This is a genomic window from Stenotrophomonas sp. Steno-C18, from assembly GCF_056393195.1.
Genome location: NZ_JBWJOX010000006.1, coordinates 1 through 110,470 on the forward strand (window position 1 = coordinate 1; position 110,470 = coordinate 110,470).

Below are 110,470 nucleotides of genomic sequence, written 5' to 3' on the forward strand. Positions count from 1 at the left end.
GCGCCACGCTTCCTTCCGGAAGCAGGTGTTGAGAGAAGGGCGGCCCTCGGGTCGCCCTTTTTTTCGTCCAGGGCCGCATGCGCAGGCGGGGAGGTGAGCCCGGCATCGGCATGTCGAGGGGTGCTGTGGGATCCTGGATGAGTGGGCGGACATCGCGCCGGTTGCTCCGCCTTGGGCGTGCGAATGGCGGAAGCGGCGCCTTTGTTCCTCTTTCTCTCTGACAGGGCAGCGGATCATCCGGACACGCCGGTGGTACTGTCCGATGATTGCTAGGGAGGAACTGGGATGGGCTTTTTCGAGACGCTGCGGCGTTCACTGCTGGTGGCCGGGCTGGCGCTGGCGGGCGTGGGTACGCTGCAGGCGGCCGTGCCATCACCGAAGTCACACTTCGGTTTCGACATCGGCGACGACTACATGCTGGCCAACTACACGCAGACAGAGGCGTACTTTCGCAAGGTGGCGGCCAGCTCGGACCGGTTCCGCCTGGTGGAGCTGGGCAAGAGTTCCGAAGGGCGTCCGCAGTTGATGCTGATCGCCTCTTCGCCGGCCAATCTTGCACGGTTGGAGGAATACCGCGGCATCTCCGAGCGGCTGGCGCGGGCGCGTGACGACGCGCAGGCTGCGCGTGCGTTGGCCGAGCAGGGCAAGGCGGTGGTCTGGATCGACGGCGGCCTGCATGCCAACGAGACGGTCGGGCCGCACCAGCTGATCGAGACGGTGTGGCAGCTGGCCAGTCGTGATGATGCCGAGACCCGCCGCATCCTCGATGACACCATCGTGCTGCTGGTGCATGCCAACCCCGACGGCCAGGAGCTGTATTCGGACTGGTACATGCGCGAGCCGGTGCCGGCCAAGCGGGTGCTGGACAAGCCGCAGCGGCTCTACCAGAAGTACGCCGGGCACGATAACAACCGTGACTTCTACATGGCGGCGCTGCAGGAAACGCGCAACATGAACCTGGCCATGTACACGCGGTGGTACCCGCAGATCGTCTACAACCACCACCAGGCCGCGCCGAAGGGAACGGTGATCGTGATACCGCCGTATCGCGACCCGTACAACTACAACATCGACCCGATGATCCCGGTGGGGCTCGAGGCGCTGGGTTCGGCGATGAACCTGCGCTACCTGCAGGAGAACAAGCCTGGCGCGGTGTCCAAGGGTGGCAGTGTGTACTCGACCTGGTGGAACGGCGGGCTGCGCACCATGCCGTACTTCCACAACATGCTGGGCGTGCTGACCGAGATTGTCGGCAATCCGACGCCGATGCAGATCCCTTATCTGCCGGAGCGGCAATTGCCGGACAGCAACCTGCCGGCGCCGGTGGCGGCGCAGACCTGGCATTTCCGCCAATCCATCGATTACAGCCTGACCGCGAACTGGGCGTTGCTGGACTACGCCTCGCGTCACCGCGAACAGCTGCTGTGGAACATCTACTGGATGGGGCGCAATGCCATCGCGCGCGGCAGCACCGACACCTGGACCGCCAGCCCGACGCGGTTGGCCGAAGCGGCTGCGCAGGCCAAGGCCGCTGCAACGGACGCGCCGCAGGACGGGCTGGGGCCGCGGCAGGTGGCGCAGTGGCTGCAGCGCCCGGACCAGCGTGATGCCCGTGGCTACATCATTCCGGCCAACCAGGCCGACCTGCCCACCGCGCTGGCCTTCGTCAACGCGCTGCAGCTGGCCGGCGTGGAGGTGCAGCGCGCATCGCGTGCATTCGTGGTGGCCGGCAAGTCGTATCCGGCCGGTTCGTTCGTGGTGCGTGCCGACCAGGCGTTCCGTGCCCATGTGCGTGACATGTTCGAGCCACAGGACCACCCGCACGACTTCGAGTATGAAGGCGGGCCGCCGATCGCTCCGTACGATTCGGCGGGCTGGACCCTGGCCTTCCAGATGGGCGTGGCCTTCGACCGGGTGCTGGAGGCCTTCGAGGGTCCGTTCGCGGCGCTGCCCGTCGGCCAGTTGCAGGCGCCGGCCGATGTGCCGGTGCCGGCGTCGTCCCGCGGTTGGTTGCTGGATGCGCGGGTCAACAATGCGTTCATTGCGGTCAATCGCCTGCTGAAGGCCGGGGCCCGGGTCAGCCGGGTGCCGTCGCGCGATGGCGCCTTCCTGGTTGCCGGGGTCGAGGCTGACGCACTGGCGGTGGCCCTGCAGGGGACGGGTGTGGCCGCCGCCGTCGCGCCTGCCGGTGTGGTGGCTGAAGCGCCGCTGCGCGCGCCGCGGATCGCGCTGTGGGACCGCTATGGCGGTTCGATGGTGTCCGGCTGGACGCGGCTGGTGCTGGAGAACTTCGGCTTCGACTACGAAGTGGTCTACCCGCAGCAGATCCTGGCCGGGGACCTGCGCCAGCGCTTCGACGTCCTGCTGCTGCCCAGTGGCGCGTTGCCGCTGCCGGCCGAGCTGGCCATCGAGGGCAAGGCCGGGCGTACGCCGGCTTCGCCGGATCCGGCGACCATCCCTGCGGAGTATCGCTCCATGCTGGGCGAACTGCAGGGTGAGCCTGCGGTGGCGGCGCTGCGCCAGTTCATGGGGCAGGGCGGCCACGTGGTCGCGACCGGTTCTTCCAGTGGCCTGGCGTTGCAGCTGGGGTTGCCGGTGGCCAGCCATCTGCGCAAGCCCGATGCTGCCGGCCAACTCAAGCCATTGAGCCAGCGGGAGTACTACATCCCCGGCAGTGTGCTGGAGGTGGCGGTGGACAAGGCGCAGCCGCTGAATTGGGGGCTGCCGGCACGGCTGGATGTGTATTTCTCCGACGGTCGCTGGGATAATGCGCCGGTGCTGGATCTGCCCGCCGGCCGCGCCGACATCCAGCCGCTGCTGCGCTTCGACGGCCCCAGGCCGCTGCGCAGCGGTTGGGCCTGGGGCCAGGAACACCTGCAGGGCGGCGTGCTGGCGGCCGAAGCCGGGATGGGGGCAGGGCGGTTGACGTTCTTCGGGACCGACATCACCTTCCGGGCCCAGACCCATGCCTCGTTCAAGCTGCTGTTCAACAGCCTGCTGCAGGCTGGCGCCACCGGGACCGCTGCGCACGAATAGGGGGCGGGGCTCGCCTGGCTGGACCGAACCTGAAGCGTTGGTGACGTCGCCGGGGCTTGACTTGCAAGTGCCGGAAAATACTGACAGAATGCACGACCACTCGCGAAGGTCATGGTTTTCATGGCCCTCGCAACCAGCGAAATGAGGCACAGGACGTACCTCGTATTCGCCAGACAAGGACAGGTCGCATGGGGCACTCCGGTAATACGGGGTGTTTTCTGTGCGTTTGAAGATGTCTGGGGCGGGCCGGGTAACCGGGCCGCCTTGCTGTTTTGAAGGGATTCTCGTTGGCGGGAGGTGCTTTGGCGCCGACCGTCGTTTTCATGGGGGCTGGTACACACAGAGGCCAGTCCCGTCGCTCTTTAGACCTATAGGAACACCGTCATGGCGGACCAAAAGATCCGGATTCGGTTGAAGGCGTTCGATCATCGCTTGATCGACCGTTCGGCCAGCGAGATCGTTGAAACGGCAAAGCGGACCGGCGCGCAAGTGCGTGGCCCGATCCCCCTGCCGACCAAGATCGAGCGTTACACCATTCTCGTCTCCCCGCACGTCGACAAGGACGCGCGTGACCAGTACGAGACCCGCACGCACAAGCGCGTGCTCGACATCGTCGACCCCAACGACAAGACCGTGGACGCGCTGATGAAGCTCGAACTGGCTGCCGGCGTCGACGTGCAGATCAAGCTGACCTGAGGACTACGACCATGACGAAGAAGTATTCGTTGGGCTTCGTGGGCCGCAAGGCCGGCATGAGCCGCGTTTTCACCGAAGATGGTCGCTCCATCCCGGTGACCCTGATTGAAGCCACCCCGAACCGCATCGCGCAGATCAAGACCGTCGAAACCGACGGCTACAGCGCCGTGCAGGTGACCGTCGGCGCCCGTCGCGCTGCGCTGGTCAACAAGCCGGAAGCCGGCCACTTCGCCAAGGCGAAGGTGGAAGCGGGCCGCGGCCTGTGGGAATTCCGCGTTGAAGACGCCCAGGTCGGTGATTTCACCGTCGGCGGCGAAATCAAGGCAGACATCTTTGAAGTCGGCCAGACGGTTGACGTCCAGGGCGTCACCAAGGGTAAGGGCTTCCAGGGCACCATCAAGCGCCACAACTTCCGTATGGGCGATGCAACCCACGGTAACTCGCTGTCGCATCGCGCGCCGGGTTCGCTGGGTCAGCGCCAGACCCCGGGTCGCGTTTTCCCGGGCAAGAAGATGTCCGGCCACATGGGTGCTGTGCAGCAGAGCACGCAGAACCTGGAAGTGGTCAAGGTCGACGTCGAGCGTGGTCTGATTGCCATCCGCGGCGCCGTGCCTGGCGCAGCCGGTGGTGACGTGATCGTGCGTCCGGCGAGCAAGGCATAAGGAGAGATGACGATGGAACTCGTTATCACGGGTAGCAACAACAAGGTCTCGGTCTCCGAAGCCGTGTTCGGCCGCGATTTCAGCGAAGATCTGGTTCACCAGGTCGTCGTTGCTTACCGCAACGCCGCTCGCGCCGGCACCAAGGCACAGAAGACGCGCTCTGAAGTGGCTGGTACCACCAAGAAGTCGAAGAAGCAGAAGGGTGGTGGCGCACGTCACGGTGCCCTGACCGCTCCGATCTTCGTCGGCGGTGGTGTCACCTTCGCGGCCAAGCCGCGCAGCTTCGAGCAGAAGGTCAACCGCAAGCAGTATCGCGCCGCCATGTGCGCCATCCTGTCCGAGCTGAACCGCCAGGGCCGCCTGACCATCGTCGAGTCCTTCGACGTGGAAGCGACCAGCACCAAGGGTCTGATCGGCAAGCTGGCTGGCCTGGAAGTGGGCAAGCGTCCGCTGATCGTCACCGAAGAGGCTTCCGAGCATCTGTACCTGTCGGCCCGCAATCTGCCCTACGTGCAGGTGCGTGACGTCCAGGGCCTGGATCCGGTCGCTCTGGTCGGTGCCGACACGGTCGTCATCACCGCTGACGCGGTCAAGAAGGTCGAGGAGTGGCTGGCATGAGCAGCAACGAAAAAATCTTCAGCGTGCTGCGCGCTCCGCGAGTCTCCGAAAAGACCGCGCGCCTGCAGGAACTCTCCAACCAGTATGTCTTCGAGATCTCGAACGAAGCCACCAAGGCCGATGTAAAGGCCGCGGTTGAGCAGCTGTTCGACGTCAAGGTCGAGGCCGTCAACGTGGTCAACGTCAAGGGCAAGAACAAGTCCTTCCGTAACCGCGCTGGCCGTCGCGGCGATTGGCGCAAGGCGTACGTGCGTCTGGCCGATGGCCAGTCCATCGATGTAACGGCCAAGGCCTGAGGTACATCCCATGCCATTGATGAAATTCAAGCCCACCTCCGCAGGCCGTCGTTCGGCCGTGCGCGTGGTCACGCCCGATCTGCACAAGGGCGCACCGCACGCAGCGTTGCTGGAGCCGCAGAGCAAGTCCGGTGGTCGTAACCACCACGGTCGCATCACCACCCGTCACGTGGGCGGTGGTCACAAGCAGCACTACCGTCTGATCGACTTCAAGCGCAACAAGGAAGGCATTCCGGCACGCGTGGAACGTATCGAATACGATCCGAACCGCACTGCCCACATCGCCCTGCTGTGCTACGTCGACGGCGAGCGTCGCTACATCATCGCCCCGAAGGGCCTCAAGGCGGGTGACCAGGTCATCTCGGGCGCTCACGCCCCGATCAAGACCGGCAACACCCTGCCGCTGCGCAACATCCCGGTCGGTACCACCGTCCACGGGATCGAGCTGAAGCCGGGCAAGGGCGCCCAGATCGCCCGTGCCGCTGGTGCAGGCGTGCAGCTGGTTGCTCGTGAAGGCATCTACGCCACCCTGCGCCTGCGCTCGGGTGAAATGCGCAAGGTGCCGGTCGAATGCCGCGCCACCATTGGTGAAGTCGGCAACGACGAGCACAACCTCGAGAAGCTGGGTAAGGCCGGTGCCAAGCGTTGGCGCGGTGTCAAGCCGACCGTCCGCGGTGCGGCCATGAACCCGGTTGACCACCCGCACGGTGGTGGTGAGGCCAAGGCCGGCCAGGGTAACCCGCATCCGGTCACCCCGTGGGGTGTCCCGACCAAGGGTTACAAGACGCGCCATAACAAGCGCACTCAGCAGTTCATCGTCCGCGATCGTAGGGGCTAATCGACCATGGCACGTTCACTCAAGAAGGGCCCGTTCGTCGATCACCACCTCGTCAAGAAGGTGGAGGCCGCTGCGGGCAGCAAGAAGCCGATCAAGACCTGGTCGCGCCGCTCCATGATCCTGCCGGAAATGGTTGGATTCACGATTGCCGTGCACAACGGCAAGAACCACGTCCCGGTTCTCGTCAACGAGAACATGGTCGGTCACAAGCTCGGCGAATTCGCTGTCACCCGGACCTTCAAGGGTCACGGCGCTGACAAGAAGTCGGGCAAGTAAGGAGAGATGACAATGGAAGCGAAAGCAATCCTGCGCACCGCGCGCATCTCCCCGCAGAAGGCACGTCTGGTCGCTGACCAGGTCCGTGGCCTTCCGGCCGAGCGTGCGGTCAACCTGCTGAAGTTTTCGGACAAGAAGGCTGCCCACCTGATCAAGAAGGTGGTGGAGTCGGCTATCGCAAATGCCGAAAACAACCAGGGCGCTGACGTCGACGAGCTGAAGGTCAAGACCATCATGGTTGATGAAGGTCCCACCCTGAAGCGTTTCATGGCGCGGGCGAAAGGCCGCGGTACCCGCATCCTCAAGCGCACCAGCCACATCACTGTGGTTGTGGGCGCCGGCAAGTAAGCGGAAAGGATAAAGACCATGGGTCATAAAGTTCATCCGGTTGGTATCCGCCTCGGTATTTCCAAGGACTGGAACTCCAAGTGGTACGCCAACAAGGCCGAGTTCGCTGGTTACCTGGCAGCCGACCTGAAAGTGCGCGAAATGCTGCGCAAGAAGCTGGCTCAGGCCGGCATCTCGAAGATCCTGATCGAGCGTCCGGCCAAGACCGCACGCGTGACGATCCACACCGCCCGCCCGGGCGTGGTGATCGGCAAGCGCGGTGAGGACATCGAAAAGCTGCGTAAGGAAGTGAGCGAGATGATGGGCGTCCCGGCGCACATCAACGTCACCGAAGTTCGCAAGCCTGAGTTGGATGCACAGCTGGTTGCCGAGTCGATCGCGCAGCAGCTGGAGCGTCGCATCATGTTCCGCCGCGCGATGAAGCGTTCGGTCGGCAACGCGATGCGCCTGGGTGCCCTGGGCATCAAGGTCAACGTGGCTGGCCGCTTGAACGGCGCCGAAATCGCCCGTTCGGAGTGGTACCGCGAAGGCCGCGTGCCGCTGCACACCCTGCGCGCTGACATCGACTACGGTTTCGCTGAAGCCAGCACCACCTACGGCATCATCGGCATCAAGGTCTGGATCTACAAGGGCGAAGTCTTTGATTTCTCCCAGGTTGGCCAGGAAAAGCAGGACGACAGCCCGCGCAACGATCGTAACGATCGCGGCGACCGTGGCGACCGTCCGTCGCGCCCGGCTCGTGAAGCGAGGTAACGGCAATGTTGCAACCCAAGCGAACCAAATACCGCAAGATGTTCAAGGGCCGTAATGACGGCCTGAGCTGGAGCGCGAATGCCGTCAGCTTTGGCGAGTACGGCCTGAAGGCAACCGCTCACGGTCAGCTGACCGCGCGTCAGATCGAAGCGGCTCGCCGCTCGATCAGCCGCTACGTCAAGCGCGGCGGCAAGATGTGGATCCGCGTGTTCCCCGACAAGCCCATCACCAAGAAGCCCATCGAAGTCCGAATGGGTGCCGGTAAGGGTGGCGTGGAATACTGGGTCGCCCAGATCCAGCCCGGCCGCATGATTTATGAAGTCGAGGGCGTTACCGAGGAAGTGGCACGCGAGGCGTTCCGCCTGGCCGCTGCCAAGCTCTCGGTGACCACCACTTTCGTGACCCGGACGGTGCGCTGATGGACATCAAACAACTCCGCGAGAAGTCGGCTGACGAACTCAAGGCCCACCTGACCGACCTGCGTAAGGAGCAGTTCTCGCTCCGCATGCAGCAGGTCACCGGCCAGCTGCCGAAGACCCATGAAACCCGCCGGGTGCGCCGCGAGATTGCTCGCGTCAAGCACCTGATCGGCAGCACGAAGTAAGGATGGCTGCTATGAGCGAAAATAACGCAAGCAAGACGCTGCGCACGGTCGAAGGCCGTGTCGTCAGCAACAAGATGGACAAGACGGTCACCGTGTTGGTGGAGCGCCAGGTCAAGCACGCCCTGTACGGCAAGTACATCAAGCGTTCGACCAAGCTGCACGCACACGACGCCGAGAACGCCTGCAACGAAGGCGATATCGTGCGCGTGACCGAGATTGCTCCGATGTCCAAGACCAAGAACTGGCGCGTGGTGGAAGTCATCACGCGTGCGGCTGAATAAGGAGATCTGAATCATGATCCAGATGCAGAGCTACCTCGACGCCGCGGACAACTCCGGTGCCAAGGAACTGATGTGCATCAAGGTGCTGGGTGGTTCCAAGCGCCGTTATGCCCACATCGGCGACATCATCAAGGTCACCGTGAAGGACGCAATTCCGCGCGGCAAGGTCAAGAAGGGTGAAGTGTATGACGCCGTCGTGGTGCGTACCCGCAAGGGTGTGCGTCGCGCCGACGGCTCGCTGATCCGCTTCGACGGCAACGCCGCGGTCCTGCTCAACAACAAGCAAGAGCCGATCGGCACCCGCATCTTTGGGCCGGTGACCCGTGAACTTCGTTCGGAGAAGTTCATGAAGATCGTCTCGCTCGCTCCCGAAGTTCTGTGAGCGCCAGGAGATAATCATGGCTAACCGTATCAAGAAGGGCGACCAGGTCGTCGTCAACACCGGCAAGGACAAGGGCAAGCAGGGCGAAGTCGTCCGCGTCGACGGCGACCGCGTGGTCGTCGCCAACGTGAACATCGTCAAGCGCCACACCAAGCCGAACCCGCAGGCAGGCGTTGCCGGCGGCGTGGTCGAGCGTGAAGCTTCGATCCATATCTCCAACGTCAATGTCCTGAACCCGGCAACGGGCAAGGGCGAGCGCGTTGGCTTCAAGGTGCTGGAGGATGGACGCAAACTGCGTGTGTTCCGCTCCAGCGGTGAGGCGCTCGACGCCTGAGGAATGAATTGATGAATTCCCGTCTCGAAAAGTTTTACAAGGAAGAAGTGGTGCCGGCGCTGACCAAGCAGTTCGGCTACACCAATCCGATGGAAGTGCCGCGCCTGGTCAAGATCACCCTGAACATGGGTGTGGGCGAAGCTGCGACCAACAAGAAGGTTCTTGAGAACGCCGTTGCCGACATGACCAAGATCACCGGCCAGAAGCCGGTGGTCACCAAGTCGCGCGTCTCGGTGGCTTCGTTCAAGATCCGTGATGGTTGGCCGATCGGCTGCAAGGTCACGCTGCGTCGTGACACCATGTTCGAGTTCCTGGACCGCCTGATCAACATCTCGCTGCCGCGCGTGCGTGACTTCCGCGGCGTGTCGGGTCGTTCGTTCGACGGTCGTGGCAACTACAACATGGGCGTGAAGGAGCAGATCATCTTCCCGGAAATCGACTTCGACGCCGTCGACGCGATCCGCGGTATGGATATCGCCATCACGACCACCGCCAAGACCGACGCGGAAGCCAAGGCGCTGCTGGCAGCGTTCAAGTTCCCGTTCCGTAACTGATTCGTCGAGGATACCGAAATGGCAAAGACCTCCATGGTCAACCGCGACATCAAGCGGGAAAAGCTGGCCAAGAAGTACGCCGACAAGCGTGCAGCTCTGAAGAAGATCGTGTCCTCCGTTGACGCGACCTACGAAGAGAAGATCGAAGCCGCAACCAAGCTGTCCAAGCTGCCGCGCGATTCGTCGCCGAGCCGCCAGCGCAACCGTTGCGAGTTGTCGGGCCGTCCGCGTGGCGTGTACAGCAAGTTCGGCCTGGGCCGCAACAAGCTGCGCGAAGCCACCATGCGCGGCGACGTGCCGGGCCTGCGCAAGGCCAGCTGGTAAGCAACAACCCGGTCCGGGCCGCAAGGCCCGGCCAGGTCACCGGAAGGGCAACCTGACGGTAATTCAAAGAGTCCGACGCAAGTCGGACTTTTTGTCGTATAATCCCGCTTCTTGCCTGCCCGAAATGGGCTGGCCGGTGCGTTAAGGGCCCTGGCCCATCCCAGGAAAACACGAGATTTTCGCGAAAGCGGATATCGGTGCACTCAAAGGTATCTACATGAGCATGACTGATCCCATCGCCGACCTGCTGGTCCGCATCAAGAATGCGGCCGCGGTTGGCAAGCAGACGGTGAAAGCCCCGTCGTCCAAGATCAAGGTGGCAATTGCCCAGGTCCTGAAGGACGAGGGTTACATCGCCGACCTGCGCGTCAACAAGCTGGAAAACAACAAGGCCGAGCTCGAAATCGTCCTGAAGTACTTCGAGGGCAAGCCGGTCATCGCTACCCTGAAGCGCTTCTCGCGTTCGGGTCTGCGCCAGTACCGTGGCAAGTCCGAGCTGCCGAAGGTCCTCAACGGCCTGGGCATCGCCATCATTTCCACCTCCAAGGGCATCATGACTGATGCGCAGGCGCGCCAGCAGGGCGTCGGCGGCGAAGTCCTGTGCTTTGTGGCTTAAGGGAAGGAGTCCACTATGTCCCGCGTAGCCAAGAAGCCGATCAACCTGCCCAAGGGCGTTGAACTGAACATCCAGCCGGAATCCGTCAGCGTGAAGGGCCCGAAGGGCACCCTGTCGCTGAACAAGGCCGCCGGCGTTGAAATCTCCATCGACAACGGCGTTGTCACCCTGAACCCGAAGGACATCTCCTTTGATGCCCTGACCGGCACCGTGCGCGCCATTCTGGCCAACATGGTCCAGGGCGTGTCCGAAGGTTTCGAGCGCAAGCTCGAGCTGGTCGGCGTGGGTTACCGCGCTGCCATGCAGGGCAAGGACCTGAACCTGTCGCTGGGTTTCTCGCATCCTGTCGTGTTCGTGGCGCCGGAAGGCATCACCCTGTCGACCCCGACGCAGACGGAAATCGTCGTGCAGGGCGCCGACAAGCAGGTCGTCGGTGAAGTCGCTGCCAAGATCCGCGGTTACCGTCCGCCGGAGCCCTACAAGGGCAAGGGTGTGAAGTACGCCGGTGAAGTCATCATTCGCAAGGAAGCCAAGAAGGCCTAATTCCTAGGTTTTCAGCTTTCGAGGATAAAGAACATGAACAAGAACATCGCCCGTCTGCGTCGCGCCAAGTCGACCCGTTCGCACATCCGTACCCTGGGCGTTGCTCGCCTGTCGGTGCTGCGTACCGGCCAGCACCTGTACGCGCAGATCTTCACTGCCGACGGCTCCAAGGTGCTGGCTTCGGCCAACACCGCCCAGGCCGACGTCAAGGAAGGCCTGAAGAACGGCAAGAACTGCGACGCTGCTGCCAAGGTCGGCAAGATCATCGCCGAGCGCGCCAAGGCTGCCGGTATCGAGAAGGTCGCTTTCGACCGCTCGGGCTACCGCTACCACGGCCGCATCAAGGCTCTGGCCGAAGCTGCCCGCGAAGGCGGCCTGCAGTTCTAAGGAATAGGGAAGGGGCCGTGTGCCCCTTTCCGTCTGCCTGCCGGTACAGGTCGTACCGGGCACCGGCAACTCTTCTGCAGTTGCCGGTGAAACACCGCTGTAAACCACAACCATAAGCGGCCCCGAGCCGTACATACCCAACCAATCAAGGAATCAACATGGCAGAAGAACGTCAGCAGCGGGGTCGCGATCGCGACCGTAACCGCGAAGAGAAAGTCGACGACGGCATGATCGAGAAGCTGGTCGCGGTCAACCGCGTCAGCAAGACCGTCAAGGGCGGTCGCCAGTTCACCTTCACCGCCCTGACCGTGGTCGGCGACGGCGAAGGCAAGGTCGGTTTTGGTTATGGCAAGGCCCGCGAAGTGCCGGTCGCCATCCAGAAGTCGATGGAGCAGGCGCGCAAGAACCTGGTCAACGTTGACCTGAACAACGGCACCCTGTGGCACACCATCAAGGATGGTCACGGCGCAGCCCGCGTGTTCATGCAGCCGGCCTCCGAAGGTACCGGCGTGATCGCCGGCGGTGCCATGCGCGCCGTGCTGGAAGCCGTTGGCGTGAAGAACGTGCTGGCCAAGGCCACCGGTTCGCGTAACCCGATCAACCTGGTGCGTGCCACCGTGAAGGGCCTGGCTGCTGCGCAGTCGCCGGCTCGCATCGCGGCCAAGCGCGGCAAGAAGGTGGAGGAACTCAACCATGGCTAATGAGTCCAACAAGACCGTGAAGGTGCGCCTGGTGCGCGGCCTGCGTGGAACCCAGTCGCGTCACCGCCTGTCGGTGCGTGCCCTGGGCCTGAACAAGCTCAACGATGTGCGTGAACTGAAGGACAGCCCGCAGGTTCGCGGCCTGATCAACAAGGTTCAGTACCTCGTCCAGGTTGAGGAGTAATCGACCATGACTCTGCGTCTCAATGAACTGAGCCCGGCACCGGGCGCCCGCACCGAGCGTACCCGCGTCGGTCGCGGTATCGGCTCGGGCCTGGGCAAGACTGCCGGCCGCGGCCACAAGGGTTCGTTCGCCCGCAAGGGTGGCGGCAAGATCAAGGCTGGCTTCGAAGGCGGCCAGACCCCGATGCAGCGCCGTCTGCCGAAGATTGGCTTCCGTTCCAAGATGGCCAAGGACACCGCTGAAGTGCTGTCCTACCACCTGGACCGTCTGGAAGCGGGTGAGATCGACTTCGCGGCACTGCGTGCAGCCAAGCTGGTCCCGTCCACTGCCAAGAAGGCCAAGGTCGTCCTGAAGGGCGAGCTGACCAAGGCGTTCACCCTGAAGGGTGTTGCGGCTACCGCCGGCGCCAAGGCTGCGATCGAAGCTGCCGGCGGCAGCGTACAGGAGTAACTGGAACATGGCGCAAGCTGGCATCGGTAACCTCGCGGGCGGGATGGGCAAGTTCACGGAACTTCGCCAGCGTCTTCTGTTCGTACTCGGGGCATTGCTCGTCTATCGCATCGGCTGCTACGTGCCGGTGCCGGGCGTCAATCCCGATGCCATGCTTGCGCTGATGCAGGCGCAGGGCGGCGGTATCGTGGACATGTTCAACATGTTCTCGGGCGGCGCCCTGCACCGTTTCAGCATTTTCGCGCTGAACGTCATGCCGTACATCTCGGCATCGATCGTGATGCAGCTGGCCGTCCACATCTTCCCCGCGCTCAAGGCGATGCAGAAGGAAGGTGAGTCCGGTCGTCGCAAGATCACCCAGTATTCGCGCATCGGCGCGGTGCTGCTGGCGGTGGTGCAGGGCGGCAGTATCGCGCTGGCGCTGCAGAACCAGCTGTCGCCGGGCGGTGCCCCGGTGGTGTACGCCCCGGGCTTGGCCTTCGTGTTCACCGCCATCGTGGCGCTGACCGCAGGCACCATGTTCCTGATGTGGGTGGGCGAGCAGGTCACCGAGCGTGGCATCGGCAACGGTGTGTCGCTGATCATCTTCGCCGGCATCGTGGCAGGCCTGCCGGCCGCCGTGATCCACACCGTGGAAGCGTTCCGCGACGGCAGCATGAGCTTCATTTCGCTGTTGATCATCGCCCTGGTGGTGCTGGCCTTCACTTATTTCGTGGTGTTCGTCGAGCGCGGCCAGCGCCGCATCACCGTCAATTACGCCCGCCGTCAGGGTGGCCGTAATGCGTACATGAACCAGACCTCGTTCCTGCCGCTGAAGCTGAACATGGCGGGCGTGATCCCGGCCATCTTCGCCTCCAGCATCCTGGCCTTCCCGGCCACCCTGGCGATGTGGTCCGGCCAGGCCAGCTCCGCGACCTGGCTGCAGAAGGTCGCCAACGCGCTGGGTCCGGGCGAGCCGCTGCACATGATCGTGTTCGCCGCGCTGATCACCGGTTTCGCGTTCTTCTACACCGCGCTGGTGTTCAACTCGCAGGAAACCGCCGACAACCTCAAGAAGTCGGGTGCGCTGATCCCGGGTATCCGTCCGGGCAAGGCCACGGCCGAGTACATCGACGCCGTGCTGACCCGCCTGACGGCCGCCGGCTCGCTGTACCTAGTCATTGTCTGCCTGCTGCCGGAAATCATGCGCACGCAGCTCAATGCCTCGTTCTACTTCGGCGGCACCTCGCTGCTGATCGTGGTGGTCGTGGTGATGGACTTCATCGCCCAGATCCAGGCCCACCTGATGTCGCACCAGTACGAGAGCCTGTTGAAGAAGGCCAACCTGAAGGGCGGCAACCGCGGCGGTTTTGCACGCGGCTGATTCACCCGGTATACTTTCCGCTTCATAGCGGTCAAGGCCGCCCCGGTACCCGGGGCAGGCCTTCCAGACAGAAGGGCGGTCCCCGCAGCGGTCTTGGGTGGGGGTGCGATGTGGTTGTTCCGCGCGGGAGTAGCGCGGGCGGCTTGAAGGGCAACCTTCCTGCCAGGCACATCCGGCGCCGGAGCATGGGCACACTCCCCATGCCGGGTCCATGGAACCTTGTGTTCCACGGGCTTCCAAGCAAACCAAGGCCTTGTTAGTATCGCTAGTTCACTTTTTTGATCCATCCTGCCGGATTGGCGCGCCTGTCGGTGCGTATTCGGCCATCACTCAGCTGGAGAACCGCGTCATGGCGCGTATTGCAGGCGTCAACCTGCCAGCCCAGAAGCATGTCTGGGTCGGGTTGCAAAGCATTTACGGCATCGGCCGTACCCGCTCGAAGAAGGTCTGCGAAGCCGCAGGCGTTACTTCGACCACCAAGATCCGCGACCTGTCGGAGCCGGAAATCGACCGTCTGCGCCTTGAAGTGGGCAAGTACATCGTCGAAGGCGACCTGCGTCGTGAAGTCGGCATCGCAATCAAGCGTCTGATGGACCTGGGCTGCTACCGCGGTCTGCGTCACCGTCGCGGCCTGCCGCTGCGCGGCCAGCGCACCAAGACCAATGCTCGCACCCGCAAGGGTCCGCGCAAGGCTCTGAAGAAGTAAGGGACCCTAGAAAATGGCTAAGCCCGCTGCTGCTAAGACCAAGAAGAAGATCAAGCGCGTCGTCACCGACGGCGTTGCCCACGTCCACGCTTCGTTCAACAACACCATCGTGACCATCACCGACCGCCAGGGCAATGCACTGTCCTGGGCGACCTCCGGTGGCGCCGGTTTCCGTGGCTCGCGTAAGTCGACTCCGTTCGCTGCCCAGGTTGCCGCCGAAAAGGCTGGCAAGGCTGCGCTGGACTACGGCCTGAAGTCGCTGGAAGTCCGCATCAAGGGTCCGGGTCCGGGCCGTGAGTCGGCCGTGCGTTCGTTGAACAACGTCGGCTACAAGATCACCAACATCATCGACGTGACGCCTATCCCGCACAACGGGTGCCGTCCGCCGAAGAAGCGTCGCGTCTAAAGGAGCGATAAGAAATGGCTCGTTATATCGGTCCTACCTGTAAGCTCGCCCGCCGCGAAGGCGCCGACCTCTCCCTGAAGAGCCCGGCCCGCGCGTTGGACTCCAAGTGCAAGCTGGAGCAGAAGCCCGGCCAGCACGGCGCGACCGCCCGCAAGGGCAAGCTGTCCGACTACGCCACCCAGCTGCGTGAAAAGCAGAAGGTCAAGCGTATCTACGGTCTGCTGGAGCGTCAGTTCCGCAACTACTACAAGAAGGCCTCGACCAAGAAGGGCAACACCGGCGAGAACCTGCTGCAGTTGCTGGAAACCCGTCTGGACAACGTCGTCTACCGCATGGGCTTCGCTGTGACCCGTCCGGCTGCCCGTCAGCTGGTCTCGCACCGCGGCGTCACGGTCAACGGCAAGTCGGTGAACCTGGCTTCGTACCAGGTCAAGGCTGGCGACGCGATCGCCCTGTCCGAGAAGGCTGCCAAGCAGCTGCGCGTCCAGGAAGCCCTGGTTGTCGCTGAACAGCACGACCTCAGCCCGTCGTGGGTCGAAGTCGATTCGAAGAAGTTCAGCGGCGTGTTCAAGGCCGTTCCGGATCGCGCCGACCTGCCTGCGGATATCAACGAAGCGCTGATCGTCGAGTTGTATTCGAAGTAATTCACAATGGAGAACCTCCGGGTTGCACCGGAGGTTCGCAGGAGAACCCGCAACATGACGGTTACCGCAAACCAGGTTCTGCGTCCTCGCGGTCCGCAGATCGAACGCCTTACCGAGACCCGCGCCAAGGTCGTGATCGAACCGTTGGAGCGTGGTTACGGGCATACGCTGGGCAACGCCCTGCGTCGCGTGCTGCTGTCGTCCATCCCGGGCTTCGCCATTACCGAAGTCGAGATCGACGGCGTGCTTCACGAGTACACCACGCTGGAAGGCCTGCAGGAGGACGTGCTCGAAGTCCTGCTGAACCTGAAGGACGTGGCCATTCGCATGCATTCCGGCGACAGCGCCACGCTCTCCCTGTCCAAGCAGGGCCCGGGCATCGTGACCGCTGCCGACATCAAGGTTGACCATAACGTCGAAGTGATCAACGGCGACCACGTGATCTGCCACCTGACCAAGGACGCGGCGATCAACATGCGTCTGAAGATCGAGCGTGGCTTCGGCTACCAGCCGGCTGCCTCGCGCCGCCGTCCGGACGAAGAGTCGCGTGCGATCGGTCGTCTGGTGCTGGACGCTTCGTTCTCGCCGGTCCGTCGCGTCGCCTATTCGGTGGAAGCGGCCCGCGTCGAGCAGCGTACCGACCTGGACAAGCTGGTCATCGATATCGAAACCAACGGCACGATCGATGCCGAGGAAGCCGTCCGCACCGCGGCCGACATCCTCAGCGATCAGCTGTCGGTGTTCGGTGACTTCACCCACCGCGATCGCGGTGCGGCCAAGCCGGCCAACAACGGCGTGGATCCGGTGCTGCTGCGCCCGATCGACGACCTGGAGCTGACCGTGCGTTCGGCCAACTGCCTGAAGGCCGAGAGCATCTACTACATCGGTGATCTGATCCAGAAGACCGAAGTGGAACTGCTCAAGACCCCGAACCTGGGCAAGAAGTCGTTGACCGAAATCAAGGAAGTGCTGGCCCAGCGTGGTCTGTCGCTTGGCATGAAGCTGGAGAACTGGCCGCCGGCCGGTGTCGCCGCTCACGGCATGCTTGGTTGATAGCAGCATCTGTTCCCCCGCATGGGTGACCATGCGGGGGAATGTTGTAGGCAGTACCCGCGCTGACGGCTGACAAGGCCGCTGCGCCGGTCGTCCAAGGATAGGGCGGCCAGGGCCATCCGCAGTCCATGCAGCAACGCCACGACGGCGACAACGAAGTCCAACGTCTCATCATTCAATCTAAGGAATCTGTCCCATGCGTCACCAGAAGTCTGGCCGTAAGTTCAGCCGCACCAGCGCCCACCGCGAAGCGATGTTCAAGAACATGGCCGCCTCGCTGTTCAAGCACGAGCTGATCAAGACCACCCTGCCGAAGGCCAAGGAACTGCGCCGCGTTGCCGAGCCGCTGATCACCCTGGCCAAGGTCGACTCCGTCGCCAACCGCCGCCTGGCCTTCGCCCGCCTGCGTGACAAGGAAGCCGTCGGCAACCTGTTCACCATCCTGGGCCCGCGCTACGCCACCCGTCCGGGGGGCTACCTGCGCCTGCTGAAGTGCGGCTTCCGTGCCGGCGACAACGCTCCGATGGCCTATGTCGAGCTGGTCGACCGTCCGGCCGCCGTTGCCGAAGAAGTCGCCGAGTAATCGCGACCTTCCATCCTGCAAGGGATGAAACAGAAGCCCGGCCTTGGCCGGGCTTTCTGCTTATGGGAAGTCGTCATGGCCGCAGGTGCTGTTGCACTGCGGCCGGGCTGGTACTCTTGCCGGATGGTTGAAACGGGTTGATGTGATGAATCCTTTGCGGTGGAGTTTTCGGGCCCAGTGCCTGACCGGTTTCCTGGTCTGCGCCGGGCTGTTGGCGTTCGCGATCTTCATGCAGATCAAGATGGGCCTGGAGCCGTGTCCGCTCTGCATCTATCAGCGGATCGCCTTTGCGGCGGTGGGCGTACTGTTCCTGCTCGGCGCCCTGCACGGGCCGGCCAGTCGCGGCGGGCGCGCGTTCTATGGCGTGCTGGTGTTCCTCGCCGCGGCCGTCGGCATGGGCATCGCCGGGCGCCACGTCTACGTGCAGTTGTTGCCGAAGGACCTGGGCAGCAGTTGTGGCCCGCCGTTGAGTTTCCTGGCCGAGACCATGGGGCCGTTCGAGGTGTTCCGCACCGTGCTGACCGGTACCGGTGACTGCGGCAACATCGACTGGACGTTCCTGGGCATGAGCATGCCGATGTGGAGCATGGTGTGGTTCGTGCTGCTGGGCCTGGGTGCCCTGTATGCAGGCTTCCGCGCGCGCAAGACGCGCCTGTTCTGACTATTTCCCACGTACTGAAACGGTAATCCCCATGAGTTTGTCCCCCTCCCAGCCCGTGGCCGCCATCGATTCGACCTGGGCGCCCGACAGCTGGCGTGGCCGGCCGGCGTTGCAGATGCCGACCTATCCTGATGCGGCGGCGCTGGAATCGGCGCTGGCCGAGTTGCGGCAACTGCCGCCGCTGGTAACCTCCTGGGAGATTTTCGCGCTCAAGCAGCAGTTGGCCGAGGCGCAGGAGGGCAAGCGCTTCCTGTTGCAGGGGGGCGATTGCGCCGAGAACTTCGCCGACTGCGGGTCGGGCACCATCTCCAACCGGCTCAAGGTGCTGCTGCAGATGAGCCTGGTGCTGGTGCATGGCCTGCGCAAGCCGGTGATCCGGGTCGGACGCTTCGCCGGCCAGTACGCCAAGCCGCGTTCTGCCGATACCGAGACACGCGATGGCGTGACCCTGCCGAGCTATCGCGGTGACGTGATCAATGCACCGGCGTTCACCGAGGCCGCGCGCGTGCCGGACCCGCAGCGGATGATCACCGCGCACTCGCGCTCGGCGCTGACGATGAATTTCGTGCGGGCGTTGATCGATGGAGGCTTCGCCGACCTGCACCACCCCGAGTACTGGAACCTGGCGTGGATGCGCTGCTCGCCGCTGGCCGGGGAGTACCAGGAGATGGTGGCCTCGATCGGCGATGCGGTGCGCTTCATGGAGACGCTCTCCGGCGCGCAGGTGCACAACCTCAACCGGGTGGATTTCTACACCTCGCACGAGGCGCTGTTGTTGCCCTACGAGCAGGCGTTGACCCGACAGGTGCCGCGCCAGACCGGCTGGTTCAACCTCAGCACGCATTACCCGTGGATCGGCATGCGTACCGCCGCGCTGGACGGTGCACACGTGGAGTACCTGCGCGGCGTTCGCAACCCGATCGCGATCAAGGTGGGGCCGTCGGTGCAGCCGGACCAGCTGCTGCGCCTGATCGACGTGCTCAACCCGGAAGATGAGCCGGGCCGACTGAGCTTCATCCACCGCATGGGCGCGACGCAGATCGCCGAGAAGCTGCCGCCCTTGCTGGACGCGGTGAAGCGCGACGGCCGGCGGGTGCTGTGGGTGTGCGATGCGATGCATGGCAATACCGAGAGCACCAGCAATGGCTTCAAGACGCGCCGCTTCGACAACATCCGCAACGAGGTCGAGCTGTCGTTCGATCTGCATGCCGCGGCCGGTACGCGCCTGGGCGGCGTGCATCTGGAGCTGACCGGGGAGGACGTCACCGAGTGCACCGGCGGCGCGCGGGAGCTGACCGAGCGTGACCTGGAGCGTGCCTATCGTTCCAGTGTTGATCCGCGCTTGAACTACGAGCAGTCGCTGGAGATCGCGATGGCGATCGTGCGCAAGCAGGGCGTTCGCTGAAGCGTGGAGCGGAGCCATGCTCCGCTGACGCTTTGCGGGGAAGGCCCGTGCCGGGCATGACTCGGCACGACCAGGCGCGGCTCAGTGCTTGCGGCGCTTGCCGATATCGCGGGCCAGGACCCAGACCACGAGGACGTTGACCGCCAGCAGCAGCCAGGAGGCCCAGCCGGGGTGCTTGATGATGGCGTACACGTCCAGTGGCAGGTACAGGGCGGCGGAGATGCAGCCCAGCCAGGAAGCCCAGGCCTTGGCGCGCCACAGGCCCCAGGCCTCGAGCACGCGTAGCAGGCCATAGCCGACCAGAGCGGCGGCGCCCAGGTGCACGGTGTCGGGGGTGATCAGGTTCAGCAGCGAGGAGAACGAGCCCTGCTCGGGATCGCCGCCGATGCGCAGGATCAGCGCATTGATGATGGTACGCAGCGGCGCCGGCCCGGAGATTTCCAGGCCAGCGGCGGCGAGAAAGGCCAGGACGGCCTTTCCCGCTTCCAGCAGCGCGATGGCTGCCAGACCCGGATGCGCATGCGGATCCGGGTTGTAGGGCGTGTTGCCGGCCAAGTGGATCAGCCCGCGCGCGAGGCCTTCTTGCGGTCGCTCTCGGTCAGGTGCTTCTTGCGCAGGCGGATTTCCTTCGGGGTGATTTCGACCAGTTCGTCGTCATCGATGAAGTCCAGGGCCTGTTCCAGCGAGAACTTGATGGCCGGGGTCAGCTGGATCGCGTCGTCCTTGCCCGAAGCGCGCATGTTGGTCAGCGGCTTGGTCTTGATCGCGTTGACGGTCAGATCGTTGTCCTTGGAGTGGATGCCGATCAGCTGGCCTTCGTACACGTTGTCGCCTTCAGCGGCGAACAGCTTGCCGCGTTCCTGCAGCGGGCCCAGCGAGTAGGCCGGGGTGGCACCCGGGGCATTGGCGATCATCACGCCGTTCAGGCGCTTGGCGATGGCGCCCTGTTCCTTCGGGCCGTAGTGGTCGAACACGTGGAACAGCAGGCCCGAACCCTGGGTCAGGGTCTTGAACTCGTTCTGGAAGCCGATCAGGCCACGCGCCGGGATCTTGAAGTCCAGGCGCACGCGGCCCTTGCCGTCCGGTTCCATGTTCTCCAGCAGCGCCTTGCGGGTGCCGAGCTTCTCCATCACGCCGCCCTGGTGCTGCTCTTCGATGTCCACCACCAGCTGCTCGATCGGCTCCATCATCTGGCCGTCGATTTCCTTGATGATCACTTCCGGGCGCGAGACGGCCAGCTCGTAGCCTTCACGACGCATGGTTTCGATCAGCACCGACAGGTGCAGTTCGCCACGGCCGGAGACCAGGAACTTGTCGGCATCTTCGAGCTGCTCGACCTTCAGTGCCACGTTGTGCACGGTCTCGCGCTCCAGGCGCTCCTTGAGCTGGCGGCTGGTCAGGAACTTGCCGCCGGACAGGTCCTTGTTGCCGGCGAACGGCGAGTTGTTGACCTGGAAGGTCATCGAGATGGTCGGCTCGTCGACGGTCAGGGCCGGCAGCGCTTCGGGGTTGTCCAGGGCGCAGACGGTGTCGGAGATGGTCAGCTCCTGGATGCCGGAGATGGCGATGATGTCGCCGGCCTGGGCTTCCTCGACCTCGATGCGCTCCAGGCCCATGAAGCCCAGTACCTGCAGGACCTTGCCCTGGCGCTTCTTGCCTTCACGGTCGATCACGATGACCGGCTGGTTCTTCCTGACCTTGCCGCGCTGGATGCGGCCGATGCCGATCACGCCGACGAAGTTGTTGTAGTCCAGCTGGCTGATGCGCATCTGGAACGGGCCATCGGCCTCGACTTCCGGCACCGGCACGTACTTCATGATCGCTTCGTACAGCGGGGTCATGTCGCCGTCACGGACGGTGTCTTCCAGGCCGGCGTAGCCGTTCAGGCCCGAGGCGTAGACGATCGGGAAGTCCAGCTGCTCGTTGGTGGCGCCGAGCTTGTCGAACAGGTCGAACACCTGGTCGATGACCCAGTCCGGACGGGCGCCCGGGCGGTCGACCTTGTTGACCACGACGATCGGCTTGAAGCCCATCGCGAAGGCCTTCTGGGTGACGAAGCGGGTCTGCGGCATGGGGCCGTCCATCGCGTCGACCAGGATCAGCACCGAGTCGACCATCGACAGCACGCGCTCCACTTCACCGCCGAAGTCGGCGTGTCCGGGGGTGTCGACGATGTTGATGCGGTTGCCATTCCACTTGATGGCCGTGTTCTTGGCCAGGATGGTGATGCCGCGTTCCTTTTCCTGGTCGTTGCTGTCCATCACGCGCTCGGCCAGCACGGTGCGCTCGGACAGGGTGCCGGACTGCTTGAGCAGCTGGTCGACGAGGGTGGTCTTGCCATGGTCGACGTGGGCGACGATGGCGATGTTGCGAAGATTTTCGATGGACATGCGAAAGGGGGCCAGTCGGCGCCGGATTTGGAGAAATGAGTTCAACATTATACGTCGACAATGACGTTTCGCGAAAAATCCGTGTGACCGGCGGAATGGCCCATTCAGCAAGCCTTGACGCCCCGCCAGGCCAGCCTGCGGCGGCTGGGCAGGGGGGCGAGGGCGGAAAGTGAGGTGTAAACTAGGCGGCTCTGGAAACACACACTTCCCAAGGATCCACATGTCCCTGATCGCCCACTTCGATACGTCCCGCGGCCCGATCAAGGTCGAGCTGTTCGCCGACAAGGCGCCGCTGACCGTCGCCAACTTCGTCAACCTGGCCAAGCACGGCTTCTACGACGGCCTGGCGTTCCACCGCGTGATCGCCGACTTCATGATCCAGGGCGGCTGCCCGGAAGGCTCCGGCCGCGGCGGCCCGGGCTACCGCTTCGAGGACGAGACCAACAACGGCGTGCGCCACGAGCGCGGCGTGCTGTCCATGGCCAATGCCGGCCCGAACACCAATGGCAGCCAGTTCTTCATCACCCACATCAAGACCGATTGGCTGGACGGCAAGCACACCGTGTTCGGCAAGGTGCTCGAAGGCCTGGACGTGGTCGATGCGGTCAAGCAGGGTGATGCGATCAACAAGATCACCATCGAGGGCGATGTCGACGCCGTGCTGGCCGCCAAGGCCGACCGCGTCGCTGAGTGGAACAAGATCCTCTCGGCCTGATCCGGATTCGACGGTCGCCGTGCAGGCGGCCGTTTTTGCTTGAGGCCCGGTTTCCGCCGTGCGGCGGCGGCCGGGTTTGACCCCACAAAACGCTTCTTAGCAGAGGAAACCCCCATGAAAGCACCCGTTCGTGTTGCCGTAACCGGCGCTGCCGGCAATATCGGTTACGCCCTGCTGTTCCGCATCGCTTCCGGCGAAATGCTCGGCAAGGACCAGCCGGTCATCCTGCAGCTGCTCGAGATCGACAACGAAAAGGCCCAGGCCGCCCTGCAGGGCGTGGTCATGGAGCTGGAAGACTGCGCGTTCCCGCTGCTGGCCGGCGTGGTGACCACCGCCGACCCGCTGGTGGCCTTCAAGGACGTCGACGTGGCCCTGCTGGTCGGCGCGCGTCCGCGCGGCCCGGGCATGGAGCGCAAGGACCTGCTGCTGGAAAACGCCAAGATCTTCACCGTGCAGGGCAAGGCCCTGAACGCCGTTGCCAAGCGTGACGTGAAGGTGCTGGTGGTCGGTAACCCGGCCAACACCAATGCCTACATCGCCATGAAGTCGGCCCCGGACCTGGATCCGAAGAACTTCACCGCCATGCTGCGCCTGGACCACAACCGTGCCCTGAGCCAGCTGGCCGCCAAGACCGGCAAGACCGTGGACAGCTTCGAGAAGTTCACCGTGTGGGGCAACCACAGCCCGACCATGTACCCGGACTATCGCTTCGCCACCACCGGCGGCGCCTCGGTGGCCGAGCTGATCAACGACCAGGAATGGAACGCCAACACCTTCATCCCGACCGTCGGCAAGCGTGGCGCGGCCATCATCGCCGCCCGAGGCCTGTCCTCGGCCGCGTCGGCTGCCAATGCCGCCATCGACCACGTCCATGACTGGGTGCTGGGCAGCAACGGCAAGTGGGTGACCATGGGCGTGCCGTCCGACGGCTCCTACGGCATCCCCGAAGGCGTGGTGTTCGGTTTCCCGGTGACCACCGAGAACGGCCAGTACACCATCATCAAGGACCTGCCGATCGACGACTTCTCCAGGAAGTACATCGACATCACCCTGGGCGAGCTGGAAGAAGAGCGCGCCGGCGTGGCCGACCTGCTCTGATCGCAGCGCGCCAGCGTGATGGAATGAAAGGGGGAAGCTACGGCTTCCCCTTTTTTGTAGGGCACTGCGTATTGCAATGCCAGGCGCTGTGTTGATCGGCATGAACGACGAAACCATCCTCCATTACCTTGACGACTCCCTGCTGGTCGCCGAAAAGCCGGCCGGGTTGCTGTCCGTGCCCGGCCGCCTGCCGGAAAACCAGGATTGCCTGGTGTCGCGCCTGCAGGTGCTGTATCCGGATGCGTTGACGGTGCACCGGTTGGACCAGGTGACCTCGGGGCTGATGTTGTATGCGCGCGGCAAGGTGATGCAGGCGGCGTTGTCGGCGCAGTTCGAAAAGCGCGTGGTCAGCAAGCGCTACGAGGCCGTGGTGCAGGGGGTGATCGAAGGGGATGCCGGTGAAGTCGCGTTGCCTTTGATCTGTGATTGGCCGAACCGGCCCAGGCAGATGGTGGACTTCGAGCGCGGCAAGCCGGCGTTGACGCGCTGGCGGGTGCTGGCGCGGGATGTGGAGGCGCAACGCACGCGGGTCGAGCTGGAACCGGTGACCGGGCGTAGCCACCAGCTGCGGTTGCACATGGCCAGCCTGGGCCACCCGATCGTGGGTGACGTGATGTACGGGGCGCAGCCGGCCGAGCGGGTGCAATTGCATGCGTGCCGGTTGCAGTTCGTGCATCCGGTGAGTGGGCAGGTTGTGGAGTTTGTTTCGAAAAGCCCTTTTTGAGGCAGGAGCGACCCTCACCCCAACCCCTCTCCCGCGTGCGGGAGAGGGGCTCGAATTGCTGCGGCGCGTACGGCACTAGCCCCGCACGCGGGAGAGGGGTTGGGGTGAGGGCCGGCTTTGGTCGTACGACCATCGTCGCAGGGAGCGGCCCCTGTCCTCCGGACTATGCTCGGCTCAGGCCAGGCAGGTTCCGGAGGGTGTCATGCAGTACGAGCAGATCTACCGCCGTTCCATCGAAGCGCCGGAGGCGTTCTGGGCCGAGGAGGCCAAGGCGATCCATTGGCATCGTCCACCGCAGCAGATCCTGGACTACTCCCATCCGCCGTTCCGGCGTTGGTTCGTCGGTGGTGAAACCAACCTCTGCTACAACGCGGTCGACCGACACCTGGCCGAACGTGCCGACCAGCTGGCGCTGGTCGCCATTTCCACCGAGACCAACATCACCCGCGAGATCACCTACCGCGAGCTGTACCGCGAAGTGAACGCCTTCGCCGCGGTGCTCAAGCGGCTGGAGGTCGGCCGTGGTGACCGGGTGGTGATCTACATGCCGAACATGGCCGAGGCGGTGTTCGCGATGCTGGCCTGTGCGCGCATCGGCGCGGTGCATTCGGTGGTGTTCGGGGGCTTCGCGGCACACAACCTGGCGCTGCGCATCGACGATGCCCAGCCGAAGCTGCTGATCGCGGCCGATGCCGGCATGCGCGGCGGCAAGGTGATCCCCTACAAGCCGATGGTCGACGCCGCCTGTGCGGAAGCGCAGGCCCCGCCGCCGAAGGTGCTGATCGTCTCGCGCGGGCTGGATGCCGCAGAGCCGAAGGTGCCCGGCCGTGACGAGGACTACGCCACGCTGCGCGCGCAGGTGGGCGAGGCGGAGGTGCCGGTGGAGTGGCTGGAATCCAACGAGCCCAGCTACCTGCTGTATACCTCGGGCACCACCGGCAAGCCGAAGGGCGTGCAGCGTGACGTGGGGGGCTATGCGGTGGCGATGGCGCAGTCGATGCGCACGGTGTTCGATTGCGCACCGGGGCAGGTGATGTTCTCCACGTCCGATGTTGGCTGGGCGGTGGGGCATTCCTACAACGTGTACGGGCCACTGATCGGTGGCTGCACGTCGCTGTTGTACGAAGGCCTGCCGATCCATCCGGATGCCGGTATCTGGTGGGCGCTGTGCGAGCAGTACGGCGTGCGCACGATGTTCTCCTCGCCCACGGCCATCCGCGTGTTGAAGAAGCACGACGTGGACTTCATCCATCGCCACGACCTGTCCGAGCTGAAGTACCTGTTCCTGGCCGGCGAGCCGCTGGACGAGCCGACCGCGCAGTGGATCAGCGGGGCGCTGCACAAGCCGGTGATCGACAACTACTGGCAGACCGAAACCGGTTGGCCGGCGCTGACCCTGTTGCCGGGGCTGGAGATGAAGCAGGTGAAGTTCGGCTCCCCCGGCTTCCCCAACCTGGGTTACCGGATGAAGGTGATCGACGAGCAGAGCGGGGCGGAAGTGGCACCGGGCCAGAAGGGCGTGCTGGTGATCCAGCCGCCGTTGCCGCCGGGATGCATGAGCACGGTCTGGAACGACGACGATCGCTTCCTCAAGAGCTATTTCAGCCACTTCAAGGAGCTGCTGTACAGCTCGCTGGACTGGGCGATCCGCGACGAGGACGGCTACACCTTCATCCTTGGCCGCACCGATGACGTGATCAACGTGGCCGGGCACCGGCTGGGCACGCGCGAGATCGAGGAGGCCATCTCCGGGCATCCACGGGTGGCCGAGGCGGCGGTGATCGGCGTGCACGATGAGCTCAAGGGCCAGGTGCCCTTGGTGTTCGTCACCCTGAAGCAGGCCGCCACGGCCGAGGAGGTCGAGGGGCTGGCCGCGGAGATGGTGCAACGGGTGACCGGCTCGCTGGGAGCGGTGGCCCGTCCGGCCCACGTGCATATCGTCAACGCGCTTCCCAAGACGCGTTCGGGTAAGCTGCTGAGGCGTTCGTTGCAGGCATTGGCGGAACGGCGCGACCCGGGGGACCTGTCGACACTCGACGACCCGGGCGCTCTGGAGGAAATCCGCCGCGCGCTGGGGACCTAGCGCAGCCGGGCCGGTGGGCCGCAAGGGCGGCGATCGCAAGGGGGCGGTACGTGTACAGGTAAGCGGATCCGGGGCGGGGGCCCCGGGTCAATGGCGCGTGCCGTGTTTGCGATGCACAACCGAGGAGGGGGAATGGCATTGATCCATGCCAAGACGGCCGCTGGCCGCCAGGAAATCGAGGACCGTGGCCTGCGCCTGGCCGCAGGGTTGCGGTCGGTACTGCTGCTGGTGGACGGGCAGCGTGACGGCAACGAACTGCGGCAGATGGCGCTGGGGCTGCGTGCGCCGGATGACGTGCTTGAACAACTCTCGGCGCTGGGGCTGATCGAAGTGGTCGGTGGCAGCGTCGATCGGGCACCGGCGGCGCCGGTGGCTCCGCTGACCAGCCATCTGGGCGACGATCCGCTGCGCTACCAGCAGTTGCGTGACTGGATGTCCGAAACGGTACGCAAGCACCTGGGCCTGAAGGGCTACATGATCCAGCTCAGGATCGACCGTTGCCGCGATGCACCGGGGCTGGAACAGCTGTGGCCGGACGTGGCCGGTGCGCTGGGCAAGGCCAAGAGCCCGGCATTCGCCAGCCGTTGGCTGGAAGAGACGCGCGCCAAGGTACTGGCCTGACCGCCGCGCGGCCGGACGGCCGCGCCGCATGCCGGCGATCCACCGCACGGGCACTATCATGGCCGCTCGTACCCAGTGGAGCAGCAGGCATGGACCAGCAGGACAACGGCGGGATCAGCACCGCGGGATGGGATGCCATCAACGCCGCGTTGGCGGCGCTGTACCCGGGGCAGGAGCCGAAGCACTACGGCACCGTGGTGTCGCATACGCTCGGTGGCAATGATCCGCTGGATGGGATCAGCATCTACTGGAACGATGCGCCGCAGCCGCACTGGCATTACGTCACCTACGGGTTCTCCGAGCTGTACGACAAGCAGAGCGAGGACCTGGAGGAAAGCGGCTTCGGCTTCGAGCTGACCTTCCGGCTGGCCGCCGAACCTGGCGAACACCGTGAAGGCACCCCGCCGAGCTGGCCGATGAACCTGCTGCAGAACCTCGCGCGCTATGTGTTCAGCAGTGGCAATGTGTTCGAAGCCGGGCACCACCTCGATGCCAATGGCCCGATCGCGCTGGACAGCCCGACCCAACTGCGCCACCTGGCATTCGTGAACGACCCGCAGCTGCCGCCGATTCCCAGCGCCAACGGCCGGCTCGCGTTCCTGCAGCTGGTCGGCCTGACCGACGAGGAGATGGCGGCGGTCAAGCGTTGGTCCACGCAGGGCGTGCTGGACGTGTTCCTGCCGGCGATGCCGCTGTGGATCACCGAGCTGGCACGGCCCTCGCTGCTGGAGGATCCGGCGGTGGCGGCGCAACTGGAGGCGGGCAGCCAGCGGGAAGGCTCCAGCACCGGCATGTTGTTCGTGGAGATGCTGGACTGGTCGGTCGAAGGGCCACTGACCACGCTGGTGCTGGGTGCCGGCCAGGTCGCCAGCGTGCTGGAACTGCTGCCGTTGCGCCTGCATCACGACAAACCGTTGCTGATCCTGGCCAATGACCGCCAGTGGCGTTTCGAGCCGGGTGTCGCCGACGATGTCCAGAGCGACGCCGACAGCGTGCGCTGCGTGCTGTCCGATGCCAGCCTGGCGGCGATGCTGGCCAGTGTGCGGCCCGAGCGCGGTCTCTACCCGCTGCCGGGCGGACGCTTGCAGGTGGAGGTACGGCCGACGCTGCTGCGCGACGGGCAGGGTGAGGTGATCCGCGAGATTGGTTGAGGCATGGCCGCCGGTGATGGACGGCGATCAGTTGCCGGACGGGCGCGGGTGCCTTCCGGCGACGGGCAGCGAGAACTCGAAGCGCGCGCCTTCGTCGCTGTCGGCGAGCGTGATCTGGCGGTGGTGCAGCTGAAGGATGCGGTGCACGATCAACAGGCCCAGCCCGCCGCTGTCCGGGCGCTGGCTGCCCAGTGCCGGCGGCGTGCTGAACAACTGCGCGCGCCGCTCCGGGGCAATGCCCGGGCCGGTATCGGAGACGCTGACCCGTACCTCGCCGGCAACGGCCTGCAGGGTCACCTGCACGTGCCCGCCTTCCGGCGTGTGGCGGATGGCGTTGTCGAGCAGGTTGGTCAGCACGCGCTCGATCAGTCCCAGGTCGGCCTCCACGGCGGGCAGCCCGGCCGGGATCCCGGCGCGCAGCGATTGCCGGCGCGCCTGCGCGGCCAGTTCGAATTTCTGGAACACGTCCTGGACCAGGTCCGGCAGCGAGAACGCCTGCAGGTCCAACACCACGCCGCCGTGCTCCAGCCGCGCCAGTTCGAACAGTGCCTGCGCCAGCCGGCCGACCTTGTTGCTCTGTGACAGGGCGATGGCGAGGTAGCGCTGGCGTTCCTCGGGGCTGAGCGTGGCGTCCTTGAGCGCCAGCGTTTCCAGATAGCCATGCAGCGAGGACAGCGGCGTGCGCAGGTCGTGCGAGATGTTTGCGACCAGCTCGCGTCGTTGCAGGTCCTGCTGGCGCAGTTGCTGCCATTGCTCGCCGATGCGCTGGGCCATGTGGGTGAAGCTGTGCTGCAGGATGGTGAGTTCATCGCGCTCGCCCGGCCGCGGGGCGCGCGGTGCGGGCAGCCTGGCCGGTGCGCCGGCTTCCATGTCGAAGGCCTGGATGTCATCGGTGAGCTGGCGCAGCGGCCGCGTCACCCAGCGGAAGGCGACCACGCCGGCGAGCAGGCCGACCCCCGCGACGATGGCCAGCGACCACAACGTGGTGCGCAGGCTGGTGCTGGCGGCGACGTTCGCGGCCAATGCCTCGTGTTGTTCGCCGACCAGCACCACGTAGATGTAGCCGACCTGGCGGCCCTGCACGACCAGCGGCGCGGCGTTGAACACCTTGCGCCCGCCGAGGCTGCGCGGGTCGTCGCCGAGGATCGGCAAGGCCGCGCCAGCCAGCAGCGCCTGCACCGGGGCCAGGTCGACGCGGTCGCGCTTGAGGTGCCCATCCGGCGCGTCGTGGCCGAGGATGCGGCCCTGGTCGTCGAGCAGGTAGACCTCGACGCTGGGGTTGACCGCCATCAGCTTGCCGAACAGCGCGCGGACCTCGCCTTCGCGCATGCCGCCGGCATCCATCAATTCGCCACGGCGCGCGATGTGCTCGGCCAGGCCGCGCGACAGGCGCTGCACGGTTTCCTGCTCGTGCATGCGCGTGCTGCGCATCTGTATCCACGCCAACGCGCCGCAGCACACCAGCAGCAATGCGCAGAACACCACCGACAGGCGCTGGGAGAGGGTGAGCCGGTTCATGCCGTGCTCCCGTCGTCGCTGGCCAGCTTGTAGCCGCGCCCCCACACGGTGAGGATGCGCCGCGGTTCGGCCGGGTCGCGTTCGATCTTGTTGCGCAGGCGGTTGATGTGTGTGTTGACGGTGTGTTCGTAGCCATCGTGGCGATGGCCCCAGACCTGGTTGAGCAGGTCCATGCGCGAGTACACCTGGTCCGGATGACGGGCGAAGAAGTACAGCAGGTCGAACTCGCGCGGGGTGAGGTCCAGCGGGGTGCCGTCCACCTGCGCGGTGCGTGCCACCGGGTCGATGCGGACGCCGGCGGTCTCGATCTCGCCGGCATCGATGCGGGCGTTCTGTGCCATGGCTTCGACACGGCGCAGCAGCGCCTTGACCCGTGCCACCAGTTCCAGCATCGAGAACGGCTTGGCCAGGTAATCGTCGGCGCCCAGTTCCAGGCCAAGGATGCGGTGCACCTCGCTGGCACGCGCGCTGGTGATGATGATCGGCGTGTAGCGCGTCATCGCACGCGCACGCCGGCAGATCTCCAGCCCGTCCACGCCGGGCAGCATCAGGTCCAGCACCAGCGCGCTCCATTGCTGGTCCTCGAGCAGGCGCAGGCCTTCGTCACCGGTGGCGGCGTGGGTGACGTCATAGCCTTCGTCGCGCAGGTGCATGCGCAGCAGGTTGGCGATGTGGGCATCGTCCTCGACGATCAGGACACGTTTTGCACTGCTCATCGGCAGGTCGGAGCCAGCGGGGAGATGTCGCCATTGTCGATGGATAGCGGCGGCGATGTGTCACGGAAAATTTAACTCTGCGTGAGGATTCGTTGACCGTCGCGGGCACAGCATGGGCACATCATCCCTGCCAGGAGATTGGCCATGTCCCTCACCCGTCGCAGATTGCTGGGCATCGGTGGCAGCCTGGCCGCGGCCAGCCTGTTCGGCCTCAGTGGCTGCGGCCGTGCCGCGCCGGCGACCGCCGCCACCGGGCACCGCTTCGAGGTCATGCACAGCGACGCGCAATGGCGGCAGCTGCTGACGCCGGGGCAGTACGCGGTGTTGCGCGGACAGGGCACCGAGCGGCCGTTCAGCAGCCCGCTCAACGACGAGCATCGGCGCGGCACGTTTGCCTGCGCCGGTTGCGCGCTGCCGCTGTTTTCCTCGGCCACCAAGTTCGACAGCGGCACCGGCTGGCCCAGTTTCTGGGCACCGCTGCACGGCGCGGTGGAACAGGCGCGCGACACCGGCTTCGGCATGGTGCGTGCGGCCGTGCACTGCCACCGGTGCGGCGGCCATCTCGGCCATGTCTTCAACGACGGCCCGCGCCCGACCGGCCTGCGCTACTGCATGAACGGCGTGGCCCTGCAGTTCATGGCGGCCTGAGCGCCGTCCACGTTCCCCGACAAGGATCCCTCCATGCTCCTGTTCGTGCTTGCTTACCTGGGTGGCGTGCTCACCCTGCTCAGCCCCTGCATCCTGCCGGTGCTGCCGTTCGTGTTCGCCCGGGCCGACCGGCCGTTCCTGCGCAGCGGCCTGCCGTTGCTGCTGGGGATGGCGTTGATGTTCGCGGTGGTGGCGAGCCTGGCGGCGGTCGGCAGCCATTGGGTGGTGCAGGCCAACCAGGTCGGGCGCTGGATCGCGCTGGTGGTGATGGCGCTGTTCGCGCTGGCGTTGTTGTGGCCGGCCCTGGCCGACCGCCTGTTGTCGCCGCTGCAGCGGCTGGGCGCGCGGCTGGGCACGGTGGCTGACAGTGCCGCCGATGCCGGCCGGGGCGGGGTGATGACCTCGCTGCTGCTGGGCGTGGCCACCGGCCTGTTGTGGGCGCCTTGTGCCGGGCCGATCCTCGGCCTGATCCTGACCGGTGCGGCGTTGCAGGGCGCCAATGCCGGCACCTCCGGGCTGTTGCTGGCCTATGCGCTGGGCGCGGCCACTGCGCTGGGATTGGCGGTGTGGGTCGGCGGGCGCGTGTTCGCGGCGTTGAAGCGGCGGCTGGGGACCAGCGAGTGGATCCGGCGGGGCCTGGGCGCGGCGGCATTGCTGGCGGTGGTTGCGATCGCGATGGGCTGGGACACCGGGCTGCTGACCCGTGCCTCCACGCCCAGTACCACCCGGCTGGAGCAGGGCCTGCTGGACCGCTGGCACACGCCTGCCCGCGGGGCTGGGCCGGCGATGATGATGATGGCCGCTGACCCCGGCGCGGGTGCGGCTTTGCCGGTCGAGGGCGCATTGCCTTCGCTGGCCGGTGCAACGGCCTGGCTCAACGGCCCGCCGCTGGAGGCAGCAACGCTGCGCGGCAAGGTGGTGCTGGTCGATTTCTGGACCTATTCCTGCATCAACTGCCTGCGCACCTTGCCATACGTGCGGCAGTGGGCCGGGCGCTACCGCGACCACGGGTTGGTGGTGATCGGCGTGCATGCACCGGAGTTCGCCTTCGAACGTGACCGCGACAACGTGGAGCGTGCGGTGAAGGAACTGGGCATCACCTATCCGGTGGCCATTGACAACGACTACGCGATCTGGCGCGGCTTCGACAACCACTACTGGCCGGCGCACTACTTCATCGATGCGCAGGGGCGCATCCGTGCCCACCACTTCGGTGAGGGCGACTACGCCAACTCCGAGCAGATCATCCGCCAGCTGCTGCGCGAGGCGGGCAACCCGCTGCCCGGCGAGGCGCCGACCATGATGGGCGGCGCACAGGAAGGCGTGGCATTGCAGGCGGACATGGACAACCTGCTCTCGCCGGAAACCTACATTGGCCATGCGCGCGCCGAGCACTTTGCCTCGCCGGGCGGGCAGAAGCCCGGCCAGGTGGCTGACTACCGGGCGCCGACGTCGCTGCAGCTCAACCAGTGGGCGCTCGCCGGCCGCTGGAAAGTGGAGGGCGAAGACGCGCAGCTGCAGCAGCGCGGCGGTCGCATCGTGTTCCGCTTCCATGCCCGTGACCTGCATCTGGTGCTGGCGCCCCGCGACCCGGCCCATCCGGTGCGCTTCCGCGTGCGCATCGATGGCAAGGCACCCGGTGCCGACGCCGGCGGCGACGTATCGGCCAGCGGTGAGGGCCGTGTCGACGAGAACCGCCTGTACCAATTGATCCGCCAACACGGCGATGTCCAGGAACGCAGCTTCGAGATCGAGTTCCTGGATCCGGACGTGCGTGCCTATGCCTTCACCTTTGGTTGAACCGGGAGCAGACGATGAAGATCGCAACGGAAAAATGGGTGGCCGGCGGCATCGCGATGGCCGTTGCCGGCCTGCTGATGGCGATGGTGCTGGGCATGGGCCGGCCGGTGCAGGCGGCGCCGGCCAAGGTCCCGGTGCCGGCCGCCGCCGGCGCGGCGGACCTGCGCCAGCCTGGCATGCGGCACGCCCGGGTGGTGTTTGCCGGTGGCTGCTTCTGGGGCGTGCAGGGCGTGTTCCAGCACGTGAAGGGCGTGCAGAGCGCGGTGTCCGGTTACATCGGTGGCAGCGCTGCCGACGCCCACTATGCGCGGGTCAGCAGCGGAACCACCGGTCATGCCGAAGCGGTGCAGGTCACCTACGACCCGGCCCAGGTCAGTTACGCGCAGCTGATGCAGGTGTTCTTCTCGGTGGTGCACGACCCGACCCAGTTGAACCGGCAGGGGCCGGACCATGGCAGCCAGTACCGTTCGGCGATCTATGCCGACGATGCGGGCATGCGTGCGGCGAGCCTGGCCTACATCGCGCAGCTGCAGCGCAGTGGCGTGTTCCCCGCGCCATTGGCCACCCGCGTGGACGGAGGCAAGGCGTTCTACGTGGCCGAGGGCTATCACCAGAACTACCTCGCACTGCATCCGGATGCGCTGTACGTGCGCATCAACGACCTGCCGAAGGTGGAGGCGCTCAGGCAGCAGTACCCGGCCCTTTACCGGCAGACGCCGCAGCTGATGATGACGGTGTCGGTGCGCTGAGCCGGCGCGGGCGCCGAAAACGCAACGGGCCGCCGGCAACTGTACCGGCGGCCCGTGATGTGCGCGGTGGCGCGGGGCTCAGCTCAGGCCTTCGGCCTGCATCGCGGCCTGCACCGCGGCGTCGGCGCGCAGGCGCTGCTCATAGCGGTCCAGTGCGTCCAGGCCGCTCAGGTCGACCTTGGTGCCACGGGCCCAGCGCAGGGTCACGAAGGCATAGGCATCGGCGATCGACGGGCGCGGCGTGCCGCCCAGCCAGTCGACCTGTGCCACGCGGTCGTTGATGCGCTGGAAGTAGCCGCGCAGCTTCTCGCGCGCGTTCTGCTGGGTCAGCGCGATGGCCGCCTCGTCGCCCAGGTACTTGGTCGAACCGAAGATCGGATGGAAGGCCGGATGAACGTCGGCGTTGACGAAGGACAGCCAACGGTCCACTTCGGCACGGGTGCGCAGGTCGCTGCCACCATCGAGCGCGGCCTGAGGGGCCTTGCCGCTGATGTAGTGCAGGATGGCGGCATTCTGGGTCAGCACCCAGCCGTCGTCCTCGAGCACCGGCACCGCACCGGCCGGGTTCCTGGCCAGGAACTCCGGCGACTTCATGGTGGCGTAGTCGACAACCTCCGCCTCGAACGGCAGGCCGGACCAGATCAGGGTGATGTGGTCGGCCAGCGAGCAGGCGCCTGGCTTGGTGTAGAGCTTCATGCGGGTCCTGGAGGAAAGGAATGGACCCGCATTATCGCCACAACCGGGGAATGACCGGTGATGGCGCGGTGGCACGCACTGTCCGGGCGCTGGGACGCGGGCTCAGGACGAACGCGGCTTGAGCGACTGCACCTTATAAAAGGTGTGCCCGCCGATGGTGGCCACCTGGTAGGCGTTGCGCCAGCTCGGGCTGGCGATGGCGTGGGCGGCGAAGTGGCTGGCGCCCGGCACGATCTCCTTGCGCTCCCCGGCCGGCAGCGCCCAGTTGCGCTCGGCGGCGAAGGCCACGTCGACGGCTTCGGCCCAGGCGTCGTCATTGCGCAGTTGGGTACCCGGTGCCACCAGGGTAGGGGCGAACTGCTTGCGTGCCGTCACCACCTGGCACATCGAGTCCCCCCACAGGCCACTGTCGAGGCGGCGTAGGGCGACTTCGGCGACGGCCTGTTGGCCGCGCAGGGTCTGGTCGCGGGCTTCCAGGTAAACGGTGGTGCTCAGGCACAACGAGTCGGCTGCCGGCTGCGGCAACATCTGCGACAGCCAGAGAATCCAGGCCAGTTTCATAAATCTCCTTGCTCCGTGTGGGCCACGGCCGCCGGGTTCCGGATATCGGATGGAACCAGGGACAACCGCGACTTGGCGTTATGGGGAGGCGGCCGTGGCATCGGGGCCGCCCCGTGGGCGGCCCTCGATCAGATCGGGGAGGGCCGCGCCTTGCTCACCGGAACTGGTGGGTGAGCGAGAAGTGCGCGCAAGGTAGGGGGGCGATCCCAAACTTTTCCTGAATGCGGATTCTTGACATTCAGGTTTGTTGCAGGGGCCGGAACCGGCCGGCGGGACCGTTTTCGACCCCGCCGCCCGGGCTACGACTGTGCTTTTCATCACGGAAAAGACGGCAGTGCGTGCCGCGCAGGCCGGTGACGCGGCGCCGCCGGGCGGGTTGCCCGGCGTGCATGGGCCCTCAGAGTGCCGCGGCCAACCGGCTGCCCTGGTCGATGGCCCGCTTGGCGTCCAGTTCGGCGGCGACGTCGGCACCGCCAATGATGTGGACGCTGCGGCCCTGCGCCTGCAGCTCGGCGGCCAGGCCGCGCTGCGGCTCCTGGCCGGCGCAGATCACCACGGTGCCCACGTCCAGCAACTGCTCCTGGCCATCCACGCGGATGCGCAGGCCGTGGTCGTCCACGCCCAGGTACTCGACCCCGCCCAGCATCTGCACACCCTTGGCCTTGAGCGTGGCGCGGTGGATCCAGCCGGTGGTCTTGCCCAGACGCGCGCCGGGCTTGCCCGGGCTGCGCTGCAGCAGCCAGACCTTGCGGGCCGGCGCTTCGGGCTGCGGGCGGGTGAGCGCGCCCCGGTTGTTGAAGCTCGGGTCCACGCCCCATTCGGCCATCCAGCGTGCCGGGTCCAGCGCCGGCGAAGGGCCTTCGTGGACCAGGAACTCGCCGACGTCGAAGCCGATGCCGCCGGCGCCGATGATCGCCACCTTGTCGGCGGCGTGGACCCGGCCCAGCAGCACGTCCAGGTAGCTCACCACCATCGGGTGGTCGGCACCGGGGAAGTCCACCCGGCGCGGCAGGATGCCGGTGGCGACCACGACCTCGTCGAAGCCGGCCAGCGTGGCGGCGTCGGCGCGGGTGTCCAGGCGCACGTCCACGCCGGTGTCGGCCAGGCGATGGCGGAAGTAGCGCAGGGTCTCGTGGAACTCTTCCTTGCCCGGGATGCGCTTGGCGACATTGAACTGCCCGCCGATCTCGCCGGCGGCATCGAACAGGGTGACCTGGTGGCCACGCTCGGCCGCGACCGTGGCGCAGGCCAGGCCGGCCGGGCCGGCGCCGACCACCGCTACCCGCTTGGGCGCAGGGGTCGGGCGGTAGACGAGTTCAGTCTCGTGCGCGGCGCGCGGGTTGACCAGGCAGGTAGCGCGTTTGTTGACGAAGATGTGGTCCAGGCAGGCCTGGTTGCAGGCGATGCAGGTATTGATGGTCTCCGGTTTCCCGGCGCGGGCCTTGGCCGGCCAGTGCGGGTCGGCCAGCAACGGGCGTGCCAGCGAGACCATGTCGGCGTGGCCATCGGCCAGCACCCGTTCGGCCACGTCCGGCATGTTGATGCGGTTGACCGCCACCACCGGCACGTTGACGTGCGGCCGCAGCTTGGCGGTCACGCCGGTGAACGCCGCGCGCGGCACCGAAGTGGCGATGGTCGGGACCCGCGCCTCGTGCCAGCCGATGCCGGAGTTGATGATCGTGGCCCCGGCCGCTTCGATGGCCTTGGCCTGCAGCAGGATCTCTTCCCAGTTGCTGCCGTCCTCGACCAGGTCCAGCAGCGATAACCGGTAGATGATGATGAAGTCCGGGCCGCAGGCCTCGCGGATGCGGCGCACGATCTCCACGGCAAAGCGCATGCGCTTGCTGGCGTCGCCGCCCCAGGCATCGCTGCGCTTGTTGGTGCGCGGGGCGATGAACTCGTTGATCAGGTAGCCCTCCGAGCCCATCACCTCCACGCCGTCGTAGCCGGCCTCGCGGGCCAACCGGGCGGCGCGGGCGTAGCTGGCGATCTGGCGGTCCACGCCCCAACTGCTCAGCGCGCGCGGGGTGAACGGGTTGATCGGTGCCTTCAGCTTCGAGGGGGCTACCTGCAACGGATGGTAGGCGTAGCGGCCGGCATGCAGCAGCTGCAGGCAGATCTTGGCGCCGTGCGCGTGGACCGCCGCGGTGACCGGGCGGTGCCGACCCACTTCCCAGGGCCAGGACAGCTTGCTGCCGAACGGCGCCAGCCAGCCGGCGATGTTCGGTGAAAAGCCGCCGGTGACCAGCAGCGCCGCACCGCCGGCCGCGCGCTCGCCGAAATAGGCGGCCAGCTTGGGGAAGTCGCGGCTGTGGTCCTCCAGGCCGGTATGCATCGAGCCCATCAGGATGCGGTTGCGGAGCTGGGTGAAGCCCAGGTCCAGCGGTGCGAACAGGTGCGGATAGGCGGTGTCGGTGGCTGGCGTCATTTTGGATACGCTTGCGTACGGAATGCCCCCATTCTGAGGGGCAAGGCCGCCTTTTCTCAATCCTCGCCCTGGCACCCCGCCGGAACCGCCGGCGGGGAAGGTGCCCTGCCTAGCAAATGGTTGTTGCCAACGGATTACAATCCGTGCCGGCCGGCCGGGTTCCAGCGCTGGCAGGACAGGGGCGTCACTATTTTGAATACACAGATTTCTTCGCCAGCAGGGGCGAGGTTGTTCCCGCGCTTGTGGCTGCTGGTGGCAGGGATTGCCATGTTCGGTGCGGTGGCGCGGGTCTCGATGTGGCTGGCCTATGCCGGCGCGGGCCGGGGCAGCGAGTTGCTGTGGCCGGTGCTGTGGCAGGGCATGCGCTATGACCTGGTGGCCGGCGCGGTGTCCGCGCTGCTGGTGGCCCTGCTGGCCGCACCGCTGTGGTTGTCGGGCCGGCGCGAGCAGGCGGTGCGCTGCGCGCAATGGCTGCTGGTCGCGATCCTGCTGCTGTTCGCGCTGCTGTCCATCTGCGAGCACTTCTACTACGCCTTCTACAAGACGCGGTTCGACCCGATCGTCTTCGGCATGTTCGAGGACGATACCGGGGCGATCCTGCAGACCGTCTGGGACGACTACCCGGTCGTCCCCGGCGTGCTGGCCCTGCTGGTTGCCGGCCTCGCGCTGGGCTGGCTGGTGCCGCGGCTGGGGCAATGGCTGGGCCTGCGCTGGCCGGCCGGGTCCGGTGGCTGGGGCAAGGCCGCCGTGCTGGTCGTGCAGTGCGTGCTGTTGCTGCTGCTGGCGCGCGGTTCGGTGGGGACCTTCCCGCTGGTGCGTCGTGACGTCACCGTCTCGGCCGACCCGTTCGTCAATGCGCTGGTGCTCAACGCGCCGCTGACGCTCTACCGCGCCGCCCGCGTGCGCGCCAAGGAAACCGACGTCGGCACCGACCCGCTGGTCGGCGTGCACCGGCTCGGGTTCACCAGCCTGCAGGAAGCGGCCCACGCCGCGGGCCTGCCTTCCGGTGAACCGGGCCATGTACGGGCCGCGCTGTTCCCGACCGCACCCGGTACGCCGCGCACGCTGTCCAGCTCGCCGCACGTGGTGGTCGGGTTGCTGGAGTCGTTCGGCCAGGACCTGTTGTACAGCGACGGCCCCGGCAACGACATGCTGGGACGCCTGCGTGGCGAGCTCGCCCATGGCTACCGTTTCGACAACTTCATCGCCGGCCAGAACGGCACTCACCCGGAACTGGAGAACCTGCTGCTCGGGTCGCCGATCACGCCGCTGACCGTCGGCCGCAACGCACGCATCACCTTCGACAGTTCCGCCGCGTTGCCGTTCAAGCGCGCCGGCTACCGCACCGCCTTCGTCTACGGCGGTGGCAGCGACTGGCGCGAGATCGGCACCACCTTCACCCGCCAGGGCTTCGACCGCGTCTACGACGCGCGTGACATCCGCCAGCAGTTCCCCAAGGCCGATGGCACCGAGTGGGGCCTGTATGACGCCTGGCTGTTCCGTTTCGCCCAGGCGCTGCTAGCCAAGGCCGATGCCGATGGCGAGCGGTTGTTCCTGGTGGTGCTGACCACCAGCAACCACCCGCCGTTCCAGCTGGACACCGCGCACCGCACGCTGCCGCAGGATCCGGCGGCACTGGGTCCGCGCGCGCTGCCCGACACCGCCGAGCTGCGGCGCATGCTGACCACCTACCAGTACCAGGCCGACGAGTTCGGCGCGTTCCTGCAGACGTTGCGGGAAAGCCCGCTCGGCGAGCGCACCATCATCGCCGCGGCCGGCGACCACAACCTGCGGACCCACTACCGCTACGACCTGCCGGCCGAGCAGGTCGACGTGGACCGCGTGTTCGCCTGGCTGCGGGTGCCGCAGGCCTTCGCTCCCGCGGGCAGCGTGCCCGATACCCGCGCCTTCGCCGGGCATGCCGACCTGATCCCGACGGTGGTGTCGCTGGCGTTGCCGGGGCAGTCGTACTTCGCCACCGGTCGCAACCTGTGGGGGGCCGCCGGGGACGGCGGCGATGCACTGGCCCAGTTCGATCGCCTGTACACCCCGCAGGGCGTGCTGTGGCCGCTCGCCACCCCCCAGTTGCATGCGTGGAAGGACGCCCGTCACCTGGCCGTCGAAGGCGTCGCACCGGACGCGGCGATCGCGGCCCGCGCACGCCGCGTCGCCGCGGGGGTGGCATTGCGCGATTGGTACATCCGCGACCAGGTGCTGCAGAAGCGGCGCTGAGGTCCGGTGTGTTGCCTTGGGCAATGCCGCGCGAACGGGCTCAGGCCCGGCGGCCGTCCGCGGCAGGGGACAGCGCGCGCTGGCGATCGAACAGCGGCAGGGTCAGCCCGCACAGGGGGCCGATGAACACGGCGAAGGCCAGCGTGCCCCAGCCGACGTTGCCGCCCAGCCACCACCCCAGCAGCAGCGCGCTGGCTTCGATCAGGGTGCGCACTTTCCAGATCGGCCAGCCGGTACGTGCATGCAACCCGGTCATCAGGCCGTCGCGCGGGCCCGGACCGAATCGGGCGCCGATGTAGAGGCCGGTGGCCAGCGCCATCAGCAGCAGGCCGGCGGCGAACAGCAGGACCTGCCAGACCAGGCCACTGGCCGGCGGCAGCAGGTTCAGGCCGAGCTGCGCGCTGGGGCCGATCAGCAGCACGTTGAGTACCGTGCCCAGCCCGGGGCGTTGGCGCAGCGGCAGCCACATCAGCAGCACTGCCACGCCGATCAGGTTGGTGACCCAGCCGAACGACAGCCCGCTGCGCAGGGAAACGCCCTGGCTGAGCACGTCCCACGGGGCGATGCCGATGCTGGCACGGATCATCAGCGCCGAGGCGATGCCGAACAGGAACAGCCCGAGCAGCAGTTGCAGCAGGCGGGGAAAGAACAGGCGGGGCATGGATGTCGACCAGTGGCGGGCCGCCGCGCGTGCGACGGTCCTGCAGGAGGGGAGGCGGCATCGTCCGGCGACGCCGCCTGGCAGGCTGCAACGCGGCGGCGTCAGTCCCAGCCTTCCAGCGCCAGTTTGCCGATGGTGCGGCCGGACTCGAGCTGCTGGTGCGCCTGGCGCAGGTTCCGGGCGTTGATGCTGCCGAGCCGCCCGGTCAGCGTGGTGCGCAGTTCGCCGGCATCGATCAGGCTGGCAGCGCGGGTCAGGATGCGGTGCTGCTCGATCATGTCGGCGGTGCGGAAGCGGGCACGGGCGAACATCATTTCCCAGTGGATGCCGATGCACTTGGCCTTGTAGGGGTCGCCGATGCGCAGCGCGCCGGACGGCTCGACGATCAGGCCGACATGACCCTGCGGCGCCAGCAGCTCGCCGAGCTGCTGCCAGTACAGGTCGGTGTCGGCCAGGTTCAGTGCCGCGTCCACCTGGGTGATGCCCAGTGCCTGCAGTTGCGGGGCCAGCGGCTGGCGATGGTCGATGACGTGTTCGGCCCCCATCAGCCGGCACCACTGCACGCTGGCCTCGCGCGAGGCGGTCGCCACCACGGTGAAACCGGCATGCCGGCCCAGCTGGATCGCGATCGAGCCGACGCCGCCGGCGCCGGCGATCACCAGCAGGGTCCTGCCGGCATTGCGGCGGCCATCCAGCTGGAACGGCATGCGCTGGAACAGCAGCTCCCAGGCGGTCAGGGTGGTCAGCGGCAGCGCGGCGGCTTCGGCGAAGTCCAGCGTGGTGGGCTTGCGCCCGACCAGGCGTTCGTCGACCAGCTGCAGCTGCGCGTCGCAGCCGGGGCGGGTCACGTCACCGGCGTAGTACACCTCGTCGCCGACCTCGAACGCGGTGACCTCCGGGCCGACCGCCACCACCGTGCCGGCGGCGTCGAAGCCCAGGATGCGGGCCGGGCTTTCCTCACCGGCCTTGGGGGCGCGCAGCTTGGTGTCCACCGGATTGACCGATACCGCCTGTACCTGGACCAGGATGTCCTGTCCCTGCGGGCTGGCAGGTGGGTCCACGGACAGGTCCTGCAGCGAATCGGGATCTTCGATGGGCAGGTAACGGGTCAGGCCGATCGCTTTCATGCGGGAAAGTTCCGTTGCAGGGGGGATCGCCGGATCATACTCAGCAAACGGTTCAGCTGGCGGTAACTGCGACGGCATCCCAGTATTTTCACGGGCTTAACGGACGAAATTGACCGCATTGCAGCAAAAAGCCGGGAAACCCTGCTGTGTCAGGCTCTTGCACGGGTTGATGAAGCTGTATACGGTGCGCTCAGCCGGACACGTAGAGGTCTGGTGGTCGCGCAATTTGTTATATGACCGTTAACATCGCCTTCACGGCCCAGCGCATAATGTGCACCGCGATGGCGTGCGGAAACGGCCGTCTCTGAACGCGACGAACGATATCGCTGTGCTGGACCATGCCTCTACCGGTTTCATACCCCCGAAACAAGGAGCTGTATTTCATGAACAAGAAGATCCTTACCGCCGCACTGCTCGGTGGTCTGGCTTTCGCCCAGGCCGCTTCGGCCCAGGAATTCGACGACCGCTGGTACCTGACCGGTTCGGCCGGCTTCAACTTCCAGGACGGCGATCGCGGCACCAACGATGCCCCGTTCGCCACGCTGGGCCTGGGTAAGTTCATCAGCCCGAACTGGTCGCTGGACGGTGAGCTGAACTACCAGAACCCGAACTTCGACAAGAACCAGGACCAGAACTGGTCGCAGTACGGCGTCTCGCTGGACCTGCGTCGCCACTTCATCCAGGAAGGCCGTGGCTGGAACCCGTACCTGCTGGCAGGCCTGGGCTACCAGAAGTCTGAAGAAGAGTACCTGACCCAGGCCGGCAACCTGCTGGACCGCAAGGACGGCAACCTGGCCGCCAAGGTCGGCGTCGGTCTGCAGACTACCTTCGAAAAGCGTGTTGCCGTTCGTGCCGAACTGGCCTACCGCGCTGACTTCGACGACAAGAGCATCGCTCCGTCGCTGGCTGGCGACGACCAGGATTGGTTCGGCGACGTGCTGGCTTCGGTCGGCGTCGTGATCCCGCTGGGCCCGGCCCCGGTTGCCGCTGTTGCTCCGGCACCGGCTCCGGTTGCTCCGAGCTGCGCTGACCTGGATGACGACGGTGACGGCGTCAACAACTGCGACGACAAGTGCCCGAACTCGCAGCCGGGTCAGACCATCGGTCCGGACGGTTGCCCGGTGCCGGTCTCCATCGACCTGAAGGGCGTGAACTTCGACTTCGACAAGGCCACCCTGCGTCCGGACGCTGTTGCGATCCTGAGCGAGGCTACCGAGATCCTGAAGCGTTACCCGGATCTGCGCGTTGAAGTTGCCGGTCACACCGACTCGAAGGGTACCGACGCTTACAACCAGAAGCTGTCCGAGCGCCGCGCCAAGGCCGTGTACGACTACCTGACCACCAACGGTGTGTCGGCTTCGCGTCTGCAGGGCCCGATCGGCTACGGCGAGAGCCGTCCGATTGCTCCGAACACCAATGCTGATGGTTCGGACAACCCGGAAGGTCGCGCCAAGAACCGCCGCACCGAGCTGAACGTCCAGAACTGATCGGACGCTTCACTTGATGCAATGCAAGGCCCGGCGAAAGCCGGGCCTTGTTTTTTTTGCGCCGGCACCATGCATGGCATGACGTGGATCGCAGTCAGCCGCAGACAGCTGCACGTAGCGGTTGAAAGCGGTGCGGGGGCTGCCTACACTCGCCGCGTTCTCTTCGCTAATGGAATTACTGATGCTGCGTATCGCCCTGGCTGGTCTCGTCGTGCTGGCCGCTGTGCCGGCCGCCCACGCAGCAGTGGATTGCTCGGCGCCGTCGATGCAGCCCGCTCCGCTGCCGGCCACGGTGATCGCCCCGGTTGCCTCGGAGCTGTACGTGCGACCGGGCCAGCTGGGCATGCCGTCCGGCGTGCTGAGTTCGGCCGGTGGCGAGGAGCAGTCGCTGGACCGCGTGCTGATGCGCCTGCGCGTGGAAAGCTGCAACAACGTCGCCAGCGCGATCCCGGCCCGCCCGGCGATCAATGCCAATGACCCGGCCGCCTACAAGCCGCAGACCGAGTTCGACAACACGCCGTGGCGCTTTGACATGAGCCAGAACGGCAAGCGCATGACCGCCGAGGAGTTCGATGCCTGGATGAAGGCGCGTGGCGTGCGCGTGGTCAAGGCGCGCCCGGCCCCGGATGCGGCCACCACCGCCGAGGCGGCACCGGCAGCGCAGCCGGCCACCGAAACCAAGTAAGGACGAAGGCGCCGTGCGCCGCTGCTGATGCGTCCGCGCAAGCCCACGTCTTCCCCGAACGCCCGCCCGGCCAAGCCAGGCGGGCGTTTGCATTCGGCCAAGGGCGCCGCGGCGACGCAGGTACGGCACGGACTGGCGCGGGTGCTGTCCAAGGCCGGGGTGTGCTCGCGCAGCGAAGCGGCCCGGCGCGTGCTGGAGGGGCGGGTGAGCGTGGATGGGCGCCTGGTGCGCGACCCGGAGTTCCCCGTGGTTGCCGGACGCCACGTGGTGCTGCTCGATGGCCAGCCGCTGGTGGCGGAAAGACGCCTCTACATCGCCCTGAACAAACCGCGTGGCCTGGTGACCACGGTGCAGGACGAGCAGGGCAGGCAGACGGTATACCAGTGCTTCGACGGGGCGGGCTTGCCGTGGTTGGCGCCGGTCGGGCGCTTGGACAAGGCCAGCGAAGGGCTGCTGTTCTTCAGCAATGACCCGGAGTGGGCCGCGCGCCAGACCGACCCGGCGACGGGGCCGTTGAAGACCTATCGCGTGCAGATCGACGGCGTGCCGGATGCGGCGCAGCTGGCACGCATGCACGAAGGGATCGACGATGCCGGTGAGCACCTTGCCGCGCATTCGGTGCGGGTGCTGCAGCAGGGCGGACGCAACGCCTGGCTGGAAGTGGTGCTCGACGAAGGCCGCAACCGGCATATCCGCCGGCTGCTCAAGGTGCTGGGCTTCGACGTGCTGCGGTTGATGCGGGTGGCGATCGGCCCGGTGCAACTGGGGACGCTGGGCAAGGGGCAGTGGCGGGAGCTGGATGCCGCGGAGCTGAATGCGCTGCGCGCACCTGGCGGCTGATTTATTCCATAGAATTCAGTGAAATAGCTGGATTTGTTGCAGTGATGGATTAGACTGGCCCTCAGTTTTCCAGAGGTGATGGTCATGCAAGCTCTTATCCGCGTATCCGGAGTGTCGGTGTTGATGGGTTCGTTGGCGGCGATGGTGGGTTGCGCGTCGTCGGGCAAGCCGGTGGCACAGGTCGAGGAAAAGCCGATCACGGTGACCGTGCAGGAACCGACCGCCGAGAAGGATGCCTTGGGCAATTACCGGTTCCTGATGCAGCAGGGCGAGAACAGGATGAGCGCCGACCAGTTCGACGCCTGGATGAAGGCAAACGGCATCCGCGTGGCCAAGGGCGCGCCAGCGGCGGACGCGGCGGCCAAGAACTGATGCAGGTGAGGGCCTGGTGTGACGGGCCAGGCCTGGCAGGCGATGCCCGGGCAAATCGGTAAGGCGCCAGCGGAACCCGGCGCCGCACCAGCAGAAAAAGAACAGGCGCCCTGGGGCGCCTGTTTTCGTTTGTCGCGGTGGGGCTGGATCAACCCTTGATCACGCCCAGTTCCTTGCCGATGCGGGTGAAGGCATCGATCGCGCGATCCAGGTGGGCGCGGCTGTGCGCGGCGCTGATCTGGGTGCGGATGCGGGCTTGCCCCTTGGGCACCACCGGGAAGAAGAAGCCGATCGCGTAGATGCCTTCTTCCAGCAGGCGCTGCGCGAACTTCTGCGCCAGCGGCGCGTCGTACAGCATCACCGGGCTGATCGGATGCACGCCCGGCTTCACGTCGAAACCGGCGGCGGTCATCCTTTCGCGGAAATACGCGGTGTTCTCGCGCAGAGTGGCACGCAGGTCGTCGGCGGCGGCCAGCATCTGGAAGGCCTTGATGCCGGCGGCCACCACGTGCGGCGGCAGCGAGTTGGAGAACAGGTACGGGCGCGAGCGCTGGCGCAGCAGTTCGACCACTTCGGCGCTGGCGCAGGTGAAGCCACCCAGTGCACCGCCCATGGCCTTGCCGAGGGTGCCGGTGATGATGTCGATCTTGTCGAGCACCCCCTTCACCTCGGCCGAGCCACGGCCGGTGTCGCCGAGGAAGCCGGTGGCGTGGCATTCGTCGATGTGCACCAGCGCGTTGTACTTCTTGGCCAGCGCGGTGATTTCGTCCAGCGGCGCGATGAAGCCGTCCATCGAGAACACGCCGTCGGTGGTGATCAGCTTGGTCTTGCAACCCGCAGCGTCGGCGGCCTGCAGCTGGGCTTCCAGGTCGGCCATGTCGCAGTTGGCGTAGCGGAAGCGCTTGGCCTTGCACAGGCGCACGCCGTCGATGATCGAGGCGTGGTTGAGCGCGTCGGAGATGATCGCGTCGTTCTCGCCCAGCAGCGGTTCGAACAGGCCGCCGTTGGCGTCGAAGCAGGCGGCGTAGAGGATTGTGTCGTCCTTGCCGAAGAACTCGGCGATCTGCTTCTCCAGCTGCTTGTGCAGGTCCTGGGTGCCGCAGATGAAGCGCACCGAGGCCATGCCGAAGCCGTGCGTGTCCAGCGCATCCTTGGCCGCCTGGATCAGGTCCGGGTGGTCGGCCAGGCCCAGGTAGTTGTTGGCGCAGAAGTTCAGCACGCTGCGGCCATCGTCCAGGGTGATTTCGGCCGACTGCGGGCTGGTGATGATGCGTTCGGACTTGAACAGCCCCTGCGCGCGGATGGTGTCCAGTTCCTCGGCGTAGTGCCGGGTGAGCGGGGAGGTGTTCGCGGTTGCGGTCATGGCAGGGTCTTGCGGCGGAAAGGAAGGCCGATTTTACCGGCACCGGGGTGAGCGCGGCGGGCGTCATGCGCGATGGCTATAAGCGCCGCGCCGTAAGTCATTTCTCCCCGGACGTGTGCGCCCGCAGCATCAGCAGCCTGCCCAATGCCCGCCAGGAGCCGTCGATGACCGCGCCACGCCCCCTGTTCACCCTGCCGACCAGGAAGCTGTTGTCCCTCAGCCTGGCCCTGGCGGTGTGTGGGGCCTGGTCATCGGCACAGGCGCAGCAGTTGACGGTCGAGCAGCTGCAGCAGCGTCTGGAACGTCTGGAGCGTCTGGCCGGGGTGTCCGACGGCACGCCGGCCGAAGGTGCCGGTCTGGCCGATCTGGACCAGCGCCTGCGCATCCTTGAACGTCGCCTGGAACTGCAGGAAGAGGAACGCGTGGCCGCAGCCAAGGCCGCGCCGAAGATCACCGTCGACCAGAAGGGGGCTTCGTTCAAGTCCGGCGATGGCAACTACGAACTGAAGCTGCGCGGCCTGCTGCAGGGCGATGCCCGCGTGTTCGTCGGTGACAGCCGCCAGAACGACACCTTCCTGCTGCGCACCGCACGACCGACCTTGGAAGGTTCGCTGGGCAAGCGGGTGGCTTATCGCTTCACCCCGGAGTTCGCCGGAGACAGCGCCACCATCGTGGATGCCTATGCGGATCTGCGGTTCGATCCGGCCTACACGTTGCGGGTGGGCAAGTTCACCTCGCCGATCGGTCTGGAACGCCTGCAGTCGTCGGCCGCGTTGGTGGACGTCGAGCGGGCGCTGGTCAGCGAGCTGGCGCCCAACCGTGACCTGGGCGTGCAGCTGCAGGGTGAGCTGGGCAAGGGCCGCTTCAGTTACGCGGTGGGCGTGTTCAACGGCACGGTCGATGGCCGTGATGCGGTGACCAGCAACCCGGACGATGATTTCGAGTATGCCGGCCGCGTGTTCTTCGAGCCGCTCAAGGGCACGGACAGCGCGTGGTCAGGACTGGGCTTCGGCCTGGGGGCCAGCGCCGGGCAGAAGCATGGCAGCGGCAACAACTTCCTGCCGCGCTACCGCTCGCCCGGCCAGGCGACGTTCTTCAACTACCGCAGCGCGGTGATCGCCGACGGCGACACGCTGCGCTGGTCGCCGCAGGGATGGTTCTACCGCAATGGCTTCGGCCTGCAGGCCGAGTACATCGCCTCGCGGCAGGAAGTGGCGCGGGATGCACGGCGCACGGCGTTGGAACACCGCGCCTGGCAGGCCACGGCCAGCTACGTGCTGAGCGGCGAGGACGCCAGCTACCGCGGAGTGACACCGTCGCGCCCGTTTGGCGTCAACGGCGGGCTGGGTGCGTTCGAGCTCACCGCGCGCTATGGCGAACTGGAGATCGACGAGGCGGCATTCCCGTTCTACGCCGATCCGGCAACCTCGGCCTCGCACATCCGCGCCTGGACGGTGGGGGCGAACTGGTACCTGACGCCGAACCTCAAGCTGGCCACCAACTACCTGCAGAGCCGCTTCGATGCCACTGCCGGCGCCGCACGGCTGCCGGATGAAAAAGCCGTTTTCTCGCGCCTGCAAGTTTCCTTCTGACGGAGAGCCTTCGTGAAGCATTCCTTCCTCCCCCGCATCGGCGTGGCCACGCTGGCCCTGCTGTTGACCATCGGAGCCGGCACCGCCGTCGCGCGTGACGTGCAGTTGCTCAACGTTTCCTACGACCCCACCCGCGAGCTGTACCGTGATTTCAACGCCGCTTTCGCCAAGCACTGGAAGGAAACCAAGGGCGACACCGTCAGCATCGAAACCTCGCATGGCGGTTCGGGCAAGCAGGCGCGCGCGGTGATCGATGGCATCGAGGCCGACGTGGTGACGCTGGCCCTGGCCTATGACGTCGATGCGATCGCCGACAAGGCCAAGCTGCTGCCGGCGAACTGGGAAAGCCGCCTGCCGGACAACAGCGCGCCGTACACCTCCACGATCGTGTTCCTGGTGCGCAAGGGCAATCCGAAGGGCATCCGCGATTGGCCGGACCTGCTGCGCAGCGGCGTGTCGGTGGTGACGCCGAACCCGAAGACCTCCGGCGGCGCGCGCTGGAACTACCTGGCCGCCTGGGCCTACGCCGACCATATCTTCAAGGGCGACCGCGACAAGGTGCTGAACTACATGCGCGCGTTGTTCCGCAACGTGCCGGTGCTCGATACCGGCGCGCGCGGCGCGACCACCACGTTCGTGCAGCGCGGCATCGGCGACGTGCTGCTGGCCTGGGAGAACGAGGCCTTCCTGGCGCAGGAAGAACTGGGCCCGGACAAGTTCGAGATCGTGGTGCCGCGCCAGTCGATCCTGGCCGAACCGTCGGTGGCGCTGGTGGACCGCAACGTCGACCGCCATGGCACCCGCGAGGTGGCGCAGGCCTACCTGCAGTACCTGTACTCGCCGGAAGGGCAGCGCATCGCCGCCCGTCATTACTACCGGCCGCGCAACCCGCAGTACGCCGCGCCGGCCGACATCGCGCGCTTCCCGCAGGTGCAGCTGGTCACCATCCGCCAGGCGTTCGGCTCCTGGGAACGGGCACAGGCCGAGCACTTCGCCGACGGTGGCCTGTTCGACCAGATCCAGGCGAGCAAGTAAGCGGTGGCCGCAAGCGCTGAAGCACTGCCGCCGCGCGTGCGGCGCCCACGCCGGGTCCTGCCCGGCTTTGGCCTTGGGATGGGCGTGACGCTGTTCTGGCTGGGCCTGATCGTGCTGATCCCGTTGGCCGGCGTGTTCCTCAAGGCCTCCGGACTGGGGTTGGCCGGGATCTGGCAGATATGGACCGAGCCGCGCGTGCTGGCCGCGCTGCGCCTGAGCTTCGGCACGGCCTTTGCCGCCGCTGCGTTCAACACGGTGATGGGGACATGGGTGGCGTGGGTGTTCGTGCGCTATTCGTTCCCGGGCCGGCGCGTGTTCGACGCGATGATCGACCTGCCTTTCGCATTGCCGACCGCGGTGGCCGGCATCGCCCTGACCGCGTTGTACGGCGGCCAGGGTTGGTTGGGCCAATGGCTGGAACCGCTGGGCCTGAAGATCGCCTACACGCCGCTGGGCATCGTCGTGGCGCTGGTGTTCGTCGGCCTGCCGTTCGTGGTGCGGATCGTGCAGCCGGTGCTGGCCGAGGCCGAGCGCGAGCTGGAAGAGGCGTCGGCGACCTTGGGCGCCTCGCGCCTGCAGACCATCACGCGGGTGGTGGTGCCGGCATTGTGGCCGGCGATGCTGACCGGCTTCGCGCTGGCCTTCGCACGCGGCGTGGGCGAGTACGGCTCGGTGATCTTCATCGCCGGCAACCTGCCCAACCGTACCGAGATCGCGCCGCTGCTGATCACCATCCGCCTGGAAGAGTTTGATTACGCCGGCGCCACCGCGATTGCCGGGGCGATGCTGCTGTTGTCCTTCGCGGTGCTGTTGCTGGTCAACAGCCTGCAGGCCTGGCTGCAACGGCGGGGCACGCGATGAACGAACAGGTCCTGGAGTTGCCGGTGCAGGTGGAGCAGGGTGAAAAGGTGCGTGCGCGGCAGCAGGTGACCAGCGAGCCGCGCGGGGTGCAGGTGCTGTTGATCCTCGGTGCGCTGGGGTTCCTGCTGTCGTTCCTGTTGTTGCCGCTGCTGCTGGTGTTCGTCGAAGCGCTGCGCGGCGGCGTGCAGGCCTTCTGGGTAGCGATCAGTGAGCCTGATGCCTTGTCCGCGGTGAAGCTGACCTTGCTGGTCACCGCGATCGTGGTGCCGTTGAACCTGGTGTTCGGCGTGGCGGCGGCGTGGGTGGTCAGCAAGCACAGCTTCCCGGGCAAGCGTTGGCTGGTGACGTTGATCGACCTGCCGTTCTCGGTGTCGCCGGTGGTGGCGGGGCTGGTGTTCATCCTGCTGTTCGGGCGCGATGGCTGGTTCTGGCCGTTGATCGAGGACGGGCTGCGCCTGCACCTGCCGGTGCTGGGCGAGAGGCTGCTGCAGCTGCCACGCATCGTGTTCGCCATCCCCGGCATCGTGCTGGCCACGGTGTTCGTGACCTTCCCGTTCATTGCCCGCGAACTGATGCCGCTGATGGAGCAGCAGGGCAGCGACGAGGAACTGGCCGCGTTGACGCTCGGCGCCAACGCCTGGCAGATGTTCTGGAAGGTGACCCTGCCCAACATCCGCTGGGGCCTGCTGTACGGCGTGCTGTTGTGCAGCGCGCGGGCGATGGGTGAGTTCGGCGCGGTGTCGGTGGTGTCCGGCCACATCCGCGGGCGCACCAACACGCTGCCGCTGCACGTGGAGATCCTCTACAACGAGTACGCCTACAGCGCGGCATTTGCCTGCGCTTCGCTGCTGGCCGGCACCGCGTTGCTGACGTTGGTGCTGAAGTCTTGCCTGGAATGGCGCCACGGCCAATCGCTGTCCGCCGCGCACCGCCACTGAGGAGTCACGATGAACATCCGCATCCAACACCTGGGCAAGCGTTTCGGTGCGTTTCCGGCACTGGATGGCGTGAGCCTGGACATCCGCAGCGGCGAGCTGCTGGCGCTGCTGGGCCCGTCCGGCTCGGGCAAGACCACGCTGCTGCGTGCGATCGCCGGGCTGGAGCAACCCGAGCAGGGGCAGTTGCTGTTCGATGGCGAGGACGCCACCAACCTGAGCGTGCAGGCACGCCGGGCCGGCTTCGTGTTCCAGCACTACGCGCTGTTCAAGCACCTGGACGTGCGCGGCAACATCGCCTTCGGGCTGGAGGTGCGGCGCGGTGCCGAGCGCTGGCCGAAGGCGCGCATCAACGCGCGGGTGGAGGAACTGCTGTCGCTGGTGCAGCTGGAAGGCTTGGGCGGGCGCTATCCGGCGCAGCTGTCCGGCGGCCAGCGCCAGCGCGTGGCCCTGGCCCGCGCGTTGGCCATCGAGCCGCGGGTGCTGCTGCTCGATGAGCCGTTCGGTGCGCTGGATGCGCAGGTACGGCGTGACCTGCGCCGTTGGCTGCGCGAGATCCATGACCGCACCGGCCTGACCACCGTGTTCGTCACCCACGACCAGGAAGAAGCACTGGAGCTGGCCGACCGCGTGGCGATCCTCAACCGGGGCCGCATCGAGCAGGTCGGTACGCCCGGCGAGGTCTACGACCGGCCGGCGTCGCCGTTCGTGTATGGCTTCGTCGGCGAGGCCAACCGATTGCCGGCGCGGTTGCAGGGGCCGGTGCTGGAGGTGGCGGGCGCGCAGTGGCCGCGGACGGCGGTGCTGCCGGATGCCGAGGCGCTGGAGGTCTTCGTGCGGCCGGAGGATCTGGTGGTGGACGCCGAAGGCGACTGGCCCGCCACGGTCGGCTCGGTGCAGCGCAGCGGGCCGCGGCAACGGCTGCGGGCGCAGCTGCAGGGAAGCGCGGCGGACGTGGAGGTCGAACTGCCGCCCGGCAGCCCGGCCTATGCCTCCGGGCAGGCCATCCGGTTGGCGGCGCGCCGCTACGGTGTGTTCGCCGCCGAAGGCGGCTGAACAGGGCAGGGGCGTGTGCGTGGGGGCGACGGATGTTGCATCGCAATATCATTGTGGTTAAAAATTCGTGAACCGGCGCTGCCGCCGGCCGACGCCCCCCACTGCCTGGAGATCCGCATGATGCACAGCAAGCGCCTTGTCGCCGTAGCCTGCGCCGCCCTGTTGTCCGTTCCGTTCGCCGTCTGCGCCCAGGAGAGCGAGGAGTCGAGCTCCCCGTTCAGCCTTACCTACGGGGTGACCACCGACTACGTGTTCCGTGGCGTGTCGCAGAGCGACAACAGCGCTGCCTTCCAGGCCGGTGCCACCTACACCGCGCCGTTCGGCCTGTATGCCGGCGTGTGGGGCTCCAACGTCGATTTCGGCGAAGGCGGCCCGAACTTCGAAGTCGACTACACCGTCGGCTGGAACAAGGACCTGTCCGACAGCTGGAACCTGGACCTGGGCGTGAACCGCTACACCTACGTTGGTTCGTCTTCCGGCTACGGCAACATCGACTACAACGAATACCTGGCCAAGGTGACCTGGAACGGCCCGGTGACCGTCAGCGGCCTGCTCGGCTATGCCGACGACTACAGCAACAGCGACGCCAAGCAGACCTACAGCGCCGTGGAAGCCAGCTATGACATCGGCGATACCGGCTTCTCGGTCGGCGCCTCGGTGGGCTACACCACCATCAAGGCCAAGGAAAACGAATGGCCGCGCCGCTCGGACTACTACGATGGTTCGGTGTCGGTCTCCAAGGGCTTTGGCCCGGCCACCGCCACCCTGGGCTATTACGACACCTTCGGTTCGGACGCGCCGGCGCTGCGCCGCGAGTCGGACACCTACAAGCCGGGCGTGGTGTTCACCGTGTCGGTGGACGTGCCCTGATCCTTGTTTGATGTGTAATGAAAAAGGCGCCGGAAGGCGCCTTTTTTATTTCATCGGCAGGAGCAGCCTTGGCCGCGAAGCATGGCGTCCATGCCGCGACAGGCATGCCTGCCACCTGGAACACCATCTGCTTCGCGGCCAAGGCCGCTCCTGCGGGGCTGCTGCAGATGTACGAAAGGCGCCTTGCGGCGCCTTTCGTGTGCATCGCGCGGGCGATCAGTTCCAGCTCAGCACGACCTTGCCGGCCTTGCCCTGCTCCATCAGGTCGAAACCTTCCTGGAAGCGGTCCACCGGCAGCTGGTGCGTCATCACCTTGCCGAGCGGGAAGCCGGACAGCACCAGCTGGGTCATCTTGTACCAGGTCTCGTACATCTTGCGGCCGTAGATGCCCTGCACGGTCAGCCCCTTGAAGATGATCTTGTCCCAGTCGCAGCCGGCGCCCTTGGGCATGATGCCGAGCATGGCGATCTTGCCGCCGTGGTACATGCAGTCGAGCATGTCGTTGAACGCGCGCGGGTTGCCGCTCATTTCCAGGCCCACGTCGAAGCCCTCCATGTGCAGTTCCTTCATCACGTCCTTGAGCGACTGGTTGGCGACGTTGACCACGCGGGTGGCGCCCATGTCGGCGGCCAGCTTCAGGCGGAAATCATTGACGTCGGTGACCACCACGTTGCGCGCGCCGATGTGCTTGCAGATGCCGGCGGCGATGATGCCGATCGGGCCGGCACCGGTGATCAGCACGTCCTCGCCGATCACGTCGAATTCCAGCGCGCAGTGCGCGGCGTTGCCGTACGGGTCGAAGAAGGCGGCCAGCTCGGACGGGATCTGGTCCGGGATCGGCCACAGGTTGCTGGCCGGCATCACCATGTACTCGGCGAAGGCGCCGTTGACGTTGACGCCGATGCCGACGGTGTTCGGGCACAGGTGCGGGCGGCCGCCACGGCAGTTGCGGCAGTGGCCGCAGACGATGTGGCCCTCGGCCGAGACGCGCTGGCCGATTTCATAGCCGGTCACGCCCGGGCCGATCTCGGCGATACGGCCGACGAACTCGTGGCCGATGGTCAGGCCCGGCTTGATCGTGCGCTGGCTCCACTCGTCCCACAGGTAGATGTGCAGGTCGGTGCCGCAGATGGCGGTCTTCTCCAGCTTGATCAGCACTTCGTTCGGGCCGGGCGTGGGCACCGGCACCTCTTCCATCCAGATGCCCTTGGTCGCTTCGCGCTTCACCAGCGCCTTCATCGTCTGTGCCATTGCAGGAAAACCGCAGTGTGAAAAAGAGCCGCGATTATATGCCCGACGCCGTAACCGCCCCGTACTGACCGATGGCAGGGGAAGCTGGCGGTTCCAATCGTTACAATCGGCCGTTCCAACCTTTCGGAACTGCCTCATGCGCGTGAATTTGCTTGCGTTTTCCATCGTCGCCGGGCTGGGCATGGCCCAGGCCGCCCAGGCCGCTGAAGGCATGTGGGTGCCGCAGCAGTTGCCGGAGATCGCCGGCCCGCTCAAGCAGGCCGGCCTGAAGCTGGACCCGGAACAGCTGGCCAACCTGACCGGCGACCCGATGGGCGCGGTGGTCGCGCTGGGCGGCTGCACCGCCAGCTTCGTCTCGCCGCAGGGCCTGGTGGTCACCAACCACCACTGCGCCTACGGCTCGATCCAGCTGAATTCGACCGCCGAGAAGAACCTGATCAAGGATGGCTTCAACGCGCCGACCCAGCAGGACGAGCTGAGCGCCGGCCCGAACGCCCGCATCTACGTGCTCGATGACATCACCGACGTCACCGCCCAGGCCAAGGCTGCCATCGCCGGCGCCGGCCGCGACCCGCTCAAGCGCACCGAGGCGCTGGAAGCGCTGGAAAAGCGCCTGATCGCCGAGTGCGAAAGCGACGACGCCTACAGCTGCACCCTGTACAGCTTCTCCGGCGGCAATACCTACCGCCTGTTCAAGAACATGGAAATCAAGGACGTGCGCCTGGCCTATGCGCCCCCGGGCAGCGTCGGCAAGTTCGGTGGCGACATCGACAACTGGATGTGGCCGCGCCACACCGGTGACTTCTCGTTCTACCGCGCCTACGTCGGCAAGGACGGCAAGCCGGCCGCGTTCGCCGCCGACAACGTGCCGTACCAGCCCAAGCATTGGCTGAAGCTGGCCAACCAGCCGCTGGGCGAGGGTGACTTCGTGATGGTGGCCGGCTACCCGGGCCGCACCGACCGCTACGCGCTGGTCAGCGAGTTCGAGAACACCGCCAACTGGACCTACCCGAGCATCGCCAAGGCCTACAAGGAACAGATCGCGATGGTCGAGGCGGCCAGCAAGGACAACCCGGACATCGCGGTGAAGTACGCCGCCAGCATGGCCGGCTGGAACAACACCAGCAAGAACTACGACGGCCAGCTGGACGGCTTCAAGCGCAACAACGTGCTGGCGCACAAGCAGCGCGAGGAAGCGGCGGTGCTGGAATGGCTGCGCGGGCGCGGCGCCGCCGGCCAGCCGGCGGCCGATGCCTACGCCCAGCTGCAGGCACTGGGCCTGCAGTCGCGCGCCAACCAGGCCCGTGACCTCAACCTGGCCATGCTCAACCGCACCGGTACGCTGGGCACCGCCGTGCGCCTGTACCGCCTGGCCATCGAGAAGGCCAAGCCGGACGCGCAGCGCGAAGAGGGCTACCAGGAGCGTGACCTGCCGGCCATCGAAGGTGGCCTGAAGCAGATGGACCGCCGCTACGTGGCGGCGATGGACCGCCAGTTCCAGCAGTACTGGCTGCAGCAGTACGCGCAGTTGCCGGCCAACCAGCACCTGGCCGCATTCGATACGTGGATCGGTGGCACCGACGCCGCTGCGGTCAACGCGACCGTCGCGCGCCTGGACGGCTCCAAGCTGGGCAACCTGGACGAACGCCTGAAGTGGCTCAATGCCGACAAGGCCGCCTTCGAGGCCAGCACCGACCCGGCCATCCAGTACGCGGTGGCGGTGATGCCGGCGCTGCTGGAGATCGAGCACCAGCGCAAGGTGCGTACCGGTGAGGAGCTGGTGGCGCGTCCGCTGTTCCTGCAGGCGATCGCCGACTACAAGAAGAGCCAGGGCGAGTTCGTCTACCCGGACGCCAACCTGTCGCTGCGCATCACCTTCGGCAACGTGAAGGGTTACACCGGCCTGGATGGCAAGGTGCAGCCGTCCTTCACCAATGTCGAAGGCGTGGTCGCCAAGGAAACCGGTGCCGATCCGTTCGATTCGCCGAAGGCACTGATCGATGCGGTCAAGGCCAAGCGTTACGGCGGCTTCGAGGATGCCCGCCTGGGCAGCGTGCCGGTGAACTTCCTGTCCGACCTGGACATCACCGGCGGCAACTCCGGCTCGCCGGTGCTCGACGCGCACGGTCGCCTGGTCGGCCTGGCCTTCGACGGCATCTGGGAATCGGTCGCCAGCAACTGGGTGTTCGACCCGGTGATGACCCGCATGATCTCGGTGGACGAGCGCTACATGCGCTGGATCATGCAGGAAGTGGCGCCGGCGCCGCAGCTGCTGAAGGAAATGGACGACGCGTCGAAGTAAGCGCGCGTCGGTTCGCTTGAATGGAGGCCCGGGCGGGAAACTGCCTGGGCCTTCTGCGTGTGGGGCAGGGGGCTCCGGCCGCCGTCACCTGCCTCAGCGATACGGCCCGGGGCCACGCCACAGCAGTTCACCGTAGCGGTAGACGTACATCACGATGACGAAATCGCGCGCGTCGCCGATGTCCTTCAGCTCGGGTGAGCCGGCCGGCACCATGCGGCACTTGCTGGAGCCGCGGCGCAGGGCGACTTCGGCCGGGCAGACCATCAGGTAGGTGGTGCCGGGCAGCGGGATGGAGAGTTCCGTCTTGCCTTGTTCCATCCAGGTGCGCAGCTTGGTGTCGCTGATCAGGTCGTAGATGATCTGGTAGCCGCCCACTTCCATGGAGGGCTCGCCGCCGCTGCGGTCGACGCGGTTGCCGGTGCGGTTGCCCATGCCGCTGGAAACCCCGTCTTCCGGGACGGTGGGCTTCTCCACCCAGCCGGGCGGGCGTCCGGTCCAGGTCTGCGGACGGCGTTGCACGCTGTCGGAGGGGGCTTCCGCCGTCGCCGGGGTGGCCTCGGCCTGCGCCTGCACCGGTGCCTGCGTATTGTCCGGTTCCGGAGCGCTGGGCGGCTCGATGTAACGGGCCTCGGGCACCGGTTTGCGGTCCTCGCTGCGGCGCTGGGCCAGCGGCTTGGGCTGCGCGCGCGGGGTGGTGCTGGGCTTGGGCTGCGGCGGCTTCTGCGTCGGTCGCGGCGACGGCGGCGCTTCACCGACGAAATCGACCTTGACCCGCCCGCCACCGCCGGAAGCGCCTTGCGGCGAGGAAACCACCGGCGGATTGGAGTGCAGCAGGAGCACCAGCATCAGCAGGTGCAGTTGCAGGCTGATCAGCGCCGCGAACCAGCGATCGCGGCGTTCGTTGCGGAATTCAGCGGGGACGGGAGTCGAAGGTGGGGAAGGGCTGCTCATGCCGCGTCGGGGGCGTGGAGGGTGCTGGCCCTCATGCGACACCGTGGCACCGATAGGGAGCCGTTATCGTACGCGAGGAACAGGCGCGCGACTGTGTCACGCATGTTGTGGTCTGTTGCGGTGATGCGCCGGATCCGGGCGCCGCAGGGGATCCGTATCGAAGGAAACCGTGGGCGGCGTCACCGTCTGCTCGGGCTATGATGCGCCTCCCGCTGCCAGCACCGGGCGGGCCCCACACCCAAGAATGGAACTTGCTGCATGCGCATCCTGCTTGCCCGTCACGGCGAAACGCCGTGGAACGCCGAAGGCCGCTACCAGGGCCAGATCGACATTCCCCTTTCGCCGGTGGGCCAGGCCCAGGCCAAGGCCTTGGGCGAGCGCCTGGCCGATGTGCAGATCACCCGCGCCGTCGCCTCGCCGCTGAGCCGCGCGCAGAGCACGGCCAAGGCCGCGCTGGGCAGCGCCCGCGCGGAGATGTTGCTGACCGAGCCGGACCTGCAGGAAATCGCCCATGGCGAGTGGGAAGGCCTGCTCGCCAGCGAGATCCACGACAAGGATCCGGCCCGCCTGCGCGCCTGGCGCGAGGAGCCGGATACCGTGCTGATGCCGGGCGGCGAATCGCTGCGCCAGGTGCTGGACCGCAGCTGGCGCGGCCTGGCCAAGGCCGCCGAAGGCCTGGGCGAGGACGACACGTTGCTGGTCGTTGCCCATGACGCGGTCAACCGGGTGATCCTGTGCAAGGTGTTGGGCCTGCCGATCGCCAAGCTGTGGACCTTCCGCCAGGCCCCGACCACGCTCAACCTGCTCGAAGGCCCGGACGTGGAGCATCTGGAAGTGGTGCGCCTGAACGATTGCGCGCATCACACCCCGTTCTTCGGCGAAGCCAAGCACCGCGCGCTGTAAAGCCACGTCACCCTGATCCAGCCTGGCGTTGCTGCTCTGTGCCCCCGCCCCTTGCCGCAGGCAAGGAGCGGGCGGGACGAGGGGGCCTGGGGTGTCATCGGCCACACCCCTGACGAACGTGGCGAGGCACTGCTGCTCTTGCCCCCTCCCTCTGCCGCAGGCAAGGGAGGGCGGGGGAGGGGTGCCTGGGGTGTCGTCGGCCACGTCCGCGCCGAACGTGGTCCGCACGGCGGGATGGGGGCATCGGAAAGGCCCGCTGTATCATGGGCGCCTTTCCCGCGCGCAACGCGCTGCCGGCCGTCGCGCCGGCCCATGATCCGAGAACGTCCCGCATGTCTTCCGCACGTCCCGCCACGCTTGGCCAGTGGCTCGCCCATATCGAACAGCAGCACCCGCAGTCCATCGCGATGGGGCTGGAGCGCGTGCGCGAGGTCGCCGCACGCATGCAGTTGGGGCAGCCAGGCAAGCGCAGCATCGTGGTCGGCGGGACCAACGGCAAGGGCTCGACCGTGGCCTTCATCGAATCCATCGCCCGAGCCGCCGGCTGGAAGGTGGGGGCCTACACCTCGCCGCACCTGCTGGCCTACAACGAGCGCGTGCGCATCGATGGCGCCGACGTTGACGATGCCACCCTGGTGGCGGGCTTCAACGCGGTCGAGGATGCCCGTGGCGACACCCCGCTGACCTATTTTGAATACGGCACCCTGTGCGCGCTGTGGGTGTTCGCGCAGGCGCAGCTGGATCTGGCCGTGCTGGAAGTCGGCCTGGGCGGGCGCCTGGATGCGGTGAACCTGATCGATGCCGATGTCTCGGTGATCACCACGGTGGACATCGACCACGCCGATTGGCTGGGCACCGACCGCGAGGCCATCGGTGAGGAAAAGGCCGGCATCCTCCGTGGCTGGAAGCCGGTGATCCTGGGAGAGATCGACCCGCCCTCCAGCGTGCTGCGGCGTGCCTACGTGCTGGGCGCCAACGCGATCCGCTTCGGCAGCGACTTCTTCGCCGAGCCGATCGATGCCGAACGCTGGCGCTGGCGCGATGTCTCCTTCCGCATCGAACTGCCGCAGCCGGCACTGTGGGCACCGATCCAGCGCAACAACGCCGCTACCGCCATCGCCGCGCTGCGCGCGTTGGACAAGCCGGTGCCGCGCGCTGCCTGGGCACAGGGCGTGGCCGGGGCGGCCATCGATGGCCGCCTGCAGCGCTTCCAGCGCAAGGGCGTGGAGGTGCTGGTCGACGTCGGCCACAACCCGCAGGCCGCCGCCGCGCTGGCCGCGGCGTTGAAGTCGCAGCCGGGCGCTGGCCGTACCCTGGCGGTCTATGCCGCGCTGGCCGACAAGGATGCCGAGGGCGTGGTGCAGGCCCTGCAGGCGCAGGTCGATGGCTGGTTCCTGGCAGGGCTGGACGGCGCGCGTGGACAGAGTGCGGCGCAGTTGCAGCAGCGCCTGCAGCAGACCCCGGCAGCGTCGGCGTCCTTGTCCAAGGACGTGGCGACGGCCCTGAATGCGGCACTGGCACAGGCGGCCGAGGGCGACCGGGTGCTGCTGTTCGGTTCGTTCCACACCGTCGCCGACGCCCTGCCATTGCTTCGTTCAGCTGGCTGAGGCCGTGCGCCGGACGCCACGCATATAATCGCCGGGGCATTCCGCCACGCCGCTCGTAAGCCATCTGTGGATACTCCTCTGAAACAGCGACTGATTGGTGCCATCGTTCTGGTGGCTTTGGCCGTGATCTTCCTGCCCATGCTGGTCAAGGGGCCGGCACCGGACAGCGGTGTGCAGGATGTCCCGCTGCAGGCGCCCGAGGCCCCGGCCGCGGGCCAGTTCGAAACCCGTGAGCTGCCGCTGGTCGCGCCGAGCGTGCCGGCCGGCGGGGCACTGGGCATGCCGGCCACCGCCCCGGAAACCGCTACCGCCCAGGCGCCGGCCACGCAGCCGGCCAATGGCCTGCCCGCGGCCGTGGCGGCAGGCAACTACGCGGTCAATTTCGGTGCCTACGCCACCCAGGCCGATGCCGATGCGGTGATCGCGCACCTGAAGAAATCCAACCTGCCGGGCTTCAGCCAGGCCGACACCATCAACGGTCGCCCGGCATGGCGCGTGCGCATCGGGCCGTACGCCGACCGCGCCCAGGCCGAACTGGTGCGACTGGAAGCGGGCAAGGTCCGCAACGACGTCAATGCGCAGGTGGTGGTGCTCAATGCCGCGGCCGAGACCCCGGCGGCACCGAGCACCGCGACCGCGGCGCCTGCGCCGGCCCCGGTGCGCAGCGAGCCGCTGCCGGCCGAGCCGGCACGCCCGGTGGCCGCCACGCCGCGTCCGGAGCCCAAGCCGGAAGCCCCCAAGCCGGCGGCCCCGAAACCCGAGGCCCCCAAGCCGGTGGCGACCACCCCGGCGCGTCCTGACGTGCGCACCCCGGCCGCCCCGGCCGCCAGCAACGTCGGTTTCGCGGTGCAGCTGGGCGCGTTCTCGCAGCCGACCGAGGCCAATGCGCTGCGTGACCGCGTGCGCGCGGCCGGCTTCAGCGCCTTCGTCGAGCAGGTGCGTACCGACAACGGCACGCTCAACCGCGTCCGGGTCGGGCCGGTGGCCAGCCGCGCCGAGGCCGACCAGCTCAAGGCCCAGGTGGCCGCCAAGGTCGGCATCCCGGGTATGGTCCGTCCGCATCCCTGATGCGAGCGATGACTGCCGTCCCGGCCCATACCGCGCCGGGACCGGACCGGGCCTGCCGTGATTGACCTGATCCTGCTGGCCGTGATCGCCCTGTCGGCCCTGATCGGGCTGATGCGCGGCCTGCTGGCGACCGTGCTGGGCGTGGTGTCCTGGGTTGTCTCGGGCTGGGCGGCGTTCCATTTCGGTGAACAGGTGGCGCGGGTGCTGTCCGGTGGCAGCCAGCCCACCGCCGGTGAGTACGCCGGCGGCTACGTGCTGGCCTTCGTCGGTGCGCTGCTGGCGTTGATGCTGCTGGGCATGGCGCTGCGCGGCCTGGTCGATTCCACGATCCTGCTGAAGTGGCCGGACCGCCTGCTGGGCTTCGGCCTGGGCGTGGTCCGCGGCGTGCTGCTGGCGGTCCTGGTGGTGCTGGTGCTGGGCTTCACCTCGATGCCCGGCAAGCCGGAATGGCAGCAATCGGTGTTGTTGCCGCCGCTGCAGCCGATGGTGGGCTGGCTGCGTGGAAAACTGCCGCAGCCGCCGGACCTGACTGAATTGCCGCACGACGTGTTGATGGACTTGGGCAAGTCGGTGCTGGCAGGCGATAATGCGCGACCGAACGAGACAGACGCGGGCAGCGGACAGCCGCCAGCCGGGCAGCCCGGCGCAGGTGGGTCCGTGGACCCGGCGGGGGCGTTGCCCTCCAACATCGATCCGGCGCAGGTGCGCCCGGGTCACCCCGACTCCACGCGGGACGGGGCACAGGGCCAGGCACGGCCACCTTCACGTTAACCGGGCGCCTGCGCCCAGCGGAGATCGCGCAACATGTGTGGCATCGTCGGAATCGTCGGCAACCAGAACGTCGCCGGGCAGCTTTATGACGGCCTGACCGTCCTCCAGCATCGCGGCCAGGATGCCGCGGGTATCGCCACCGCAAACGGCACCCGCCTGCGCGTGGAAAAGGGCAACGGCCTGGTCCGTGACGTGTTCGACGAGCGTCGCATGGGGCTGCTGCAGGGCCGCATCGGCATCGCCCACGTGCGCTATCCCACCGCCGGCTCGGAAGGCACCGACGAGGCGCAGCCGTTCTACGTCAACTCGCCGTACGGCATCGCGCTGGCGCACAACGGCAACCTGATCAACACCGAGGCACTGCGTCGCCAGGTGTTCGAGGCCGACCGCCGCAACATCAACACCGATTCGGACAGCGAAGTACTGCTGAACGTGTTCGCCTACGAGCTGGACGCGCAGCGCATGCTCACCCCGGAAGCGGCGATCCGCGCCGTGGCCGGCGTGCACCGTCGCTGCAAGGGCGGCTATGCGGTGGTCAGCGTGGTGCTGGGCCTGGGCCTGGTGGCCTTCCGCGACCCGCACGGCATCCGTCCGCTGGTGCTGGGCAAGCGTAGCCACGCCGAAGGCGACGAGTACGTGGTGGCCTCCGAGTCGGTGGCGCTGGACGTGCTCGGCTTCGAGCGCGTGCGCGACGTGGCCCCGGGCGAAGCGGTGGTGATCACCGAACGTGGCGAGCTGTTCACCGAGATCTGCGCGACCAACACGCAGCAGACCCCGTGCATCTTCGAGTACGTGTACTTCGCGCGCCCGGATTCGATGATCGACAACGTCTCGGTGCACAAGGCGCGCATGCGCATGGGCCAGAAGCTGGGCGAGAAGATCCTGCGCCTGCGCCCGGACCACGACATCGACACCATCATCCCGATCCCCGACACCTCGCGCGATGCGGCGCTGGAAATCTCCAACGTGCTCGGCGTGAAGTACCGCGAGGGCTTCGTCAAGAACCGTTACGTCGGCCGTACCTTCATCATGCCGGGCCAGGGCGAGCGGGTGAAGTCGGTGCGCCGCAAGCTCAACCCGATCCACCTGGAGTTCCGCAACCGCGTGGTGCTGCTGGTCGACGACTCGATCGTGCGTGGCACCACCAGCCAGCAGATCGTGCAGATGGCGCGCGACGCCGGTGCACGCAAGGTCTACCTGGCCAGCGCCGCACCGCCGGTGCGCCACCCCAACATCTACGGCATCGACATGCCTGCGGTGGAGGAACTGGTCGCCAACCAGCGCAGCGTCGAGCAGATCGAACAGCACCTGGGCTGCGACTGGCTGGTCTACCAGGACCTGGAAGACCTGGAAGCGGCCGTGCGCGAAGGCAACCCGGAACTGAAGGAGTTCGACTCCTCCTGCTTCAACGGCCACTACGTCACCGGCATCGAGCCGGGCTACTTCGAGCGTATCCAGCAGTTGCGTTCGGACGAAGCCAAGACGCTGCGCCGCGCCTGACCCGCTTGAGCCCCTCTCCCTGCGGAGAGGGGTTGGGGAGAGGGCAGAACAGAAGCGGCACCATGCGAGCACCCATGAACCCGCAACAAGCACAGCCTGCAGTTGCAGGCACAACATTCCTGCCACCGCCCGAAGCTGCCGGTTTTTCACTGCTCGACGCCGCCTGCATCTGCTTGGCCGCCGCCGACCCGCTAGAGAAAGTCGCGCTCACCCAGCACTACGCCGCGGGTTTTCGCCGCGGCACCCTGAAGCCGCCCGCACACGCCCCTGATCCCGAGCCGATCCGCATGCCGGGCCGGCCGGCGCAGCTGGTGCTGGTGCATCCGCGTGACCTGCCGCGCCGTGGCCTGGGCTCGGTGGAAGGGCGGGCGGCCTTCATCCATGCCATCGCCCACATCGAACTCAACGCCATCGACCTGGCCTGGGATGCGGTGTATCGCTTCCGCGGGCTGCCCGGCAGCTTCCACGCCGACTGGGTGAGCTGCGCCGATGACGAGTCGCGCCACTTCATGCTGCTGCGCGAGCGCCTGCTGGCGCATGGCCATGACTACGCCGATTTCCCCGCCCACAACGGGCTGTGGGAAATGTGCGAGAAGACCGCGCATGACGGCCTGGCGCGCATGGCCCTGGTGCCGCGCGTGCTCGAGGCGCGCGGCCTGGATGTCACCCCGGCGATGATCACCAAGCTGCGTTCGCTCGGCGATGAGGCCACCGCCGACGTGCTGGAAGTGATCCTGCGCGAGGAAGTGGCGCATGTCGCCGCCGGCTCGCGCTGGTACCGCTGGTACTGCGAGCGCGCCGGCGTCGAGCCACGCGCGCGCTTCAAGCAGTTGCTGCGCGAGTACGCCGGTGGCTACCTGCATGGCCCGTTCAACATCGAGGCCCGCCTGCTGGCCGGCTTCGACGAGGACGAGTTGGCCAACCTGGTCGAGCAGGCCGGCTGAGGCTGGCGTGCGGACGGGGAGGAATCCGGTCACCCGCAGGCTGGGAGCATCGCCCGATGAAGCAGGATTTCAGCGCCCGTCCGATTGACGCCAGTCACGTGCCGTCACAGGCTGGGATGCGAAGGTAGCCACCTTCACCGCTGCCCAACCAAGGAGAAAATGGATGAAGCAGGCATACATGGGACTCGTGCTTCTGGCCACGTTGGCCGCTTGCAGCCAGCCGGCGCCGCCGGTGGCTGAACCCCCCGCGCCAGCCCCGGCCCCGGCGGCAGAGCCGGTCGTCGCGGCAAGCAATGACTTCCCGCAGGTGCTGCAGGCATCGGGCACCGAGCCGTTCTGGGGCGTGCGCGTGGAAGGCGGCACGCTGGACTACACCACGCCGGAGACGCAGGACGCGCCGCGTCATTTCGAAGGTACGCGCAGCCTGGTCGACGGACTGCTGCAGGTGCAGGGCGGCGAGGGCGACAACGCATTCCGCCTGACCATCGAACGGGCGACCTGTTCGGACGGCATGTCCGACCTCAGCCACCCGTTCACCGCTGAGTTCGTACTGGGCAAGGACACCTTCAAGGGCTGCGCCCGCGATCCGGCCGTGCCGGTGGAAGCGCCCTGACGCCTGCTATCACGCCACCTGAGTGATGCTTTGCCCCCTCCCTTTGCCACGGGAAAGGGGAGGGGGGCTTTGGACGTGGGCGGCGACGCTCACGGCCAAGCAGAGCCCGGCGCTATCGCATCAGGGGGATGCGAACAACGCTTCCAGCCGGTAGCCGTCGGCATCCACGCGCAGCACCGAACCCTGTTCGTACCAATCGCCGAGCACGATGCGCGTGCAGGCGTGATCGCCGGCCTGCAGGGTGTGGATCGCAGGGCGGTGGGTGTGGCCATGGATCATCGTGTCCACGCCATAGCGCTGGAACGTGGCGGCCACTTCGGCCGGGGCCACGTCGGTCACGGTCTCGAACTGCGCGCGGTCGCCTTGCTTCATCTCCGACTGGCGCGCCTGGCTGGCCGCGCGCGCTTTCTGTGCGAAGGCGATGCGGGCTTCCAGCGGTTGCGACAGGAACTGCGCGATGAACGCCGGATCGCGGGTCTGCGCGCGGAAGGCCTGGTAGGCGACGTCGTCGGTGCAGAGCAGGTCGCCGTGCTGCAGCATCACCGGCTTGCCATACAGCTCGATCACCGCCGGGTCCGGCAGGATGCGCATGCCGGCACGTGCCGCGTAGTCGTTGCCGACCAGGAAGTCGCGGTTGCCGCGGATGAAGTACACCGGCACGCCGGCATCACTGATCCCGCGCAGCGCCGTGGCCACCGCATCGGCGGCGGCCGAGGGCGTGTCATCGCCGATCCAGGCTTCGAACAGGTCGCCCAGGATGTACAGCGCCTCGGCCTGCCGGGCTTCATCGCGCAGGAAGGCCAGGAACAGTTCGGTGATGGCTGGACGGCTGGGGTCCAGGTGCAGATCGGAGATGAACAACGTGGTCATGCGCGCATTGTAGGGCGTGCGCGGCGGCCACGCGCGCACGCCGGCCTCAGCCAGCGAGCAGCGGGCAAAGCTGCAGCGAGGCGGTCCCCAGCAGCAGGCCGATGCCGGTGGCGGCCAGGACGTCGCTGGGGTAGTGCAGGCCCAGTACCACGCGCGACATCGCCACGCCTGCGGTGAACGGCACCAGCAGCGGTGCCAGCCACGGGTAGTAGGCCAGCGCCACCACGGTGAAGGACACCGCATGCAGGGTGTGGCCGGAGGGGAAGCTGTACTCGTCCAGCGGCGCGACCCAGGCGCGGATGCGTACATCGGCGGCGAACGGGCGCGGGCGGCGCGTCCAGCGCTTGAGGCCCTTGTACAGGGTCAGTGCGACGGCCCCGGTGATGGCCATGTGGATCGAGGCCTGCAGGCCGTCCAGGCCATCGGCCAGCACCAGGGCGCCCATCAGCATGTACCAGAACACCCCATCGCCCAGCCGGCTCAGCGTGGAGAACACGATGCGGATGCCACGGCGGCGGCCGTAGCGGTTGGCGCGGCGGCACCAGCGTGCCTCGCGGGCGGCGATACCTTCAGGCGGCAGCAACGACATGGGCACGTCTCCGCAGGGCAAGTTCATCGAGCAGGGCTTCGAATTCGGCGACCACCTGCTCCGGGTGCAGCCGCTGCATCGCGCGGTTGGCGTTGGCGCCCAGGGTGGTGCGCATCTCCTCATCACCGGCCAGCTGCACGGCCGCGTTGATGAAGTCTTCCTCGTTCTCCACGGCAACTCCGCTATGGCCGCTGCGCAGGTGTTCGCGCGCGGCACCGTAATTGAAGGCAACCGTCGCCACGCCGCTGGCCATGGCTTCCAGGGTGACGTTGCCGAAGGTTTCGCTGCGGCTGGCGAACAGGAACAGGTCGCCGCTGGCGAAGTGCCGTGCCAATGCCTCGCCGCGCTGGATGCCGCAGAAGATGAAGTCCGGGTTCTCGCTGGCCAGCTTCTCGCGCAGCGGGCCATCGCCGACCCAGACGAAGCGTGCGTCCGGTTTGACCTGCTGGATGCGGCGGAACGCCTTCACCGCCAGCCCAAGATTCTTTTCCGCGGCGATGCGACCGACATGGATCACCGCCAGTCCATCGTCCGGCAGGCCCCACTGCGCGCGCAGGGCGGCATCGCGGCGTTGCGGGTCGAACTGGCTGCCGTCGACCGCGCGTGCCAGCAGGCGTGCCCGCGAGAAGCCCTGCGCGGCCAGGAACTGCTGCAGTTCGTTGGTCGGCACCAGTGTCGCATCGGCCTGGTTGTGGAAGCGCCGCATCCAGCCCAGCGCGACCGGTTGCAGCCATGCCGCGCCGTAGTCCTGCAGGTACTCGTCGAAGCGGGTATGCAGCCCGGAGGCGACGGGGATGCCGAGCCGGCGCGCGGCGCGCATCGCCGACCAGCCGAGCGGGCCTTCGGTGGCGATGTAGATCGCGTCGGGGCGCTGCTGCTGCCATTGCCGGGCCAAGCGCTGCGGAGCGGGCAGGCCGAAGCGCAGGCCGGGATAGCGCGGCAATGCCGCACCGCGCACCAGCAGCTCGTACGCGGCCGGCGGGTCCTGGTTCTGCCGTGGCCGGACCAGTTCGACGTCATGGCCGCGGCGGCGCAGGCCCTGTTCCAGGCTCTGCACGGTCAAGGCCACGCCGTTGACCTCCGGCGGATAGGTCTCGGTGACGATCGCATAGCGCATGGCAGTGCCTCCGTTTTGCCGACAGCGTGGGCACCGGCGGTGACCAATGCGTGTCGTGTGGATGACTGGCCCATGACGTTCGTCGCCGCGGGCACCGGTTCGGGTCGTCCTGCGGGCGTTTCGTCGGACGGGGCTTGACGGCACCGGCTGATCTATCTGTACTATTTCAACTAGTACAGTTGATGGACAAGGACATGGCACGCACCCAGGCATTGATGATCCAGATCGCCACCGGCGATCCCCGCCCGATCGGGCGCCAGATCGTGGACGCGGTACGGATGAAGATCGCCACCGGCGCGCTCGCGCCCGGTGCGCAGCTGCCCAGCGTGCGCGGCCTGGCCCAGCAACTCATGGTGAACCCCAACACCGTGGCCAAGGCCTACGCCGAGCTGACCACCGAGGGCTGGTTGGAATCCCGGCAGGGCATGGGCCTGTACGTGGCTGCGCCCCGCCAGCGCCTGTCCGATGCCGAGCGTGAGCGCCGGCTCGACGAGGCCATCGGCCGCTTCATCAACGACGTGATCCCGCTGGGCTTCCCGGACGAAGCCGTGGAGGCACGCCTGGCCCACGAACTGCAGCAGCTGGCCTCCCGCAAGACCGCCTGAGCCGCCCCGGCGCGGCATTGGAACCGACATGCACACCGACACCGACTACGTGATCCAAACCCGGGCGCTGAGCAGGCGTTACGGCCGCAAGCTGGCGCTGGACCGGCTCGACCTGGCCATCCCGCGCGGGCGCATCCATGCCATCGTCGGTGCGAATGGCGCCGGCAAGTCCACCCTGTTCCGGGTCCTGCTCGGCTTCATGCCCCCCAGCAGCGGGCAGGCGTGCATCCTGGGCAAGGACAGCCAGCAGCTGACCCCGGCCGATCGCGCACGGATCGGCTTCGTCAACGAGGAGCACACCCTGCCGGGCTGGATGCGGGTGTCGCAGGTGACCGCGATGCAGCGCCACCAGTACCGCCGCTGGAACCAGCAGGCCTTCGATGGCGTGATCGGCCATTACCACGTGCTGCCGGAGCAGAAGATCGGCCAGCTCTCGCGCGGCGAACGCGCCGGCTTCAACCTGGCGCTGGCCTTGGCGCAGCGGCCGGAACTGCTGGTGCTCGACGAGCCGACGCTGGGCCTGGACGTGGTCGCCAAGCGTGCGTTCCTGGAGTCGCTGCTCTACAGCAATGCGGCCGATGACTGCACGGTGATCTATTGCTCGCACCAGATGGAGGAGATCGAGCGGGTCGCCGACAACCTGATCATCCTCGAGCGCGGCCAGTTGAAGCACATGTCCGCCCCGGAGGACTTCACCGCGCGGGTCAGCCACTGGGTCGCCGATGTCCCGTTCAAGGGGCCGGACCCGCGCACCGTGCCGGGCCTGCTGGAAGTGCAGCGCCTGGATGGCCTGCACCACTACCTGGTGCTCGACCAGGACGAAGGCTTCGAGCGCTTCCTGCGCGCGTGCGGCGCACGCAACGTGCAGTCGATGGCGGTCAGCCTGGACCGTGCCGTCAATGCCTTCCTGGCCAAGAACCATGCCGCCCCCGCGGCGGCCTGAGGAGCCCACGATCATGATCGATCTGTTCAAGAGCGAGTTGCAGCGCTTTCGCCTGTGGACCATCGCCGCGGCGGTGGTGCATGCGGGCATCCTCGGGTTCCTGACCCGGCTGGTCGACCTGGCGCAGCAGCCGCTGCAGGTCTACCAGGTCTTCAGCGTGGCCTATGCGGTATCGGGCACCCTGCTGGGCCTGTACCAGATGGGCAGCTACCGCCGGCCGAACCAGTGGCTCAGCCTGCTGCACCGGCCGATGTACCGCCTGCGCATCGCCGCGGCATTGGGGGGCGCCGGCGCCGTGCTGCTGTTCGTGGCGATGGCGCTGCCGATCGCGCTGGTGGCCCTGTACCAGGACACGATGACCGCGCGGGTGGTGGACCTGCGGCATTGGATGCTGCCGGTCGCGGCCTGGCTGATCGGCCTGATCGGTTACACCGCCGGTGCCTATGCGATGGTCGCCAACCGCCGTCATTCGTTCGCGGTGGTGGTGCTGCCGGTGCTGCTGATGTTCGCGCAGGCCTCCGGCGTGATGATGCTCGCGGTGCAGCTGTCGATCCTGGCGCTGCTGGTGGTGCTGGTGGCGATCGCCTTCCGCCCTGATCCGGTGGCACCGCCGCGCAGCTTCGCCGCGGTGGTGCTGACCGCGCTGCCGGTGCAGGTCGGGGCCTACTTCCTGATCTGGATGCTGGGCTTCGCCGTGGAGATGACCTGGACGCTTTCCGGCACGCATCCGCTCAACATGCCGGTGCCGCCGAAGGGCGGCTACATCGAGGCCGAACGTGCTCAGGGCAAGGACATCCTGCTGTCCGGCATCGCCGACAGCCGCGACCCGGACGCGGCGCTGTGGCGTGAACAGATCGCCCTGTCCGACGTGGTCACCCGTTACCCGCTGCGCAGCCTGCCGCGGCGGGGCGAGCTGACCAACGTGGCGCCGATGGAGTTCGACGACGCCGAACACAGGGTGCGCTGGGTGTTCACGCACGACGGCATGCGCTTCGTGGGCTACGGCACGCTGGACGGCCGCGCGCGCGGTGTGCTGGGGGCGGGTCCCGCGCAGGCGGCGTTCCCGGCGCCGACGCTGCAATACGACGACGGCTACCTGTTCAACGCGAACGCGGCCTACCAGTACGACAGCGAGCAGCAGCGCATCTTCGAACGCGTGCGTCTGCCGCAGGGCGAGGTGATGGCCAGCCCGCCGGCACCGGCCGGGGACAACGTGCTGGCGCTCAGTGACCGCGCGGCCTACTTCTATCCCGGGCGCGAAGCGGCCAACGGCCTGGACCGGATGCAGCCGCTGCTGCGCGTGCCGATGCCGGCCGCGGTGGGCAACCTCAGCCGGGTGGACATGATCGAGCTGCTGGATGGCTACCTGGTGTCGTTCACCTACACCTGGGGCGTGTGGTCCAGCGAGCTGCAGCAACCGTTCCAGCAGGTGCTGCGCGTTGACGGCGAGGGGCGCGTGCATCCGGTCGCCCGCCGCGCGCTGCAGGTCGACCTGCCACCGGCCTATCCGGCGCGCATCTGGTGGCTGTCGCCGGTGCTGCGCACGCTGTGCCTCGGTGCGCAGGACCTGTATGCGGCGCCGGATCCACTGCGTGCGCCCCCGCAGCCGGTTCCAACCGGAATGGTGTGGTTGGCGTTGGCCGGTTGCCTGGCGTCGCTGCTGGGTGCGATCTGTGTGAGCGCGCGGCAATCGCATTCGCCGCGCGAGCGCTGGGCATGGGTACTGCTGTGCGGCGTGGTCGGCCTGCCGGCGCTGGTCAGCCTGTGGCTGATGTATCCGCGTCGCGAACCGCTGCCGGTACCCGCTGCGTCGACGCACGCGGCCATCGCCTGAACGCAACGGTCCCGTTCCCGTGGTGCGGGAACGGGCAGGAAACCCATGGAGAATGATGATGAGCAAGTTCCGTGACGCCTGCGCGGCGCTGGCGCTGCTTGTGCTGATGAGCGTGGCCGTGGACGTGCCGGCGGCAGTCCAGGACCCCACGTTGCACAGCGCCGCCACCGCGCAACGCGCGCTGGCGCCCGCAGCGCGTCTGCCACGCGCCGCGTTCCTGGAAGACCGTGCACTCGCCGCCGTGCGGTTGTCGCCGGGCGGTGACCAGGTGGCCTGGCTGCGCGAACAGGGCCAGGCGCGCAGCCTGATGGTGCTGCCCACCGCCGGTGGTGCGGCCAGGGTCCTGGTGGGCCGTACCCAGGCGCGGCAACTGTCCTGGTCACGCGATGGCCGCTGGTTGTTCCTGCGTGCACCGCGTTCGCTGGCAATGGTGCCGGTGCATTCGGCCGGCGGCATGCGCACCCCCTTGGGCGGCGTGGAGCAGCGCCAGGTGATGAAGGTCGATCCTTCGCAGCCGGCGGCCGTGCTGCTGCGCGAGCGCGTGGTGGCCGGCGATGGCGAGCGCTGGCGGATCGTCCGCATGGACGCGCAGGGCAAGCGCAGCGTGCTGCGCGAAGACGCGCACTGGGTCCACGACGTCGCGCTGGACGCGGCCGGGCGGATCGTGGCGTTGGCGCGCTTCGATGGCGATCACGACGCCCTGTACCGGGTGCAGCCCGATGGCCGGTTGCGGGCGGTACTGCGGCTGCAGCCGCTGGAACGGGTCAACCTGCTGGCGGCGATGGACGACGGCAGCCTGCTGCTGGACGGCAACCCCGGCGGCAACTTCCGCCGCGTGCTGCGCCTGGAGGCCGATGACACGCTGCGGACGCTGCACGAGGATCCGCGCCACGAGGCCGACCTGGACGAGGTCGTGCTCGATCCGGCCACCCAGCAGCCCGTGGCGGCGAGTTACCGCAGCACCGTGGCCACCACCCATGGCATCGGCGCGGCGGCGCCGGTACTGGCGGCCATCGCCCGCCAGTTGCCGGGGCGCGACATCGGCGTGCAGGCCGCCGGCGCATCCTCGACGTGGCTGGTGTCCGCGCGCGCGGCGACCCTGCGCGACCCGCAGTGGTATCTGTACGACGCACGGCGCGGCGGGCTGCGACGCATCCTCGATGCGCCCGCGGCGGCGGGGCAGGCACCGCCGGAAAGCCAGCTCTCGCGCAAGGTTGCGGTGTCCTACCGCGCCTCCGATGGCATGCAGGTGCATGGCTTCGTGCTGTTGCCGCCGGGCGTGGATCCGGCGCGGGCGCCGTTGGTCGCACAGGTCCATGGCGGTCCGATCAGCCACTTCCGCCCCGGCTTCGATGGCGTGGCGCAGTTCCTGGCCAATCGCGGCTACGTGGTGTTCCAGTCCAACTTCCGCGGCTCCACCGGCCATGGCCGCGCGTACACGTTCGCGCCGCAGGGCGACTACGGCAATGGCCGCGTGCAGCAGGACGTGGTCGACGGCGTGCGCTGGCTGCTGGCGCAGGGCATCGGCGATCCCCAGCGCGTCGGCATCGTCGGCCATTCCTTCGGCGGCTACTCCACGCTGCTGGGGCTGACCTTCCAGCCGGAGCTGTTCAAGGTCGGCGTGGCCGGCGCGCCGCCCGCGGACCTGGGCTGGGCGATGCGCTGGCTGGTCATGTCCGGCGAGCAGGGGGACCTGCCCGATCGTTCGTTGCGGCAGACGCTGCGTGCACTGTCACTGGATGCCACCGAGCCGGCGACCCGGGCGCGGTTGCACGCGCAGTCACCATCGGCCAATGCGGCGCGGATGCGCCGGCCCTTGCTGGTGATGGCCGGGGCCGTGGATCGCACCGTGGCCATCCGCGAGGTCACCCATTACGTGGCCACGCTGAAAGCGCAGGCCACCCCGGTCACCCTGCTGGTCGACCCGGAAGGCGGGCATTCGCCGGTCGACCCGATCCCCCGCGAGGCCTACCTGTTCGCGATGGAAACGATGCTGCAGCGGCATCTGGGTGGGCCGGTGCCCGAACCCGCCGGCCAGCGCCTGCGCGCCTACCTGCGGCAGAACCTGCGGGTGGCCGGGCCGGAGTTCGCGGCCCTGGCGCAACCGGCGCCCTCGCCATGAGCCCGTTGGCTTCCGTCCGCCGCGTGCGGGAGGTCAGGCCACGAACGGCCGGAAGTTGATGCCCAGGCCAAGCATGCCTTCGGCTTCGCCGACCAGGTCCGCGCGCAGCAGCGGCCGTGCGTCGATGAAGTCCTTGGACAGGACCAGTGACAGCGTGTTGCCGTCCACCGACAGCTCCAGCGTCGGGATCGGGTCCGGCTCGTGCGCGCGGTGCAGCAGCACCGCCAGACGCAGCAGGGCGGCGGTACGCTTGGCCGGCAGCAGCAGGCGCTCGGGCAGGGCATCGAATGCGGCCTTGGACACGCCGCGGCGATGGGTGCGGATCAGCGCCGCCAGCATCTGCTGTTCCTGCCGCGAGAAGCCGGAGATGTCCGAGTTCTCGATCACGTAGCTGCCGTGGGTGTGGTAACCGCTGTGCGCGATCATCAGGCCGAGCTCGTGCAGGCGCGCGGCCCAGCCCAGCATGCGGGCATCGTCCGAATCCAGCTTCCAGCTTTCGGCCACCTGCTCGAACAGGCGCTGCGCGGTGGCCTCCACGCGCAGGGCCTGGGTGGTGTCGATGGCGTAACGCTGGGTCAGCGCCGCCACCGATTCGTCGCGCGGGTCGTTGTCGCTGGCGCGGCCCATGATGTCGTAGAGGATGCCTTCGCGCATCGCCGCCTTGCTGACCAGCAGCTTCTGCAGGCCCAGCGACTGGAACGCCGCCTCCAGCACCAGCACGCCGCCGGCGATGATCGGGCGGCGCTCGCTGGACAGGGTCGGCAGGTTGATGTCGTTGATGTGCTTGGCGCGCAGCAGTTCCTCGCGCAGCTGCGGCAGGGCCTCGGCGGTGATCGCGCCCTTGCTCAGCTTCATCGCCGCGCAGATCTCGCTGATCGCCTTGTGGGTGCCCGACGAGCCCAGTGCCTCCTGCCAGCCCAGCGCCTTGTACTTGTTGGCGAAGGGCTGGAACTCGGCGCCGATCTCGGTGAGTGCGTCCTTCCAGCGCTTCTTGCTCAGCTTGCCGCCGGGGAAGAAGCGTCGCGTGCTGGCGATGCAGCCGGCCTGCAGGCTTTCGCGCTCCAGGGTCTGCATGCCTTCGCCGATGATGAACTCGGTCGAGCCGCCCCCGATGTCGATCACCAGCCGGTGCTGGCCCGGCTTCGGGGGCTGCGCATGCGCCACGCCCAGGTAGATCAGGCGGGCTTCCTCGCGGCCATTGACCACTTCGATGGCGTGGCCCAGCGCGGTCTCGGCCGGCATCAGGAAGGACAGCGGCGAGCGCAGCTGGCGCACGGTGTTGGTGGCCAGTGCACGCACCCGGTAGGGCGGGATGTTGCGGATGCGCTGGCCGAACCGGGCCAGGCATTCCAGCGCGCGCTGGCGGGCGTCGGCGGACAGGCCGCCCTTGCCGTCCAGGCCGTCGGCCATGCGCACGGTTTCGCGCAGGCGATCGACCACGCGCAGCTGCCCGAGCAGGTAGCGCGCGATGACCATGTGGAAGCTGTTCGAGCCGAGGTCGATGGCGGCCAGCAGGTCGCCGTCCTGCAGGGGCGGTGGGGTCGTTGAGGACTGGGGCATGGCGGAATGGTACTGGCAGGAGGGAGTGAAGAGGAGTGAGGAACGGGAAAAACAGGCGGCGCACCGCTCGCCCGATCACCGCCACCGCCCGCGCGGGCGCGACGATGTCGCCGGAGGGCGCTGCAGCAGCGGCCCTCCACTCCTCGTTCCTGCTTCCCCGGTCCCTGCCTTACAGCGCTTCGAGCAGGGCCTGCTGGGCTGAATGCGGCGGCTGGCCGGGGGCAGGCTGGCACTGCAGGTAACGCCCGTCGGCCTGCAGGTCCCACGCGTTGAGGTTGTCGTCCAGGTAGTTCTGCAGCACTTCGCGGTAGATGCGCTTGGCCAGGTCGCTGTCCAGGATCGGGAAGCAGGTTTCCACGCGGCGCAGCAGGTTGCGCTCCAGCCAGTCGGCGCTGGCGCAGTACAGCTCCGGCGCGCCGTTGTTGCCGAACCAGTACACGCGGCTGTGCTCCAGGAAGCGGCCGACGATCGAGCGCACCCGGATGTTGTCCGAGACGCCTTCCACGCCCGGGCGCAGGGTGCAGGCGCCGCGTACGATCAGGTCGATCTGCACGCCGGCCTGTGAGGCGGCGTACAGCGCGCGGATCACCTGCGCCTCGTTGAGTGCGTTCATCTTGGCGATGATGCGTGCCGGCTTGCCTTCCTGGGCCAGCCGGGTCTCGCGCTCGATGCGCTTGATCAGGCCGGTGTGCAGGGTGAACGGCGACTGCAGCAGGCACTTGAGCTTCATCTTCGGCGCCAGCCCGGACAACTGCTGGAACAGCAGGTGCACGTCGTTGCCGATGTCCGGATCGGCGCTGATCAGGCTCAGGTCGGTGTACGCGCGGGCGGTGCCGCTGTGGTAGTTGCCGGTGCCCAGGTGCACGTAGCGGCGCAGCTTGCGGCCCTCGCGGCGCACGATCAGCAGCATCTTGGCGTGGGTCTTGTAGCCGACCACGCCGTACACCACCTGCACGCCGGCATCCTGCAGGCGGTCGGCCAGGCCGAGGTTGGCCTCTTCGTCGAAGCGCGCGCGCAGTTCCACCACCACGGTGACGTCCTTGCCGTTGCGCGCGGCCAGGATCAGCGCTTCCACGATCCCGGAGTCCTTGCCGGTGCGGTACAGGGTCTGCTTGATCGCCAGCACGTTCGGGTCCACCGCCGCCTCGCGGATCAGCTCCAGCACGGTGCTGAAGGAGTCGAACGGGTGGTGCAGCAGGATGTCGTTGCGCGCGGCCATCTCGAAGATGCCTTCGGAGGTCTTGAGCACGCGCGGGCTCATCGGCGGGTACTTCAGGTCCGGCCGCTGCAGCAGGTCATAGACCTGGATGACGCGGTTGAGGTTGACCGGGCCATTGATGCGGTAGGCCGCGTTCTCCGACAGGCCGAAGTTCTGCAGCAGCGTCTGCATGATCGGCTTCGGGCAATCGTGCGCGATCTCCAGGCGCACCGCCGGGCGATAGCCGCGGTCGACCAGTTCATCACGCAGCGCCAGCGCCAGGTTCTCCACTTCCTCCTCGTCCACCACCAGCTCGGAGTTGCGGGTGACGCGGAACTGGTAGGCGCCCTGTACTTCCATGCCCGGGAACAGTTCGTCGACGAAGGTCGACAGCACCGCCGACAGCAGCACGAAGTTCTGCGGGCCGCCCAGCGACTCGGGCAGCTGGATGATGCGCGGCAACGAGCGCGGCGCGCGTACCAGCGCCAGGTGGCCGGCGCGGCCGAAGGCATCGGTGCCCTTCAGCACGACCACGATGTTGAGCGACTTGTTGAGGATCTTCGGGAACGGGTGCGACGGGTCCAGGCCCAGCGGCGACAGCACCGGCATGATCTCGTTGCGGAAGTAGGCGCGCAGCCAGCGGTGCTGGCGCGCGGTCCATGCCTTCTGCGCGAGGATGCCGACGCCGGCCTCGGCCAGTGCCGGGCGCAGTACTTCGTTCCAGCAGCGGTACTGCTGGTCCACCAGTTCGGCGGCACGGTCGTGGATGGCACTCAGGATGGCCTGCGGGCTCATCCCGTCCGGCGCCGGCGGCAGGCCGAATTCCTGCGCGTGGCGCACGGCGGCGGCGCGGATCTCGAAGAACTCGTCCAGGTTGGTGCAGGAGATGCACAGGAAGCGCAGGCGTTCGAGCAGCGGCACCTGCTCGTCCTTCGCCTGGGCCAGCACGCGGAAGTTGAAGTCCAGCTGCGACAACTCCCGGTTGATGTACAGCGCCGGATCTCGCAACAGTTCGGGGGCAGCGACGGGGGCGGGGGAGGGCGGGTTCATGCCGGGAAGTCTTCCGTGGACGAGATCGAGGGGGAGTTGCTGCGCGGACGTACGTGTTCGGCGTCGAAATGGCAGGCGAAGGTGCTGCCCTGGCCCACTTCACTGCGGATTTCCAGCCGTGCCTGGTGCAGGCCGAGGATGTGCTTGACGATCGACAGCCCCAGCCCGGTGCCGCCGCTTTCGCGCGAGCGGCTGCTGGACACGCGGTAGAAGCGCTCGGTCAGCCGCGGCAGGTGGTTGGCCGGGATGCCGTAGCCGGTGTCCGTGACCGCCAGCACCGCGCCCTTGCCCTCGCGGGCGAAGGTCAGGCTGATCCTGCCGCCGGCGGGCGTGTAACGCACCGCATTGGTCAGCAGGTTGGAGAAGGCGCTGTGCAGTTCCTTGTTGGAACCGGCCAGGTCCACCCCAGCCTGGTCCTCGACGGTGATGGTGTGGCGGCCCTGGCTGTGCGCTTCGGCTTCGCGCTTGAGCGAGGCCAGCATCGAGGTCATCGCCACCGTCTCCAGCTCGGTGTGCTGCTGCGATTCCAGCCGCGACAGGGTCAGCAGGTCCTCGACCAGCTGCGCCATGCGCTGGGATTGCTTGCGCATCTCCGACAGCATCGGGCCGGTATCGGGGAAGTCTTCCGGGTCCATCATGTCCAGGTAGCCATGCACCACGGTCAGCGGCGTGCGCAGCTCGTGCGAGACGTTGGCCACGAAGTCGCGGCGTACCTGTTCCAGGTGCAGCAGCTTGGTGACGTCGCGCGCCACCAGCAGCCAGTGGTGGTCCGAGTACGGGATCAGGCGCAGGTGCAGGCGGATGCCCGGGTCGACCGGCGAATTGGCATCCAGGATCGGCTCGGCGTTGCGGCCGCCGGCCAGCCAATGCGCCAGCGGCAGCGGCTGCAGGCGCTCGACCAGTGCCGCGCCCATGTCGGCCGGGTGCTGCAGGCCGAGCAGGCTGGTGGCCGCTTCGTTGAACCACTGCACGCGTTGGGTGTTGCGGTCCACCACCACCACCGCGTCGGGCAGCGCGGCGGCGGCTGCGCGATAGCTGCGCAGCATCTCGATCAGGCGCCGCTTGCGCACGCGCATCTCCTGCTGGTTGCGGTACAGCAGCCGGTCCAGCTCGTTCCAGACGCCCACCCCATTGCTGGTCTCCCAGCGCTGGCGTGCGGTCAGGCGCAACAGCACCTGGCGCAGTCGCCAGTAGTGCCAGGTCAGGACCAGCAGCGCCGCCACCGCCACGCACAGGGCCGGATGGCCGGTCCACGTCCCCAGCAATCCGGCCAGCAGCAACAGCACGGCCACGGTGGCCAGCGTCTTCAACCAGGCGGATCGGAATTGGCGGGGCATTGCGTTCTCGGGGTGGCGCGGAGGGTTCATGCGGATGAACCCGGGTTATAGCATCAAGCGCATGGCACGGCCTGCCGGCCGCATCACCGCTCAGATCGAAGCGGAGAACCGATAGCCGGCGCCACGAACGGTCTGCACCATGTTTTCCGCACCGAACGGTTCCAGCGTCTTGCGCAGGCGGCGGATGTGCACGTCGATGGTGCGCTCCTCCACGTAGACGCTGCCGCCCCAGACATGGTCCAGCAGCTGCGAGCGCGTGTAGACGCGTTCGGGGTGGGTCATGAAGAAGTGCAGCAGGCGGTACTCGGTGGGGCCGATCGGCACCGGCACGTCGCCGGCGAACACGCGGTGGGCGGCACCGTCGATGCGGATGCTGCCCACCGACACGCTGCCGTCCTCATCGTCATCGCGGGTGCGGCGCATCACCGCGCGGATCCGCGCCAGCAGTTCGCGTGCCGAGAACGGCTTGACCACGTAGTCGTCCACGCCGGCTTCCAGGCCACCGACGCGGTCGTTCTCCTCGCCACGGGCGGTGAGCATGATGATCGGCACATCGCGCGTCATCGCTTCCTTGCGCCAGCGCCGGGCCAGTTCCAGGCCGCTGGTGCCGGGCAGCATCCAGTCCAGCAGGATCATGTCCGGGACACGGTCGGCGATGGCGGTCTGGGCTTCGAGGGCGTCACCGGCATGCACCGGTTCGTACTCGCCCTTGCGCAGGGCAAAGGCGACCATGTCACGGATCGCGGGTTCGTCATCGACAATCAGGATGCGTTTCTGCACGTCGTGCCTACCGTTAGTGCCCATCAAGCGGGAATGCGCCCAGTAGACTACGGTTTGATGACGGGTTTGTGACAGCGCGGGCGGCGTGCCGGTTGGCGCCCGTGCAGCATCGGTCAGTTGCGTGACATCTCCGGGTCACGCTGGCCCAGCCGGCGCATTTCCAGCACGGTCGGCATGATCGACTCGATCCGGGCATCGACCCGGGCCCGGGTGACGTAATCCAGGCTGGGCTGCTTGAGCAGGGCCTGGAACTGGATCAGGGCCTGTTCCGGACGGCCGTTCAGGTAGGCGGCCTCGGCGTAGCTTTCGCTGGCCCGGGTGGTGTCGCCGGCCAGTTCGCTGGCCCGGGCGAAGGTGGCCTGGAACACCGGGTCGTCGCCGGAACGGGCCAGCAACGGCCGCAGCATCGCCTGCGAGCGCTTGCCGGCGTCCTCGCCCCCCTGTTCGTTGAGCACCCGCGCATAGGTCAGCGCGACCGGCCGGTTCTGCGGCAGCCGCCTGGTCAGTGCGTCGAAGCGGGCGTTGGCCTGGGCGAACTGGCCGTTGCGGGACTCCGCTTCGCCCAGCGCCAGTTCGATCCAGAGGTTGTCGGGGTACTCGCCGTCGAGCTGCTGGAGTTCCTGCAGGGCCTGCTTGGCTGCGGTGCCGCCGTCGCGCAGGCGGGCGATCGCCACGCCGTAGCGTTGGGCGTCGGTCAGGCCGTTCTTCTGGCTGCGCTTGAGCCCTTCGTATTCGCGGATCAGCTCCGAGGGCGTGGTGGCGCTGAGCACGCGCAGTCGCTCGCGGGCCCAGTCGAACTGGCCGGTGGCCCCGCGCGGCAGGCTGCTGCTGGGCAGCGACAGTTGCAGGCCGGAGGGCAGCAGCGGGTTGCCGCTGCTGGACAGCGGGTCGCCGGTGGTATCGGGGATGGCCGGGTTGACCCGCTCCTGGTGGATCCCGGTCGGTGTCTGCGTGGTCAGCAGCAGGGTGTCCTTCTTCATCTGCTCGGCGCGCGACTTGGCCTCGCTGATGCGGGTGGTGTTGACCGGGTGGGTGCGCAGGAAGTCCGGGGTCGAGTAGCCGCCCTCGTTGCCACGCATGGCCGCGGACATGCGCTCGAAGAAGCCGGCCATCGCATCCACGTCGTAACCGCTGCGGGCCAGGGTGCGGATGCCCAGGCGGTCGGCCTCGGATTCGTTGGAGCGGGTGTAGTTGATCTGCCGCTGCTGCATCAGGCCCATGCCGGAGGTGATCGCCGCCATCGTGGCGTCGCCGGAGGAATTGCCGCCGGCCTGCTGGGCGGCGATCACCGCCGCCAGCATGCCCAGCAGGATCGGGATCTGGTCGCGCTGGGCGCGCTCCACCCCGCGCAGCACGTGCTGCTGGGTGACGTGGGCGATCTCGTGGGACAGCACCGCGGCCACCTCGTCCTCGCGCTCGGCGGTCAGCACCAGCCCGGCATTCATGCCGATGTAGCCGCCCAGCGTGGCGAAAGCGTTGATCTGGCGGTCCTTCATCATGAAGAACGTGTACTTCTGCTGCGGCTGGGCGCTGTTGGAGCCCAGCCGCCGGCCCATGGTGTTGAGCCAGTCGTCCACCAGCGGGTCGTCCAGCAGGTAACCGTAGTTGCGCAGTTCGCGCAGCATCATCCCGCCGTACTCGGCCTGCCGGGCCGGGGTCAGCAGCTCGCCGGCCGATGAGCCGATGTCCGGCAACTTGGTGTCATCGGCCCGGGACAGCGGTGTGGCCAGGGCCAGGGTGACAGCGGTGGCGAGCAGAAGCGTGCGCAAGCGGGAGCTCCGGAAGAGGCAGGGCGGAGGATGACGGGGAACGGGTGCCGCGGTGTGAAGCACAGGTTAATCCGCAGTGTTCTGTCGGTGGCGTGGAAAATCCAGTCGCCAGCTACCATATACAGACAACATTTCCTGTCGGGAGTTTCCTCGTGAGCAACCAAGCCAATGGCGCAGGCGCGCCGGAGATCACCATCTACTCCACGGCGGTCTGCCCGTACTGCGTGGCGGCCAAGAACTTCCTGCAGAGCAAGGGCCAGTCCTGGACCGAAGTCCGCATCGACCTGGACCCGGCCGAGCGCGAGAAGATGATGTCCCTGACCCGTCGCACCAGCGTGCCGCAGATCTTCATCGGCGAGGTCCACGTGGGCGGTTACGACGACATGATGGCCCTGCATCGCGCCGGCAAGCTGGAGCCGCTGCTGGCGGGGCAGGGCGCATGAGCCAGCCCACCGACAAGGACCGCGTGGCCGAGTTCACCGAGTTCCGCCAGCGCATGAACCAGCGCATCCTGGCCGAGCCGAACCAGGTGGTGCGGCGCTTCTTCGCGCTGGACACCCAGACCTACCAGGCCGGCGCGCTGGACGTGAAGACCAAGGAGCTGCTCGGCCTGGTCGCCTCGCTGGTCCTGCGTTGCGACGACTGCATCAGCTACCACGTGGCCCAGTGCAAGGAGGCCGGGGTGACCCGCGAGGAGTTCTTCGAGACCTTCTCGGTCGGGCTGGTGGTCGGCGGGTCGATCGTCATCCCGCACCTGCGCCGCGCGGTGGACTTCCTGGACCAGCTGGAGAGCGGTGCCGCCGAGGCCCCGGCCGGGCACGACCACGGCTGAACCCCAGACCATGGTCCAGTTGGGGGAGGGGGCCGGATCAGGCATAATTGACAGTTGAAACTGTTTCATACGCGCCGGTATCCGGGCAGCCGGATGGCGCTATCACTCCTCCCTGTTCGGAATACCTAACAAATGACGCAGACAATCACCGTCATCCGCGGCGATGGCATTGGCCCGGAAATCATGGACGCCACCCTGTTCGTACTGGACAAGCTCAATACCGGGCTGCAGTACGAAGATGCGGACGCCGGTCTGGTCGCGCTGGAAAAGCACGGTGAGCTGATCCCGGCTGCCACGCTGGAATCGATCACCCGCAACAAGGTCGCGCTGAAGAGCCCGCTGACCACCCCGGTGGGCGGCGGCTTCAGCTCGATCAACGTGGCCCTGCGCCGCCAGTTCGACCTGTACGCCAACGTGCGCCCGGCCATCTCGTTCCCGAACACCAAGTCGCGCTACGAGAACATCAACATGATCACGGTGCGCGAGAACACCGAAGGCGCCTACCTGGCCGAAGGCCAGGAAGTGTCCGCCGACGGCGAGACCGCGTTCTCCGGCACCCGCATCACCCGCAAGGGTTCCGAGCGCATCGTGCGCTACGCCTTCGAGCTGGCCAGGAGCACCGGCCGCAAGAAGGTCACCGCCGTGCACAAGGCCAACATCATCAAGTCGACCTCGGGCCTGTTCCTGAACGTCGCCCGTGAAGTCGCCGCGCAGTACCCGGAGATCGAATTCCAGGAAATGATCGTCGACAACGCCTGCATGCAGTTGGTGATGCGTCCGGAGCAGTTCGACATCCTGGTCACCACCAACCTGTTCGGCGACATCATCTCCGACCTGTGCGCCGGCCTGGTCGGCGGCCTGGGCCTGGCCCCGGGTGCGAACATCGGCAAGGACGCGGCGATCTTCGAAGCCGTGCACGGTACCGCGCCGGACATCGCCGGCCAGGGCAAGGCCAACCCGGTCGCGCTGATGCTGGCCGCTGCACAAATGCTGGACCACGTCGGCCAGCCGGAAAACGCCGAGCGCCTGCGCAAGGCCATCGTCGCCACGATGGAAGCCAAGGATTCGCTGACCGGCGACCTGGGCGGCACCGGCACCACCATGGGCTTCGCCCAGGCCATCGCCAGCCGCATCTGATCCACCGGCCAACGCTTGTGGTTCAACCAGAACGGAGCGCGCAAGCGCTCCGTTTCTTTTTGCCCGCTCGCCACCCGCGCCGATGCCATTGCCCCCTTCCTTTCGCCGTAGGCGAAGGGGATGGCTGGGGAGGGGTAAGGCGTGTCGCTGCAGACAACCACTCGCAGGCGGATCCAAGGCCCCAGCCCTCCGCCCATCAGGACGGAAAACACAAACAAGAAGGGCGCCTCGCGGCGCCCTTCGATTCCTGCATGACGGTCGGCTCAGTTGCGCGACTGCAGCTTCGACAGCAGGCGCAGGAACTCGATGTACAGCCACACCAGCGTGACCATCAGGCCGAACGCGCCGTACCACTCCATGTACTTCGGAGCGCCGGCTTCCACGCCGCTTTCGATGAAGTCGAAGTCCAGCACCAGGTTCAGCGCCGCGATCACCACCACGAACAGGCTGAAGCTGATGCCGATCAGGCCGGACTGGTGGATGTAGGGGATCTGGATGTTGAAGAAACCCAGCACGATCGTGGCCAGGTACACCAGCGCGATGCCACCGGTGGCCGCGACCACGCCCAGCTTGAAGTTCTCGGTGGCCTTGATCAGCCCGCTGCGGTAGGCGAACAGCAGCGCGAACAGGGTGCCGAAGGTCAGGATCACGGCCTGGAACACGATGCCGTTGAAACGCACCTCGTAGATGGCCGAGATCGAGCCCAGGAACAGGCCTTCGGCCAGGGCGTACAGCGGCGCGCTGACCGGTGCCCAGGTCTTCTTGAAGATCGTCACCAGCGACAGGATGAAGCCGACGATCATGCCGCCCCACAGGTACAGCTTGGCGGCCGGCAGCAGTTCGCCGCTGTCGCTGATCGTGCCGTTCCAGGCGAAGGCGGCGGTCAGCACGGCCAGCAGCAGCAGGATGCCGGTCTTGTTGACGGTGCCGTTGATGGTCATCGCATCGGCGCCGCGCGAGACGACGGTACCGCTGCCAAGGTCGAGGAAGGTGGATTCGGAAAGGGCCGGATTGCCGCTGCGCATGCAATGCTCCATGGCTGGGTGAGGAGGGTTTATCCCGTCCAGCATACCTGCATCGACGAAAGTGAAAATTGTCGTTGACAGATCCGGCTTCAGTTCCGACAATAGCCGACCTTTCCGGGGCACCGGAGAGATTCACCGCCGGGGTATAGCGCAGTCTGGTAGCGCGCCTGCTTTGGGAGCAGGATGTCGGGGGTTCGAATCCCTCTACCCCGACCATCCGATGCACTCAAGGCGCACCGGAGTGCGACGATCCGGTCTTGAGCGCCCGTAGCTCAACTGGATAGAGCACCGGCCTTCTAAGCCGGCGGTTACAGGTTCGATTCCTGTCGGGCGCGCCAATCGGCGCAAGCGGTAGGCAAAATTGTTGTTTCAGTGGTGGCTGTAGCTCAGTTGGTTAGAGTACCGGATTGTGATTCCGGTGGTCGGGGGTTCGAATCCCCTCAGCCACCCCACTGAATGAAGAAGCACCGAAGTGAAATTCGGGGTTTCAAAAAAAAGAAGGATGCGTTAAGATTCGCCTCCTGATTTTCAGGGCTGTTAGCTCAGTTGGTAGAGCAGTTGACTCTTAATCAATAGGTCCAAGGTTCGAATCCTTGACAGCCCACCATTTTGAAATGGCCACCGGAGTGATCCGGTGGCTTTTTCTTTAAGTGTAAGCCCGGTGTTTTCGGGCTGGTGCGGAAAACACCGCTGGTGTACAATTCGTGCCGAAGTTTCAGGGCTGTTAGCTCAGTTGGTAGAGCAGTTGACTCTTAATCAATAGGTCCAAGGTTCGAATCCTTGACAGCCCACCAAATTGAAGCCATCGGAGCAATCCGGTGGCTTTTTTCTTGCCGGTTGCCGCGTTCGTCCCGGCTTCCGCTTTCGGGGTTGGCCTGCAACAATGGCGCCCCTGAACCGGCCTTGCGAAAGTGGCGGAATTGGTAGACGCCCTGGATTTAGGTTCCAGTGCCGCAAGGCGTGGGGGTTCGAGTCCCCCCTTTCGCACCATTGCCCGGTTCACCGCGCCCGCCGCCGGGCGCGCTTCCTGCCGCCCTGAATGGCCCCCCACTGCTGGCGGTGCCGGCCGTTATCGGCCAAACTAGAGGGCTGCGGCGGAAATCCGCCGCCTGGGATCGTTTCAACCACCACATCGTGCCGGGGGCCGTCGCCACCGGTGGCAGGAGTCAACATGCAAGCTTCGATCGAATCCACCGGCAACCTGGAACGCCGCCTGAGCTTCTCGCTGCCGGCCGAACGTCTGCAGACCCACATCAACGGGCGTCTGGGCGAAATCGCGCGTACCGCGCGTATCAAGGGCTTCCGCCCGGGCAAGGTGCCGGCCAAGGTGATCGAGCAGCGCTTCGGGCCGCAGGTGCGCGCCGAGGCGATGGACGGCCTGCTGCGTGAAACCTTCGACGCCGCCCTGCGCGAGCACGAGCTGCGCATCGCCGGCAACCCGCGCATCGACAAGGCCGGCGAAGGCGAGTTCGACTTCGTGGCCACCGTCGAGCTGATCCCGGATTTCGGTGACGTCGACGTGACCAAGCTGACCGTGGTCCGCCACACCGCCGAGATCAGCGACGCCGACATCGACCAGATGATCGAGAACCTGCGCCAGCAGCGCCGCACCTGGAAGCCGGTCGCCCGTGGCGCCCAGGAAGGTGACCTGGTCGGCCTGGAAACCTGGTCGCAGGCCGGTGACGAGCGCCTGCCGGCCGAAGGCACCGAGAAGGGCACCATCATCATCGGCCAGGGCATGATGTTCGACCAGATCGAGAAGGGCCTGGTCGGCCTGGCCAAGGGCGAGGAAAAGGTCCTGGACGTCGAGTTCCCGGCTGACTGGCGCGTGCCGGCGCTGGCCGGCAAGTCGGTCAAGGTCACGGTCAAGGCCGTGGAAGTGTCCGAGCAGGACGTGCCGGAAGTGGACGCCACCTTCATCAAGAGCTTCGGCGTGAAGAACGGCGACCTGGAGCAGTTCCGCAAGGACATCCGCTCCAACCTGGAGCGCGAGCTCAAGGGGGCGCTGATGAACCGTCTGCGCCGCGAAGTCGGCGAGCAGCTGATCGCCGCCTATTCCTCGGTCGAGCTGCCGCCGCGCCTGGTCGAGGGTGAAGCCCGCTCGATGCTGGCCCAGCAGATCGATGCCATCCGCCGCCAGGGCGGCAACCCGGGCGATGTCCCGGCCGATGCCCATGAAGGCTTCAAGGATGCGGCTGGCAAGCGCGTGCTGGTCGGCCTGCTGGTCGGCGAGGTGGCCCGCAAGAACGAGCTGCGCCTGGACCCGAAGCGCCTGAACGAAACCATGCGCCTGATCGCCTCGACCTACGAAGAGCCGGAACAGGTCATTGAGATGTACCGTAATGATCCCCAGCTTATGGCTGGCCTGCAGAACCGCGTGATGGAAGAGCAGGTCATCGACTGGATCGCCGAGCGTGCCCAGCACACCGAGCAGGCGCTGTCGTTCCAGGAAGCCATCCGCCAGTAAACCGGCGGGCGTTCCGTCCCCGCGCTCCGGCGCGGGGGTTACTTCTCAAGAATAGGTGCCTCACGAAATGGACAACCGAGCCAAAGCCCTGAACATGGTTCCGATGGTGGTCGAGCAGACCAGCCGTGGCGAGCGCGCCTATGACATCTATTCGCGCCTGCTCAAGGAGCGCCTGATTTTCCTGGTCGGCCCTATCGACGACCACATGGCGAACCTGGTGGTGGCGCAGCTGCTGTTCCTGGAAGCGGAAAACCCGGAAAAGGACATCAGCATCTACATCAATTCGCCCGGTGGCGTGGTCACCGCCGGCATGGCGATCTACGACACCATGCAGTACATCAAGCCGGACGTGAGCACCATCTGCGTCGGCCAGGCCGCCTCGATGGGCGCGCTGCTGCTGGCGGCCGGTGCGGCTGGCAAGCGTTATGCGCTGCCGAACTCGCGGGTGATGATCCACCAGCCGCTGGGCGGCTTCCAGGGCCAAGCCACGGACATCGACATCCATGCCCGTGAAATCCTGACCCTGCGTTCGCGCCTGAACGAGGTGCTGGCCAAGCACACCGGCCAGTCGCTGGAGACCATCGCGCGCGACACCGAGCGCGACAACTTCAAGAGCGCGGCCGACTCGGTGGCCTATGGTCTGGTCGACCAGGTGCTGGAGCGTCGTCCGGACGAGTCGATCCAGGCCGGGTAACGGTGCAAGTGGCCGAAAATACGGCATTTTTTGCAGGGTCGGAACTGGACTGGCGTCCATCCGGCCCTGTGCTATTCTCGAAATCGAACCCCCTGTTCAGAGGGGGAAGCAACTGGGTAAGCGAAGCATGAGCGAAGACCGGCAAGGTCGTTCCGGGGACAGCAGCGGCAAGATTCTGTACTGCTCGTTCTGCGGCAAGAGTCAGCACGAGGTACGCAAGCTGATCGCGGGCCCGAGCGTGTTCATCTGCGATGAATGCGTGGAGCTGTGCAACGACATCATCCGCGAGGAGCTTGAGGAAAAGGCGCAGTCGGCACGCAGCTCGCTGCCCAAGCCGCGCGAGATCCTCGAAGTGCTCGACCAGTACGTCATTGGCCAGAACCGTGCCAAGCGCACGCTGGCGGTGGCCGTGTACAACCATTACAAGCGCATCGAGAGCCGTCAGAAGAGCGACGACGTCGAGCTGTCCAAGTCCAACATCCTGCTGGTCGGCCCGACCGGTTCGGGCAAGACGCTGCTGGCCGAAACGCTGGCGCGCCTGCTCAACGTGCCGTTCACCATGGCTGATGCCACCACGCTGACCGAAGCCGGCTACGTGGGCGAGGACGTGGAAAACATCATCCAGAAGCTGCTGCAGAAGTGCGACTACGACGTCGAGAAGGCGCAGCAGGGCATCGTCTACATCGATGAAATCGACAAGATCTCGCGCAAGAGCGAGAACCCGTCGATCACCCGCGACGTGTCCGGCGAAGGCGTGCAGCAGGCGCTGCTGAAGCTGATCGAAGGCACCGTGGCCAGCGTCCCGCCGCAGGGTGGCCGCAAGCACCCGCAGCAGGAATTCCTGCAGGTGGACACCAAGAACATCCTGTTCATCTGCGGCGGCGCGTTCGCCGGGCTGGACAAGGTGATCCAGCAGCGTTCCTCGGAAACCAGCAGCATCGGCTTCGGTGCCAAGGTCAAGAGCGCCGAGCGCAAGCAGGAAGTGGGCAAGGTGCTGGCCGAAGTCGAACCGGAAGACCTGATCAAGTTCGGCCTGATCCCGGAGTTCGTCGGCCGCCTGCCGGTCGTGGCAACCCTGGAGGAACTGGACGAGCCGGCCCTGATCAAGATCCTGACCGAGCCCAAGAACGCCATCACCAAGCAGTTCAAGAAGCTGTTCGAGATGGAGAACGTGGAGCTGGAGTTCCGACCGGACGCGTTGTCGGCCATCGCCAAGAAGGCGCTCAAGCGCAAGACCGGTGCCCGTGGCCTGCGTACCATCGTCGAGTCGGTCCTGCTGGACACCATGTACGACCTGCCGTCGCAGGAAAACGTCAGCAAGGTGGTGGTGGACGAGTCGGTCATCGAGAACAAGTCCGAACCGTACATCATCTACCAGACCCCGCCGGCGCCGGCCAAGGCCGCGTCCGGCGACTGAGCCAGTCTCAGAGGGGGCTGAACCGGGATTCTGTGGTTCAGCTGCGGGATTTTCCGCCTCTTGCAACCCCCAGCCGATGGCCCCATAACGGGGCCATCGGCTTTTTTATTCAGCCTTCCCCGAATTCAGTGGAGCCCGCCATGGCGCAGTCCCAACTCGAAGTCCTCGACCTGCCGGTCCTGCCGCTACGCGACGTGGTGGTGTTCCCGCACATGGTCATTCCGCTGTTCGTCGGACGCGACAAGTCCATGCAGGCGCTGGAACGCGCCATGGAGGCGGACAAGCGCATCCTGCTGCTGGCCCAGAAGTCGGCCGAGACCGACGACCCGGCGGCGGCGGACCTGTACACCGTCGGCACGCTGGCCCAGGTGCTGCAGTTGCTGAAGCTGCCCGACGGCACCATCAAGGTGCTGGTCGAGGGCCTGTCGCGCGTGAGCGTGGACAAGGTCTACGAGCAGGACGGCGCGCTGCAGGGCCACGGCGTGGAACTGGAGTCGGACGAGTCGCGCGAGCCGCGCGAGATCGAGGCGATCGCCCGCTCGCTGATGTCGCTGTTCGAGCAGTACGTCAAGACCAACCGCAAGCTGCCGCCGGAGCTGCTGCAGACGCTGGCCGGCATCGAGGAGCCGGCGCGCCTGGCCGACACGATCGCCGCCCACATCGGCGTGCGCCTGGCCGACAAGCAGAAGCTGCTGGAAACGCTGCAGGTCGGTGACCGGCTGGAAATGCTGGTCGGCCTGGTCGATGGCGAGATCGACGTGCAGCAGCTGGAGAAGCGCATCCGCGGCCGCGTGAAGTCGCAGATGGAGAAGAGCCAGCGCGAGTACTACCTCAACGAGCAGATGAAGGCCATCCAGAAGGAACTGGGTGACCTGGACGACGCGCCGGGCGAGCTGGACGAGCTGGCCCGCAAGATCGCCGAGGCCGGCATGCCCAAGGCCGTCGAGGCCAAGGCGAAGAACGAGCTCAACAAGCTCAAGCAGATGTCGCCGATGTCGGCCGAAGCGGCCGTCGTGCGCAACTACCTGGAATGGCTGCTGGGCGTGCCGTGGAAGAAGCGCACCAAGGTGCGCAAGGACCTGAAGGTCGCCCAGGACACGCTCGACGCCGACCATTACGGCCTGGACAAGGTCAAGGACCGCATCCTTGAATACCTTGCCGTGCAGTCGCGCGTGAAGCAGATGAAGGGGCCGATCCTGTGCCTGGTCGGGCCGCCGGGCGTGGGCAAGACCTCGCTGGGCCAGTCCATCGCCAAGGCCACCAACCGCAAGTTCGTGCGCATGTCGCTGGGCGGCGTGCGCGACGAGGCCGAGATCCGCGGCCACCGTCGTACCTACGTCGGTTCGATGCCGGGCCGCATCGTCCAGAACCTCAACAAGGTCGGCAGCAAGAACCCGCTGTTCGTGCTCGACGAGATCGACAAGATGTCGATGGATTTCCGTGGCGACCCGTCCTCGGCGTTGCTGGAAGTGCTCGACCCCGAGCAGAACAACGCCTTCAACGACCACTACCTGGAAGTGGACTTGGACCTGAGCGAAGTGATGTTCGTGGCGACCTCGAACTCGCTCAACATCCCGGGCCCGCTGCTGGACCGCATGGAGGTCATCCGCATCCCCGGCTACACCGAGGATGAGAAGCTCAACATCGCCACCCGTTACTTGGTGCCCAAGCAGCTCAAGGCCAACGGCCTGAAGACCGAGGAACTGTCGGTCGAGGAGGACGCCATCCGCGACATCGTGCGTTATTACACGCGCGAATCCGGCGTGCGCAACCTCGAGCGTGAGATCGCCAAGATTTGCCGCAAGGTGGTCAAGGAGATCGCGCTGGCGGGCCCGCAGGTGGAGAAAAAGGCCAAGAAGGGCGCCAAGAAGGCCAAGGCGCTGGTCGTGGTCGACGGCAAGAACCTGGACAAGTACCTGGGCGTGCGTCGCTTCGACTTCGGCCGCGCCGAGGAAGCCAACGAGATCGGCCTGGTCACCGGCCTGGCCTGGACGGAGGTCGGCGGCGACCTGCTGCAGATCGAGTCCACCCTGATCCCGGGCAAGGGCGCGGTGACGCTGACCGGCCAGCTCGGCAACGTGATGAAGGAATCGGCGACCGCGGCGCTGTCGGTGGTGCGTGCGCGTGCTCGGGCGCTGGGCATCGACGTGGACTTCCTGCAGAAGCACGACGTGCACCTGCACGTGCCCGACGGTGCCACCCCGAAGGACGGCCCGAGCGCCGGCATCGCGATGGTCACCTCGCTGGTGTCGACCCTGACCAAGGTGCCGGTCAAGGCCGAGGTGGCGATGACCGGCGAGATCACCCTGCGCGGGCGCGTCACCGCCATCGGTGGCCTGAAGGAAAAGCTGCTGGCCGCGCTGCGCGGTGGCGTGCGCACGGTGATCATCCCCGATGAGAACCGCAAGGACCTGGCGGACATCCCGGCCAACGTCACCCGCGATCTGAAGATCGTCCCGGTGAAGTGGATCGACGAGGTGCTGGACATCGCGTTGGAGTCGCCGCTGGCGCCGAAGAAGACGCGTAAAACTGCGCAGCGTGTCACTGTCCGTGGCAAGTCCAAGGCAGCTCCGAGTGCGCGCGTCAAGCATTGAAATGTGAACGCAAAACCCCCCGAAACCCGCGCCGTTATTGGCTTTTCAGCTTGCGTGGGTAGGGGGGCGCTGGTATAAAAGTGCCACTCGCGCACACGCTGTTCTGCGATGTGGTGTGAATGCAGGATCTCCGGTCGTTGCCTTGCCATAGCGGCAGCGACCCACCCAACTATTCCGCGGATTTGCCGCAAAGGGAGTTTTACAGAATGAACAAGACCGAATTGATTGATGGCGTTGCCGCTGCTGCTGACCTGTCCAAGGCCGAGGCTGGCCGTGCAGTTGACGCTGTCATCGCCGAGATCACCAAGGCCCTGAAGAAGGGCGATGCCGTGACTCTGGTGGGCTTCGGTACGTTCCAGGTTCGCGAGCGCGCCGAGCGCACCGGCCGCAATCCGAAGACCGGCGAAGAGATCAAGATCGCCGCTGCAAAAAATCCTGCCTTCAAGGCTGGTAAAGCCCTGAAGGACGCTGTAAACTAAGCGGCTCACCGGGGGTGCTTAGCTCAGTGGTAGAGCGTCTCCCTTACAAGGAGAGGGTCGGGGGTTCGAAACCCTCAGCACCCACCAATAAGCACCAACGAAAAGTTTGAAAGTGGAGCGGTAGTTCAGCTGGTTAGAATGCTGGCCTGTCACGCCGGAGGTCGCGGGTTCGAGTCCCGTCCGCTCCGCCACTTCATACCGGCCCCTGAGCGATCGGGGGCCTTGTTTTCTCGAAACCACTTTGGTTGAAGGAAAACTAAAAAAAGTTAATGCGGAGCGGTAGTTCAGCTGGTTAGAATGCTGGCCTGTCACGCCGGAGGTCGCGGGTTCGAGTCCCGTCCGCTCCGCCATTAATCAAGTCGCTCCCCGGAGCGCGCATCGTCGGGTTTCCGGCGGTGGACGAGTCAAAACGTGGAGCGGTAGTTCAGCTGGTTAGAATGCTGGCCTGTCACGCCGGAGGTCGCGGGTTCGAGTCCCGTCCGCTCCGCCAGTTGTCTCAAAAGCCCTCGGCGCAAGCCGGGGGCTTTTTCTTTGGCCGCCCGCCTGCGGAGGGCTTGTTTGGGAGTCAAGGGGGAAGCGGGTTACACTGCCCGGCTCGCCAATAGGCCCTGATTTTTCCCATGCTGCAGAAACTTCGCGACAAGACCTCAGGCTGGATCGTTACCGTGATCATGGGCCTGCTGATGATCCCGTTCCTGTTCGTGATCGACAACAGCTACCTCGGTGGCGTCGGCGCACAGAACGTGGCCAAGGTATCGGCACCGCCGTCGTGGTGGCGCTCGGCGCCGTCGTGGTGGCCGATGTCGTTCCTGTGGAACCACCACGAGATCAGCGTCGAGGACTTCCGGACGCGTTTCGAACAGGCGCGCATGCAGGCGCGCGAAATGCAGGGCGACAACTTCGACCCGCGTGAGTTCGAGACCACCGAAAGCAAGCGCGCCGTGCTCGACCAGCTGATCGACGAGCAGGTGGTGCGCCTGGCCGCCGAAGATGCGCATATCGTCGTCGGTGACGCCGCAGTGCGCGATTACATCAACAGCATCGACGCGTTCAAGCGCGACGGCAAGTTCGATGGCGACCAGTACCGACTGACCCTGGCGCAAGGCAACCCGCCGCGCACGCCGGCCATGTTCGAACAGCTGGTGCGTACCAGCTTGCAGCAGTCGATCATTCCCAATGCGTTGGCGCAGTCGGGGTTCACCACCAAGGGCGAAAGCGAGCGCCTGTTGAAGTTGCTGGGTGAAACCCGTGACACCGAGTTCGCGCTGCTGCCGGCCCCGGAGGCCGACACCGCCGCGGTCAGCGATGCCGAGATCAAGCAGTGGTACGACACCCATCCCAAGCAGTTCCTGCAGCCGGAGACGGTGTCGCTGGAATACGTGGAGCTCAACGCGGCGGCGATGCCGCCAGCTGCTGCTGCGGACGAGGCGACGCTGCGCAAGCGCTATGAGGACGAGAAGGCACGTTTCGTGTCGGCGGACCAGCGTTTGGCTTCGCACATCCTGATCAGCGCCGGCAGCGACGAGGCGTCGCAGAAGGCCGCCGAGGCCAAGGCCACCCAGCTGGCCGCCGAGGCCAAGCAGCCGGGGGCCGATTTCGCCGCACTGGCCAAGGCCAATTCGCAGGATCCCGGTTCCAAGGACACCGGTGGTGACCTGGGTTGGGTCGAGAAGGGCGTGATGGTCAAGCCGTTCGAAGATGCGCTGTTCGCGATGAAGGCGGGCGACGTGGTCGGGCCGGTGAAGACCGAGTTCGGCTACCACGTGCTGAAGCTGCGCGAGATCAAGGGTGGCGAAGGCCGTCCGTTCGAGGAAGTACGTGACCAGTTGGCGGCCGAGCAGCTGCAGGCCGACACCGAGCGTGCGTTCAACGACCTGAGCGGTCGCCTGGTGGACCTGGTCTACAAGAATCCGACCGCGCTGGAGTCGGCGGCCAAGGAAGTGGGGCTGCCGGTGCAGACCCTTGCGCCGTTCAGCCGTGCCACCGCCAGCGGCATCGCCACCAACCCGGCGGTGCTGAAGGCGGCGTTCTCCGATGCGTTGGTCGAGGATGGCACTGTCAGCGATCCGATCGAACTGGCACCGAACCACAGCGTGATGATCCGCGTTACCGCGCATACGCCGGAGCAGGCCATTCCGCTGGACAAGGCGCGTGACCAGGTGATCGCTGCGGTGCGCGAGCACCGCGTCGAGGAGGCTTCGAACAAGGCCGCCGATGCACTGCTGGCCAAGTTGAACGGCGGGCAGACCCTGCAGGCACTGGCCGAGGCGGAGAAGCTGCAGCTGATGCCGATCCCCGGCCTGCCGCGCAACGCGCCGATGCCCAGCGCTGTCGCCAACCGTGCCGTGTTCAGCGCTGCGCCGCCGACTGCCGACAAGCCCAGCTACGGCAAGGTCGCGCTCGAGGATGGTCGCTATGCGTTGTTCGCGGTGACCAAGGTGACCCCGGGCAACCCCGCTGAAGTGCCGGAACAGCAGCAGGCCATGCTCAAGCAGCAGCTCAGCCAGATTGATGGTGCCGCTGCGGCCAAGGCCTACGTCGATGGCATGCGCAAGCGCTTCAAGGTGCAGGTGCAGGAATCGCAGCTCTGATTCCCTGAAGGGATGAAGACGAAAAAGCCCGGCCAATGGCCGGGCTTTTTTGTGGGGCCTGCACGCCTGTCGCAGGAGCGGCTTCAGCGGCGAAGCCGCCGCGACTACCGAGGCGGGTAAACATATTGCCGTGTCCGCAAGGCGCTGCTTTCGATCAGGGATGATCCGCTTGCGCCCGAGGGCGCTCCGCCGGACAAAAGAACGCCCGGCGTTGCCGGGCGTTCTGCAATCGGAGGGGCGCAGCTTATCGCGCTTCTTCGTAACGCAGCACCATGCCGGGCTTGAGGACGGCGCGCGCATCGAGGTTGTTGAACGACAACAAGGCCTTGACCGGGATCCCGTAGCGACGGGCGATCGACCAGGCCGATTCGCCATTGCGGACCGTGTGGCGGCGTGCGCTGCTGCTGGCCGAAGCAACCGCGCGCGGAGCGGCCGGCGCGTTGCGTGCTGGTGTTGCGGCGGGCGCAGGTTCGGCGGCGGCGAGCACCGGGACGTCCACGGCGCCGCCTGCCAGGGCCGGCGCGAGTACGGCGGTGCCGGAGCGGGCGGCGGTCAGGGCCGGGTTGAGGCGGGCGATGCGGGCCGGGTCCAGCGCGTTCTGCGCCGACCAGGCCGCCAGCGAGGTGTTGGCTGGCAGGGTGTGCCCCTTGAGGATCGGAACCGGCCGATCCAGGGCGGCCATCAGGTCGGGTTCGCCTTCGGCCTGCTCCAGCACGCAGGCCAGCGCATGCAGCTTCTCGACGTAGGAATAGGTGATCGGGGACAGGCCGGGCAGGGCGCTGGCGTCGGCATTCTGTGCGTTCATGCCGCCGCGGCGTAGGGCCTGCAGGATGCGGTACTCACCGGCGTTGTAGGCCATCACCGCAAGCTCCCAGTCCCCGGCGAACATGCCGTGCAGGGTTTTCAGGTAGCGGACCGCGGCACGGGTGGAGTCCACCGCCGAGAGGCGACCATCGTAGCCGCCTTCCATCGGCACGCGGTGGTTGCGCGCGGTGGTGGCGATGAACTGCCACAGGCCGGCCGGACCGCTGCTGTTGCGGGCGCCCGGGCGGTAACCGCTCTCGACGAACGGGATCAGGGCGAACTCGGTGGGCAGGCCGGCGCTGCGCAGTTCATCGACCACGTAGCCGAACAGCGGCAGGGCGTCGTCGTCGATGTTGCCCAGCCGGCTCGGCGCATGCGCGAACTGCTTGCGCCAGCGCGGGCTGGTGGCTTCGGCATCGCATTGCGGTGCGGCCAGGCCTTCGCGGAAGTTGCTGAAGATCTCGCGGCCGTTGCGGGTGGTGGCAGGCGGCAGGGAGTCCGGGTCCAGCGGCAGGGCCGCGGCGGTGGCCAGGTTCTGGCTCAGGCCGGCGGGGAGCGACTGGGCGCTGGCGGCGGCGCTGGCGCCGAGCAACAGCCCGAGCACCAGGGAGAGGCTGCCCCGCTTCACGCGCGGAAACCGTCTTTCCAGCGCCGCAATCCGGCGAATACGTCCACCTCGTCGGCCGGGAACTGGCCCAGGTGGGCGGCGACGGCGTCACGGATGACGGCTTCGCCCGTGCGCAGGAAGGGATTGCATTGCAGTTCGTTGGCCAGTACGGCGGGAACGGTGGGACGGGAACGGCTGCGCATGTCCAAGGCTTCCTGTTGGCGGCGTTGCAATGCCGCGTTGGTGGGATCGACATGCCGCGCGAACACGGCATTGGCCAGCGTGTACTCATGCCCGCAGCAGACCCATGTCTGCGGGGGCAGGGCGGCCAGGCGCTTGAGCGAGGCCAGCATCTGGGCGGGCGTACCTTCGAACATGCGCCCACAGCCCAGGCTGAACAGCATGTCGCCACAGAACAGGTGGTTGTGGCCGAAGTACGCGATGTGGCTTCGGGTGTGGCCGGGTACCGCCATCACCGAGAGGTCGAAGCCGGACAATTGTACCCGGTCGCCATCGGCCACCTGTTCATGTTCCAGGCCGATGCGTTCATCCACGGGGCCGAACACCCTCAGGCGCGGCCACTGCCTGCGCAGTTCGGCCACCCCGCCGATGTGGTCGTCGTGGTGATGGGTGAGCAGGACGGCGGCAGGCTGCATGCCCTGGGCGGCAGCCTCCAGCACCGGCCCGGCCTCGCCCGGGTCGATGAAAACGGCGCGATCGTCGGGCGTTTGCAGCGCCCAGATGTAGTTGTCCTGGAATGCAGGCAGGGCGGTCAGTCGCATAGAATTGGAAAATGCCTGCCGCCCCGTCCCCCCGTCAAGCTGCAGTCTCGCCCTGGTTTGAGATGGCCGGGGCGCAGGCGATGCGGGATTGGGAGCACCGGCACCTGCTCCAGCGCCTGCAGGGCGTGCCTTCACAGCCTTGGCTGTGGCTGTCCCCCAATGCGGCATGGCGGCCCGAAAACGGTCCGGCGGGACGTGGATTGCGCCTGCACCGGGTGGGCAACGGCGGGCACTGGTTTGGCGACCTGCATTGTGGACTACCGCTGCCATTGCCGGCCGAAGGCCTCAACGCGATCGTGATCCAGCACGCGGCCTCGGAGGACCTGGACCGCTTGCTGGCCGAGTGCGCGCGGGTGCTGATGCCCGGCGGACGCCTGTGGATGACGCTGCTCAACCGCTACAGCCCGTACCGGGCACATTGGCAGTGGCAGGGCGCGCGGCCGGCCTCGATGGCGCGCAGCCGCGTGCTGCTGAAACGGCATGGCATCCGTTGCCAGACCGTGCAGTATTACGGGCCGCTGTGGAGCCAGGCCGCCGATGCCCCGGGCAGCGGGCTGCCGGCCTTGCGCGCCTTGTGCGTGCTGGAGGCGGAGAAGCGCACCGAGGCGCTGATCGGGCCGATCAAGGCCAGCCGTGCAGGCTGGTCGCGGCCGGTCGTGACCTGAACAACTTACGGAACTACATGAAGTCAATCGAAATACATACCGACGGCGCCTGCCTCGGCAACCCGGGGCCGGGCGGTTGGGCGGCCCTGCTGCGCTACAAGGCGCACGAGCGCGAACTGAGCGGCGGCGAAGCGCACACCACCAACAACCGGATGGAGCTGATGGCGGCCATCGCCGGGCTGGAGGCACTCAGCGAGCCGTGCAACATCATGCTGCAGACCGACTCGCAGTACGTGCGCCAGGGCATCACCGAGTGGATGCCGGGCTGGGTGCGGCGCAACTGGAAGACCGCCGGCGGCGACCCGGTGAAGAACCGCGACCTGTGGGAGCGCCTGCACACCGCCACCCAGCGGCACCAGATCGAATGGCGCTGGGTGAAGGGCCACAATGGCGACCCTGACAACGAACGCGTGGACCAGTTGGCCCGCGATGCAGCAATCCGCGTGCGCGATGGCGCCGCAAGCAACTGAGGTAGGCCATGCGCCAGATCATCCTTGATACCGAAACCACCGGCCTGGAATGGAAGAAAGGCAACCGCGTGGTCGAAATCGGCTGCGTGGAGCTGCTGGAGCGCCGTCCCAGCGGCAACAACTTCCACCGTTACATGAAGCCGGACTGCGACTTCGAGGCCGGTGCGGCCGAAGTGACCGGCCTGAGCCTGGACTTCCTGGCCGACAAGCCGCGCTTCGACGAAATCGTCGATGAGTTCCTGGCCTACGTGGACGGCGCCGAGCTGATCATCCACAACGCCTCGTTCGACATGGGCTTCCTGGAGAACGAGATGGTGCTGGCCGGCAAGGGCCGGCTGAGCGAGCGGGTGACGGTGACCGACACCCTGGCGATGGCGCGCGAACGCTTCCCGGGCCAGCGCAATTCACTCGATGCGCTGTGCAAGCGCCTGGGCGTGGACAACTCGCACCGCCAACTGCACGGCGGCCTGCTCGATGCCCAGATCCTGGCCGACGTCTACATCGCGCTGACCTCCGGCCAGGAAGAGATCGGCTTCGGCCAGCCCGAGGCGGAGAAAGCCAGTGCCGCCGGCACGATGCAGGCCTTCGACGCTTCGGTGCTGTTGCCGCGGCCACAGGTGGTGGCCACGGCGTCTGAGCTGGAGGCGCATGAGGCGCGCCTGGCCAAGCTCCGCAAGAAGGCTGGTCACGCCTGGTGGGATGGCGAACGCGCGCCGGAACCCGAACCGGCCTGAGGCCGGGAGCCGCTGCCTCAGTGGCAGCGGACGAGGATGGCCGTGATGTTGTCCGAGCCGCCGCCATCCAGCGCGGCGGCGACCAGCATGTCCACGCATTCCTGCGCGCTGCAGTCGGCGTGGCCGAGGGTTTCGGCCAGGCTGCGGTCGTCCACTTCCTCGGTCAGGCCGTCACTGCACAGCAGCAGTTGCATGCCAGGGCGCAGCTCGCCGGTCATGGTGGCGACGTTGAGGTGGGCCGGATCGGTGACGCCGAGCGCCTGGGTGACGACATTGCGGTGTGGATGGGCGCGGGCCTGCTCGGCGGTGAGCGTGCCCTGGGCAATCAGCTCCTGCACGTAGCTGTGGTCCTGGCTGAGCTGGCCCAGCTTGCCGTCGCGCCACAGGTAGGCGCGGCTGTCGCCGACCCAGGCCACCTCGAAGCGGTTGCCCTGCACGCGCGCGGCCACGACGGTGGTGCCCATCGGCAGGCTGTCGTTGCGACGGCGCGAGGTGCGGATGATCTCCTCGTCGGCGATGCGGATGGCCTGGGCCAACGCGGTGCCGTTGCGGACTTCGCGCACGATGGTCTCGCGCGCCAGTGCGCTGGCGACCTCGCCACAGGCATGCCCGCCCATGCCATCGGCGACCAGCCAGAGGCCCAGCTCGCCGTCACCGTAATAGGTGTCTTCATTGAGCTGGCGGCGCAGGCCGACGTGGCTGAGGTGTCCGAATTCGATCATGGGTGCCCGGAAGGGCGCGGCGTATGGAGAATCCGCATCATCGCGTTCATGGACGTGTACGGCAAGCGGCGGCAGGGGGCCAGCCAGCTGCGGGAAAGGTTGCCGGACGTGGCGTTGATCGGTTTGATGATGAAAAAGCGCTTGTCGGCTTGGCCGAAGCCCCTTATCATTCGCAGCCCGGCTCGCCGGGACCATCTGGAGAGGTGGCAGAGCGGTTGAATGTACCTGACTCGAAATCAGGCAGGCGTTTATAGCGCCTCGGGGGTTCGAATCCCCCCCTCTCCGCCAGATACATGAAAAAAGCCGCCTCCGGGCGGCTTTTTTCATGGGACATCGTTCGGGTCGTATCCGCCCGGGGCTGGAACATGCGAGAGGGATCGCGGGGGGATGAGAAGCCCCGCCGGGGTTCGACCGCCGGCGTCAGCCGGTGGGACGGCGAAGCCGCCCGAAGGGTGAGGCGCGCAGCGTCGAATCAATCCCCCCCTCTCCGCCAGATACATGAAAAAAGCCGCCTCCGGGCGGCTTTTTTCATGGGGCACCGTTCGGGTCGTATCCGCCCGGGGCTGGAACATGCGAGATGGAATGCGGGGGGATGAGAAGCCCCGCCGGCGTCTGCCGGTGGGACGGCGACGCCGCCCGAAGGGTGGGGCGCGCAGCGTCGAATCAATCCCCTATCCGCTAGGTAGAAGAAGGCCGCCCGAAGGCGGCCTTCCTCATCGCGCGGTGGTACCTGGCCGCGCCGCCAACGTCCGCTCAGGCGTTGGCCGCATGCAACCCGGTGGCATTCCACGCGGGGCCGTGCCGGTCAGTGCCCGCCTTGGGCGGCCAGCTTGTCCAGGTCGATGCCCTGCTTCTTGAGGATGCCGACGGTGCGCAGCGCGTAGAACGCCAGGTAGCAGAAACACAGCACGCCGACGACAAAGCTGTAATGGATGCCGATGCGGTCGGCCAGCGCGCCCTGCGCGAAGCTGACCACGCCGCCGCCCATGATCATCATGATCAGCAGGCTGCTGCCCTCGTTGGTGTTGCGGCCCAGGCCGGTGATGGCCAGGGTGAACACGCAGGGCCACATCGTGCTGCAGAACAGGCCTACGCTGATGAAGGCGATCACGCTGGTCATGCCGGTGGTGAACATGCCCACCAGCAGCGCGGCGATGCCGCACAGCGCGAAGTACAACAGCATGCGCGCCGGGTTGCCCTTGCTGGCCAGGGTGGCCAGGATCATCAGCACGATCACGCCAGCGTAGCCGTAGAACTGCGAGATCTCATGCCGGGCGATGGCATTGACCGCCAGGAACAGGCCGAAGGCGATGTACGGCAACAGCAGGGTCAGCCAGCGCTTGACGTTGTTGCCGACGTCGAACGCGCCGGCCGCGCCGCTCCAGCGGCCGATCATCAGGCTGGCCCAGTACAGCGACACGAACGGGGCGATAACCGACACGTCCAGCCCGAGTCCGCCCTGGTCGACCGGCAATTCCAGGTAGGCCGGCAGGTTGGCGATGGTGGACACCTCGACGCCGACGTACAGGAAGATCGCGATCATCCCCAGCACCAGCTGCGGGTAGGAGAATGCCGAGCGCTTGTGGATGAGCTTGTCGCTGTCCTGGGCCTCGTCGGCCGCCAGCGCATCCAGGTCGATGTGGTTGGGCAGCGGCGAGAACTTCAGCAGCAGCGCCACCAGCACGAACACGCCACCGAGCACGAGGTAGGGCGTCTTGACGCTTTCGATGCTGGCTTCGGTGTTGCCCGAGGCCACGCTGCCGAAGATGGCGAAGCTCACCAGCAATGGCCCGATGGTGGTGCCGAAGTTGTTGATGCCACCGGCCAGGGTCAGCCGCTGCGCGCCGGTGGCCGGGTCGCCCATCACCACCGCCAGCGGGTTGGCGGCGATCTGCTGCAGCGAGAAGCCCAGGCCGACGATGAACAGGCCCGACAGCATCAGGCCGAACGAACCGAGGTTGGCGGCCGGGTAGAACAGCAGGGTGCCGACGGCCGAGATCAACAGGCCCAGGCTGATGCCGTTCTTGTAACCGATGCGGTTGAGCACGTCGGCGCCGATCAGCTTGGAGGTGAAGAAGTAGAACAGCGAGCCCACCGTATAGGCGACGTAGAAGGCCAGCGCCACGTACTGGCTTTGTGCCTGGGTCAGGTGGAAGGCGTTCTTGAAGACCGGGATCAGGATGTCGTTGCTGGCAGCGACGAAGCCCCAGAAGAAGAACACCGTGATGAGGACGGCAAACTGGGACCAGCGGGTTTTTTGGCTCATGGAGTAGTCATCGCGGCAGAGGAGGGCAGGTGTCCCGGTGCCGCGCGGCTTCCCCTGCGGGAGTTGCCGGCGCGGCCCGTCACACATGCAGGGGTGCAGCGGGCATTGCGTGCCCGGTGCCGTGGGGCGATGCAAGGCCAGCTGCATGATCTGGACTCGACCCACGCGGCGGGTGTCGGAAGCGACGGTGGCGGCCGTCAGGCCATTGGCCGACCTCCCCCGGTTCCCCGATTTCCCCGCGTGCAGTCATGGCATTGCCCGTCCGAGCCAGCCGGCGACGGTTGTACAGAGCGTTTGTCGGCACTGTCAACGAAGACTTTCAGCCGTTACCAAGTTCGCTGCCGCGTGGCCGGAATGGCGTGTGGACAGCGGCCCGCGTCGCCGCAATGCAGCATCGCCCGGCGATGTGCCGCAATACGTGGATACGGACCGCAGGACGCATGCCGGGATGCCACGGGGATCTGCCGCCCGTGCAGGAAAAAGGGCGGCAAATGCCTCTGGTACGCCGGGCGGCGGTCGGGCCGAGGGGTAGGGAGGGGCGCTGCGATGCCATGCGCGGCTACACTGTGCGCCACGTTTCGCAGGTGTGCCCCATGTCTGAAATCCTGGTCCCCGTTTCCTTTGGCGAGCTGCTCGACAAGATCTCGATCCTGGAGATCAAGTCCGAGCGGATGAGCGATGCGGCCAAGCTGGCCAATGTGCGCAATGAACTGGCGGCGCTGGACCGCACCTGGGCGGCCCACCCGGCCGCGGCGCAGGACATCGCCGCGCTGCGCAGCGAGCTCAAGGCGGTCAACGAGCGCTTGTGGGACATCGAGGACGACATCCGCCTGAAGGAGAAGGCGCAGTCCTTCGACGACGGCTTCGTGCAGCTGGCGCGCAGCGTCTACTTCCAGAACGACGAGCGCGCCCGGATCAAGAAGGCGATCAACCTGGCGCTGGGCTCCAGCTACGTGGAAGAGAAGTCCTACCAGGACTACCGCGCCGGCTGAGCCGGAGCAAGCCGCGCCAATTGAAAAGGCCGCCCTGGGGGCGGCCTTTTCGTTGCGCGGATCAGTGGTCGTGGTCGCTGCGGTAACGCTCGAAGGCAGCGATGGCGTCCTCGACGGTGATCAGTGACATCACCTCGTCGAACTCGATCTTGGTGCCCCATTTCAGCGCGCTGGCCGGCTTGTGCAGGTAGCGGCGGGCGGCGTCGTCGTAACGGTCCACGCAGTAGCGGCGGTCCGAATAGGGGCCGCTGCGCGCCGGATTGCTGGCCGCATGCAGGCCCAGCACCTTGGTGCCGACCGCATTGGCGATATGCATCGGCCCCGAGTCCGGGGTGACCAGCAGGTTGGCGCGGGCGAGCAGGGCGGGCAGCTGCTTGAGCGTGTCCTTGCCGACCAGGTCCAGGGCCGGGTGCTGCATCGCAGCGAGGATGGCGTCGGTGGTGTCGCGCTCCAGGTCGCTGCGGCCGCCACACAGCACCACCCGCCAACCTTGGGCAGCGGCGTGGTCGGCCAGCGCGGCGTAGCGTTCGGCGTACCAGTTGCGGCGCTGGTGGCTGGAGCAGGGCGAGATCATCAGCACCTGGCGGCCATCGTCCTGCCATTGCGCGGCGGCCCACGCATGGGCGTCGGCCGGCGTGGCCAGGTCCCAGCGGACCTCGGTCTGCTTCAGGCCCAGCGGCTCGCAGAAGCTGCCGATCGCATCGAGCACATGGATGCCGGGGCGGTCGGGGATGCGCTCGTTGATGAAAAGCCCGTGCAGATCCTTCGAGCGCGATCTGTCGTAGCCGATGCGGCGCCGGGCCGGGATGAAGGCCGACAGCACGTTGGCACGCAGCGCCACCTGCATCTGCAGCAGGGCCTCGAAGCGCCCCTCCGGCAATTCGCGACGCAGCGCACGCATTCCAGCCAGGCCGGTGTTCTTGTCGTAGACGTGGAAATGCACGCCCGGCAGCCCGTCGAGCAACTTGTGGCCGGCCTTGTCGATCACCCAGTGCAGTGGCGTGCCCGGCAGGCCCTGCTGCAGGGTGCGTACCAGCGGCACCACATGGGTCACGTCTCCCAGCGCCGAGAGGCGCAAGAGGCACAGCGGGGAGGACGTTGCAGGCATGGTGTTGTTAGACTCGCTAAGAATGGTCGCATTCGACGCCACTGAAGCTCTGACGCCGTGCCGCGAAGGTCGTGGATACGGTGCCATTCTGTTCGACCGCCAACGCCTGCGGCAAGCCGAGCCGACGCTGTTTTCCCCTGCCCACTGGGGCGACAAGGCGCGGCCGGTGGGCGAGGGCGGGCGTGGCGGCGCGTGGTTCGTGGATGCGCCGTTCGGGCATTGCGTGCTGCGCAACTACCTGCGCGGTGGGGTGGCGGCCAAGTTCAGCCGTGACCGTTACCTGTGGCAGGGCCCGGACCGCACCCGCAGCTTCGCCGAATTCCGGCTGATGCGGAAGCTCATCGCGCACAAGCTGCCGGTGCCGCAGCCGCTGGCCGCGTTCTACATGCGCGATGGCGTGCGTTACCGGGCGGCGATCCTGATGGAGCGCCTGGAGGACGTGCGTTCGCTGGCCGACCGCGCGCAGGTGGCCGGGCGTGGCGCCCCCTGGGAAGAAGCCGGGCGGCTGATCGCCCGCTTCCACCGGGCCGGGCTGGACCATGCCGACCTGAATGCCCACAACATCCTGTTCGACGCCAATGGCCGTGGCTGGTTGATCGATTTCGACCGGGGCGTGCTGCGCATCCCGGCCACGCGCTGGCGCGAGCGCAACCTCAAGCGCCTGCTGCGTTCGTTGCTCAAGCTGCGCGGCGAGCGCAGCCGCGAGGATGTCGAGAAGGACTATGCACGGCTGCGCCGTGCCTACGATCTGGCCTGGAACCGGGGCGTGTGAGATGAGTTGGGCAGTACGTTTCCTGGGCGTCGGCAATGCCTCGGCGGTGGAACTGGGCTCGCCGATGGCGGTGATCGAGCGCGACGGCCAGCCATGGCTGACCATCGACTGCGGTGGCGAGGGGTTGACCGCCTACCGCGCGCACTACGGCGCGCTGCCGGAGGCGCTGTTCATCACCCATGTCCACCTGGACCATGTGGCCGGCTTCGAGCGGCTGTTCGTGGACGCCTTCTTCAACCGGCAGCGGCGCGGCAAGGTGCGTGTGTACGTGCCGGCCACGGTGGTGCCGCTGCTGCACAAGCGCATCGGTGACTACCCGAACGTGCTGGCCGAAGGCGGTGCCAATTTCTGGGATGCGTTCCAGCTGATCGTGGTCGGGGATGCGTTCTGGCACCAGGGCGTGCGGCTGGACGTATTCCCGGTGCGCCACCACTGGCCGGAGACCGCCTACGGCCTGCGCCTGCCCGGCACGCTGGTCTGGAGTGGCGACACCCGGCCAATCCCGGAGATGCTGGCCCGGTATGCCGGCGACAACGAATTGATCGCCCACGACTGCGGGCTGCATGGCAACCCATCGCACACCGGCGTGGACGACCTGGAGCGGGAGTACGACGCGGCCACGCAGGCGCGCATGGTGCTCTACCACTACGCCAGCGCCGCCGATGGCCAGGCGCTGCGCGCACGCGGGCATCGGGTGGCGGAGCCGGGTGAGTGCATTGCACTGGCCGATTGCAGCGGTCCGCAGGTCGATCCTGCGACCTTGCCCTGAGCATGCACGGCCTGTCCGCCTCTGCGGCGTTGGCCACCGAGCTGGAAATGCGGGAGCGGGCGTTGCATACCGCCGAGGTGCGGGCTGACCGGCAACGGCTGGAAGCCCTGCTGGACGAAGACTTCAGCGAGGTCGGCCAGTCCGGCCGCTGCTACACGCGCACGCAGATGTTGCGGCACCTGCCCGCTGAAGGCGCGCAGGTGGATATCGAGGCGAAGGACTTCGGGGTGGCACTGCTGGCACCGGATCTTGCCCAGGTGCGTTACCGCAGCCGTTATCGCCAGGCCGGGCAGGCAGACGCGTGGGCCGAGCGCAGCTCGCTGTGGCGGCGGCACGGTTCGCGCTGGCGGCTGTGCTTTCACCAGGCCACGCCCGCGCGCTGAGCGCGGCAACCCCGCAAAAAGGCGGTGGCCCCGCCGGCTGACCTCGGCGCCCGCGTCGATCGATACCGTTGCTGCCTTCCGGCCCTGGCGGGATTTTCGACCTAGCGTCGCGAGGGGCCGACGGGGCCACCATAGAGACGGTTTGGCCGCGCAATGCGCGGCCATTCGCAATCCAGAAAGTGTTGGGGCGATGGGATCATCAGCCGCCGCAGCTCACGGACCGGACACAAACTGGAGCAGGTCCTGTCGTGCGCGGCGATTGTAGCCCATGCCGGGGCTGCGCGGCCAGATCCGTGTGTAAACCCCGTGTAACCCGTGACCTCGCGTTGACGGCCATAGCCGGCCGGCTTGGCTAGAATGCGCCCCACAACGGAGGACGACCTCCCCCATCGCGGGAACCCATCCAGGACGGCCTGGCCCCTTCAAGGAGCCCTGTCATGGCTTGGATCTATCTGTTGGTCGCGGGTGTGCTGGAAATCGTCTGGGCATTGGCGATGAAGCAATCCCATGGTTTCACCCGGCTGGTCCCCAGCGTCATCACCCTCGTCGGCATGATCGCCAGCTTCTGGTTGCTGGCCGCGGCCATGCGCACCCTGCCGCTGGGCACGGCGTACACCATCTGGACCGGTATCGGCGCAGTCGGTGCATTCGTCATCGGCATCACCTTCCTGGGCGAGCAGGTCAGCGCGATGCGTATCGGCGCGGCGGTGTTGATCGTCAGCGGCCTGGTGCTGATGAAGTTGTCCAGCAGCTGAGGCGGCTCAGCGCTCGTCCAGCAGCAGGACCATGTCCACCGCGTCCAGGCCGGGGCCGTGGCCATTGGCCACGCGGCCGGTCACGCGGAAGCCCAGCCCGGCGTAGAACGCCTCGGTGTGCTGGCTGGTGCTCAGGACCACCTGCCGCACCTGCGGGTGCTGGCGTGCCTGTTGCAGGCGCGCCAGCGCCAACTGCCGGCCCAGCCCTTGCCGCTGCCGTTGGCGCGCGACCATGCCCCAGCAGAAGCCCGCCGTGCCGTCCGGGCTGAGGGTCAGGCCACCGCAGGCCACGACCCGGCCCGCGGCTTCAATCACCAGATAGCCGTGTTCACCTGCCAGCGCGTCCAGGAAGCGCGCGAAGTCTGCACGCTCGCCGGGGGCGAAGTAGTCGGGCGTATTGCCGTCGAACAATGCCAGGCAGGCCGCAGCGTCGGCCGCGCGGTAAGCGCGCACGTCGTGGACAGGCGCGCGGGTGGTGGCGGTGCCGGGTGGGTTCATCGAATCACCGGGCCGGACTGGGAATAGGGCGCGGTGGCCGCCGCCGAAGGCCACTGCGTGTTCGGCTCGGCCTGCATGCGGAACTGCAGTTCGCCGCCGGCCAGGATCTCTTCATGGGTCAGGAATACGCGGTCCAAGGGCTTGCCGTTGAGGGTGACGCCGCCCACATAGGTGTGCGCGTCATCCAGCCCATCGGCAACGATGCGGAACTGCTTGCCGTTGGGCAGGTTCAGCGTGGCGCGCGGCAGGAACGGGCGGCCGAGGATGTACTGGTTGCTGCCCGGCGTGACCGGGTAGAAGCCCAGCGCGGTGAACACGTACCAGGCCGACATCTGGCCCAGGTCGTCATTGCCGGCCAGGCCATCGGGGCGCGCGGCGTACTGGCTGTCCATGATCTGCTTCAGGCGTGCCTGGCTGCGCCACGGCTGGCCGGCGTAGGCGTACAGGTAGGCGACGTGGTGGCTGGGTTCGTTGCCGTGCGCGTACCAGCCGATCAGGCCGGTGATGTCCTCCATGTGCGCGAAGATCGCCGGGTCCACCTTGGCCTCGAACACCGCGTCCAGCCGTTGCAGCAGGCGCTCGCTGCCGCCGTGCGCGGCGGCCAGCCCGGCCACGTCCTGCGGCACGTACCACGAGTACTGCCAGGCATTGCCTTCGGTGTAATCGCTGCCGTAGCCGCTGGCACTCGGGTCGAACGGCTCGCGGAAGCTGCCGTCGCGCTGGCGTGCACGCATGAAGCCGGTGGCCGGGTCGAAGGCGTGCTTCCAGTTGGTCGCGCGCCGGCTGAACTCGCCGGCCACCGCGTCCCTGCCCATCGCCTGCGCCACCTGCGCGATGCTCCAGTCGTCATAGGCGTACTCAAGCGTCTTGCTGGCCGCTTCGCCTTCCTCGTCGATCGGCACGTAGCCCAGTTCGCGGTACTGCGCGATGCCGTCGTACGGGCCGTAGTTGGCGCTGGCGACCATGGCCTGCAGGGCTTCATCGGTGTCGTAGCCGCGGATGCCCTTCATGTAGGCATCGGCGATCACCGGCACCGCGTGGTAGCCGATCATGCACCACGTCTCCAGGCCGTGGAACGACCACACCGGCAGCACGCCGTACGGGCTCTCGCGGCGCGAGGCGAGCAGTGAGTTGACGAAGTCGTTGGTGCGTTGCGGTGGCTGCAGCAACGTCGTCAGCGGATGCAGGGCACGGTAGGTGTCCCACAGCGAGAAGGTCGAGTAGTTCGTCCAACCCTTTGCCTGGTGCACCGCATTGTCCGGCCCGCGGTAGCGGCCATCACTGTCCATGAACAGGGTGGGGCCGAGCAGGGTGTGGTACAGAGCGGTGTAGAAGCGGGTGCGCTGCGCGGCGTCGCCCTGGGCATCGACCGCGCCCAACGCGGTGCTCCATTGCTGCCTGGCTGCCGCGCGCATGCCATCGAAGTCCCAGCCCGGTGCTTCGGCGTCGAGGTTGGCGATGGCATTGTCCTCGCTGACCGGCGAGATCGACACCTTGACCAGCAGCGGCGTGCCGGCGCGCGGCGTTATGTCGAAGGCGGCGACCAGTTGCCGGCCTTCGATCTGCGCGCGCTGCGCCGGGTTCTTTTCGGCCGGTGGCGGGAAGCCCTTGTAGGCCACGTCCTGCTCGGTGTCATGCAGCTGATGGCCGGCAAGCGGCTGCGAAAAACGCAGCGCGAAGTACAGCTGCCGGCCCGGCGCCCAGCCGCGGGTTTCGCGGAAGCCGGTGACCGTGCCATCGGGGCGCACGCGGATGCGCGACCACAGGATCTTGCCCGGGTAGTCGTACATGCTGGTGCGCAGGTCCAGCAGCACGTGCGCAGGCTGGCCGGCCGGGAAGCTGTAGCGGTGCATGCCCACGCGCGCGCTGGCGGTGAGTTCGGCGCGCACCTTGTAGTCGTCCAGTGTCACGGCGTAATAACCCGGCTGCGCGGTCTCGCTGGCGTGGTTGAAGCGCGAGGTATAGCCGCTGCCCGGCTGGTCGGGGTTGCCGCGTTCAAGCGTGAGCGCGCCGGTGGTCGGCATCAGCAGCAGGTCGCCCAGGTCGGAATGGCCGGTACCCGAGAAATGCGTATGCGAGAAGCCGACGATGGTGCTGTCGTCGTAACGGTAGCCTGCGGCCCAGCCGTAGCCGTCCTTGCGCGACTGGATGCGGGTATCCGGCGAGAGCTGGACCATGCCGTAAGGCACCGTGGCGCCCGGGTAGGTGTGGCCTTCGCCACCGGTGCCGATGAACGGGTCGACGGCGGCGTAGGCCGATTGGCCGGCATCGGGGGCTGCGGCGCGTGACAGCGAAGGCGCAGCGGTGAATGCGCCCGCAAGGGTTGCCAGTGCCAACAGGGTTCCGCCGAGCTTCTTCATCTTGCACCTATTTGGATCGGTCCAAAAAACGAAACTAGCACGGGAAAGAGGGGCATGGCGGGCGTCATTTCCCGATTCACCACTTGGCAGCGTTGGGGTGCCGGATCCAAGCTGGAAAGTTGTCGGGGCGGCTCGCATGGAGCGTCGGGAATGCTCGGCTTGCTCATCGTGTCTTCGTTCACTGGACACTTGCGCGGGGCTACATCGCTGGTCGCCGATGATGAGAGGCAGTCCGCCGCGTTGGCCGGAGGTCGATCCAGCGGAGCATCCTGCTTTCAGTGCCTTTTATCGGCAAAAGGAAAGCCGCCTCTGGGGGGGGCTTTACATGACGGAGAGAGGGGGATTGATTTGGTGCTTCGCACCTCACCCTTCGGGCGGCTGCGCCGTCCCACCGGCTGCGCCGGTGGTCGAACTCGTTGGCGCTCTCATCTCCCATGTGTTTCGCCCCATAACTGAAAAAGCCGCCCACAAGGGACGGCTTTTTCAGTTATCTGGCGGAGAGAGGGGGATTCGAACCCCCGAAGCGCGGTTTAGACGCTTACACACTTTCCAGGCGTGCTCCTTCAACCACTCGGACACCTCTCCGGATCCTGCTGCTGCAATGCCTCAGCAGGGGCGCAGATTCTATAGGGACTGGCCGCCGGCCACAAGCACCCCCTGGACAGGGTGCTGGCGGACAGGGTGGGCATGGCACAATGGGGCTTCAGATGAAGACGGTTGCCTGATGTCCTATCTCGTCCTTGCCCGCAAGTGGCGTCCGAAGCGTTTTGCCGAGCTGGTGGGCCAGGAACACGTGGTCCGCGCGCTGAGCAATGCGCTTGACAGTGGCCGCGTCCACCACGCCTTCCTGTTCACCGGCACCCGCGGTGTCGGCAAGACCACCATTGCCCGCATCTTCGCCAAGTCGCTGAACTGCGAGCAGGGCACCAGCGCCGACCCGTGCGGCCAATGCCGGGCCTGCCTGGACATCGACGCCGGCCGCTACATCGACCTGCTGGAAATCGACGCCGCCTCCAATACCGGCGTGGATGACGTGCGCGAGGTGATCGAGAACGCGCAGTACATGCCCTCGCGCGGCAAGTACAAGGTCTACCTGATCGACGAAGTGCACATGCTGTCCAAGGCGGCGTTCAACGCGCTGCTCAAGACGCTGGAAGAGCCGCCGGAGCACGTGAAGTTCCTGCTGGCCACCACCGACCCGCAGAAGCTGCCGGTCACCGTGCTCAGCCGCTGCCTGCAGTTCAACCTCAAGCGCCTGGACGAGGAGCAGATCCGCGGCCAGATGACCCGCATCCTCACCGCCGAGCAGATCGCGTTCGACGACAGCGCCCTGGTGCAGCTGGCGCGCGCAGCCGATGGCTCGCTGCGCGATGGCCTGTCGCTGCTGGACCAGTCCATCGCCTATGCCGGTGGCGCGCTGCGCGATGACGTGGTGCGCGCCATGCTGGGGACGGTCGACCGCACCCAGGTGGCGGCGATGCTGGACGCACTGGCCGATGGTGATGGCACGCGGCTGCTGCAGGTGGTCGCGGCGCTGGCTGATTTCTCGCCGGACTGGAGCGGCGTGCTGGACGCGCTGGCCGAGGCGCTGCACCGCATCCAGGTACAGCAGCTGGTCCCGGGCACCGTGGTGCCGGGCGAGGGCGTGGATGCGGTGGCCTTCGGCCAGCGGTTGCGCCCGGAAGTAGTGCAACTCTGGTACCAGATGGCCCTGGGCGGCCGTCGCGACCTGCACCTGGCGCCCAGCCCGCGTGCCGGTTTTGAAATGACCGTGCTGCGCATGCTGGCGTTCCGTCCGGCCGGCGCGGTACCGGCCGTGCCGGAAGGCTCGGGGCAGGGTGCCGGGGAACAGGTCGGTGCCGCAACGACGGGCAGCGGTGTGACGGCCGCGGCCGTTGCCGCGCCAGTGACTGCGTCCAAGCCGGTTGCTGAGCCCGTGGTGCCGGTGGCACCGCCTGCAGCCGTGGCCGAAGTGGCCGTGGCACCGGTGAAGGCCGCTGCGCCGGTCGTGGCCGCGCCAGAACCGGCAGCGCCGGCCAAGCCGCAGGTAGCCGATGACGACCTGCCGCCGTGGGCGGTGGAGGCGGCCGAAGCCGCCGCGCGTGACGAGGCGATGGCGGCGGAAATGGCGATGTCCGAACCGGT

General features: G+C 66.9%; 109 protein-coding genes, 12 tRNA genes and 2 other RNA genes (1 of these 123 cut by a window edge). 93 read left to right on the plus strand and 30 right to left on the minus strand.

Annotation, left to right across the window (positions count from 1 at the left end; all coding sequences use genetic code 11):
* Positions 1-285: 285 nt before the first annotated feature.
* From AC06FE_RS12855 to AC06FE_RS13000, 30 genes are all read left to right on the plus strand, one after another.
* The gene (locus AC06FE_RS12855) at positions 286-3,036 is read left to right on the plus strand and encodes a M14 family metallopeptidase (protein ID WP_478073260.1); all 2,751 of its coding nucleotides are present in this window, start codon (positions 286-288) and stop codon (positions 3,034-3,036) included.
* Positions 3,037-3,420: 384 nt separating this feature from the next.
* Positions 3,421-3,732 carry a 30S ribosomal protein S10 gene (gene rpsJ, locus AC06FE_RS12860; protein WP_010341589.1) on the plus strand — a complete coding sequence of 104 codons (312 nt, stop codon included), beginning with the start codon at positions 3,421-3,423 and terminating at the stop codon, positions 3,730-3,732.
* Between the two features lie 11 nt (positions 3,733-3,743).
* Positions 3,744-4,394, plus strand: coding sequence for a 50S ribosomal protein L3 (gene rplC / locus AC06FE_RS12865; protein ID WP_132862499.1), 651 nt, complete (start codon positions 3,744-3,746; stop codon positions 4,392-4,394).
* Positions 4,395-4,406: 12 nt separating this feature from the next.
* On the plus strand, positions 4,407-5,012 hold the full coding sequence (rplD, locus tag AC06FE_RS12870; RefSeq protein WP_054668595.1) for a 50S ribosomal protein L4: 606 nt from the start codon (positions 4,407-4,409) through the stop codon (positions 5,010-5,012).
* A complete protein-coding gene (rplW, locus tag AC06FE_RS12875) occupies positions 5,009-5,308 on the plus strand; it encodes a 50S ribosomal protein L23 (RefSeq protein WP_132862500.1) in 300 nt (99 codons plus the stop codon). The genes rplD and rplW overlap by 4 nt, the downstream gene beginning before the upstream one ends.
* Before the next feature lie 10 nt (positions 5,309-5,318).
* Positions 5,319-6,146 carry a 50S ribosomal protein L2 gene (gene rplB, locus AC06FE_RS12880; RefSeq protein WP_132862501.1) on the plus strand — a complete coding sequence of 276 codons (828 nt, stop codon included), beginning with the start codon at positions 5,319-5,321 and terminating at the stop codon, positions 6,144-6,146.
* A gap of 6 nt (positions 6,147-6,152) precedes the next feature.
* Complete coding sequence (gene rpsS / locus AC06FE_RS12885; protein WP_132862502.1) at positions 6,153-6,422, plus strand: 30S ribosomal protein S19; 270 nt, start codon at positions 6,153-6,155, stop codon at positions 6,420-6,422.
* 12 nt (positions 6,423-6,434) lie between these two features.
* The gene (gene rplV / locus AC06FE_RS12890) at positions 6,435-6,770 is read left to right on the plus strand and encodes a 50S ribosomal protein L22 (RefSeq protein WP_132866034.1); all 336 of its coding nucleotides are present in this window, start codon (positions 6,435-6,437) and stop codon (positions 6,768-6,770) included.
* A gap of 18 nt (positions 6,771-6,788) precedes the next feature.
* The gene (rpsC, locus tag AC06FE_RS12895; RefSeq protein WP_132862503.1) at positions 6,789-7,523 is read left to right on the plus strand and encodes a 30S ribosomal protein S3; all 735 of its coding nucleotides are present in this window, start codon (positions 6,789-6,791) and stop codon (positions 7,521-7,523) included.
* A gap of 5 nt (positions 7,524-7,528) precedes the next feature.
* Positions 7,529-7,942: a 50S ribosomal protein L16 gene (gene rplP, locus AC06FE_RS12900; RefSeq protein WP_057629593.1), complete on the plus strand. Its 414-nt coding sequence runs from the start codon at positions 7,529-7,531 to the stop codon at positions 7,940-7,942.
* On the plus strand, positions 7,942-8,127 hold the full coding sequence (gene rpmC, locus AC06FE_RS12905) for a 50S ribosomal protein L29 (protein WP_054657204.1): 186 nt from the start codon (positions 7,942-7,944) through the stop codon (positions 8,125-8,127). Before rplP ends, rpmC begins: the two co-directional genes overlap by 1 nt.
* A gap of 11 nt (positions 8,128-8,138) precedes the next feature.
* The gene (rpsQ, locus tag AC06FE_RS12910; protein ID WP_132862504.1) at positions 8,139-8,408 is read left to right on the plus strand and encodes a 30S ribosomal protein S17; all 270 of its coding nucleotides are present in this window, start codon (positions 8,139-8,141) and stop codon (positions 8,406-8,408) included.
* A 13-nt stretch (positions 8,409-8,421) separates the two neighbouring features.
* On the plus strand, positions 8,422-8,790 hold the full coding sequence (gene rplN, locus AC06FE_RS12915; RefSeq protein WP_019186153.1) for a 50S ribosomal protein L14: 369 nt from the start codon (positions 8,422-8,424) through the stop codon (positions 8,788-8,790).
* A gap of 16 nt (positions 8,791-8,806) precedes the next feature.
* A complete protein-coding gene (rplX, locus tag AC06FE_RS12920) occupies positions 8,807-9,124 on the plus strand; it encodes a 50S ribosomal protein L24 (protein WP_132862505.1) in 318 nt (105 codons plus the stop codon).
* A gap of 11 nt (positions 9,125-9,135) precedes the next feature.
* Complete coding sequence (rplE, locus tag AC06FE_RS12925; RefSeq protein ID WP_132862506.1) at positions 9,136-9,678, plus strand: 50S ribosomal protein L5; 543 nt, start codon at positions 9,136-9,138, stop codon at positions 9,676-9,678.
* 18 nt (positions 9,679-9,696) lie between these two features.
* A complete protein-coding gene (gene rpsN / locus AC06FE_RS12930) occupies positions 9,697-10,002 on the plus strand; it encodes a 30S ribosomal protein S14 (protein WP_132862507.1) in 306 nt (101 codons plus the stop codon).
* 217 nt (positions 10,003-10,219) lie between these two features.
* The gene (gene rpsH / locus AC06FE_RS12935; RefSeq protein WP_132862508.1) at positions 10,220-10,618 is read left to right on the plus strand and encodes a 30S ribosomal protein S8; all 399 of its coding nucleotides are present in this window, start codon (positions 10,220-10,222) and stop codon (positions 10,616-10,618) included.
* 15 nt (positions 10,619-10,633) lie between these two features.
* Positions 10,634-11,161 (plus strand): 50S ribosomal protein L6, encoded by a 528-nt coding sequence (gene rplF / locus AC06FE_RS12940; protein WP_192286594.1) that lies wholly within the window; start codon positions 10,634-10,636, stop codon positions 11,159-11,161.
* 33 nt (positions 11,162-11,194) lie between these two features.
* On the plus strand, positions 11,195-11,548 hold the full coding sequence (gene rplR, locus AC06FE_RS12945) for a 50S ribosomal protein L18 (protein WP_132862510.1): 354 nt from the start codon (positions 11,195-11,197) through the stop codon (positions 11,546-11,548).
* Positions 11,549-11,706: 158 nt separating this feature from the next.
* The gene (gene rpsE, locus AC06FE_RS12950; protein ID WP_132862511.1) at positions 11,707-12,249 is read left to right on the plus strand and encodes a 30S ribosomal protein S5; all 543 of its coding nucleotides are present in this window, start codon (positions 11,707-11,709) and stop codon (positions 12,247-12,249) included.
* Positions 12,242-12,433, plus strand: a complete 192-nt coding sequence (gene rpmD, locus AC06FE_RS12955; RefSeq protein ID WP_005408214.1) for a 50S ribosomal protein L30 — start codon at positions 12,242-12,244, stop codon at positions 12,431-12,433. The genes rpsE and rpmD overlap by 8 nt, the downstream gene beginning before the upstream one ends.
* Before the next feature lie 6 nt (positions 12,434-12,439).
* Entirely contained in the window at positions 12,440-12,883 is a 444-nt protein-coding gene (rplO, locus tag AC06FE_RS12960) for a 50S ribosomal protein L15 (RefSeq protein WP_132862512.1), read from the plus strand.
* Between the two features lie 7 nt (positions 12,884-12,890).
* The gene (gene secY / locus AC06FE_RS12965; protein WP_132862513.1) at positions 12,891-14,246 is read left to right on the plus strand and encodes a preprotein translocase subunit SecY; all 1,356 of its coding nucleotides are present in this window, start codon (positions 12,891-12,893) and stop codon (positions 14,244-14,246) included.
* A gap of 349 nt (positions 14,247-14,595) precedes the next feature.
* Positions 14,596-14,952 carry a 30S ribosomal protein S13 gene (rpsM, locus tag AC06FE_RS12970; protein ID WP_054663350.1) on the plus strand — a complete coding sequence of 119 codons (357 nt, stop codon included), beginning with the start codon at positions 14,596-14,598 and terminating at the stop codon, positions 14,950-14,952.
* Between the two features lie 13 nt (positions 14,953-14,965).
* Positions 14,966-15,358 carry a 30S ribosomal protein S11 gene (gene rpsK / locus AC06FE_RS12975; RefSeq protein ID WP_054657227.1) on the plus strand — a complete coding sequence of 131 codons (393 nt, stop codon included), beginning with the start codon at positions 14,966-14,968 and terminating at the stop codon, positions 15,356-15,358.
* A gap of 14 nt (positions 15,359-15,372) precedes the next feature.
* The gene (gene rpsD / locus AC06FE_RS12980) at positions 15,373-16,002 is read left to right on the plus strand and encodes a 30S ribosomal protein S4 (protein WP_057633112.1); all 630 of its coding nucleotides are present in this window, start codon (positions 15,373-15,375) and stop codon (positions 16,000-16,002) included.
* Between the two features lie 54 nt (positions 16,003-16,056).
* Positions 16,057-17,055, plus strand: coding sequence for a DNA-directed RNA polymerase subunit alpha (locus AC06FE_RS12985; RefSeq protein WP_132862514.1), 999 nt, complete (start codon positions 16,057-16,059; stop codon positions 17,053-17,055).
* 196 nt (positions 17,056-17,251) lie between these two features.
* On the plus strand, positions 17,252-17,638 hold the full coding sequence (rplQ, locus tag AC06FE_RS12990) for a 50S ribosomal protein L17 (protein ID WP_132862515.1): 387 nt from the start codon (positions 17,252-17,254) through the stop codon (positions 17,636-17,638).
* A 145-nt stretch (positions 17,639-17,783) separates the two neighbouring features.
* The gene (locus tag AC06FE_RS12995; RefSeq protein WP_478073261.1) at positions 17,784-18,299 is read left to right on the plus strand and encodes a disulfide bond formation protein B; all 516 of its coding nucleotides are present in this window, start codon (positions 17,784-17,786) and stop codon (positions 18,297-18,299) included.
* 31 nt (positions 18,300-18,330) lie between these two features.
* Positions 18,331-19,704, plus strand: a complete 1,374-nt coding sequence (locus tag AC06FE_RS13000) for a class II 3-deoxy-7-phosphoheptulonate synthase (RefSeq protein ID WP_478073262.1) — start codon at positions 18,331-18,333, stop codon at positions 19,702-19,704.
* Positions 19,705-19,785: 81 nt separating this feature from the next.
* Here AC06FE_RS13000 and AC06FE_RS13005 read toward each other — a convergent pair whose 3' ends face one another.
* Together AC06FE_RS13005 and typA are read right to left on the minus strand one after the other, a co-directional pair.
* On the minus strand, positions 19,786-20,259 hold the full coding sequence (locus AC06FE_RS13005) for a DUF2127 domain-containing protein (protein WP_132862518.1): 474 nt from the start codon (positions 20,257-20,259) through the stop codon (positions 19,786-19,788).
* Between the two features lie 5 nt (positions 20,260-20,264).
* On the minus strand, positions 20,265-22,094 hold the full coding sequence (typA, locus tag AC06FE_RS13010; RefSeq protein ID WP_192286591.1) for a translational GTPase TypA: 1,830 nt from the start codon (positions 22,092-22,094) through the stop codon (positions 20,265-20,267).
* 220 nt (positions 22,095-22,314) lie between these two features.
* On the opposite strand from typA, the gene AC06FE_RS13015 reads away from it, so the two are divergent.
* From AC06FE_RS13015 to AC06FE_RS13040, 6 genes are all read left to right on the plus strand, one after another.
* Positions 22,315-22,809: a peptidylprolyl isomerase gene (locus tag AC06FE_RS13015; protein WP_132862520.1), complete on the plus strand. Its 495-nt coding sequence runs from the start codon at positions 22,315-22,317 to the stop codon at positions 22,807-22,809.
* Positions 22,810-22,923: 114 nt separating this feature from the next.
* Positions 22,924-23,907 (plus strand): malate dehydrogenase, encoded by a 984-nt coding sequence (locus AC06FE_RS13020; protein WP_478073263.1) that lies wholly within the window; start codon positions 22,924-22,926, stop codon positions 23,905-23,907.
* A 100-nt stretch (positions 23,908-24,007) separates the two neighbouring features.
* Positions 24,008-24,631, plus strand: a complete 624-nt coding sequence (locus tag AC06FE_RS13025; RefSeq protein WP_478073264.1) for an RluA family pseudouridine synthase — start codon at positions 24,008-24,010, stop codon at positions 24,629-24,631.
* Between the two features lie 202 nt (positions 24,632-24,833).
* Positions 24,834-26,714 carry a propionate--CoA ligase gene (prpE, locus tag AC06FE_RS13030; protein WP_478073265.1) on the plus strand — a complete coding sequence of 627 codons (1,881 nt, stop codon included), beginning with the start codon at positions 24,834-24,836 and terminating at the stop codon, positions 26,712-26,714.
* A gap of 132 nt (positions 26,715-26,846) precedes the next feature.
* Complete coding sequence (locus AC06FE_RS13035) at positions 26,847-27,335, plus strand: hypothetical protein (RefSeq protein ID WP_192286586.1); 489 nt, start codon at positions 26,847-26,849, stop codon at positions 27,333-27,335.
* 89 nt (positions 27,336-27,424) lie between these two features.
* The gene (locus AC06FE_RS13040; RefSeq protein WP_132862525.1) at positions 27,425-28,486 is read left to right on the plus strand and encodes a suppressor of fused domain protein; all 1,062 of its coding nucleotides are present in this window, start codon (positions 27,425-27,427) and stop codon (positions 28,484-28,486) included.
* Between the two features lie 27 nt (positions 28,487-28,513).
* Here the strand turns inward: AC06FE_RS13040 and AC06FE_RS13045 are convergent, their stop codons facing one another.
* The gene (locus AC06FE_RS13045; RefSeq protein ID WP_478073266.1) at positions 28,514-30,004 is read right to left on the minus strand and encodes a sensor histidine kinase; all 1,491 of its coding nucleotides are present in this window, start codon (positions 30,002-30,004) and stop codon (positions 28,514-28,516) included.
* A complete protein-coding gene (locus AC06FE_RS13050; protein ID WP_132862527.1) occupies positions 30,001-30,720 on the minus strand; it encodes a response regulator transcription factor in 720 nt (239 codons plus the stop codon). The genes AC06FE_RS13045 and AC06FE_RS13050 overlap by 4 nt, the downstream gene beginning before the upstream one ends.
* A gap of 144 nt (positions 30,721-30,864) precedes the next feature.
* Between AC06FE_RS13050 and msrB the strand changes: the two genes are divergently transcribed.
* From msrB to msrA, 3 genes are read left to right on the plus strand one after another with little or no spacing between them, the layout of a single operon-like run.
* Positions 30,865-31,368, plus strand: coding sequence for a peptide-methionine (R)-S-oxide reductase MsrB (gene msrB / locus AC06FE_RS13055; RefSeq protein WP_478073267.1), 504 nt, complete (start codon positions 30,865-30,867; stop codon positions 31,366-31,368).
* 33 nt (positions 31,369-31,401) lie between these two features.
* Positions 31,402-33,168, plus strand: coding sequence for a cytochrome c biogenesis protein DipZ (locus AC06FE_RS13060; RefSeq protein WP_478073268.1), 1,767 nt, complete (start codon positions 31,402-31,404; stop codon positions 33,166-33,168).
* A 14-nt stretch (positions 33,169-33,182) separates the two neighbouring features.
* A complete protein-coding gene (gene msrA, locus AC06FE_RS13065; RefSeq protein ID WP_478073269.1) occupies positions 33,183-33,917 on the plus strand; it encodes a peptide-methionine (S)-S-oxide reductase MsrA in 735 nt (244 codons plus the stop codon).
* 78 nt (positions 33,918-33,995) lie between these two features.
* Here the strand turns inward: msrA and AC06FE_RS13070 are convergent, their stop codons facing one another.
* The 3 genes from AC06FE_RS13070 to AC06FE_RS13080 all read right to left on the minus strand — a co-directional run bounded on the left by AC06FE_RS13070 (position 33,996) and on the right by AC06FE_RS13080 (position 37,602).
* A complete protein-coding gene (locus tag AC06FE_RS13070) occupies positions 33,996-34,613 on the minus strand; it encodes a glutathione S-transferase N-terminal domain-containing protein (RefSeq protein WP_192286579.1) in 618 nt (205 codons plus the stop codon).
* 102 nt (positions 34,614-34,715) lie between these two features.
* The gene (locus AC06FE_RS13075; RefSeq protein WP_132862532.1) at positions 34,716-35,174 is read right to left on the minus strand and encodes a cell wall hydrolase; all 459 of its coding nucleotides are present in this window, start codon (positions 35,172-35,174) and stop codon (positions 34,716-34,718) included.
* A 397-nt stretch (positions 35,175-35,571) separates the two neighbouring features.
* A complete protein-coding gene (locus AC06FE_RS13080; RefSeq protein WP_478073270.1) occupies positions 35,572-37,602 on the minus strand; it encodes an oxidoreductase in 2,031 nt (676 codons plus the stop codon).
* A 228-nt stretch (positions 37,603-37,830) separates the two neighbouring features.
* On the opposite strand from AC06FE_RS13080, the gene AC06FE_RS13085 reads away from it, so the two are divergent.
* Entirely contained in the window at positions 37,831-39,834 is a 2,004-nt protein-coding gene (locus AC06FE_RS13085; RefSeq protein WP_478073271.1) for an LTA synthase family protein, read from the plus strand.
* 40 nt (positions 39,835-39,874) lie between these two features.
* Here the strand turns inward: AC06FE_RS13085 and yczE are convergent, their stop codons facing one another.
* Together yczE and AC06FE_RS13095 are read right to left on the minus strand one after the other, a co-directional pair.
* Entirely contained in the window at positions 39,875-40,495 is a 621-nt protein-coding gene (gene yczE, locus AC06FE_RS13090; protein ID WP_192286576.1) for a membrane protein YczE, read from the minus strand.
* A gap of 101 nt (positions 40,496-40,596) precedes the next feature.
* A complete protein-coding gene (locus tag AC06FE_RS13095; protein WP_478073272.1) occupies positions 40,597-41,622 on the minus strand; it encodes a zinc-binding alcohol dehydrogenase family protein in 1,026 nt (341 codons plus the stop codon).
* Positions 41,623-42,005: 383 nt separating this feature from the next.
* On the opposite strand from AC06FE_RS13095, the gene AC06FE_RS13100 reads away from it, so the two are divergent.
* The 4 genes from AC06FE_RS13100 (at position 42,006) to AC06FE_RS13115 (ending at position 45,006) form a co-directional block, all read left to right on the plus strand.
* Positions 42,006-43,109 carry an OmpA family protein gene (locus AC06FE_RS13100; RefSeq protein ID WP_192286574.1) on the plus strand — a complete coding sequence of 368 codons (1,104 nt, stop codon included), beginning with the start codon at positions 42,006-42,008 and terminating at the stop codon, positions 43,107-43,109.
* A 181-nt stretch (positions 43,110-43,290) separates the two neighbouring features.
* Complete coding sequence (locus AC06FE_RS13105) at positions 43,291-43,794, plus strand: hypothetical protein (protein WP_132862537.1); 504 nt, start codon at positions 43,291-43,293, stop codon at positions 43,792-43,794.
* Positions 43,795-43,821: 27 nt separating this feature from the next.
* Positions 43,822-44,634 carry a pseudouridine synthase gene (locus tag AC06FE_RS13110; protein WP_478073273.1) on the plus strand — a complete coding sequence of 271 codons (813 nt, stop codon included), beginning with the start codon at positions 43,822-43,824 and terminating at the stop codon, positions 44,632-44,634.
* An 84-nt stretch (positions 44,635-44,718) separates the two neighbouring features.
* Positions 44,719-45,006: a hypothetical protein gene (locus AC06FE_RS13115; protein WP_132862539.1), complete on the plus strand. Its 288-nt coding sequence runs from the start codon at positions 44,719-44,721 to the stop codon at positions 45,004-45,006.
* Between the two features lie 148 nt (positions 45,007-45,154).
* Here AC06FE_RS13115 and kbl read toward each other — a convergent pair whose 3' ends face one another.
* A complete protein-coding gene (gene kbl, locus AC06FE_RS13120) occupies positions 45,155-46,369 on the minus strand; it encodes a glycine C-acetyltransferase (RefSeq protein ID WP_313254101.1) in 1,215 nt (404 codons plus the stop codon).
* A gap of 65 nt (positions 46,370-46,434) precedes the next feature.
* On the opposite strand from kbl, the gene AC06FE_RS13125 reads away from it, so the two are divergent.
* The 6 genes from AC06FE_RS13125 (at position 46,435) to AC06FE_RS13150 (ending at position 52,718) form a co-directional block, all read left to right on the plus strand.
* Positions 46,435-47,961, plus strand: a complete 1,527-nt coding sequence (locus AC06FE_RS13125; RefSeq protein ID WP_478073274.1) for an OprO/OprP family phosphate-selective porin — start codon at positions 46,435-46,437, stop codon at positions 47,959-47,961.
* 12 nt (positions 47,962-47,973) lie between these two features.
* Positions 47,974-48,996, plus strand: coding sequence for a sulfate ABC transporter substrate-binding protein (locus AC06FE_RS13130; RefSeq protein WP_478073275.1), 1,023 nt, complete (start codon positions 47,974-47,976; stop codon positions 48,994-48,996).
* A gap of 24 nt (positions 48,997-49,020) precedes the next feature.
* Positions 49,021-49,857: a sulfate ABC transporter permease subunit CysT gene (gene cysT, locus AC06FE_RS13135; protein ID WP_313254273.1), complete on the plus strand. Its 837-nt coding sequence runs from the start codon at positions 49,021-49,023 to the stop codon at positions 49,855-49,857.
* 17 nt (positions 49,858-49,874) lie between these two features.
* Complete coding sequence (cysW, locus tag AC06FE_RS13140) at positions 49,875-50,795, plus strand: sulfate ABC transporter permease subunit CysW (RefSeq protein WP_478073435.1); 921 nt, start codon at positions 49,875-49,877, stop codon at positions 50,793-50,795.
* Positions 50,796-50,804: 9 nt separating this feature from the next.
* On the plus strand, positions 50,805-51,848 hold the full coding sequence (locus tag AC06FE_RS13145) for a sulfate/molybdate ABC transporter ATP-binding protein (protein ID WP_478073276.1): 1,044 nt from the start codon (positions 50,805-50,807) through the stop codon (positions 51,846-51,848).
* Between the two features lie 117 nt (positions 51,849-51,965).
* Positions 51,966-52,718 (plus strand): TorF family putative porin, encoded by a 753-nt coding sequence (locus AC06FE_RS13150; protein WP_192286568.1) that lies wholly within the window; start codon positions 51,966-51,968, stop codon positions 52,716-52,718.
* A 216-nt stretch (positions 52,719-52,934) separates the two neighbouring features.
* Here the strand turns inward: AC06FE_RS13150 and tdh are convergent, their stop codons facing one another.
* Positions 52,935-53,969, minus strand: a complete 1,035-nt coding sequence (gene tdh, locus AC06FE_RS13155) for an L-threonine 3-dehydrogenase (protein ID WP_165931098.1) — start codon at positions 53,967-53,969, stop codon at positions 52,935-52,937.
* Positions 53,970-54,105: 136 nt separating this feature from the next.
* Between tdh and AC06FE_RS13160 the strand changes: the two genes are divergently transcribed.
* Complete coding sequence (locus AC06FE_RS13160) at positions 54,106-56,271, plus strand: S46 family peptidase (RefSeq protein ID WP_313254087.1); 2,166 nt, start codon at positions 54,106-54,108, stop codon at positions 56,269-56,271.
* Positions 56,272-56,364: 93 nt separating this feature from the next.
* On the opposite strand, the gene AC06FE_RS13165 is transcribed toward AC06FE_RS13160, so the two are convergent.
* Complete coding sequence (locus AC06FE_RS13165) at positions 56,365-57,222, minus strand: hypothetical protein (RefSeq protein ID WP_478073277.1); 858 nt, start codon at positions 57,220-57,222, stop codon at positions 56,365-56,367.
* A 258-nt stretch (positions 57,223-57,480) separates the two neighbouring features.
* Between AC06FE_RS13165 and AC06FE_RS13170 the strand changes: the two genes are divergently transcribed.
* The 7 genes from AC06FE_RS13170 to AC06FE_RS13200 all read left to right on the plus strand — a co-directional run bounded on the left by AC06FE_RS13170 (position 57,481) and on the right by AC06FE_RS13200 (position 64,628).
* Positions 57,481-58,125, plus strand: coding sequence for a histidine phosphatase family protein (locus AC06FE_RS13170; RefSeq protein WP_132862547.1), 645 nt, complete (start codon positions 57,481-57,483; stop codon positions 58,123-58,125).
* A gap of 332 nt (positions 58,126-58,457) precedes the next feature.
* Positions 58,458-59,732, plus strand: a complete 1,275-nt coding sequence (gene folC / locus AC06FE_RS13175) for a bifunctional tetrahydrofolate synthase/dihydrofolate synthase (protein ID WP_192286564.1) — start codon at positions 58,458-58,460, stop codon at positions 59,730-59,732.
* Between the two features lie 66 nt (positions 59,733-59,798).
* A complete protein-coding gene (locus AC06FE_RS13180) occupies positions 59,799-60,800 on the plus strand; it encodes an SPOR domain-containing protein (RefSeq protein ID WP_192286563.1) in 1,002 nt (333 codons plus the stop codon).
* 57 nt (positions 60,801-60,857) lie between these two features.
* Complete coding sequence (locus tag AC06FE_RS13185) at positions 60,858-61,571, plus strand: CvpA family protein (RefSeq protein WP_132862550.1); 714 nt, start codon at positions 60,858-60,860, stop codon at positions 61,569-61,571.
* 33 nt (positions 61,572-61,604) lie between these two features.
* Positions 61,605-63,071 (plus strand): amidophosphoribosyltransferase, encoded by a 1,467-nt coding sequence (gene purF, locus AC06FE_RS13190; protein ID WP_132862551.1) that lies wholly within the window; start codon positions 61,605-61,607, stop codon positions 63,069-63,071.
* Between the two features lie 74 nt (positions 63,072-63,145).
* Positions 63,146-64,015, plus strand: coding sequence for a ferritin-like domain-containing protein (locus AC06FE_RS13195; protein ID WP_478073278.1), 870 nt, complete (start codon positions 63,146-63,148; stop codon positions 64,013-64,015).
* A gap of 178 nt (positions 64,016-64,193) precedes the next feature.
* Positions 64,194-64,628, plus strand: coding sequence for a COG3650 family protein (locus AC06FE_RS13200; RefSeq protein WP_478073279.1), 435 nt, complete (start codon positions 64,194-64,196; stop codon positions 64,626-64,628).
* A 120-nt stretch (positions 64,629-64,748) separates the two neighbouring features.
* On the opposite strand, the gene lpxH is transcribed toward AC06FE_RS13200, so the two are convergent.
* From lpxH to AC06FE_RS13215, 3 genes are read right to left on the minus strand one after another with little or no spacing between them, the layout of a single operon-like run.
* On the minus strand, positions 64,749-65,498 hold the full coding sequence (gene lpxH, locus AC06FE_RS13205; RefSeq protein ID WP_192286560.1) for a UDP-2,3-diacylglucosamine diphosphatase: 750 nt from the start codon (positions 65,496-65,498) through the stop codon (positions 64,749-64,751).
* Between the two features lie 46 nt (positions 65,499-65,544).
* Positions 65,545-66,087: a phosphatase PAP2 family protein gene (locus AC06FE_RS13210; protein WP_478073280.1), complete on the minus strand. Its 543-nt coding sequence runs from the start codon at positions 66,085-66,087 to the stop codon at positions 65,545-65,547.
* Positions 66,068-67,204 carry a glycosyltransferase family 4 protein gene (locus AC06FE_RS13215; protein ID WP_478073281.1) on the minus strand — a complete coding sequence of 379 codons (1,137 nt, stop codon included), beginning with the start codon at positions 67,202-67,204 and terminating at the stop codon, positions 66,068-66,070. The genes AC06FE_RS13210 and AC06FE_RS13215 overlap by 20 nt, the downstream gene beginning before the upstream one ends.
* A 194-nt stretch (positions 67,205-67,398) precedes the next feature.
* Here AC06FE_RS13215 and AC06FE_RS13220 point away from each other — a divergent pair, with 194 nt between their 5' ends.
* Genes AC06FE_RS13220 through AC06FE_RS13235 form a run of 4 tightly spaced genes read left to right on the plus strand, consistent with a single transcriptional unit; the run spans position 67,399 to position 72,708 of the window.
* Positions 67,399-67,809, plus strand: coding sequence for a GntR family transcriptional regulator (locus AC06FE_RS13220; RefSeq protein WP_446541376.1), 411 nt, complete (start codon positions 67,399-67,401; stop codon positions 67,807-67,809).
* A gap of 28 nt (positions 67,810-67,837) precedes the next feature.
* Positions 67,838-68,752: an ABC transporter ATP-binding protein gene (locus AC06FE_RS13225; RefSeq protein ID WP_192286557.1), complete on the plus strand. Its 915-nt coding sequence runs from the start codon at positions 67,838-67,840 to the stop codon at positions 68,750-68,752.
* A 13-nt stretch (positions 68,753-68,765) separates the two neighbouring features.
* Entirely contained in the window at positions 68,766-70,586 is a 1,821-nt protein-coding gene (locus tag AC06FE_RS13230; RefSeq protein WP_478073282.1) for a hypothetical protein, read from the plus strand.
* A 58-nt stretch (positions 70,587-70,644) separates the two neighbouring features.
* Positions 70,645-72,708 carry a S9 family peptidase gene (locus AC06FE_RS13235; protein WP_478073283.1) on the plus strand — a complete coding sequence of 688 codons (2,064 nt, stop codon included), beginning with the start codon at positions 70,645-70,647 and terminating at the stop codon, positions 72,706-72,708.
* 33 nt (positions 72,709-72,741) lie between these two features.
* Here AC06FE_RS13235 and ppx read toward each other — a convergent pair whose 3' ends face one another.
* The 5 genes from ppx to AC06FE_RS13260 form a co-directional block, all read right to left on the minus strand.
* Positions 72,742-74,268, minus strand: coding sequence for an exopolyphosphatase (gene ppx / locus AC06FE_RS13240; protein ID WP_192286554.1), 1,527 nt, complete (start codon positions 74,266-74,268; stop codon positions 72,742-72,744).
* Positions 74,269-74,437: 169 nt separating this feature from the next.
* Positions 74,438-76,516, minus strand: a complete 2,079-nt coding sequence (gene ppk1 / locus AC06FE_RS13245) for a polyphosphate kinase 1 (protein WP_313254058.1) — start codon at positions 76,514-76,516, stop codon at positions 74,438-74,440.
* A complete protein-coding gene (gene phoR / locus AC06FE_RS13250) occupies positions 76,513-77,853 on the minus strand; it encodes a phosphate regulon sensor histidine kinase PhoR (RefSeq protein ID WP_132862563.1) in 1,341 nt (446 codons plus the stop codon). The genes ppk1 and phoR overlap by 4 nt, the downstream gene beginning before the upstream one ends.
* A gap of 90 nt (positions 77,854-77,943) precedes the next feature.
* Positions 77,944-78,633 carry a phosphate regulon transcriptional regulator PhoB gene (phoB, locus tag AC06FE_RS13255; RefSeq protein ID WP_478073284.1) on the minus strand — a complete coding sequence of 230 codons (690 nt, stop codon included), beginning with the start codon at positions 78,631-78,633 and terminating at the stop codon, positions 77,944-77,946.
* 113 nt (positions 78,634-78,746) lie between these two features.
* On the minus strand, positions 78,747-80,402 hold the full coding sequence (locus AC06FE_RS13260; RefSeq protein ID WP_446541373.1) for a M48 family metalloprotease: 1,656 nt from the start codon (positions 80,400-80,402) through the stop codon (positions 78,747-78,749).
* Between the two features lie 152 nt (positions 80,403-80,554).
* Between AC06FE_RS13260 and grxC the strand changes: the two genes are divergently transcribed.
* The 3 genes from grxC to AC06FE_RS13275 all read left to right on the plus strand — a co-directional run bounded on the left by grxC (position 80,555) and on the right by AC06FE_RS13275 (position 82,371).
* Positions 80,555-80,845 (plus strand): glutaredoxin 3, encoded by a 291-nt coding sequence (gene grxC, locus AC06FE_RS13265; protein ID WP_446541372.1) that lies wholly within the window; start codon positions 80,555-80,557, stop codon positions 80,843-80,845.
* Entirely contained in the window at positions 80,842-81,234 is a 393-nt protein-coding gene (locus AC06FE_RS13270; RefSeq protein WP_192286550.1) for a carboxymuconolactone decarboxylase family protein, read from the plus strand. The genes grxC and AC06FE_RS13270 overlap by 4 nt, the downstream gene beginning before the upstream one ends.
* Positions 81,235-81,366: 132 nt before the next feature.
* Positions 81,367-82,371 (plus strand): isocitrate dehydrogenase, encoded by a 1,005-nt coding sequence (locus AC06FE_RS13275; protein WP_192286549.1) that lies wholly within the window; start codon positions 81,367-81,369, stop codon positions 82,369-82,371.
* A gap of 263 nt (positions 82,372-82,634) precedes the next feature.
* Here the strand turns inward: AC06FE_RS13275 and AC06FE_RS13280 are convergent, their stop codons facing one another.
* On the minus strand, positions 82,635-83,396 hold the full coding sequence (locus AC06FE_RS13280) for a Bax inhibitor-1/YccA family protein (protein ID WP_478073285.1): 762 nt from the start codon (positions 83,394-83,396) through the stop codon (positions 82,635-82,637).
* Between the two features lie 139 nt (positions 83,397-83,535).
* On the opposite strand from AC06FE_RS13280, the gene AC06FE_RS13285 reads away from it, so the two are divergent.
* From AC06FE_RS13285 to AC06FE_RS13360, 16 genes are all read left to right on the plus strand, one after another.
* Positions 83,536-83,612: transfer RNA gene (locus tag AC06FE_RS13285), tRNA-Pro, on the plus strand.
* Positions 83,613-83,657: 45 nt separating this feature from the next.
* A tRNA-Arg gene (locus AC06FE_RS13290) sits at positions 83,658-83,734 on the plus strand.
* Between the two features lie 37 nt (positions 83,735-83,771).
* Positions 83,772-83,848: transfer RNA gene (locus AC06FE_RS13295), tRNA-His, on the plus strand.
* A 79-nt stretch (positions 83,849-83,927) separates the two neighbouring features.
* Positions 83,928-84,003, plus strand: a tRNA-Lys gene (locus AC06FE_RS13300).
* A gap of 111 nt (positions 84,004-84,114) precedes the next feature.
* Positions 84,115-84,190: transfer RNA gene (locus AC06FE_RS13305), tRNA-Lys, on the plus strand.
* Positions 84,191-84,301: 111 nt separating this feature from the next.
* Positions 84,302-84,386, plus strand: a tRNA-Leu gene (locus tag AC06FE_RS13310).
* Positions 84,387-84,567: 181 nt separating this feature from the next.
* On the plus strand, positions 84,568-85,863 hold the full coding sequence (tig, locus tag AC06FE_RS13315) for a trigger factor (protein ID WP_478073286.1): 1,296 nt from the start codon (positions 84,568-84,570) through the stop codon (positions 85,861-85,863).
* 67 nt (positions 85,864-85,930) lie between these two features.
* Positions 85,931-86,557, plus strand: coding sequence for an ATP-dependent Clp endopeptidase proteolytic subunit ClpP (clpP, locus tag AC06FE_RS13320; RefSeq protein ID WP_132862571.1), 627 nt, complete (start codon positions 85,931-85,933; stop codon positions 86,555-86,557).
* A 127-nt stretch (positions 86,558-86,684) separates the two neighbouring features.
* Positions 86,685-87,974, plus strand: a complete 1,290-nt coding sequence (gene clpX, locus AC06FE_RS13325; protein ID WP_132862572.1) for an ATP-dependent Clp protease ATP-binding subunit ClpX — start codon at positions 86,685-86,687, stop codon at positions 87,972-87,974.
* Positions 87,975-88,114: 140 nt separating this feature from the next.
* Positions 88,115-90,568 carry an endopeptidase La gene (lon, locus tag AC06FE_RS13330; protein WP_478073287.1) on the plus strand — a complete coding sequence of 818 codons (2,454 nt, stop codon included), beginning with the start codon at positions 88,115-88,117 and terminating at the stop codon, positions 90,566-90,568.
* Positions 90,569-90,774: 206 nt separating this feature from the next.
* Positions 90,775-91,047 carry an HU family DNA-binding protein gene (locus AC06FE_RS13335; RefSeq protein ID WP_132862574.1) on the plus strand — a complete coding sequence of 91 codons (273 nt, stop codon included), beginning with the start codon at positions 90,775-90,777 and terminating at the stop codon, positions 91,045-91,047.
* A 12-nt stretch (positions 91,048-91,059) separates the two neighbouring features.
* Positions 91,060-91,134, plus strand: a tRNA-Val gene (locus AC06FE_RS13340).
* 27 nt (positions 91,135-91,161) lie between these two features.
* Positions 91,162-91,238 (plus strand) — tRNA-Asp (locus AC06FE_RS13345).
* An 82-nt stretch (positions 91,239-91,320) separates the two neighbouring features.
* Positions 91,321-91,397 (plus strand) — tRNA-Asp (locus tag AC06FE_RS13350).
* 63 nt (positions 91,398-91,460) lie between these two features.
* Positions 91,461-91,537 (plus strand) — tRNA-Asp (locus AC06FE_RS13355).
* A 130-nt stretch (positions 91,538-91,667) separates the two neighbouring features.
* Positions 91,668-93,638: a peptidyl-prolyl cis-trans isomerase gene (locus tag AC06FE_RS13360; RefSeq protein ID WP_478073288.1), complete on the plus strand. Its 1,971-nt coding sequence runs from the start codon at positions 91,668-91,670 to the stop codon at positions 93,636-93,638.
* Positions 93,639-93,882: 244 nt separating this feature from the next.
* Here the strand turns inward: AC06FE_RS13360 and AC06FE_RS13365 are convergent, their stop codons facing one another.
* Positions 93,883-95,070 carry a lytic transglycosylase domain-containing protein gene (locus AC06FE_RS13365; RefSeq protein WP_478073289.1) on the minus strand — a complete coding sequence of 396 codons (1,188 nt, stop codon included), beginning with the start codon at positions 95,068-95,070 and terminating at the stop codon, positions 93,883-93,885.
* Complete coding sequence (gene gloB / locus AC06FE_RS13370; protein WP_313254039.1) at positions 95,067-95,831, minus strand: hydroxyacylglutathione hydrolase; 765 nt, start codon at positions 95,829-95,831, stop codon at positions 95,067-95,069. Before gloB ends, AC06FE_RS13365 begins: the two co-directional genes overlap by 4 nt.
* A gap of 200 nt (positions 95,832-96,031) precedes the next feature.
* On the opposite strand from gloB, the gene AC06FE_RS13375 reads away from it, so the two are divergent.
* From AC06FE_RS13375 to dnaQ, 3 genes are read left to right on the plus strand one after another with little or no spacing between them, the layout of a single operon-like run.
* Positions 96,032-96,496: a class I SAM-dependent methyltransferase gene (locus AC06FE_RS13375; protein WP_313254036.1), complete on the plus strand. Its 465-nt coding sequence runs from the start codon at positions 96,032-96,034 to the stop codon at positions 96,494-96,496.
* A gap of 17 nt (positions 96,497-96,513) precedes the next feature.
* Positions 96,514-96,966, plus strand: coding sequence for a ribonuclease HI (gene rnhA / locus AC06FE_RS13380; protein WP_132864874.1), 453 nt, complete (start codon positions 96,514-96,516; stop codon positions 96,964-96,966).
* Positions 96,967-96,974: 8 nt separating this feature from the next.
* A complete protein-coding gene (dnaQ, locus tag AC06FE_RS13385; protein ID WP_313254034.1) occupies positions 96,975-97,700 on the plus strand; it encodes a DNA polymerase III subunit epsilon in 726 nt (241 codons plus the stop codon).
* Between the two features lie 17 nt (positions 97,701-97,717).
* Here dnaQ and AC06FE_RS13390 read toward each other — a convergent pair whose 3' ends face one another.
* On the minus strand, positions 97,718-98,422 hold the full coding sequence (locus AC06FE_RS13390; protein WP_132864872.1) for a PP2C family protein-serine/threonine phosphatase: 705 nt from the start codon (positions 98,420-98,422) through the stop codon (positions 97,718-97,720).
* Between AC06FE_RS13390 and AC06FE_RS13395 the strand changes: the two genes are divergently transcribed.
* The 3 genes from AC06FE_RS13395 to AC06FE_RS13405 all read left to right on the plus strand — a co-directional run bounded on the left by AC06FE_RS13395 (position 98,405) and on the right by AC06FE_RS13405 (position 98,915).
* Complete coding sequence (locus AC06FE_RS13395) at positions 98,405-98,641, plus strand: hypothetical protein (protein ID WP_192286541.1); 237 nt, start codon at positions 98,405-98,407, stop codon at positions 98,639-98,641. The two genes, AC06FE_RS13390 and AC06FE_RS13395, sit on opposite strands and share 18 nt — an antisense overlap.
* Positions 98,620-98,710 (plus strand) — tRNA-Ser (locus AC06FE_RS13400). Before AC06FE_RS13395 ends, AC06FE_RS13400 begins: the two co-directional genes overlap by 22 nt.
* 78 nt (positions 98,711-98,788) lie before the next feature.
* Positions 98,789-98,915, plus strand: a non-coding RNA gene (locus AC06FE_RS13405) — RtT sRNA.
* A gap of 312 nt (positions 98,916-99,227) precedes the next feature.
* Here the strand turns inward: AC06FE_RS13405 and AC06FE_RS13410 are convergent.
* The gene (locus AC06FE_RS13410; RefSeq protein WP_192286540.1) at positions 99,228-100,688 is read right to left on the minus strand and encodes an MFS transporter; all 1,461 of its coding nucleotides are present in this window, start codon (positions 100,686-100,688) and stop codon (positions 99,228-99,230) included.
* Positions 100,689-101,281: 593 nt separating this feature from the next.
* On the opposite strand from AC06FE_RS13410, the gene AC06FE_RS13415 reads away from it, so the two are divergent.
* Positions 101,282-101,680, plus strand: coding sequence for a DUF6165 family protein (locus AC06FE_RS13415; RefSeq protein ID WP_478073290.1), 399 nt, complete (start codon positions 101,282-101,284; stop codon positions 101,678-101,680).
* A gap of 61 nt (positions 101,681-101,741) precedes the next feature.
* On the opposite strand, the gene AC06FE_RS13420 is transcribed toward AC06FE_RS13415, so the two are convergent.
* Positions 101,742-102,788: a glycosyltransferase family 9 protein gene (locus AC06FE_RS13420; RefSeq protein WP_478073291.1), complete on the minus strand. Its 1,047-nt coding sequence runs from the start codon at positions 102,786-102,788 to the stop codon at positions 101,742-101,744.
* Positions 102,789-102,810: 22 nt separating this feature from the next.
* On the opposite strand from AC06FE_RS13420, the gene AC06FE_RS13425 reads away from it, so the two are divergent.
* The 3 genes from AC06FE_RS13425 to AC06FE_RS13435 are packed head-to-tail and all read left to right on the plus strand — an operon-like array spanning position 102,811 to position 104,712.
* Positions 102,811-103,560 carry a 3-deoxy-D-manno-octulosonic acid kinase gene (locus AC06FE_RS13425; protein ID WP_132866158.1) on the plus strand — a complete coding sequence of 250 codons (750 nt, stop codon included), beginning with the start codon at positions 102,811-102,813 and terminating at the stop codon, positions 103,558-103,560.
* A gap of 1 nt (position 103,561) precedes the next feature.
* Positions 103,562-104,329, plus strand: a complete 768-nt coding sequence (locus AC06FE_RS13430; protein WP_478073292.1) for an MBL fold metallo-hydrolase — start codon at positions 103,562-103,564, stop codon at positions 104,327-104,329.
* Positions 104,326-104,712 carry a nuclear transport factor 2 family protein gene (locus AC06FE_RS13435; protein WP_478073436.1) on the plus strand — a complete coding sequence of 129 codons (387 nt, stop codon included), beginning with the start codon at positions 104,326-104,328 and terminating at the stop codon, positions 104,710-104,712. The genes AC06FE_RS13430 and AC06FE_RS13435 overlap by 4 nt, the downstream gene beginning before the upstream one ends.
* Before the next feature lie 27 nt (positions 104,713-104,739).
* Here the strand turns inward: AC06FE_RS13435 and ffs are convergent.
* Positions 104,740-104,836: signal recognition particle sRNA small type (ffs, locus tag AC06FE_RS13440), an RNA gene on the minus strand.
* Between the two features lie 313 nt (positions 104,837-105,149).
* Here ffs and AC06FE_RS13445 point away from each other — a divergent pair.
* Positions 105,150-105,467 (plus strand): DMT family transporter, encoded by a 318-nt coding sequence (locus AC06FE_RS13445; protein ID WP_446541363.1) that lies wholly within the window; start codon positions 105,150-105,152, stop codon positions 105,465-105,467.
* A gap of 6 nt (positions 105,468-105,473) precedes the next feature.
* On the opposite strand, the gene AC06FE_RS13450 is transcribed toward AC06FE_RS13445, so the two are convergent.
* From AC06FE_RS13450 to AC06FE_RS13460, 3 genes are all read right to left on the minus strand, one after another.
* A complete protein-coding gene (locus tag AC06FE_RS13450; RefSeq protein WP_313254021.1) occupies positions 105,474-105,965 on the minus strand; it encodes a GNAT family N-acetyltransferase in 492 nt (163 codons plus the stop codon).
* Entirely contained in the window at positions 105,962-108,325 is a 2,364-nt protein-coding gene (locus tag AC06FE_RS13455) for a GH92 family glycosyl hydrolase (RefSeq protein ID WP_478073293.1), read from the minus strand. Before AC06FE_RS13455 ends, AC06FE_RS13450 begins: the two co-directional genes overlap by 4 nt.
* A gap of 492 nt (positions 108,326-108,817) precedes the next feature.
* Positions 108,818-108,910, minus strand: a tRNA-Ser gene (locus AC06FE_RS13460).
* A gap of 139 nt (positions 108,911-109,049) precedes the next feature.
* On the opposite strand from AC06FE_RS13460, the gene dnaX reads away from it, so the two are divergent.
* Positions 109,050-110,470, plus strand: partial view of a DNA polymerase III subunit gamma/tau gene (gene dnaX / locus AC06FE_RS13465; protein ID WP_478073294.1) — the 5' portion only. It continues 511 nt past the right edge of the window; the window shows 1,421 of its 1,932 coding nt (coding positions 1-1,421); it begins with the start codon at positions 109,050-109,052; its stop codon lies off the right edge, out of view.

Bases quoted from the DNA above. Each gene is read 5' to 3' on its own strand.
- AC06FE_RS13410 (WP_192286540.1), bottom strand. From the start codon at position 100,688: ATGAGCCAAAAAACCCGCTGGTCCCAGTTTGCCGTCCTCATCACGGTG.
- rplX (WP_132862505.1), top strand. From the start codon at position 8,807: ATGGCTAACCGTATCAAGAAGGGCGACCAGGTCGTCGTCAACACCGGC.
- AC06FE_RS13000 (WP_478073262.1), top strand. From the start codon at position 18,331: ATGAGTTTGTCCCCCTCCCAGCCCGTGGCCGCCATCGATTCGACCTGG.
- AC06FE_RS13335 (WP_132862574.1), top strand. From the start codon at position 90,775: ATGAACAAGACCGAATTGATTGATGGCGTTGCCGCTGCTGCTGACCTG.
- kbl (WP_313254101.1), bottom strand. From the start codon at position 46,369: ATGACCGCAACCGCGAACACCTCCCCGCTCACCCGGCACTACGCCGAG.
- AC06FE_RS13415 (WP_478073290.1), top strand. From the start codon at position 101,282: ATGTCTGAAATCCTGGTCCCCGTTTCCTTTGGCGAGCTGCTCGACAAG.
- ppx (WP_192286554.1), bottom strand. From the start codon at position 74,268: ATGCCCCAGTCCTCAACGACCCCACCGCCCCTGCAGGACGGCGACCTG.
- lon (WP_478073287.1), top strand. From the start codon at position 88,115: ATGGCGCAGTCCCAACTCGAAGTCCTCGACCTGCCGGTCCTGCCGCTA.
- rplE (WP_132862506.1), top strand. From the start codon at position 9,136: ATGAATTCCCGTCTCGAAAAGTTTTACAAGGAAGAAGTGGTGCCGGCG.
- rplW (WP_132862500.1), top strand. From the start codon at position 5,009: ATGAGCAGCAACGAAAAAATCTTCAGCGTGCTGCGCGCTCCGCGAGTC.
- AC06FE_RS12855 (WP_478073260.1), top strand. From the start codon at position 286: ATGGGCTTTTTCGAGACGCTGCGGCGTTCACTGCTGGTGGCCGGGCTG.
- typA (WP_192286591.1), bottom strand. From the start codon at position 22,094: ATGTCCATCGAAAATCTTCGCAACATCGCCATCGTCGCCCACGTCGAC.
- dnaQ (WP_313254034.1), top strand. From the start codon at position 96,975: ATGCGCCAGATCATCCTTGATACCGAAACCACCGGCCTGGAATGGAAG.
- rplV (WP_132866034.1), top strand. From the start codon at position 6,435: ATGGAAGCGAAAGCAATCCTGCGCACCGCGCGCATCTCCCCGCAGAAG.
- lpxH (WP_192286560.1), bottom strand. From the start codon at position 65,498: ATGACCACGTTGTTCATCTCCGATCTGCACCTGGACCCCAGCCGTCCA.
- prpE (WP_478073265.1), top strand. From the start codon at position 24,834: ATGCAGTACGAGCAGATCTACCGCCGTTCCATCGAAGCGCCGGAGGCG.
- rplB (WP_132862501.1), top strand. From the start codon at position 5,319: ATGCCATTGATGAAATTCAAGCCCACCTCCGCAGGCCGTCGTTCGGCC.
- AC06FE_RS13170 (WP_132862547.1), top strand. From the start codon at position 57,481: ATGCGCATCCTGCTTGCCCGTCACGGCGAAACGCCGTGGAACGCCGAA.
- AC06FE_RS13200 (WP_478073279.1), top strand. From the start codon at position 64,194: ATGGGACTCGTGCTTCTGGCCACGTTGGCCGCTTGCAGCCAGCCGGCG.
- secY (WP_132862513.1), top strand. From the start codon at position 12,891: ATGGCGCAAGCTGGCATCGGTAACCTCGCGGGCGGGATGGGCAAGTTC.
- rplD (WP_054668595.1), top strand. From the start codon at position 4,407: ATGGAACTCGTTATCACGGGTAGCAACAACAAGGTCTCGGTCTCCGAA.
- AC06FE_RS13275 (WP_192286549.1), top strand. From the start codon at position 81,367: ATGACGCAGACAATCACCGTCATCCGCGGCGATGGCATTGGCCCGGAA.
- AC06FE_RS13070 (WP_192286579.1), bottom strand. From the start codon at position 34,613: ATGAAGCTCTACACCAAGCCAGGCGCCTGCTCGCTGGCCGACCACATC.
- AC06FE_RS13430 (WP_478073292.1), top strand. From the start codon at position 103,562: ATGAGTTGGGCAGTACGTTTCCTGGGCGTCGGCAATGCCTCGGCGGTG.
- AC06FE_RS13080 (WP_478073270.1), bottom strand. From the start codon at position 37,602: ATGACGCCAGCCACCGACACCGCCTATCCGCACCTGTTCGCACCGCTG.
- AC06FE_RS13390 (WP_132864872.1), bottom strand. From the start codon at position 98,422: ATGATCGAATTCGGACACCTCAGCCACGTCGGCCTGCGCCGCCAGCTC.
- rpsS (WP_132862502.1), top strand. From the start codon at position 6,153: ATGGCACGTTCACTCAAGAAGGGCCCGTTCGTCGATCACCACCTCGTC.
- AC06FE_RS13060 (WP_478073268.1), top strand. From the start codon at position 31,402: ATGCTCCTGTTCGTGCTTGCTTACCTGGGTGGCGTGCTCACCCTGCTC.
- AC06FE_RS13075 (WP_132862532.1), bottom strand. From the start codon at position 35,174: ATGAAACTGGCCTGGATTCTCTGGCTGTCGCAGATGTTGCCGCAGCCG.
- AC06FE_RS13230 (WP_478073282.1), top strand. From the start codon at position 68,766: ATGATCGATCTGTTCAAGAGCGAGTTGCAGCGCTTTCGCCTGTGGACC.
- tdh (WP_165931098.1), bottom strand. From the start codon at position 53,969: ATGGCACAGACGATGAAGGCGCTGGTGAAGCGCGAAGCGACCAAGGGC.
- folC (WP_192286564.1), top strand. From the start codon at position 58,458: ATGTCTTCCGCACGTCCCGCCACGCTTGGCCAGTGGCTCGCCCATATC.
- AC06FE_RS13045 (WP_478073266.1), bottom strand. From the start codon at position 30,004: ATGAACCGGCTCACCCTCTCCCAGCGCCTGTCGGTGGTGTTCTGCGCA.
- AC06FE_RS13125 (WP_478073274.1), top strand. From the start codon at position 46,435: ATGCGCGATGGCTATAAGCGCCGCGCCGTAAGTCATTTCTCCCCGGAC.
- AC06FE_RS12995 (WP_478073261.1), top strand. From the start codon at position 17,784: ATGAATCCTTTGCGGTGGAGTTTTCGGGCCCAGTGCCTGACCGGTTTC.
- AC06FE_RS13115 (WP_132862539.1), top strand. From the start codon at position 44,719: ATGCAAGCTCTTATCCGCGTATCCGGAGTGTCGGTGTTGATGGGTTCG.
- AC06FE_RS13035 (WP_192286586.1), top strand. From the start codon at position 26,847: ATGGCATTGATCCATGCCAAGACGGCCGCTGGCCGCCAGGAAATCGAG.
- ppk1 (WP_313254058.1), bottom strand. From the start codon at position 76,516: ATGAACCCGCCCTCCCCCGCCCCCGTCGCTGCCCCCGAACTGTTGCGA.
- AC06FE_RS13025 (WP_478073264.1), top strand. From the start codon at position 24,008: ATGAACGACGAAACCATCCTCCATTACCTTGACGACTCCCTGCTGGTC.
- AC06FE_RS13040 (WP_132862525.1), top strand. From the start codon at position 27,425: ATGGACCAGCAGGACAACGGCGGGATCAGCACCGCGGGATGGGATGCC.
- rpmC (WP_054657204.1), top strand. From the start codon at position 7,942: ATGGACATCAAACAACTCCGCGAGAAGTCGGCTGACGAACTCAAGGCC.
- AC06FE_RS13105 (WP_132862537.1), top strand. From the start codon at position 43,291: ATGCTGCGTATCGCCCTGGCTGGTCTCGTCGTGCTGGCCGCTGTGCCG.
- AC06FE_RS13215 (WP_478073281.1), bottom strand. From the start codon at position 67,204: ATGCGCTATGCGATCGTCACCGAGACCTATCCGCCGGAGGTCAACGGC.
- AC06FE_RS13420 (WP_478073291.1), bottom strand. From the start codon at position 102,788: ATGCCTGCAACGTCCTCCCCGCTGTGCCTCTTGCGCCTCTCGGCGCTG.
- AC06FE_RS13100 (WP_192286574.1), top strand. From the start codon at position 42,006: ATGAACAAGAAGATCCTTACCGCCGCACTGCTCGGTGGTCTGGCTTTC.
- rpsE (WP_132862511.1), top strand. From the start codon at position 11,707: ATGGCAGAAGAACGTCAGCAGCGGGGTCGCGATCGCGACCGTAACCGC.
- AC06FE_RS13110 (WP_478073273.1), top strand. From the start codon at position 43,822: ATGCGTCCGCGCAAGCCCACGTCTTCCCCGAACGCCCGCCCGGCCAAG.
- msrB (WP_478073267.1), top strand. From the start codon at position 30,865: ATGTCCCTCACCCGTCGCAGATTGCTGGGCATCGGTGGCAGCCTGGCC.
- rpsH (WP_132862508.1), top strand. From the start codon at position 10,220: ATGAGCATGACTGATCCCATCGCCGACCTGCTGGTCCGCATCAAGAAT.
- rplO (WP_132862512.1), top strand. From the start codon at position 12,440: ATGACTCTGCGTCTCAATGAACTGAGCCCGGCACCGGGCGCCCGCACC.
- rpsD (WP_057633112.1), top strand. From the start codon at position 15,373: ATGGCTCGTTATATCGGTCCTACCTGTAAGCTCGCCCGCCGCGAAGGC.
- clpX (WP_132862572.1), top strand. From the start codon at position 86,685: ATGAGCGAAGACCGGCAAGGTCGTTCCGGGGACAGCAGCGGCAAGATT.
- rplQ (WP_132862515.1), top strand. From the start codon at position 17,252: ATGCGTCACCAGAAGTCTGGCCGTAAGTTCAGCCGCACCAGCGCCCAC.
- gloB (WP_313254039.1), bottom strand. From the start codon at position 95,831: ATGCGACTGACCGCCCTGCCTGCATTCCAGGACAACTACATCTGGGCG.
- rpsM (WP_054663350.1), top strand. From the start codon at position 14,596: ATGGCGCGTATTGCAGGCGTCAACCTGCCAGCCCAGAAGCATGTCTGG.
- rpsQ (WP_132862504.1), top strand. From the start codon at position 8,139: ATGAGCGAAAATAACGCAAGCAAGACGCTGCGCACGGTCGAAGGCCGT.
- phoR (WP_132862563.1), bottom strand. From the start codon at position 77,853: ATGCCCCGCCAATTCCGATCCGCCTGGTTGAAGACGCTGGCCACCGTG.
- rplR (WP_132862510.1), top strand. From the start codon at position 11,195: ATGAACAAGAACATCGCCCGTCTGCGTCGCGCCAAGTCGACCCGTTCG.
- AC06FE_RS13445 (WP_446541363.1), top strand. From the start codon at position 105,150: ATGGCTTGGATCTATCTGTTGGTCGCGGGTGTGCTGGAAATCGTCTGG.
- AC06FE_RS13165 (WP_478073277.1), bottom strand. From the start codon at position 57,222: ATGAGCAGCCCTTCCCCACCTTCGACTCCCGTCCCCGCTGAATTCCGC.
- tig (WP_478073286.1), top strand. From the start codon at position 84,568: ATGCAAGCTTCGATCGAATCCACCGGCAACCTGGAACGCCGCCTGAGC.
- rplN (WP_019186153.1), top strand. From the start codon at position 8,422: ATGATCCAGATGCAGAGCTACCTCGACGCCGCGGACAACTCCGGTGCC.
- AC06FE_RS13095 (WP_478073272.1), bottom strand. From the start codon at position 41,622: ATGAAAGCGATCGGCCTGACCCGTTACCTGCCCATCGAAGATCCCGAT.
- AC06FE_RS13455 (WP_478073293.1), bottom strand. From the start codon at position 108,325: ATGAAGAAGCTCGGCGGAACCCTGTTGGCACTGGCAACCCTTGCGGGC.
- yczE (WP_192286576.1), bottom strand. From the start codon at position 40,495: ATGCCCCGCCTGTTCTTTCCCCGCCTGCTGCAACTGCTGCTCGGGCTG.
- AC06FE_RS13220 (WP_446541376.1), top strand. From the start codon at position 67,399: ATGGCACGCACCCAGGCATTGATGATCCAGATCGCCACCGGCGATCCC.
- AC06FE_RS13020 (WP_478073263.1), top strand. From the start codon at position 22,924: ATGAAAGCACCCGTTCGTGTTGCCGTAACCGGCGCTGCCGGCAATATC.
- rpsK (WP_054657227.1), top strand. From the start codon at position 14,966: ATGGCTAAGCCCGCTGCTGCTAAGACCAAGAAGAAGATCAAGCGCGTC.
- rpsC (WP_132862503.1), top strand. From the start codon at position 6,789: ATGGGTCATAAAGTTCATCCGGTTGGTATCCGCCTCGGTATTTCCAAG.
- AC06FE_RS13270 (WP_192286550.1), top strand. From the start codon at position 80,842: ATGAGCCAGCCCACCGACAAGGACCGCGTGGCCGAGTTCACCGAGTTC.
- AC06FE_RS13360 (WP_478073288.1), top strand. From the start codon at position 91,668: ATGCTGCAGAAACTTCGCGACAAGACCTCAGGCTGGATCGTTACCGTG.
- AC06FE_RS13145 (WP_478073276.1), top strand. From the start codon at position 50,805: ATGAACATCCGCATCCAACACCTGGGCAAGCGTTTCGGTGCGTTTCCG.
- rpsN (WP_132862507.1), top strand. From the start codon at position 9,697: ATGGCAAAGACCTCCATGGTCAACCGCGACATCAAGCGGGAAAAGCTG.
- rplF (WP_192286594.1), top strand. From the start codon at position 10,634: ATGTCCCGCGTAGCCAAGAAGCCGATCAACCTGCCCAAGGGCGTTGAA.
- purF (WP_132862551.1), top strand. From the start codon at position 61,605: ATGTGTGGCATCGTCGGAATCGTCGGCAACCAGAACGTCGCCGGGCAG.
- rplP (WP_057629593.1), top strand. From the start codon at position 7,529: ATGTTGCAACCCAAGCGAACCAAATACCGCAAGATGTTCAAGGGCCGT.
- AC06FE_RS13195 (WP_478073278.1), top strand. From the start codon at position 63,146: ATGAACCCGCAACAAGCACAGCCTGCAGTTGCAGGCACAACATTCCTG.
- AC06FE_RS13160 (WP_313254087.1), top strand. From the start codon at position 54,106: ATGCGCGTGAATTTGCTTGCGTTTTCCATCGTCGCCGGGCTGGGCATG.
- clpP (WP_132862571.1), top strand. From the start codon at position 85,931: ATGGACAACCGAGCCAAAGCCCTGAACATGGTTCCGATGGTGGTCGAG.
- rpmD (WP_005408214.1), top strand. From the start codon at position 12,242: ATGGCTAATGAGTCCAACAAGACCGTGAAGGTGCGCCTGGTGCGCGGC.
- AC06FE_RS13235 (WP_478073283.1), top strand. From the start codon at position 70,645: ATGAGCAAGTTCCGTGACGCCTGCGCGGCGCTGGCGCTGCTTGTGCTG.
- AC06FE_RS13425 (WP_132866158.1), top strand. From the start codon at position 102,811: ATGGTCGCATTCGACGCCACTGAAGCTCTGACGCCGTGCCGCGAAGGT.
- rplC (WP_132862499.1), top strand. From the start codon at position 3,744: ATGACGAAGAAGTATTCGTTGGGCTTCGTGGGCCGCAAGGCCGGCATG.
- AC06FE_RS13050 (WP_132862527.1), bottom strand. From the start codon at position 30,720: ATGAGCAGTGCAAAACGTGTCCTGATCGTCGAGGACGATGCCCACATC.
- msrA (WP_478073269.1), top strand. From the start codon at position 33,183: ATGAAGATCGCAACGGAAAAATGGGTGGCCGGCGGCATCGCGATGGCC.
- AC06FE_RS13450 (WP_313254021.1), bottom strand. From the start codon at position 105,965: ATGAACCCACCCGGCACCGCCACCACCCGCGCGCCTGTCCACGACGTG.
- AC06FE_RS13210 (WP_478073280.1), bottom strand. From the start codon at position 66,087: ATGTCGTTGCTGCCGCCTGAAGGTATCGCCGCCCGCGAGGCACGCTGG.
- AC06FE_RS12985 (WP_132862514.1), top strand. From the start codon at position 16,057: ATGACGGTTACCGCAAACCAGGTTCTGCGTCCTCGCGGTCCGCAGATC.
- AC06FE_RS13225 (WP_192286557.1), top strand. From the start codon at position 67,838: ATGCACACCGACACCGACTACGTGATCCAAACCCGGGCGCTGAGCAGG.
- rnhA (WP_132864874.1), top strand. From the start codon at position 96,514: ATGAAGTCAATCGAAATACATACCGACGGCGCCTGCCTCGGCAACCCG.
- AC06FE_RS13150 (WP_192286568.1), top strand. From the start codon at position 51,966: ATGATGCACAGCAAGCGCCTTGTCGCCGTAGCCTGCGCCGCCCTGTTG.
- AC06FE_RS13280 (WP_478073285.1), bottom strand. From the start codon at position 83,396: ATGCGCAGCGGCAATCCGGCCCTTTCCGAATCCACCTTCCTCGACCTT.
- rpsJ (WP_010341589.1), top strand. From the start codon at position 3,421: ATGGCGGACCAAAAGATCCGGATTCGGTTGAAGGCGTTCGATCATCGC.
- AC06FE_RS13015 (WP_132862520.1), top strand. From the start codon at position 22,315: ATGTCCCTGATCGCCCACTTCGATACGTCCCGCGGCCCGATCAAGGTC.